The sequence below is a fragment of the Thalassobacillus sp. B23F22_16 genome (genome assembly GCF_043496955.1).
GTDB classification, from domain to species: domain Bacteria; phylum Bacillota; class Bacilli; order Bacillales; family Halobacillaceae; genus Thalassobacillus; species Thalassobacillus devorans_A.
Map to the genome: position 1 here is coordinate 1 of NZ_JBIEKD010000017.1, position 86,233 is coordinate 86,233.

Sequence of the window (86,233 nt, forward strand, 5' to 3'; positions counted from 1 at the left end):
TTAGGGAACAGCTTAGGTCTGTTACTTCTACATTAGGGCTTTTTTTGTTTTTCGTAAAGAAAAATAGGAGCCTCTGGAGAAAGCTCCTAAATCATACATAATTTAACAGTCGTGCAAGGCCAGTGGGTCAGGCACTTTCAAAAAGCAATTATATTTTCGCTTCCCAATTCTTCTTTTCTTCCTCTTTCATCATATCTTCTGCCTCCTGAGGATAGGCTGTTCGGTAAGCATGATGATCGGATTCGATCACCTCTACCATTTTATCGATCATATCCTGTGGATCGTATTGATCGTCTAAAATTTTCTCCGTTTCAGCAATCGATTCTCTTGGTGTGAAGTTTTTGTTTTCATCGTACCATTTATGCTTTTCTTCAAACATACGGTCATTAAAGCCGGTTTCAAATGGTCCAGGGTTAATCGTAGCTACCTGGACATTAAATTCTTCAAGTTCAGCTTTCATTGTCTTTGCTAGCGCTTCGACTGCATGCTTAGAAGCTACATAGGGACCGAGGTACGGCATACCGACAATCCCTACAATTGAGCTCAAAAACACAATTTTTCCCGCTTTCTTTTCTACGAATTTCTTAGCTGCAATTTGAGCGTTTTCCAGTGTGCTGAAAACATTTGTTTCAAATATATCCCGGACACGATCTACTGGAACCTCCGCAATGGGCCCGCCTTCACCAATAGCTGCATTGGCTACGAAAATATCATAATCGTACTCATTAATTAACTCCTGATCACGCTTATTTTTAATGTCTAATTTAATTACCTCTAATTCTACCCCAGCTTCTGAAGCTGCCTCTCTTAAACTAGTAATTTGGGAGATAATCTCAACCGCTGCAATCACGTGATGGCATTTTTTAGCTAATCCGATTGCTGTGCCTTTCCCTAAACCGCTTCCTGCACCAGTGATGAAAATTGTTTTACTCATATTTTATTTCCTCCCTTCCTATGTCAGAGAAGTTCCCTCTTGTCCCTTTGTTAAAACTTCCCATAAGGAGTAGTGACGTCATCTCTTTAAGCTTTCTACACCATCAGTAAATTAGTTTTCTGGTAATTGATTGTATTTTCTAAATTATTTAAATTTTTTCAATTTTTGTTGCGTATAGAGAAATCTCAATCTTATCTTATCAATTACATGCCCATATAATAGGTTTACTGAAAGGAAGGATTGAGGTGATACCTATTATTAAAGGAGGTTAATTATTGTTTTTCAAAATGATACTACTTGAAAAATTTCAAAAATCTTTTAATGGAAAGAGGAGATGTGTATGGCAAAAGTAAATCCAGATCAAATTATTGCTGACAGTAAATTTAACCGCTTACATTTAAGTTTGTTTTTATGGAGTTTCTTGATCATTTTATTCGATGGATATGATTTGGCTGTTTATGGGACAGCTTTACCACTCATAATGGAAGACTGGGGGTTAAATGCTGTTGAGGCAGGATCAATAGCAAGTTATGGTCTCTTCGGCATGGTATTTGGGGCCATTATCTTTGGTATACTGGCAGACCGTATTGGAAGAAAGAAAGTTATTATTATCAACGTACTTCTATTTAGCTTATTCACTCTACTTTGTGGTTTGGCAAACTCAGCAGTGACTTTATCTATTTTTCGTTTTATCGCAGGATTAGGTCTTGGAGGCATTATGCCGAATGTTGCCGCTTTAGTTTCGGATTATGCTCCTAAAAAAATGAAAATTAAGTTAGTGTCTTATACATTAGTCAGCTTTGCCATCGGTGGAGCACTTGCACCGACTGTTGGAGTTCTTTTAATTGAGGGATTTGGATGGCGGTCTGTATTTATTGTAGCGGGTCTGCCACTTTTAGCTATTCCTTTTATGATGAAGCAACTTCCGGAATCTTCTAAATATCTCATCCGTACTGGTAAAAAAGAAGAACTGTTTTCCACGCTTGCCAAAGTAAGCCCTGGTTCAACATTCAAGATGACGGATGAAATTGAGGAAGTAAAAGTAACACAAACAAAAGTACCTGTTGCGGGACTGTTTAAGGAGCATCGTGCACTCAGTACTATCGGATTCTGGATAGCATTCTTCTGTGCTCTCTTAATGGTATATGGATTAAATACCTGGTTACCGAAGTTAATGATCGAAACTGGTTATGGACTAAATTCCAGTTTAGGTTTCCTGATCGCGCTTCAAGGAGGAGCTATTATCGGAATCCTTGCTCTTAGTAGTCTTTGTGAAGAATATGGTTCTAAAAAGGTTATTATGGCTTCTTATATTTCCGGAGCCATTGCGTTAGCTTTACTAGGGTTTGGCGGGAGTACATTTTATATCTTTATATTAGTAGCCATTGCGGGTGCTGCTACAACAGGTGCTCAAGTTTTAATTCAAGCTTATGTTACATCGTTCTACCCTTCAGAAATGAAATCAACAGGTTTAGGGGTGGCTTCAGGAATTGGTCGATTTGGCGGTATGACTGGACCGATTTTAGGAGGGTTCTTGTTGACATTAGCTCTACCTGAATTCATGAATTTCCTCGTATTTTCCATTGTTAGTATTGTGGCTGCAATCGGGTTATCATTGATTGCTGATAAATATTCAGCTTCTAATATAAAGGAGCAAGCGACTAGTCAGAATATTGGTCTATCCAGTAAAGATGAAATACGTGAAAAAGGGATCGGCTAATTTCCGCTCAGATGGGTTACGTGCCTTCTTGAACATCTTCTTCAAGGCTGACACTTATTAGGCATTATTAGAAAGGAGATTATATGGAAGAGAATCGTTTTCCGACAAATCTAAAAGAGCTACCTCAGAATTTGAACATTAATGCCATTAGTTCGGGTTTAGTCGCAGCTATTTTTGGATGCACTGGGCCTGCATTAATTATCATCGGAGCGGCAACGAATGGTGGATTAACGTATACACAAGCGATCAGCTGGATTTTTGCTGTTTATTTTTTTAGTGGATTACTCGGCATATTTATCGCATTAAAGTATCGCCAGCCTATTTCCGTAGCCCATACAATCGCTGGCGCTGTACTAATGGCGGGGTCCTTAAATCACTTTTCTATCCATGAAGCGGTGGGAGCATATATCATAGCAAATATTCTTGTTATCCTCCTTGGTTCTACGGGATTAATTGAAAAGGTACTGAAATGGATCCCTCTTCCGATTGTTATGGGAATGATTGTTGGTGTGATGATCCAATTTGCGATAGACATGATTACATCGATAACTCTCGCACCGTTACTCGCAGGCTCAGCGATCCTCGCGTTTTTACTTTCATCACGATACCTTAGAAAGGTTCCACCTGTATTGTCTGCGTTAATCGTTTCGGTAGTTGTGGCGATCTTTACAAATGCTTTTGAATATCCAGCTGCTCAGCGTATGTTTGTGCTTCCAGAACTTGTGATGCCCGCATTTAGTTGGGAGGCGATTGTGTCGATTAGTATTCCACTGACACTGTTGATTATCTGTGCGGAAAATGCTCAAGTGACAGGGATACTAATGGCTCAAGGTTATAAACCGCCAACGACGGGCATGGCGGTATATGGTTCTTCGGTTGGACTATTCGCTTCACTGTTTGGCGGGCATGCAATCAGCATCGCAGGACCAATGACGGCCATCTGTTCCGCGGACGAAGTCGGTAAAAAAGATAGCCGCTATGCAGCATCGGTCATGAACGGCGTGTTTTTCGCAAGCTTTGGCTTATTTGCAGCGGTCGTTGTTCCATTTGTCACTGCCATGCCGAGCGTCATCGTTACGGTCATTGCCGGCCTGGCTATGCTAAGGGTTCTCATCAACTCACTGAAAACAGCGTTCTCCGATACTAAGTTTCAAATGGGTGCATTCTTTGCATTAATCATCGGAATGTCAGGCGTGAACTTCTTCAATATCGGTGCACCATTATGGGCCATTATCGGAAGTCTGTTTGTCTCCTTACTCGTTGAAAAAGACCACTTTGCATTCAACAAAAAGAAAGAGGTCAAAGTGAGGAAAGAAAGAATAGAAACTAGTGCTTAACGATACACAATAGTACCAGGTTTATTCCAGCTGATTTTTAGTACACGGGAAACTCTAGTAAAGACTATTTCCTTTTTGTAGGGAAGTAGTCTTTTTTTAGTACTGCTTTTGCATGGTGGGTGATGATCGTAAGACATCAGAATAAATTCGTGTTATACAAATTTAAAAAGAAAGGTTGGCAAGAAATAGTGAGTTGTGTAAAATAAAACACGTACATTATAAGTTTTGTTTTTATTAATGTTCGTATTTAAGAGTGGGAGGAATAATAACATGAATTTAAAACAACGTATAAGTAGTTTATTTGGGATCGTGATCTTAGCTTTCATGCTTGCGGGGTGTGGGGACCAGCCCGAGGCTACAGGAGCGGCTGACAAAGAGGAAGAAAAAGTAGTGGGAATCATAGGTCCAATGGAAGTAGAAATTGACATTCTTCATTCTCATATGGATGTGGAAGAGACAACGGAAAAAGGGACCTTAACCTTTTATGAAGGAAATTTAGAAGGCCAGCCTATTGTACTGGTGAAATCGGGAATCGGGAAAGTGAATGCAGCATCTGCAGCTCAAATGCTCATCAGTGATTTTGATGCAGATATATTGATTAACTCTGGCGTTGCAGGCGGGGTTCATCCTGATCTAGGTCTTGGAGATATCGTTATTTCCACAAAGACCGTGCATCACGATATGGATGAGACGGCTAAAGATTTTAAGCCAGGACAAATTCCATATATGGATACAAGGTATTTTGAAGCGGATCAAGAACTGATTCAGCTTGCTAAGAAAGGTACGAAAGGTCTTCCTGATTATGTTGATGTATTCAAGGGACCGATTGCGACAGGAGACCAATTCATTGCAAGCAAAGAAAAAACGGACTGGATTTATGAAACGTTTGATGCGTATGTTGTTGAAATGGAAGGAGCGGCTGTTGGACAAGTTGCCTACTTAAATGAAATCCCGTACGTAGTCATTCGCTCAGCTTCCGATGATGCAGGAGAAGAAGCAGCAGGAATACAAGAAAACTTCGTAGAAGAAGCAGCGAAGAACTCCAGTCATGTGATTGAAGAAATGTTGAAAAATATGTAAGAATCCAAAGGGTTACCCTTGTAACTGGGAGATTAATAAGTGCCTGCCCCACTGTACTAAAGTGATAACACAGTGGGAGCAGGCACTTTTATTTACTCGTTACCTTTTAGGAATACATAAGGTCAAAAAAATAGAGAAAAGCTCGATTGGCTTTTCTCTCCTGGAATTAAACTTATTACGAAATAGAAAAACTTTTCTCTTCTGTCACGCCACCATGTTCCTCCGTAAACTCATCAAGCAGAGCACGTACCTCATCGGTGGATTTTGTGTTCATCAGCTGATTCCTTAACTCACTTGCTCTCCGGAATCCGCGGACATATATCTTGAAAAAGCGGAGGAGCGGTTTGAAGAGACGCGGCTCGAGTTCTTCGGAATATTTATCATGAAGATCGAGCTGCAGGCGAAGGAGGTCGAGCAGTTCTTCGCTTGTGTGCTCTTTTTTCTCTTTTTCAAAAGCAAACGGGTTATGGAAGATCCCGCGGCCGATCATTACGCCGTCCACGCCGTATTTTTCCACGAGCTCCAGCCCTTTCTGACGGTCTGGAATATCCCCGTTAATCGTCAGAAGCGTATCAGGTGCCACTTCATCACGGAGCTTCTTGATCTCGGGGATCAGCTCCCAGTGCGCCGGGACTTTACTCATTTCTTTTTTCGTACGGAGGTGAATGGAAAGGTTGACGATATCTTGTTCCAACAGGTGCTTCAGCCAGTCATGCCATTCATCCACTTCGGTGTAACCGAGACGGGTCTTCACGCTGACGGGCAGTCCTCCCGCTTTGGCAGCCTGAATGAGTTCCGCTGCAACATCGGGACGGCGGATCAGTCCACAGCCTTTCCCTTTCGTTGCGACATTGGGCGCAGGACAGCCCATGTTGATATCAATGCCTCGATAGCCCATCTCTGCCATACCGATACTCATTTCACGGAAGTACTCGGGCTTATCTCCCCAGATATGGGCGACAATCGGCTGCTCATCTTCCGTGAACGTCAGACGTCCCCGCAGGCTGTCTTTCCCTCTCGGGTGGCAGTAGCTCTCTGTATTCGTAAACTCTGTAAAAAACACGTCAGGTCTTGCTGCTTCACTCACGACATGACGAAAAACGACATCCGTCACTGCTTCCATTGGCGCAAGAACAAAAAACGGTCGCGGCAACTCATGCCAAAAGTTATCTTTCATACTATATCTGAACCTTTCCTTAAGGAACGCGGTCGTTCCAAAATTTAAAAGTAAAATATTTCTGCTTCTTATCTATATCCACTTAGGCTGGATTTCAACCAATATATACTTTAATGGTATCAAACGAAAAGTGCAAGAGAAAGTCGCGCTAGAGAGCGCTGGAAAAGAGTGGTGCTCGTGCTTCCCCAACTAAAGAATGAACGTGTAAATTTATGTCTATTCGGGAACAAGAAGAAAAAGATAGAAGGTTTACTGCTTTGATTCTTTGGAATAGGAGAGCAGTAGCTTACAACGATAAGGAGGGAAACATAAATGGCAAACCAAACTTCAGAAAACCAGGAAACCATCAAGAAAATTAAAGACTTGATTAAAGATGAGAAGGTAGCGATGCTGACCACGTTAACTCCAGAAGGCAAGCTGATGTCCCGGCCGATGCGTACCCAGGAAGTAGAAATGGATATGGATAAGGAAGAAATCTGGTTCCTTACCGAAAAAGATACCGAAAAGTATAGGGATATCGAACGTAATTCTGCCGTTAACCTGGCATACGCAGGGAGTTCCTATGTATCGATCAGCGGCTCTGCTGAATTTGTTCAGGATGAAGATAAGAAGAAAGACTATTGGAATAAAATACTAGGACGATTACTGAACACTTCACCCGATGATCCGAATGTTGTACTAGTCAAAGTGACACCAGAAATCGCTGAATACTGGGAGTCCGGCGTGAACGTCAAGACCGTTAAGGAGTTTGTGAAAAAGATGACCAGCAGTAAGTCGTTAGATGATAGCAATGATTTAAAAGATACGGTCCACTTTAATGAAAACACAAAATAACTTATAATCTGAATGCAAATAAAGCAGGAACCGATCACAGGTGCCTGCTTTTTTATATATTAAAAAAGAGAAATGAGTATTTTCCCTCCCTTTCATGATTCACTTATAGTATAATAGATGGGAATATATGTTCTTAGAAATGATGTTTTATCTCCTCAATTTAATCTCCGGACACCTCTATTAAATATCTTCATTACAATCCCCTTCCACTTATTAATTTTTCATCGAACCTCAACAGTCATTCATCGAAAGGAGTACGAGGACGTGGCAAGAGTAGTCATCTTAGCGGAAAAACCCTCCCAGGCAAAAGCATATGCCGAAGCGTTTACGATACAGGAGAAGACAAAAACATACATCCAGCTTAAGGCGGACGATACATTCCCAAATGGGGCGACGATCACGTGGGGAGTAGGGCATCTCGTGGAATTGAAGGAACCCCACGATTATAAACCCGAGTGGAAGAAGTGGAAGATGGACCAATTGCCGATTGTTCCGGAACGGTTTCTGGAAAAAGTAGCGAAAGGGAAATGGGAACAATTCCAGGCGGTCAAGAAGTTGTTCCAACAGGCGGATATCATCGTCAATGCGGCGGATGTCGATCGGGAAGGCTCGAATATTTTTTATAGTATCCTTAAGCTGACTGGAGTTAAAGGAAAACCGATTCAACGCTTATGGATCAACTCGCTTGAAAAGGATGAAGTGCGAAAAGGATTCAGGCAGCTGCAAACTAACGAGAAAGATTTACGTTTATTTGATGAAGCGAAAGCCCGTCAAATCAGTGACTGGATGGTAGGAATCAATGCTAGTCGGCTATTCACCCTGCTGCTGCAGAAGAAAGGGTATGGAAGCTACCTTACCATCGGACGAGTACAGTCGCCGACGGTTTATTTGATTTATCAACGCCATAAAGAGATAGAGAATTTCAAGCCGGAACCATTTTATCAGATTGAGGGACTTTTCAACTCCCAGGCAGGTACATATAAAGGACTGGCTGAGATAAAGGAAAAGGATAAAGCGAAGGTCCAGGCTGTGCTGGACAAGCATCAATTGCAGGAGAAGGAAGCTTATAAAGGCATTGTCGAGCGGCTGGATAAAAAAACGAAGCGGATAAAGTCGCCAAAGCTCCACTCCCTTTCCACCTTGCAAAGTGTCGCGAACCGGCGTTGGAAGTATTCTCCGTCGCAAGTACTCAAAACAATGCAGAAACTCTATGAAAAACGGCTTGTCAGTTATCCAAGAACGGACTGCAATTTTATTACCGACAGCGAGTTTTCCTATTTGGTTAAAAATTTAAAAGGGTATCAGCAGGCGTTGAACGTTTCTTTTACAGCATCGTCTTTGAGACCTAGCAAGCGGTATGTGGACAGCAGCAAGGTGCAGGAACACTATGCGATCATACCGACAAAATCCGTTCCTACCGAAAAGAAGCTGAGTGGGTTAAGCCGTGAAGAACGTAATATTTACAATGAAATTTTGGCGACGACCCTTGCGATGTTTCACAAGGACTATGTTTATGAGGAGACGACGATTTTCACCCATGTGCATGAGTTACCGTTCAAGTCTACCGGAAAAAGAGATGTCGACAGAGGGTGGAAGGAACTGTTTCCAAAGCCCTTGAAGTCGAAGCAGGAGAAAGAGACTGATCTCCCTGGGGTACAAAAAGGGGAGCAGGTAGATGCCAAACTTCATATAAAGGAAAGTATGACACAGCCACCGAAGCCCTACACCGAAGGTCAGCTGATTAATATGATGAAGACGTGCGGCAAATTGGTGGATAATGAAGCGGATGTCGAGATTTTGAAGGTAGTCGAAGGTCTCGGGACAGAAGCCACCCGCTCGAGTATTATTGAAACAATCAAAGCTCAGAAATATATAGAAGTGAAGCGGAACAACGTGTCGATCACCGAGAAAGGGATCATGCTCTGTGAGGCGATTGAAGGAACACTCCTATCCAGTCCCTCGATGACAGCCAAATGGGAGTCCTATTTAAAGAAAATCGGAAGCGGCGATGGCTCGAAGCAAGTCTTTATCAAACAGACCCGCCAATTCATAGATAAATTAATTCAGGAAACACCGGATATCATCCAGCAGGTTAACGTCAGGAGTACCGGTGAACCTGAGAAACGCAAGTGGAACGAACCGATTGCCAAATGTCCTGCCTGTGAGAATGGATCGATTGTCGATCGCTACAAATTCTACGCGTGTTCGGACTACAAAAAAGGATGTACAGTGACTTTCCCGAAGAAACTGGCAGGGAAGATACTGACTCAGAATATGATAAAGACATTGTGTCAGAAGAAGCGTACCAATGTTTTGAAAGGATTTAAAGGAAAGAAACGATTCAGCACGGCACTAGTATTGGATGAAAACTATAAAATCGTATTTGATTTCGGGAAGAAAACCTAACTTTGACATTGACTCTTTATTATAAATATTTCATAATATTCTATTAATATAGAAGACTAATATGGTTTTATAACCTGTATGCTATGGAACATAGATATTTGAAAGTAACATTAGTTCAGGAAGTACTAATAAGAAAATGCTCTTCTATCCCATGTGAAAGGGGAGAAGGGCGTTTTTTACACTTTAAATGTTTACTATTTGGGTGGTGGATGGAGAATGAAGAAGCAAAGGATCGTTGTCAAAATAGGCAGCAGCTCTTTAACAAATGCAAATGGTGGACTAAGTAATGATAAGCTGCGTGAGCACGTTGATGCGCTGGCACGTCTCAAGAAGCTTGGACACGAAGTGATTTTGATATCATCCGGTGCCGTTGCGGCGGGCTTTAAAGATCTTGGTTATTCCTCACGTCCGGTAACGATTTCCGGTAAACAAGCAGCCGCAGCGGTAGGGCAAGGACAACTTTTGCAAGGGTATACCGAAGAGTTTAGAAGACATGGGGTTGTTGCTGCACAATTACTGTTAACGAGGCAAAACTTCCTGCACAAAGAACAATATCAAAATGCCCATGCCACCTTATCGGAACTGTTAAAACGTAATGTCACACCCATTATTAATGAAAATGATTCCGTGGCCGTTGAAGAATTAACCTTTGGCGATAACGATATGTTATCCGCGCTCGTTAGTGGGCTTGTGCACGCCGATTTCTTAATGATACTGACAGATATTAATGGTATATATGATCAAAATCCAAACACGCACCCAAATGCAAAGAAATATAACTTCATTCAAGAGGTCGATGATGATTTAGTAAAAGGTGCTTCTGGAGCCGGTTCAAAAGTGGGCACTGGCGGGATGAAATCGAAAATAGAGGCAGCCCGCACAGCATTAGCGTTAGGGGTAAAAGTATTTATTGGGTCTGGAACAGGACATGAAAAGTTGGTTGATATCCTGGTTGGAAAAGGCGATGGAACATATATAGGAAGCAGCTCCCAGAGCAGTATGAAGAATACTAAACAGTGGCTGGCACTCCACTCCATTCCCAATGGAAAAATAGAAGTAGACCATGGGGCTGAAGCGGCTATCGTAAGGCATGGTAAAAGTCTCCTGCCTGCGGGTATAACCAGCATCATTGGTAACTTTAGAGCCAATGATGTAGTAGAGGTAATTAACCTAAAGGGGCAACTTATTGGAAGAGGCAGTGTGAACTTTTCTTCTAATCAATTATCAGAAATTAAGGGATTGTCCAGCACAGAAGCAATGATTAAAGCCAATAGTAATCAGAAGGTTGTTATTCATAGGGATTATTGGGTAAGTCATCATAAAAAAAATGATTGAAAAGTGAGGAGTTGTCATTTTGAAGAAATCAAACAACAATCACTTATCGCAAGAAGAAAAAAGAGCGATATTACGAGCAGCCGATGAAATTATAGCAACAGGAGGACGAACGCTTCTTGCTAAGATTTTGAAAGGATCGCGTGAGAAAAAGGTATTACAATTGAAATTGGATAAGTGTCCAGTCTATGGCTATTTTAAGTCAGAAAAACTGGAAGAGGTCCAGAATAAAATAGAGTGGATGATTGATTACGATTTCTTGGATATTCAGTACAGCGGAAAATTACCGATGATTATTTTTACGGAAAGAGGCTGGCATATTGAGCGTGATCAGATGGCCGATGAAATTTTGCGTGAATGGCAGCAGTGGGCAGAGCAAGGAATTAGTCATCCAGACATGACTTATTTAAAAGATCGTAATCGAGAAATGATTCTTTTATTTCTTGAAAAAGTGAAAGAGACACAAGACAAAAGGTACATACCATACTTGAAAACATGGGCTGAAATTGATTACAAAAAGGTGAAAGCTAAAATTCAGGAGACTATTAAAGCACTGGAATTAAACGAACCAATTGATCATCAAGTAAAATTAAAAAGGGAAGAATCAACAAAGGAAATGTTGGAGGGAGAGGCTCCCCAGGATCTCCTATTGAAATGTTATGAATGTGGGGAGCGCTTCCTCTTTACAGTAGGTGAACAGAAATTTTATAAACAAAAAGGTTTTGTATACCCAAAGAGATGTAACGAGTGTCGAAATCAAAGAGATGAAGAATTTTTATGGTAATTTTGAGAAAAATTCGGTGCCTTCCCCAGTGTGGTAAAGGGGGAAGGCGCCTTTTTTGTGTTTTCACTTAAAACCCTTTGATAATCTCATGTGACTAAAAGCGCTTAAAATAACGTTCGTCATACCCCAAGCGTTCTGAGGCCTCTTTTCCAGCTTCCATCACTTTTTTGGCGATATCAGGTATTTTTTTGTCTTTCATCCGCTGGATCGGTCCAACAACGGTAATCGCGCTGACCACTTTTCCCTGGTAATCCCGGATCGGGGCAGCAACTGACTTCGTTCCTTCTGTTAATTCCTCGGTACTTACCGCGTACCCTTTTTCACGTATCGATGTCAGTTCTTCTTGAAGCAGGTCAGGATCGGTGATGCTGTTCTCTGTATAGGGAACTAACCCCTGGTTGATGACAGCTTCTACCACATGATCGTCGCTAAAAGCGAGTAGTACTTTTCCTGAACTTGTACAGTAGGAAGGGTTTCGCCTTCCGAGATGCGTCAGAATCCTAACAGGATGATTGCATTCCTCTTTATGGATATAAATCGTATCGAGACCATCCATGATCGCTAAGTGTGCTGTTTCCCCGGTATCATTGACTAGTTTATATAGAACAGGAGCGGATTCTTTATGGATCTCCAGGTTATTGGTAACAATGCCGCCAAGTGTGAGGACTGACATGCCTAGTCTATAGGCGTTTGTTTTTTGATCTTTAATGACAAACCCTTCACTGGCAAGTGTGGATAGTAACCGGCTGACTGTGCTTTTAGCCAGTCCTAAGGATTCTGCCAGTTCACTCACTTTTTTGGTCGGTTCATAGGTGGAAAAGCTTTTTAGTATAAGTAATGCATTTTTTACAGAAGACAGTGTTTGCGGCTGCTTCTTTTTTGGCATGTTTTTCACCTCTTGTAAATGTAGTTCTTTATACAGGAACGGTTTATGGAACGGTTGATAGATGGAATATACGCTAATTATATAGAATTATGGGCACTTTCTAAATAGTAATCGTAGAAAATTTTGATTATTTTTATTTTTGTTGCGTATAGAGGAACGGGAATCTTTTTTAAATTCTTAATAGTTTCTATAATGAACCTGTACTCAACAAAAAGGATTTTTGAGAGATTTTTGTTATCCATTTATCGGAACCTGTATTTAGGTTTCCGAAAAAAATAAGGAGGCTTTCTATATGCAAACGACAAAAACAAAAGCGATTGATTGTACCCATTACATTAATGGTGCCTATGTGCAGTCAAACAACGGGAAAGCGTTTGAAAATGTTAATCCGGCAACAGAAGAAGTATTGGGAACTGTTGCGGAAGGTGGGAAAGAAGAAGTCGATCAGGCAGTAAGTGCTGCCAGAAAAGCGCTTAAGGGTGAATGGGGTAACATGCCTTTAAAGAAACGATCGAATATCATCCGCAAGATCGGTGATTTGATTTTGGAGAGAAAAGAAGAACTCGCCGAGCTCGAATCCCTGGATACAGGTAAACCACTATGGCTTTCGAATAAAGTTGATATTGATCGAGCAGCCAATAATTTCTATTTCTTTGCTGATTATATGACATCCGTTGGCACCGAGGCTTATCAACAGGATGATATCGCAATTCATTATGCCGTGCGCCGTCCAGTTGGTGTTGTGGGACTCATTAATCCGTGGAACTTGCCACTCTTCCTGATGACCTGGAAGCTGGCCCCGGCTCTAGCGGCAGGGAATACAGCTGTCATGAAGCCATCGGAAGTAACTCCAATGACCGCAACAGTGCTGGCTGAGATTTGTAAGGAGGCTGGTGTCCCGAATGGCGTGATCAATATGGTTCATGGCTTTGGAGAAACAGGTGCTGCCCTTTCTTCACATGATGATGTGGATGCCATTGCCTTTACTGGTGAGACAGTTACTGGTACTGCCATTATGAAGTCTGCCGCGCCAACATTAAAGAAACTATCCTTTGAACTAGGCGGTAAGAATCCGAACATTATATTTGCCGATGCTGATCTGGATGATGTCATTGAAACTACAATAAAATCCAGCTTTATTAACCAAGGGGAAGTTTGCTTGTGCGGTTCAAGAATTTATGTAGAACGTTCTGCTTACGATGAATTCCTGGAACGATTTGCAGCAAAAACGAAAGAACTTAAAGTTGGGGATCCTTTTGATCCGGATACAAACGTCGGAGCATTGGTCAGTGAAGAACACTATAACAAAGTAGTCAGCTATCTGGATATTGCCAAAGAAGAAGGCGGTACATTCCTGACCGGCGGTAAGCCTGCAGAAGGATTTGATAAAGGGTTCTTCGTGGAACCGACGATTATTACAGGGCTTGGAAGTGAGGCCAGGTGTGTACGCGAAGAAATCTTCGGACCGGTGGTAACCGTTGTGCCGTTTGATACCGAAGAAGAGGTGCTCGAACAAGTGAATGATACGCATTATGGCTTAAGTGCAAGCCTTTGGACGAGTGATATCAAACGTGCTACCCGCTTCAGCGCACAAATCGAAGCTGGTATGGTGTGGGTGAACACATGGTTCCTGCGCGACTTACGTACACCTTTCGGAGGAATGAAGCGCAGTGGTGTTGGCCGTGAAGGTGGCGCTCACAGTTTTGATTTCTACTCTGAATTAACTAATATAACGTTAAAAATGTAGGAGGATGACAGTGAAAACAGATAACGTAACGAAAAAGGAAACTTATGCGAAACACTTGTCAGAGGCGTGGAGTAACGGGGGAGGGGTTCAGCCAATCACGGAGCTGGATCCTGGGCTCTCCCTTGATGAAGCCTACCAGGTTCAATTGCACACGGTAGATCAAAAAGTAAAACAAGGGCAACGGATAACCGGGAAGAAAATCGGCCTGACATCCAAAGCCATGCAAGAATCGTTAGGTGTCAACGAACCGGACTATGGCCATTTATTAGACGAAATGGAATGTCCGAACCGAGGTGAGATTTCCTCCAGGCAAGTGTTACAGCCAAGAGTAGAAGGGGAAATCGCCTTTATCTTAAAAGAAGATTTAGTCGGACCTAACGTAACGTCCTTAGATGTATTAAAAGCAACGGATGTTATTGTTCCGGCCCTTGAAATCGTAGACAGTCGCATTAAAGATTGGAAGATCACGTTAGCTGATACCGTGGCCGATAATGCCTCGTCAGGAATGTATATCCTCGGGGGAAGACCGAAAAAAGTGGAAGACGTAAACCTGAAGCAAATGGGGATGGCCCTCTATAAAAATGATGAATTATTAAACACAGGTGTTGGTGCCGCGGCTTTAGGAGACCCGGTAAAATGTGTGGCCTGGCTCGCCAACAAACTGGCTGATTATGACATTACATTAAAAGCAGGGGAAATCATTCTATCAGGAGCATTATCTGCAGCCATGCCTGCTGAACCTGGTGATCATTTTTACGCAAAGTTTGCTGAGCTGGGAGAAGTGCATGTTTCATTCACGGAGTAAAGGAGGGTAATATTATGGATAATCATCTAATTAAAGAGCTTGCTGATTACGTACATGGTGCAGAAAAAGAAAAACGAGAAATAACAAAAATTACGGCCAATTTATATCCGGAACTTTCGATTGATGAAGGGTACATCATTCAAGAAGAACTGGTTCGCCAAAAAATTGAAGATGGCTATCAAATCATTGGCCCGAAAATGGGGATAACCAGTGAGGCTAAAATGAAGCAGATGGATGTAGATGATCCCATCTATGGATATGTATTCGATAATATGGTAGTCGAGGATGGAGATTCCATTTCCATCTCTGATTATATTCATCCCAAAGTGGAACCAGAAATCGGCTTTATTTTAGCAAGGGACCTGGAAGGACCAAACGTGACCGCATTGGATGTGCTGCGAGCGACAGAATATGTATTCCCGGCGATAGAGATAATCGACAGCCGATATGAGAACTTCAATTTTACACTGCCGGATGTCATTGCAGATAATACCTCTGCGGCTGGTGCTGTATTTGGAACCTATTTTAGAAAACCTGATGAACTGGACCTTGATGTGGTCGGTGTGACGTTATCGATCAATGGAGAAATCCAATCATTGGGAGCAGGAGCCGCTGTGCTTGGAAACCCAGCCAATTCAGTAGCCAGACTCGCCAATATGTTAAGTAAAAAGGGAGAAAAAGTAAAAGCGGGACAGCCGATTTTAACCGGCGGTGTCACTGCAGCCGTACGACTATCTCCAGGTGACTTTGTCCAAGCCGAATACGGCGGATTAGGTAACGTCTCATTTTTCGTGAAAGAATAATTGGAACTCTTTAGAGGTGGTGATGGATGTGCCGATTATCAATGTACAAATGATGGAGGGAAGAGATCCCGAACAAATTGAAACACTGATGAAGAACCTGACTGACACTGTCAGTGAGTCACTGGGTGCTCCTAAAGAAAATGTACGCGTTCTTGTCAACGAAGTGCCAAAAACGCATTGGTCCATCGGTGGTACAAGTGCCAAAGCATTAGGAAAATAAGAAAAACACAGAGGCGATTCTCTGACTTCCAATTTTGGAAGCTGCAGAATCGTCTCTGTGCTTTATTGGGCCTCTGTATATTTATGATTGATGATCGAGTAAATAATTTTTTTAGCCAGACTCTCGATGCGGGAATTATTGCGAAATTGGACGTACACATGATTGGGTATATTATAAATTTCATCGATTTCCCGGACTTCCACTTCACTCTCGTACCTCCTATCAACCCCAAGTTTAGGGATTATACCTATCCCGATTTCATTGGCCACCGCATTTAGAAGCATTTCGTTATTATCGACATCCATGCGGGTAATATTCTGGGCGCCATTAAGTTGTTTATCAATTAAATTCCATAAAGTGGAATTTCTTCGATAACTGATGATTGTTTCTCCACTTAAGTCTTTTACATCCAGAGATTGTTTTTGACATAAGGCATGCTCTTTAGGCAGGACCACCACCAAATTATTTTCAAATAAGTATTCGGAAGTAATGTCTTGATTATTTGATAGTGCATTTCTAGTAAAGATTAAATCAACCTCTCCTGATAAAGCTCGCTCATTTAAACTGACAGAATCATACCCTTCGATCACTTGAACATCAATATCCCCGATTGATTTGATCGTTTTTAAAAGTTCTACAATAAAAGAGTGCGAGTATCCGGGAGAGAAGCCGACCTTGATGATTGGATCTTTAACCATGTTGGGAATTTCTTTGGAGTGATTAATATATAACAGGATATTTTTTGCGTATTCGATAAACAGATTTCCTTCTTCTGTCAGATATATTTCGTGTCCGATTCTTTTAAAAAGCTGGCATTGCAAGATTTCTTCTAAAGCTTTTATTCGAGAGGTAACAGTCGGTTGGGTGACATCAAGAACTTCAGCAGCTTTTGAATAGCTTTTATATTTCACAATGGTAAGAAACGTATTCAATTGGCATTCATTCATCTGGTTTCCTCCTAAATCTTACTTATTAAAAGGCTCTGAACGTTAACGGAAACAACTTATCTGAGTCTTCATATAAAAGAAGCTTAACTGTTTTAACTGAAGCTAAAAAAGGTTGATAAAACAGAAAGCGCTTTCAAAGATGGCTGAGCCATTGAATTTGAAAGTAATCACCTTGGATACAAGGTAGAAAATGGAGGGTCCATTACTCCTAAATCTACTAATTAATGGGGGAGTTCCCTTCAGAATTAAGCATACGATGATTATATTTTTAAAGAAGATAACTTGTCAACTGTGATTACAGATAATTCAGTATTTTAGAAACTATTGTATAAATTATTTTTTTATATTAGTGGCAAACCAAAGAAATATTCGATTGGTATCTAAAAATTCTGACTTTTATAATGAGAAGTAAGCAATTTAAACAACATGAATTTAGTGATAACCAGCTAAGGAGGAAATGGAAAATTGTGTAATTGTTTACAAGGTGTAAGTGAAAAACAAGGAAGCCTTAAGTTTGGAGGACAAGCTTTAAAAATCTTTCGAATAAATGCAAGCGCTAACAAAAAAGGAAATTAAATACTACACCTGGGATCTACACAATGCTTTAAAAATCTAAAAATGAGGTGAATAAAATGGAAGAATTAATCCGGGATAATCGGGAGAAAAATGAATTTCTTGTTCATCGAAGTGTTTTTACGGATAAAGAAATGCTGGCAAGAGAACGTGCAGAAATTTTTAATAAATGCTGGTTATTTATTGGCCACGAAACGGAAGTTCCTGAAAAAGGGGATTACAAAAGGAAAAAAGTAGGTGGACGCAACTTACTGCTTGTCCATAGTCAGGACGGTGAAATTAGAGCCCTGTATAATACATGCCCACATCGGGGTGCACTTGTCGCCAGAGAAAATGAAGGTAATTCAAGGGTGTTTCGTTGTTTCTATCATGCCTGGAGCTTTAAAAATGATGGCCAATTGAATGGTATGCCGGGTAAAGATGGGTTCCCTGATGATTTTAACTGCGATGGCGAGAAAGACATGAAAGCGGTTAATCGATTAGAAAGCTATCGTGGGTTTATATTTGTGAACTTTGACGATCAGGCTATTTCCCTGGATGACTACTTAGGGGATGCCAAGGAATATATTGACCTGGCAGCAGATCAATCCGAAGCAGGATTGGAAGTTCTCGGAGGAGTGCAGGAATACAGTGTCCGGGCAAATTGGAAGCTGCTAGCTGAAAATAGCGTCGACCTCTATCACGGGATGCCTACCCATAAAACCTATTTCGATATTAAACAAGCCCAGGACCCTGGTTTAAAACGCGTGAAGCTGGAAGGAAGAGGCAAAGACCTGGGTAACGGTCACGCTGTTATGGAATATGTGGCACCTTGGGGAAGACCGGTTGCTCAGTGGACACCTATTTGGAGCGAAGATTTAAAACAAGATATGGAGAAAATGAAAGAAAAATTAGTGGAAAGGTTCGGAGAAGAACGTGCCGATCGAATTGCGAACTACAACCGGAACATTATCATATTCCCTAATTTGGTTATTAACGACATTATGGCGATTACAGCAAGAACGTTCTACCCGTCGAGTCCAGGATATATGGAAGTCTCCGGCTATTCCTTAGCGCCTGTAGGAGAAGATGAAGAGCATCGAATGGCCAGGAATAATAACTTCCTTGAATTTTTGGGACCAGGCGGATTTGCGACTCCGGATGATAACGAAGCATTGGAACTATGTCAGGAAGCCTATAACAATAACGAGGAAGTGCAATGGAATGATATTTCTAAGGGCATGGTTAGAGGAGAAGAAAATGCCATGGCAACCGATGAACTCCAAATGAGGAGCTTCTGGAGGCAGTATAAGGTCAGAATCGAGGAATCCATGAAGAAGGAGGTTGCTCAGCCATGACAGTAGTAGCGCTAACACGCCAAAATGTGGTTGATTTCCTTTATAAAGAAGCCAAATTACTCGATGAATGGAAGCTGAAAGAATGGGCGGCATTGTTTACGGATGACGGCACCTATAAAGTTCCGCCGATCGGCAAGCCCGAAGCCAGCCCGACGGAATCTCTATTTTATGTACATGATAATCGTTCACGGCTGCAAGAGCGGGCGGAGCGCCTGTTGAAGAAAGAAGCCCATGTGGAATATCCGCACTCCACCACACTTCGAAATTACCATAACATTCTGGTTAGTGGTGTCGAGTCTGATGTGATTACAGTGGAGTGCAATTTTACAACACATCGAACCAAAAGAGAAGTGTTAGATACGTTTGTTGGTAAACACAAATACGAAATTGTTCAGCAAAATGGAGAACTTGCAATCAAAAGTAAAAAAGTGATCTTAAATCTCGATAGTTTAAGGCCGCACGGAAAAATTAGTTTAATTCTCTAATAGTTTCCTAAGGAGAGGTGGTGAATGGTATGAGTAATCAGCACGAAGTATACGACATTACCATTGTAGGCGGTGGTCCAGTGGGTATGTTTACTGCTTTCTACGCAGGGATGCGTCAGGCAAGCGTGAAAGTTATCGAAAGTTTACCTCAACTAGGCGGCCAGCTGGCTGCGTTATACCCGGATAAATACGTCTATGATGTCGCTGGATTTCCTAAGGTGAAAGCGAAGGATCTAGTCGAACAGTTAAAAGTCCAAATGGACCAATTTGAGAATGAGGTTTGCCTGGGTGAAGAAGTCAAAGAAGTCACAAAAGAAAATGATATTTTCACAATCAAAACAAATACCCAGACTCATTATTCAAGGACGATCATTGTCACGGCCGGGAATGGCGCCTTTAAGCCGCGCAACATGAATTTAGAAAGAGAAGAACACTATACAGGGAAGAACCTTCATTACAGTATCGAGGATATTAATGATTTTAAAGATAAAGATGTGGTCGTTTGTGGCGGCGGAGATTCTGCGGTAGATTGGGCGCTCATGTTAGAGAATGTTGCTTCATCGGTAAACATCGTTCATCGAAGAGACCGGTTCAGGGCTCATGAACATAGTGTCAATTTATTGAAGGATTCATCTGTTAATATTCTAACTCCGTATAGTCCCTGTGAATTATTGGGAGAGGAAAAAATAGATTGTGTAAAACTGAAAAAAGCCAAAACGGAAGAATTTATGGAATTAAAGGCAGATGAATACCTGGTCAATTATGGTTTTATATCCAATCTGGGGCCTATTAATGACTGGGGCCTTGAGATAGAAAAGAACTCAATTTTAGTGAACTCAAGAGCTGAAACGAATATTCCTGGAATCTATGCGGCAGGAGATATATCAACTTATCCGGGCAAAGTTAAATTGATGGCAACCGGTTTTGGAGAGGCTCCGATTGCCGTGAGTAACGCAAAAGTTTATATCAATCCAGATGAATCCTTACACGCAGCTCATAGTACATCCATCATGAGCAGGAAGGATAAAAAGAAAAAAGAAAAAGTCGTCACTTAATAAAATAAGGACGGATTTATCAAAGAGGAGGAACTATATATGTCAAAAGTAAAAGAAGAAATCATCAGTAAGGAATCAGCGCGGGAAAGGCTGGAAACTTATTTACGTACGGTTGCCCATATCGGCCATGTGGAGATCAGTGTCACTAATTTTGAGAAATCTCTATGGTTTTTCACTGAAGTGATGGGTCTTGTATTAACCGAGACGGACGGAGATCGTGCCTATTTGCGGGCATGGCAGGACTTTGACCACCACACGCTTGTGCTGAAGGCCTCTAATACTTCAGAAGTCAACCGCATGGGCTGGCGTGTTAGCACAAAAGAGTCCCTGGAGCTATTCGAAAAGCAATTACAAGTAATGAATATTGACTATCACTGGGTAGATGGCGGACAAAAGAAAGCATTAGGAGATACGCTTCAGTTTAAATCCCCTGCTGGAATACCAGTTGAATTATATTGGGAAAAAGAATTGTTTGTAACGGATGATCCTGCTTTGAAATCCAACTTGCCAAGTCATCCAAGTAAGTATATGGCTAAAGGTGTTTCACCACGCCGCTTTGATCACGTCAATCTGATGGTCAATGATGTTGCGAAAGAACAACAATGGTGGACGGACTTGCTCGGTATTCACCATCGTTATTATATTCAAAACCAGGAAGATGTCCGATTAGGGTCATGGTTGAGCCGAACAAATATTGCACATGAAATTGCATTGATGAGAAACTCCAATCAAGATGGGGCAGCTTTTCACCATTTAGCCTATTACCTGGATTCCCCGGATGAACTTTTGCGTGCATCCAATATTATGGCTGAGAATGGTATTAAGATTGAATGGGGCCCTGGTAAGCATGGAACTAGTGGTGCGCAATTCATCTATGTGTTTGAACCTTCTGGCCACCGCGTAGAAATCTGGACTGGCGGCATCCTTATGTTCTCCCCGGATTGGGAGCCGATCAAATGGTCTTCGGATGTTGGTCAGCTAGGCCTGGAGATGTGGGGAAGCACACCGCCGGAATCTTACCTGACTTATGGAACGAAAATAGGAGAGTAATAGAAATGAGAGACTAGCTTGCTAGTCTCTCTATTCCGAAACTATGAAGGTGGGGAGAGTTCAGTTGTGAAACCAGACCTAAACATTGATTTTCATACACATATCATTTCCGAGGATTTTCTGAATTTGGCCGAAAAATATGGCGATGACCGCTGGCCTGTGTTAGAGAAAACATGTGACTGCGGGGCCAATATCATGATTAAGGGTAATAAATTCAGGGAGATAACGGACCAGACCTGGAATGCAGAAAAGCGGCTGAGTGACATGGACAAAGAAGGTATTGATATTCAGGTTTTGTCCCCGATTCCAGTTACCTTCAGTTATTGGGCAGATCCTGAGCAAGGCTTGGAAATGGCAAGGTTCCAGAATGATTTCATTGCATCCGTCACACGTGAACATCCAAATAGGTTCATAGGGTTAGCTACCGTCCCGTTACAAGATGTTGATTCAGCTATAAAAGAAATGGATCGAGCGGTCAATGAACTGGGGCTGAAAGGTATCGAAATAGGAAGTAACGTGAACGGTAAGAACTTGGATGATGACTCATTAGAGCGATTCTTCAAAGCGGCAAACGATCAGGAAGTACCGTTGTTTATTCATCCTTGGGCAACGTTAGGGAAAGAACGGATGCCACGCCATAACTTTATGTATATGGTGGGGATGCCTTCCGAAACAGCCTTGGCAGCCGGGAGTATCATTATGAGCGGCATGCTGGATAGGTATCCAAACTTAAAATTATGTTTTGCCCATGGTGGTGGTTCTTTACCTTATTTATTACCAAGAATGGATAAAGGATGGAATGTATGGCCGCAAATCAGAAAGACGGAAAAACCGCCAAGTCACTATGCGAAATTACTATATTATGATTCCCTGGTTTACGATGAAGATAATTTGCAATTTATGATTGAGAAATTCGGAGTCGACCAAATCATAGCAGGTTCTGATTACCCTTTCTTATTACGTGAAGCACCATCGGGAGAAGTTGTTGACCGATTGTCGACATTAAGTGACGCAGAAAAAGGGAAAATTCTCGGGCTTAATGCTTTAGATTTTTTAAATCTGAATAAAGAAGAATATACGAAGGTAGTCAAAGAGGAATTTAGTACGAAGTGAAAATAGATGATTAAGACAGATTTGAAATGCTGCATCAAAACAGAGAGAAAAGGAGAGGATCATCTTGGCTTTTGTAATAACGTCTCCGTGCCGTCATGAAAAGGCAGCAGAGTGTGTGGACGTGTGCCCGGTCGATTGTATTGAAAAAGGAGAGGATCAATATTTTATTGACCCGAATACTTGTATAGATTGTGGCGCTTGTGTTGCAGCTTGCCCGGTCGATGCAATCGTTGATGAGCATGAGTTATCACCCGATCAGGAAGAAATGCTGGAAAAGGCGGAAAGCTTTTTTGCGTAGGGAAAGTGTGGCTGGCCCTTTTGCTTTCTAGTTTTTTTGCACTAGTTGCGTTTCCTTTTAATTAAAGCGTATAAAAAGGCTGTCATCCTAAGTGGATGACAGCTTTTTATAGTTACTGTTCCAAACCTTCTTTAATAGTTTTAATGTTCGATTCCATCATAGAAATATACGTATCGCCATTTTCACCGGGTTTGGCCAGAGAATCTGTAAACACTGTACCCCTGATCGGTACATTGGTTTCAGCAGCGACTGCCTCCATGCTACGCGGATCAATGCTGGTTTCTAAGAATAGACCGGTGATTTCTTTGTCGTTGATGATATCTACAATTCTTGTAATTTGATCGGGAGTTCCTTGGTTTTCCTGGTTGATTTCCCATATATATTCAGCCTGAAATCCATACGCGTCACTGAAATATTTGAATGCTCCCTCGCTTGTCACAAGTACAGGTTCTTCTTCAGGAATTTGGTTGAATTCTTCTACAGCACTGTCATGGAGTTCTTTGAGTTTCGTAATATACTGTTCGGCATTTTCTTTATAGACTTCTTCGTTTTCAGGATCTACTTTAATAAGGCCATCTCTTGCATTTTCCGCATATTTAATCCCGTTACGAATGTCCAGCCACGCATGAGGATCTTCCTCACCCTGATTGCCTTTCGATGTTAAGTACATCGGATCGACCCCTTTACTCATAAGGAAAACAGGAGCATTTTCGCCATTTTTTCCGGTTGTTTCCATCAGGTTGTCAAACCATGAGTTTCCTGCTTCGAGGTTTAAGCCGTTATAGAAAACAGCATCTGCATCCGTTGTTTTCTTAACATCCTCCGGAAGTGGGTCATATTCATGAGGGTTAGACCCAACCGGTGCCAGGCTGTGAATCTCCACTAAGTCCCCGCCTACATTTTTAACAATGTCGTACACGATCGAGTAGGTGGTAACGACTTGAATCTTTCCATTAGTACTCTCAGAACTTCCGGTGGCTTCCTCGCCACCGCAGGCAACCAACATCATAAGCGTTAAAATTGAGGCTGCTAAAAGCAAAATCCTTTTCTTAATCATTTATTTTCCTCCTGTTTTCTTTTATTTCACACTAAATAAGTGAGGCTCTCTTCTTTTTGACTCTTAACATCTTCCATAACAATCCATGTTTTGGAGAGAATAGAAAAACGAGAACGAAGATGGCGGTTGCTGAAATAACAATCGTTGCTCCTGAAGCCAGGTTGTAGGTGAAACTGAAGTACAGACCGGCAATAGAGGAGATGACGCCGATTCCAGACGCTAGAAAAATCATCATCCATAAACGATCCGTTAATAGATAGGCAGCAGCTGCTGGCGTAATTAACATCGCTACCACCAGAACTATACCTACAGTTTGGAGAGAAGCAACTGTCACCATCGTCAGCAATGTCATAAGAAAGTAATGAATCAGCCGGACTGGCAGGCCATAGGCCGCTCCCATTGTTTCATCGAACGATGTAATCAGCAGTTCTTTATAAAAGAGGTATACAGCTGCTAGCACGACGATCCCGATAGCAAGGGTGATCCACATATCTGATGAGCGGACAGCAAGCACGTTTCCGAACAGAATATGGTATAAATCCGTACTGCTCTTTAGCAAGGTTATGATGATTATCCCAGCCGCAAAGGCAGCAGTGAACATAATGCCTATGGAAGTATCATGCTTAATCCGACTGTTCTGACTGACAAATCCGATTGCGATGGCTGTAAACACACCACTGAAAACAGCCCCGAAGAAGAAGTTGATGCCAAGCATATACGAAATCGCAACGCCTGGTAACACTGCATGAGAGATGGCATCTCCCATAAGTGCCATACCTCTGAGGATAATAAAGCAGCCAATCACACCACAGATAATTCCTACCATAATCGAAGTTAATAACGCTTTTTGTAAAAATCCGTACTGCATAATTGCTTCAATAAAAGCCATCCCTTACACTCCCATCTCTTTCATAAAAGCAAACTTGCCTTTGTAGGCTCTTTCAATGATATTGGATTGAATTACTTCATTAACGCCACCGAAGCTGATCAACTCTTTGTTTAACAGGATGAGTTGACTGAAGTAATCATTTGCCTTACTAAGGTCATGGTGCACGACAATGACCGTCTTTCCTTGCATGCAAAGCTCTTTCAATATGGTTACAATCGTTTCTTCACTGGAAGCATCAACTCCGACAAAAGGTTCATCAAGGCAGAATAACTCTGCTTTTTGGGCTAATGCGCGGGCAAGAAAGACACGCTGCTGTTGGCCGCCGGACAGCTCACCGATTTGTCTCTTTTTGAATTCTTCCATGCCGACCCGTTGAAGACACTCCAATGTCCATTCTTTTTCTTTTTTCTTAGGGCGCCTAAATAGTTGAAGGTTCGGGTAAGTGCCCAAAAGTACCGCATCAAGTACGGTAATCGGGAAATCCCAATCAATATCATTGCGTTGTGGTACATAGGCGATCTTTTTCCTTACTTCTTTTACGGGCTTCCCTAATACTTTTATATCCCCTTTATCCTTTGGGAGCAGGTTCAACATCGCTTTTAAAAGCGTTGACTTCCCAGCACCGTTAGGGCCGATAATTCCAACCAGATTTCCTGGTTGTACGGATAAACTAATTTCTCTTAATGCTTCATTTCCATAATAGGAAACGTGCAGATCGTTGATAGAAATAGCCGCTTTCTCCATGGATTCTCCTCCTTCTATGCTTCCTATACATAAATAACCTTTAGGATTTTAGCGTTTAACCATAAAAGTTTAAATAAGGAATATAATTTTCCTTAGTGCAACTTTTTGGGTAAAAAAATATTTCTTTTAGTATATAGGCGTGGTAAATAAAGGTGACTGATTTTTCCTTATGCTTAAAAAGTTTCCTTAATGCAAAATATATACCTTTGATCACAACATGTCAACAATTAGATGGATATTAAAGAAAGGAGGTAAGGCCCAATATGAAAAGCAGGCCCATTATAGGCCTGCTTTCTGCTTATTTTTTATATTTCTTTGTTTATTTTACCCATTCATCAATCAAATCCCGGTTCTCGTCCACCCATTTCTCTGCTCCATCAATAGGCTCTTCGGCATTTTCTACATATTCAATCAGTTCGCCGATTTGCTGATCATCCATCTTCCAATTTTTAAACCATTCACTTACTTCAGGGTAATCTTCTTCAAATCCTTGTCTGGTAGCATGGTGGATTTTTTCTGTATCACCGAATGTGTTTTGTGGGTCTTCCAGGAATTTCAGGTCATACTTGGAGAATACCCAGTGCGGGCTCCAAAGTGGTGCCACGATAGGCTCCTCATTTTTTACTGCTTCTCCAATTTCAGCTATCATGGCAGATTCCGAACTTGGCAGCAGTTGAAGTTCGAGGGCATAGTCCTCGATTGCTTGTTCAACAATTTCCATTGTACCAGCGCCAGGATCAAAACCAACAATTTCACTATTGAACAATTCTTTATGGTCATTTAAGTCTTCTATGCTATTCACATCTTCTAAATATTCTGGGACAACAAGTCCTACTTTTGCATTGTCATACCAGGTAGTATCTGAGAAATTAACCGTGTCCTGATATTTCTCTAAGTAATTAGCATCCTGAACCGGCAGCCATATTTCTAAGCTGGCATCTAGATCGCCACTATCTAACGCACTCATCGTAGCTCCCATGTTCAAATTGTTTAATTTTACGTCATACCCTTTTTCTTCTAAAATCACTTTCCACATATTTGTTACAGCAATATTTTCAGCCCAGCTAATTTGACCAATGATTAGTTCTTGATCATTTTCTTCTGATTCTGTCCCTGATTGGTCACTGTCTGATTCTCCACTAGTGTTTCCGCATGCTGTCAGTACAGCCACCATTAGAATAGCGAAAATAAAACTAAGACTTTTTTTCCAGTTGCTCATGTTGAAAAACTCCCTTTTGTTTTATATTAATCCTTAATACATTCAAAAAGTTAAATGTATTAAGAATTTATTTAACATAAATGCGCAAAGCAGCCAACTCTTTCAATAAAAAGAGTGGTTCAACCAGGTAGTCCAGGCTGGACTACCTGGTAATGCTTATTTACTTAATCTTGTTGATCTTTCGGTAAGAACTCGAATATCTCACCGCTTCTTATACTTTCCACTAAGTCTTCCAGCCAGTGATAATAGGTTTTAGATTCTTCTAGTTGATCATAGTATCCCTTTGCTTGGGCAACAATTTCTGGTGTGCTGCTGGAATCTTTTATAACATCGATGAAATCTTCCTGCGCTTCTTCAATTGCATCCAAATTCATTTTCGCTTCCCGTTCCCACATCTGGCAATAAAACGCCATAAACGAACGGAAGAAATTTTTCTCCGCTGCATACGTATGTTTTCTGGAACCCCGTGTAAATGTTTTTTTCACCATTTTGATTTCCTGGAGCCTGCGGACACTGGTACTCATGCTTGGTTTACTCATTCCCAGTTCCTCACGCATTTCATCAAGTGTCATCTGATCTTCAAAGTACATCGTCGCATATAAATTGGCAGCGGCTGGTGTTACCCCGTATAAATCCATTGTCTCCGCAATGGCGCCAATAACTTTATCTTTGGCTTCTTCTATTTTGATTCTCGATTTTTCCATGGATTCACTCATAAGGTCGCTCCTTCAGTTTAAAGTAAACCAAATTAAAAAATAATTAAATATTTTGCACAAACTTTATGTTAACGTCTTCAGAAGAAATGTCAAATAGGAATTTTAATTTATTTTCGAGCAAATACCCGCTACATCACTCATCATAACCATTCCGGTCCCTGTTAATTCTTTTCAGGGTTTTTGTTTGAAAGTATTTTTGACAACCGTAAAAAGGCATGTTAGTGTTTTAAACATTAAATAAATTTTTAATAAACTTAATTACTTCGAAAATGGAGTTGATAGATTTGGATATAAAACTAAAACAATACATTAATGGTAAATGGGTTAATGCGAACTCGGAGAATACGCGTCATATTATCAATCCATTTAACCAGGAAATCATTGCTGTTGTTCCGGAAGGCGATGAATCCGATACGAAAGCAGCCATCGCTGCAGCAAGAGAAGCATTTGATAACGGAGAATGGGCTTCTACCCCAGCGACTGAGCGGGGAACTGTAGTAATGAAAATTGCGGAATTGATTGAAAGAGATAAAGAGGAACTGGCTCATTTAGAATCCTTGGATACTGGAAAAACAATGGAAGAAAGTCGCGGAGATATGGACGATATCGCTGGAGTGTTCCGTTATTATGGAGAACTTGCAGATAAAAATGGCGGGGAACTGATCGATTCTCCAGTGCCCGACTCTATCAGTAAAGTGGTTCATGAACCGGTTGGTGTTTGCGGGCAAATTACACCTTGGAATTATCCATTACTTCAAGCGTCCTGGAAACTGGCTCCAGCGCTTGCGACAGGAAATACGTTAATCATGAAGCCAAGTGAAATCACACCACTTACTACGATAAAAGTATTTGAACTAATGGAAGAGGCGGGAGTGCCTGCGGGTGTTGCGAACCTTGTTCTTGGTGCAGGTGATACCGTCGGTGCAGAGCTATCCAGTAACACGGATGTAGACCTTATTTCTTTTACAGGCGGGATTGTTACCGGGAAAAAGATCATGCAAGCGGCAAGCGTGAATGTGAAGAAGCTCGCACTTGAGCTTGGCGGGAAAAACCCGAATATCATCTTTGCTGATGCTGATTTTGAGACAGCAGTCGACCAGGCATTAAATGGCGTATTCTTTCACGCCGGACAAATCTGCTCTGCTGGTACAAGATTGATTGTAGAAGAAAGTATGCACGATGATTTCGTTAATGCGCTTGTGGAACGGGTGAAAAATTTCAAGCTGGGAAGTGGATTTGACGAAGATACACAGATGGGACCGCTTATTTCAGCGGAACACCTTGCGAAGGTAGAAAAGTATGTGGAATCAGGTGTTAAAGAAGGGGCTACATTAGCAGTTGGCGGTAAGCGCCCGGAAGATCCGGAATTACAAAAAGGATTTTTCTACTTGCCTACGATTTTCACCGACTGCACGACAGACATGAGCATTGTCCAAGAGGAAGCTTTTGGTCCAGTTATTACGGTTGAGAAATTCAAAAAAGAAGAAGAAGCCGTAAAGCTTGCCAATGACTCGATCTACGGACTTGCAGGAGGCGTTTGGACAAACGATATTGCAAAAGCGGAACGATGTGCCGCGAAGATGCGTATGGGTACGGTCTGGATCAATGAATTCAATCTTTATTTCCCACACGCACCATGGGGCGGATATAAGCAGTCTGGTATTGGTCGCGAACTAGGCAGACTGGGCATAGAGGAATATACAGAAACCAAGCATATCTTCCAAAACCTGAAACCTGAAGCTATGAACTGGTTCTAAGCTGACAATCTATTATGAAAATCAAGTAATAAATTAAATAAATGAAAAAGGGTTTCTAATGAAGCCCTTGTTTCAAGTTCGACATCAAGGAGGAACAGAAAATGACTGAATCATATGATATTGTAATCGTTGGTGGCGGGAGTGCGGGTTCTGTACTCGGCAACCGTTTAAGCGAAGATGGGAAAAAGAGTGTACTTGTTTTAGAGGCGGGACGCAGTGATTATTCCTGGGATTTATTGATCCAAATGCCGGCAGCTTTGCCGTTTCCATCCGGCAAAAGCCTCTACGACTGGAAATACGAATCAGACCCGGAGCCATATATGAATGGCCGGCGTATTAAGCATGCCAGAGGGAAGGTGCTTGGCGGCTCCAGTTCCATCAATGGCATGATTTATCAGCGCGGAAATCCTAAAGACTATGAACGCTGGGGAGCCGATCCCGGGATGGAATCGTGGAATTTTGCGCACTGCCTACCATATTTCAAGCGTTTGGAAAATGCTTTAGAATCACCGGATGATGATCTTCGCGGTCATGATGGTCCTATCAAATTGGAGCGCGGACCTGCTAAAAATCCTTTATTCCAGGCTTTCTTTAACTCAGCTGTAGAAGCTGGTTATTCCAGAACTCCTGATGTGAACGGATTTCGCCAGGAGGGATTCGGACCGTTTGACAAGCATGTATACAAAGGCCAGCGGTTGTCTGCTTCCCGTGCTTATCTCCATCCGGTCATGGACAGGGAGAACCTGACAGTGAAGACCCGTGCCTTCGTTACGAGTATCGACTTTGATGGTACGAAAGCCAAAGGATTGACGTACAAGCGAAATGGGAAGATTCATCAAGTGGAAGCCGGTGAAGTCATCCTCTCAGGCGGTGCCATCAACACGCCGCAACTCCTTCAGTTATCAGGAGTGGGAGACGCCGAACACCTTCGCTCACTTGGTATTAAACCGGTCGTCGATCTTCCGGGTGTAGGGGAAAATCTTCAGGATCACCTGGAAGTTTATGTCCAGCATGCTTGTCCACTTCCTGTTTCCGAGCAGCCGAACTTAAATAAAGCACGTATGCCTTGGATCGGTTTGCAGTGGATGCTTGGACGTACGGGACCGGCAGCGACCAACCATTTCGAAGGCGGAGGTTTCGTCCGCTCGAACGATGAGGTTGACTATCCGAACTTGATGTTCCACTTCCTGCCGGTGGCGGTGCGGTACGATGGGCAGAAAGCGCCAACGGATCATGGATTCCAAGTGCACATCGGACCAATGTACTCCGATGCTCGCGGTTCATTAAAAATACGTTCAAAAGATCCGAAAGAGCATCCAAGCATGGTCTACAACTATCTTTCTACAGAACAGGACAAACGCGAATGGGTGGAAGCGATCAAAATCACTCGTGAAATCATGTCTCAACCAGCCATGAAACCTTATAATGCCGGAGAAATCTCTCCGGGTCCTACTGTTCAGACGGAAGAGGAAATTCTGGATTGGGTGAGAGAAGATGCGGAGACAGCTCTTCATCCATCTTGTACAGCAAAAATGGGACCGGAATCAGATCTGATGGCTGTCGTAGACCCGAATACCATGAAGGTTCACGGTCTCGACAATGTACGAGTGGTCGACGCATCCGCTATGCCTTACGTTACGAACGGTAATATTCATGCGCCTGTACTGATGCTGGCGGAAAAGGCTGCGGACCTTATCCTTGGACGCAAGCCGCTGGATCCAATCGATGCTGACTACTATCGTCATGGCGAACATCCAGCTGATGCAGGTACTGTATCCGAATAACGCCCTCTGATTATAAGATTTTCGCACATGTAATAGAAATGTAAATAAGATAGGCCTGTCCCTGTTAAACTACCGTAGGGACAGGCCATTTTTATGTAGGTGTAATCTTATAGAGAAAGGAACTTCACCAAAATCTTGAGGTTCCTTTTTTTAACTGTTGTTTTACTGCTAACTGCGGCTAGTATATAATGGAGTGTCAAGGATGAAGAAAGATGGGAAGTGCCTATGAATAAACGAAAAAATAAAGGATATAGAGATTCAGGAAAAAAACGCCTGGATAAAAAAAATAAGAAACAGAACTTCTCTCGGGGAAGTCAAAAGGGTGGCAAACCTAAAGGAAAGCGGAAAACGGTAACTGCGAAGGTGACCTGTTCCGGTCTTACCAATGATGCCAAAGGCATTGTCCAGTGGGAAGGTAAACAGTTGGAGGTAGCGAACCTGCTGCCAGGGGAAACAGCTGAGGTTACCGTGTCTCAAAGAGGAGGCTTTGTAAACGCCGAACTGAAGCAGGTGATTATCCCTTCTAAAGATCGGGTAACTCCGCCGTGCGAGTATTATTATCAGTGCGGGGGATGTCAGATTCAGCATATGAATGAAGAGAAGCAAATGCGTTTCAAGCAGGAAACGGTAGATGAACTCATGAAGCCGTTCGGTAAGACGGAAGCGATTATGACCATGGACCACCCGTATGATTACCGGAACAAGAGCCATACGACATTCGGCCTGAATCAGCATCGTCAGGTAATTGGCGGGTTGTACGCTCAGCACACGCATCAGATCATACCGATGGAACGGTGCCTCATTCATGACCCGAAAGCGGACGAAATTGTGCAGACGATCAGAGACATCCTTCAAAATTCAAAAATGCAGCCGTACAACGAAGATACTGGGCAAGGGTTCCTGCGACACGTGTTGGTTAAAGTCGGCAAAGTCAGCGGTGAAATCATGGTGGTGCTGGTAGTCGCGTCGCCGGTGTTTAAGGGTAAGAACAATTTTGTAAAAGCCCTGCGAAAGGCTCATCCGGAAATTACAACCCTTCTTATGAATGTAAATAACCGGAACACCAGTATGGTTCTGGGCGATCAGGAAAAAGTATTGTTCGGCAAGGGGACGATTATGGACACCCTCTGTGGACTGGAGTTTGAAATCTCAGCGAAATCCTTCTATCAGATCAACCCTGTTCAGACAGAAAAGTTATATGGGAAGGCGATTGAGATGGCAGAGCTGTCAGGCAAGGAAACCGTAGTGGATGCATATTGCGGGATTGGTACCATCAGTCTAATTGCCAGCCAAAAAGCAGGGAAGGTAATTGGTGTTGAGCTGAATAAAGATGCCGTCCGTGATGCGATCCGCAATTCCAAACGCAATGGCATAAAAAATGCCAGGTTCTATCAGGGAGATGCCGGGGAGTTCATGGTACAGATGGCAGCACGTGGGGAGAAAGCTGATGTGGTAATCATGGATCCGCCTCGAAGCGGAAGTGATGAAGCGTTCTTGTCCAGTGTAGTGAAGCTGAAGCCAAAGCGGGTAATCTACGTATCGTGTAACCCTGAGACACAGGCACGGGATATGAAGTACCTGACGAAGAATGGATATAAGGTAGAAGGTATTCAGCCGGTGGACATGTTCCCTCAAACCCACCACGTAGAAGCTGTCGCAAAATTAGTATTAAAAGAAGAAGCAGGTAACCGATAAAGGGTTCCTGCTTTTATTTTTACTTCAAAAATTTTTGCGATAAGCCAAGTTTTTCTACTATTACTTTTTCCCTTCAAGCTCTTCGCGATCAGCGATTCTTGCTCGTTCCTGGGCTCTTGCAGCATCTACATCTGTAAATGTTTCCTTGCTTTCTCTTTCAGGCAGGCTTTCTGTAGGTGTTTGATTGTTTGTTAATGCACCATCTCTTAATGATTTTCGTTTCATTTGATACCCTCCTTCTTTCCGTTATCTTTTGTTATAAATTGAAATAAAATCCTTAGTAAAAATATCCTTCATTGGTGCCTGAGATCTTTTGAAGTATAATGGGAATCGACTATATGAATGAGGAATGGGAACAAATAAAACGCGGAGCCGCGAGCGGAAAAATTATTTAAAATCGGAAGGTCTCTTGGCAGCTCTTATGATGAAGGTATGCTGTTAATTATGTAATTTTATTGGAGGTTTCTAAATGGATAACAATGATATATTAATCCGATTAAGGTATGTGTTAGATATAAAAGATCAGGATATGGTAGAGATATTTAAACTTGGGGGAGAGGACTTTACAAAAGAAGAAGTGGCAAAGATACTCACTAAGTCAGACGACAGTTACGAGGAGGACGATGAGAACGCCTCGGAGAATGATGATCATATAAAATGCACAAATAGCATGTTGGAATCATTTTTAAATGGCTTGATTACGTTCAAAAGAGGTCCACAAGAAACAAAACCTGGACAGCCTAATAAACCAGATAGGTCGATTAAAAATCATTCCAGTGTGAATAACGTGATGCTGAAAAAAGTGAAAATAGCGTTGAAATTAACAAGTGAGGATATCATAGAGATTTTAGATGAAGCTGGTGTGACGATAACAAAAGGGGAATTAAGTGCGTTATTAAGAAAAGAAGGGCACAAAAATTATAAAGAGTGCGGAGATAAGTACGCACGGAATTTCTTAAAAGGGTTAACGATTAAATATAGAGGATAGGAGTCTTGGTGAACTCACTTTCACCCTGATATAACTATTTTTTGGATTCGAAATCTTAGGTGGCCCCCTTAAGCGTCGAAAGCCAGTTGTGTCTAATGAGCGAAAATATTTTCTAAAAAACAGCAGTAACTGTCTAGTTAATTTCTTATGTTGTCTAGTAAAATTCTTATTTTAACATTGTCTAGTAAACCTCTTCTACTGTCTAGTAAATAGGTGAATTACCAGTAGAGGTTTCACTTTTATCAGGAAGTGGCTTGTTAATATATTCAAATAGGAGTGAGAATATTGGCGTTTATTCTGCAGGTTGATTTCAAAATGGATGGTCCTTTCGGTGAGGAGATGGCTGAAAGTTTTCAGATTTAGCTAAAAGTATCAATGAAGAGGAAGGGTTCATCTGGAAAATTTGGACGGAAAATCCCGAAGCTGAGGAAGCGGGCGGAATTTATTTATTTGAAACGAAGGAAGCCGCTCAAAAATACTTAACGATGCATACGGAGCGATTAAAAGGGTTCGGAATTGAACCGGTTAATGGCAAAATTTTTGAAGTGAATAAAGAGCTGACCGATATTAATAATGGTCCCGTCCGTTAACAAACGCATCATCGGCAAAATCCCTCTTTTTTAATCAAAGAGGGATTTTTCGTTAGGGCAAAGCGGAAAACCATGGATATCCTGAATCGTATAAAGATCATATTGCATTAAAGCGAATTGGGTATGGTAAAGGTATTGCATAACGAGAAGCTTTCCTTCAGAAATTCCGCATAAAACACCTGAGGCTCCTGTTCCATCCACGAACGACACTCCAATCGGCTGACCATAGAAATATGGCACTTTCTGCTGCCATGGCATAGCTGACACTCCTCCCAATCTAGTGTATAACCAAAAGCGTTTTTCAGTGCCTGTATGATTATCTTGAACGTGTTTCCTGGATACAGCATAGGTTATTGCATCAATAAAATTTATGCTGGGGAGTCTGTTATGTACAGATATTATTACAATCCAAACATGAGAGTTACTGGTGTGGTCGCTTCTGCAACTGGGGACGTAAATGGGGACGGTGTTCCCGATATCGTTTACGTGACTGGTTATAGAGAATCGGACGTTTCAATTATTCAAAATATGGCACTTGGATTCCGGGATGGAGCGACAGGGGTTTCTGTCAGTATTCCATTGAAAGAAAATATCGGATATGACCCGATGTTGTTTTTAGGTGATTTTACCGGAGACGGAATTAATGATATTTTAATCAATATTCCTACAGGGGGCAGTGGTGGGACGACAAACAACTATATCTATTCTTTTGTTAATAACGAGGCCCGCTTGCTGTTCGACTCTGATGCGTTCAACCAGACCTATACCTATGATGTTACTTACAAAGATGACTACAAGGTGGAAGTGTGGAGTAGAAGGAATAATAAAAGATATATCATCGATTTATCACAGAGGGATCCAGAGTATTTAAATGGATTATATGATGCCGGCGGAAAACTGAAGGAGCCAGTCAGTGGGTGGGTAGATCCTATCAGCGGCCTATACCCAATTGATTTTGAATTCGATAATATGTATGATCTGATTGCATATCAACAGATTGCAGGAACGTTTCATGCTGATGGATTAGGGACTATTCAAAATAGATTAAAATGGAATGGCTATATGTTTGTGTTGGACTATCAGGACCTTGCTATATATGGAGTAGAGGGAACGGGTCGAAGTTGAACCATTTTCAAGAAGTAAAAGCCCCTTCTTAGTCACAGGACTAAAGGGGGGCTTTAGTTATTTACCGTTATACTCCTTGCATGACCATAGCGTCTGCTACGTTGATAAAACCGGCAATGTTAGTGCCGATAACGAGATTACCTGGGTGACCGTACTCTTTAGCTGCATTTACGCTTTTTTCATGTATATCAATCATAATTTCGTGCAGCTGTGCATCGACTTCTTCAAAAGTCCAGGAAATTCGACTGCTATTTTGAGCCATTTCAAGAGCTGAGACAGCTACCCCGCCAGCATTTGCAGCTTTCGCAGGAGCGAATAGGACCTCATGGTTATGAAAAATATCAATCGCCTCAATGGTGGAAGGCATATTTGCCCCTTCACCGATAGCGGCTACGCCATTGGCGACCAGTTTGCGGGCAGAATCGCCATCAAGCTCATTTTGGGTAGCGCATGGCAGCGCTATATCGCAAGGGATGGACCAGATATTTTTACACTCTTCGAAATAATAAGCATCTGGGTGTTTATCTATATAAATATTAATGCGTTCCTTGTTTTCCATTTTTATTTGTTTAAGTGTTCCTAAATCAATGCCATTCTCATCGTAAATATAACCGCTGGAATCGCTGCAAGCCACTACTTTCGCGCCGAGTTCCTGTGCTTTTTCCATAGCAAATATCGATACATTTCCGGAGCCGGAAACGACGACGGTTTTACCCTCGAAGCTTAAGCCTTTTGCCTTAAGCATTTCTTCTACAAAATAGACCGTTCCATAGCCGGTAGCCTCTGTACGTGCTAAACTTCCTCCGTAATTAGGGCCTTTCCCTGTCAGTACGCCTGCTTCATAGGCGCCGCGCAGTTTTTTATACTGACCAAACATATAACCGATTTCACGAGCGCTTACACCTATATCTCCTGCGGGAACATCCACATCGGGACCAATATGCTTGGAAAGCTCCGTCATAAAGCTTTGGGTGAAACGCATAATCTCCTGATCTGATTTACCTTTTGGGTCAAAATCAGAGCCGCCTTTTCCGCCGCCAATTGGCTGTCCGGTCAGGGAGTTTTTGAAAATTTGCTCGAAACCAAGGAATTTTACAATACTTGCATTAACGGAAGGGTGAAAACGAATACCGCCTTTATAAGGCCCGATTGCACTATTGAATTGGACACGGAATCCACGATTTACTTGTACCCTCCCCTGATCATCTGTCCATGGGACTTGAAAGCTGATTACTCTTTCCGGTTCTACTAACCTTTCAAGGATTCCATGGTCGATATATTCCGGTTTCTTCGTTAGGGCAGGAACTAATGATAGGAGGGTCTCTTTTACTGCCTGGTGAAATTCAGGTTCATGGGGATTTCGCTCCCGGACGCTTTCTAATACTTTTTGTACATATTTTTCCGCTGCTTGCGTTTGAGGATGGATTGTTTTTTCTTTAATAGCCATAGGTTGACTCCTTTCGAAATTGGTTTATATAGATAGTAAGTTAATGTTGAAAATTCATGCAATTAATAAACTATTTTATTACGCAAAACCAATCTAATCAATATAATGTTAAGATAGAATTAATGCTAAAAATAGATTGATCAGCGGAAGTGGGATGAAAGTGGAATTAAAACAGATCAAATATTTTATGGAAGTTGCGGAACGGGAACATGTCACAGAAGCTGCGTTGCAATTGGGGATCGCGCAATCTGCAGTCAGTAGACAAATTTTTAATTTAGAAGCAGAGCTGGAGGTAGACCTTTTTATCAGGGAAGGTAGGAATGTGCGTTTAACTCCAATAGGTAAAATTTTTTATGAGCACATGAAAAAGGCTTCCATGGTAATTGAAAACGCGCGCAGGGAAGTCATGGAGTATCGTGACCCTGAAAAAGGTACCGTCCACATAGGCTTTCCGAGCAGCATGGCTGCTTATACGATACCGATGGCTATATCCGCTTTTCGTAGAGTCTACCCAAATGTGAAATTCAATTTGACTCAAGGTTTCTATTATCAATTAATAGAAAGGGTCATAAAAGGGGATATAAGTATGGCTTTACTGGCTCCCCTTCCAGGTAATAGAGAAAAAATTCGGGGTGATATATTATTTTCAGAAAATATTGTTGCTTTGTTACCGATGGATCACCCGCTTGCGGATAGATCGGAAATTGAAATTAATGATTTGAAACAGGATGCGTTTGTATTGTTTCCGGAAGGATTTATCTTACGTTCCATTATCACAGACGCATGTTTAAAACTTGGCTTTGAACCTAATATCCCTTTTGAAGTGGAAGACATCGATTCTATCAAAGGGCTAGTTTCGGCGGGGCTAGGCGTAACCCTTATCCCTGAGATTACACTTGTCGATCATTTACCTAGAAATACAGTGAAAATACCATTGCGTGACTCGTATATGAGACGTACCGTAGGAGTGATCAGCTCGAGCGAACGCCAGTTGCTTCCTGCCGAACAGCGCTTCTATGAATTTTTGAAGCAATTCTTTAACAGGATAGAAAGATATAAAGATTAAAAAAGATTAACGCTATCAATTGGTTTCTTCAGGAAGCAATTTTTGATGACTTAAGTAACAGCAACTTTTTAATCATTTTTTGATAAGGCGGGCAATAATTTAATAACCCGCCTTTTTCGTATGCTATTATAACTATAATCATTCCTATCAAAGGAGGGTACTCTGCCATGTCTATGCTGAGTAAAGCGATCTACATGCGCCTGGAGGATATTCAGGAGGAGAAGAAGCAGCTCCGGGAAATGTTGAACCAGCTTACCAAAGAGCAGCAGGAACTTATCGCTCGACTTGAACGGTTAGAGGAGAAAAGGGAAAATGGCGATCCTTCTGCTGTTATTGCGGAGTTAGAGGAGAATGGTAGCGGATGGAAGGATAGCAGCCTGGATTTGCCCGAAGTCAATGGGGGAGAAAAAGCGGCTACGCCCCAAAGGAAAGATCCGTTACCAAACGCAGCGACGAAAAACGAATATATCCTTCCGACGGAACCGGAAGCCCTTTCCGAGGATGGAACGAAACGAATGAGTTATAAGGAACTGACACAAATCTTGATTGATTTTGCGAAAGAACATAATAATCAGGTTGACCACCAAGTATTTGAGCAATACCTGATCGACGTCTATGATTTCACTCCTAAGAACTTTTCCCAAATCATTTGGCGAGCGAGAAAAGAGGATTCGCGATTACGCAGCTTAATTAGTGGAAGCCGGAAAATTACTGTGTTGGACACGAGCATGGCCAAGTAAAAAGCTCTGTGATCACTAAGACCAAGAGCCGCTTCGCTAATACGTGAACTTATATTTATTTTATATTTTTTGCGAGGCTGCAAAGGAGGAGGGCTGCTCTTCACTGGCAGTCCTTTTTCTTTAGTCGAACGTCACTACTAGCAAGGCGCTTGCGCTTTTGTTCTTACTTCTTCACTAACGTAATATCCCCAACCCCCATATCAATATCAACCTCCATGATGACGTCCGCGCCATGTTCGTAAGCTTCATTGACAAACGTATCGTCACCTTTGGTAATGAAGTCCTTGATAGTCAAATCTCCAACACCATTATCAATCTTTATTTTTACTCCGATTCCCTCAGGCAGGTATACCTTGGTATCACCGACCCCAGAATCAATCGTGACATCAAAGCTTTCTTTTCTCTCTCCGGAGAGGTCTAAGGTTACATCCCCTACGCCCGTGTCGATATCCAAATTCGTTAAGTTCATCCTGCGTAAATCCAGGTTAGAATCAGAGACACCAGTCTCGATTTCAAGTTCGGTTGGGACATCCTCATTCAACTGTATGTTCCATTCACTTTTTTTGTTGAATCCGAAGATGCTTACCTGAAACCACCTTCGTTTCTCGCTGATTTCTAAATGCCCTTCTGTGCCACTTCGTTTATACGTGACCACCGGTTCTTTCCGGGAATGATCATATTCGAATTGAGCTTCCACCCATTCTTTGGAACCGGGTGAGACATGGAGACTTCCGACACCCATTTCCAAATCTACTGATAAAAACTCCGCATCATCCCGTTTGACCACTTCCACACTTTTCCCCTGTTTAGCACCTACCATCTGGTATCCCGTAAACAACAAAACCAATGCAGCCGCCACCACAACAGAGAACAAAACCGCCTTTTTCATAACCATCGCCCCCTTCACCATCTACCTACATTATAGCGCTTAGATGGAAAATAAATAACGGCTTTTGGTGTAAATTCTCCTAAGCCTCCAGACGTATTTTGTGGATAGCCGAACTGTTTCCCTTTGGCCGTTTCTTTTAAGGGGGAAGATAGAATTTTCAGAAACCTGTTAGATAATCTGACAAAGCAATTGTGACACCCTTTCATCCGTAGTAACTTAATAACTAACATTTAATGTTACAAAAACTAACATGAAAGGGAGAGGATTAAATGGAAACAGTTTTGATGGATAATTTATGGGTGATTATCGGTACATTTTTAGTATTTCTTATGCTGGGAGGATTCATTTTGCTGGAGGCCGGATCTACCCGGATGAAAAACGCCGGCCACATTGCTGGTAAAACCATTTTCACCGCTGGAATCGGATCATTAATGTTTTGGGCAATCGGATGGGGGTTCATTTACGGAGAAGGAAATGGCTTTATAGGGCTATCCGATTTCTTCTATGGTGATGCTTCCTTCAGTGGCGAAGGGCTATCTCCAGCAGTAGATTTTATGTTCCAGATGATGTTTGCACTAGTGGCGATGACGATTGCGTTCGGTGGATTTGCAGAACGCGCGAAATTATCAGCTTATGTGATTTTTGCCGTACTATTTGCGGCGGTCATCTATCCGGTTGTAGCTCATTGGATCTGGGGCGGCGGCTGGTTAGCTGACCACGGGAAGCAGGACTTTGCTGGTTCAACAGTAGTTCACCTGACGGGGGCAATGGCAGCTCTTGCCGCAACCATTGTTTTGAAACCGCGTATTGGTAAGTATAACAAAGATGGGTCTTCCAATGATCTTGCCGGTCACAACCAGGTATATACAGCGCTTGGCGTATTACTATTATGGGGAGGCTGGTTCGGTTTTAATGGGGCGAGTACATTTGAAGTAGCAGATGCATTCTTTGGGTTTGTCATGCTTAATACACAATTAGCAGCTGCGGCTGGTGCCGTTTCGGCGATGCTGGTTGCCTATGTATGGACTGGTAAAGCGGACGTTCCGACGACATTAAATGGCGCGTTAGCAGGACTTGTTGCCATAACGGCTCCTGCCGGTTTTGTTGCACCATGGGCAGCGGTGATCATCGGTCTTATAGGCGGGGTGATTGTCGTCTATAGTATGAATTTGTTTGATCGAGCGAAAATTGATGATCCGATTTTTGCTTTATCCGTCCACGGGACCGTTGGTGTCTGGGGAACGCTTGCTAATGGATTATTCGCCGTCCCTGCCTTCTCGACAGAAATCGGCTGGGGGCAAGCCGGATTATTCTATGGCGGTGGTTTTACTCAATTAGGCGTGCAGACGGTGGGTGTTGTGGCAAGTGGTCTATACGCTTTCGTTGTAGCATTTATTATCTTGAAGGTAATGGATAAAGTGATAGGCGGGATTCGTGTATCGGAAGAAGAAGAGATTGTTGGTCTGGACTTGAGTGAACATGGAGGCTACGGCTATCCGGAAAACATTCCTCATCCGGAAGAACAAAGGGGCGCATAACCAATGAAACGATTAGTTGAAACAGGGGGGTCTACCTTGAATAGCTACGGAGAAATCAGAGATTGGCGGAAAACCTATATAAAAGATGTTTCAACTGATCATGACAAGCTGAATAGTTTTCACGATGAAGTTATCACAGCAACAGTGGAATGTGCTATGGCCAACGTGCAAAGTGAGCGGGGGGATCCTCCTGCTCCCTTTGCCTTCTTTTTGATGGGAAGTGCCGGACGGTTTGAACAGTCGGTGTATAGTGATCAGGACCATGGGATTATTTTTGATGGAAGGCAGGAGTTCGAAGACTATTTTTTAGCTTTAGGAAAGGAAATTGCAGATGGCTTGGAAGTGGTCGGGTACCAGCTTTGTGACGGCAAGGTAATGGCGTCTAATCCGTTATGGTGCCAATCCCTTCACAGCTGGAATCAGCAGGTGAACGTTTGGCTGACAGAAGCAGACTGGACATCGCTGCGTCACTTTTCTACTTTTTTTGATTCCAGGGTATTGATTGGTGAAGATCGTTTTCTTGAAGAAATCAAACAGGAAGCTTTGACAATTATTCATTCCCGCCCGGAATTATTTGTTCGATTAGTAGAAAATGTAGATTTCATTAAAAAAGGCGTCGGTGTTTTTGGCCAATTGCTTCCAGGGGCGCATAGGGAGCAATCGGGTAAAATTCATGTGAAGCAGACCGCTTTCTTTCCTTATGTCAATGCCATGAGGCTGCTCGCCTTCAAAGAAGGCATATTGGCTCCTTCTACGTTAACGCGATTCAAAAAAATAAAACCTGAGTATCCATCGATGCATCGCTTTGAGGGCTATTTTATTGAGCTATTGGATTTTCGACTTCGTTTTCAGCAAGACGTAGCAAGCTATGAAGAAGCACACCTGATTGCTATGGAACAGTTGACGAAAGAGGATAAGAAGGAGCTTAAATTATTTATGAAGAAAGGCTATGAGCTTTTTTCTGATACAAAGAAAATGATAGATAATGAGTGTTCCGCATGGTCATGAATCACATGCTGCAATTCATCAGACAAGTGTCAGGCCGTCTTTATCCGGAAGCTTCTGCCTCCGTAGCCGACCCTGGACAGCTAGCCTATATCAGGAACCTTCATCGAGAGATAAAAAAGCAGGATGTACTGAATACCCCATTTGATGATTTAAGTGTCGTTGTTTTTGATATTGAAACGACCGGGTTTTACCCTTATAAGGGAGATCGTATCTTGTCAATTGGGGCAGTGAAGGTACAAGGTGAGCGAATGTTAGAAGAGACGTTTTATTCCGCCATTCATAATGACTCCGAGCCTTCCGAAGAAATTCAAGAACTGACAGGCATGACGATAGAAGAGTTGAAAGGAGCGCCTTTGCTGCCGGACGTGTTGAAAAAATTCTATCAATTTGTGGAAAGTGATACGCTCGTCGCTCATCATTCCAGCCATGAGAAGCAGTTCATGAAGCATGCGAACTGGACCGCTTTGAGATCCGATTTTCAGCATCGCATCATTGATACATCCTTTCTAACAAAGATTGTGCACCCTGATTCTGATTTATTTTCCCTTGATGATTATTGTGAACACTATGGTATTTGCAATCATCAAAGACACCATGCCTTGTATGATGCACTTGCAACCGCGCATTTATGGACGGAAAGCATTCGCCATATCAAAAGGTTAGGCTACGACCACTTGAACGATGTGTATGCCCATATTGCCAAATTAAAATGAGGGAGGGGAGGGGATGTGAGTGATGAAATTCCTCATCATGTCCAGACGTTTCCAATCAGTGTGGTGAAGAATGCTACGCAATTAACGGCAAGGCAAATGCGTTATTACGAAGAGCATGGATTAATCAACCCGAATCGAAATGATGGCAATCAGCGTGTATACTCGCTGAACGACATTCATCAGTTGAAAGAAGTGAAACTGCTTATCGAACAGGGAGTCAATATTGCCGGTATTAAAAAGTTAATGAAGAAAGAATTTTGATATAAAAGGCCTCTCAAATCCGATCGGGTGCTGAGAGGCTTTTTTAATGGTCTAGGAAATTATAAAATTTTCTTGTTGTGGATAACTTTACGTGGTGGATCCCATCCAGCTCCAGCGCCTACCCCCTCGAGGTCTTAAGCTTGTCGGGGGTGAGCAAGGCGCTTGCGCTTTTGTTCTGGTTTATAAACCTTTGATCAGCCTTGCATCTAGTTCTCTGACTTTATCATAGGAATCAAGCAATTCTTCAGGTGCCAATGTTCTGCCATATTCCCACGCGTTTGTTTCAATTTCATTCTTCAATGCTTCGACTTCCTCATCTTCCCCATACATCAGTGTCCGTATGTCATGCTTATGTTTTTTAAACGTCAGATAATAGCCGAGTTCGTGATAGAGCATAATTTTCACTAAATTTTCATCGGATTCTTTAATCTTCATTTTACTGATATACCCATTCACTTCCAGATAATTGAATGTAAGCGTATTGGTCGATACGTTGAAACTCATGGGTGCTGAGAGCCGGTTGTTCGCTTCCGAGTGGATGTCTAATTGGTTTTCATTTTTGGTCTGCTCGATGATGGTTTCAATATCCCAAATATATAACATCAGCCAGATCACAATCCTTTGTCCAGGTATTTTTTTCCGTCTTGTTGGATCGTTAGTTTTATTTAATCAAAATTAGCTAGGTTTGCAAAGCTATTAGACTGTTTTTCTTCTAATTTTTGGAGTGGAAATATGGAATTAAATAGAAAAGCCACTTATTTCGAATTTCGTTATAATTTATAGTTTTGGGGTAATAGGAAAGGGGAACCATTACGAGGCGAGAGAAAAATAGAGGAGGATTCGATGAATAAAAAGAAGCTGATTGACTACTCGATATTTGTACCATCCTTATTAATTATCATAGCGATCAGTATTCCATTTGCCTTATATGAAAAAGAGTCCTTGGAACTACTAAATGCTATCTTTGATTATATTGTAGAAGTGTTCAGCTGGGGGTATCTCTGGTATGGCATCATTCTGGTTGTCGCAGGACTTTATCTATCTTTTTCAAAATATGGACAAGTGGTACTGGGAGATCCGAACGAAAAACCACGGTTCAGCCTGTTTGAATATGCGTCTATTTTGATAGCGATGGGTGTAGGTTCCACTATTATGCGGACGGGGATGCTGCAATGGACGTCTGTAGCAAACGACCCGCCTGCTGGTGTGGACCCTGGCTCAGCAGAAGCGCTGCTATGGGGTAACTCCTACAGTATGTTTTTGTGGGGCTTCCAGGTGTTTGCAATATTCGTTATGGCCGCTCCGGCGATGGCTTATATCCTGCACGTAAAGAAGCGTCCACTGATGCGGATTTCTGAGGCTTGCCGGGATATTTTCGGTGATAAGTTTACGGACGGTATCGGCGGTAAATTTCTTGATATCTTATTTCTGATCAGTATTTTGGCTGGTGCTGCCGTAACATTAGGGCTGGGCGCACCAATCATTACCCATAATTTATCCAGCCTGCTTAATATGGATGTTACGTTTACGATGACGATCATAGTCACTATCATTTGGGTATTCCTGTTCTCACTAAGTGCCTACTTAGGAATTGAGAAGGGGATTAAACGATTGAGTACCTGGAATATGTGGTTAGCCGGTCTGTTTGCTATTTTTATTTTGATAGCTGGTCCGGGCGTATTTATCCTGAATTACTTCTCGGATAGTCTTAATTTTCTATTATCCAACTATCTGAACTTTTCTTTGAACACAGAATCCGTGTATGAAGGTTCTGCTTCTCACGTTCAGAGTAACACCGTCTTCTGGTTTGCTTACAGTGCGACATGGGCGATGCTCCATAGTGTCTTCGCTGCTAAGATTTCCAGGGGCCGTACCATTAAAGAAATGATTTTGACATACTTGTTGGCACCTACCTTGATCTCCTGGATTGCTACCGGTGTACTGGGTGGTCTCGGGGTCAACAGATATTTAGAAGGCGACCTGGGTATTCTGGAGTTTGTCGAGAATGAAGAAAGGATGGCGGCAATCCCGGAAATACTGAGCACACTGCCATTAGGTAGTATGGCGATTGTCATCTTTATTGTCGTGGCACTTATCTTCCTGACGACCACGCTGGACTCCACCACCTATACGGTCGCGGCTTATACCAGTACCAGGGATATGAGTAAGTTCGAACCTCCGAAAACACTGCGTATCATCATAGCAGCAGTTATTACCGGGCTTGCGCTTGTCCTGATGCGTATTGGCGGACTTGCTCCACTTGAGGTCATTTCCGGTCTGATGGGGCTCCCAATCATTGCCCTGCAATTCCTTCTCATCTATGCAGCGATACGGATGATCAATAAAGACCAGGCCTGGAAGCATAATATACGAAAAACATAAAACTTATATAAAAATCTCTCATCCATTCGCAGGTGAGAGATTTTTATATAAATTAGAGTGGTGTCCGTTTGGGGTTGAAGTTTATTCTGCTGCAATAACCCCCGACATATCAAAAAGATGGAAATTTTCTATAAATTTGTTATAATGTCAGAAAACATCATACTCATTATTGATGGAAAGGATGTTAGCTATGGAAACCCCAGAAGGCCACGAAGCAAATATTGGAGATATAATTTCATTTAAATTGAATGGTGTTGACGCAAAAGGGAAGGTAGTTACATCTTCCTGCCAGCGTTGTGTTATGGTGGACCTTAGTGTGATGGAGAACCTGGAAGATACAGGGTTCGAGCATACCCATACCGTAGTAGGTCCGGGAAAATACAAAGTAATTGAATCTTCGAAATAATAACACCTATAATCTATAGTAAGAAGTCTGACTCAGTCCTGTGCTGGGTTCAGGCTTTTTCTTATGAAAGGTTGCCTGAGTGCTATAAAATTATGACATAAACATAAAGTAGGATAGGTGAAATAAATGAGTTTTGTTGGTGAAATCCCCGGAAATCTATCATTGTTGGATACTTTAAACAGTATTGGAGAAAATGTTTTAATTGCAGATACAAATTACGATGTGAAGTGGATGAATGACAATGCGGTAAAGCTGTTCACTGCAATCGCGCCGTTGTTTAACTTGGATGGTGCTGAAGATTTTATCGGAATGAATATGGATCATTTTCACAGAAACCCGGCGTATCAGCAGGAGAAAATGGCGAACTTGACTGAGACGCATCGCGCCCGTATCAATATCCGTAATCAATTTGTCGCAGATATTGTCATTACGCCTGTTCAGGATGAAGCAGGTAACGTGGACGGTTATGTGGTCATGTTGATGGATGTGACGACAAAAGCGGAAGAGGAAAAAAGGAAAGATAAGCTGATTGAGGAGCTATCGACGCCACTGATCAAGATTTGGGATAAAACCATAGCAGTGCCATTAATCGGTACTTTTGATAGAGAACGTTCGGAACGCTTGACTTCATTTGTTTTGAAAGAATGTGCATCTGGGGATATCGAACATGCTTTAATCGATTTAAGCGGTATTCACACGTTTGATGAAGGCATCAGCCACCAGGTACAGCAGTTGACGGAAACCTTGACGCTGGTAGGAACGGAGTGTATTCTTGTTGGAATTACGCCTCAGCTGGCCATGAGTTTTGAGTATCTGGATAGTGAACTTGCCACCTTCCGCAATGCCCATGCCGGGCTGGAACATATTATTGAAAAATCAAAGCGGACCTGAGTTCGCGGTTGCATTATAAAAAGCATTGACGTAGTCCCACTTGGATAGGCGACCCGTCAATGCTTTTTCTATGAGTTGCAAATTTTACCGGACATTCCTGAGGCATGCTGGAAAGCTTAACTATTTACTGGACATTTCTATTAGCTTAGTAGACACTTTTAAGATTATAGTAGACAATCTCGGAAGTTCTCTAGACGTTTTTCTGGATTATTTAGACATGATTCGTGGTTATTGGACACGTGCCTCATTTATTAGAAAACCAGTTCAATAAATGCGGGATTATACTGGGTGGTCCTTAGCTGCATATTTGGGCTGACGCTTGGCCTGGTACGTATAGAAAAGGCCGATTAACACGAGTACGACGACAGCGCTGATAAGATATAATTGCTGGAATCCTGCTTTTGCTACCACTAATCCCCAAATGAAGGAGCCGGCAGCGATTCCGGTATCATAGAACATGAAGAAGGTAGCGGTCGAGTGTCCGCTTCGGGCAATTGGTGCTGATTGGACAGCCATAGTCTGGAAGCCTGGCAGAAGTGTCCCATAGCCGAGCCCGATAATAGCTGCGGAAACGAGCAGCATCCAGGCCGTACTAGTAAAACTGATAAACACCAGTCCGAAAGCGAAGATGAATAGACACGGGATAATGACAAACTTCGGTCCCTTGATGTCATAGGCCCTTCCTAAATATGGACGCGAGAGCAGCATGGCCATCGCGAAAACGAGGAAGAAATAACTGGCAGCCGATGATAGCCCAATTGTATTAGCATAAACGGACAGGAAGGAAAGGATGCTCGAATAAGATAATGCAGCCAGGCTGCTGATCAAGGCGATCGGCACTGCCTTTGTCTCGATCAAATCATGCAGAGATAATTTAAACGTGCCCGTTTTCCGGACCGCTTCGGTTGCTTGTGGTACCTTAACCAGAAAAGCAGATAGAGCTCCGCTGATCATAAATACACTTAACAGTATAAAAAGAACCTGGAATGGGGCGAACTGTAGTACCGAAAGGCCGATGAATGGGCCGACTACGACCGCTAGGTTCATAGCCATAGCGAAATATCCGATACCTTCACCACGGCGTGACTCGGGGACGACGTCAGCGGCAATTGCTCCGCTCACCGTCGTGAACAGGCCGAATGACAGGCCGTGAAACAGTCGCAGCCATAATAAAGGTATAAAATCCTTAATTCCTATATAAAGGAAGGTGGTCATTGTAAACACCATGATGCTGACGAATAATGTCTTCCTTTTGCCGATTACATCTATTAGTTTCCCTGAAAAAGGCCGGATGAGAATAGCTGCTGCTAACATGGCAGTGACCGTCAAGCCGCCCTGGGCTTCTGTTCCATTCAAATCCTGAATGACATAAATGGGTAGGGTGGTCAAAAGGGCGTAAAAAGCCAGAAAGACCGTGAATTGTGTCAACGAGATACTGATGAAACTCTTCGTCCAAATCGGTTCTCGCTTGCTTTGTTCCATGATGCATTACTCTCCTTCAGTGGCACCTAATTTCCTTAGTAGATGTTGTAAATGTTGGATTTCCTCGCTGGAAAGCGGGTGTGCCATTTCCTTTTCAACTTGATCGACCGCTTCATTGACAGCTGTAAACTTTTGTTTAGCGGCGTCCGTCATTTCGATGACGCGTTCCCGTTTATCCTCGCCTTGTTTCCTTTTAATCCAGCCGTTCTTTTCCATTCGCGATAACGTGCGAGTGACCGTAGGGGCTTCTACGTTCAAATACTTCCATATTGCTGTTTGCGTCATCGGGCCGAATTGATCCAGACAAAAAATAATGGACCATTGGGAGTGGTATAACCCATGGTCGCTCAATACGTTGTTCACTTCTTTTGTAATTAGTCTCACCCGTTGGTTCAATAAATGAAATAATTCGCGGGTTTCGGAATTAGTCAATGGATTCACCTCAATTATTTACCTAGCTAAGTAATTCATTGATTTAGTTTAACGCTTTTCATAAAAAATGTAAACAAAAAGAGAAGCTTCTCTTGTGAAAAAGAAGCTTCTCTGGCGTCACTTAAATAACTTGCGCATAATTTTTCCGGTCGCTTTTCCTGCTGTCCTTCTTCCGACTCTGCGGCCGATTTTTCCTTTCCGGACCGCATCGACATCGTTCCAAATCCGCAGTACTTTATAAATCGTGGATTTTACACTCACCAAGTTCTCTCCTTTCTGAATAGCGGAATTACGTATACTCTGATTACCCTAATAATATAACGGATGGCTTTGTTTTGAAAAGGTTATAAAAAATGGCAGCGCGTTAAGTTAGAAGAGTGCTGTGTCAGGACAGAATCTCACATTCTAATAAATAAAATAATAACAATATTATCCTGTTCTCTCCTTTTGAAGCAAATCAATAGAAGAATCCTTCTGTTATAAGGTATTTTGATAGATCGACATTCGAGTGGTGCTTTTTGTCCCATGAGTCAGGATATAGTATAGTTGAAATATACGGAAAATTTAAATTTCCAGGAGTTATAGAAGGTGAGAGGAGTCGACAAATGACCCAGCAACTGTCCTTATACGAACCAAAAATATCAGAAGTGATGAAAAATGTGAATAAAGTAATGGTAGGAAAAGAGGAGGTCACTCTCCTTAGTATGGTAGCGCTGTTGGCGAAGGGCCATGTCCTGTTGGAAGACGTGCCGGGGGTCGGTAAGACGATGCTGGTACGGGCGATTGCAAAATCACTGGATTGTGAATTTAAGCGGATTCAGTTTACACCTGATTTACTGCCATCTGATGTGACGGGTGTTTCTATTTATAACCCGAAAGAAATGGCGTTTGAATTCCGGCCGGGACCGATTTTAGGAAATGTCGTTCTGGCTGATGAGATCAATCGGACTTCACCGAAGACTCAGTCTGCCCTGCTGGAAGGTATGGAAGAGTCCAGCATAACGGTCGAAGGTTCGCCGGTACCATTGAAAGAACCATTCTTTGTCATGGCTACGCAGAATCCGATTGAATATGAAGGTACTTATCCATTGCCGGAAGCGCAGTTGGACCGGTTCCTGCTGAAATTGAATATGGGCTATCCGACTGCTCAGGAGGAACGTGAAATGCTGAGCCGTACGTCCGGGGACCATCCGTTAACAAAAATCCGGGCTGTGATGACAAAAGACGAACTTCTCGATATTCAAAACAGTGTGAAAGAGGTTTACGTCGATGATACGATCCGTCATTATATCGTGGATGTTGTGACAGCGACGCGGGACCATGATGGTGTCTACCTTGGAGTCAGCCCTCGTGGATCAATTGCCTTGATGAGAGCTGCGAAAGCTTTTGCGTTCATTCAGGATAGGGATTATGTCATTCCCGATGATATTAAATACTTAGCACCATTCGTCATGCCGCACCGGATCATTTTGACCTCTGAAGCGAAATTTGAAGGATATACAGCAGAGAGGATTACTGAAGAGATTCTGGAGCAGATTGCGATCCCGGTGCAAAGGAACAGGCATGAATGAAACGCCGGGTAAGCTTTGCGCTTAAATTATCGTTGATTGTGCTGCTGTTCGCAGTGATTTTTTCTTATGCCATGTTTCAGGGAGGCTTTGTCAGCTGGTTTTTGTTTGCTGCGCTTCTCCCCATTCTGATCTATATGCTGCTGCTTCTGCTCTATCCGCTTGATAATTGGAAAGCTTCCCGGCAGTTATCCAAACGGATTGTGCAAGCGGGAGAATCTGTGGATGTCGAAGTCACGTTGAAACGGCGGATGCCTTTCCCGCTTTTTTATTGTGTACTTGAAGAATATTTTCCTGTGTCATTAGCCAAAAGAGATACACACCTGGAGAAGTTCAAGTGGATGAACAACCCCGAGAACATGCAGATGGAAAGAGTGATGAAACGAGTCGCTTTTCCTTGGTTTCAACGCTCCATCCATTACCGCTATGAACTCGATCATATCCCGCGAGGGGAACATCATTTACGGGCGTTACGAATCAGAACAGGAGATTTTTTTGGATTTATTAAAAAAGAGCATGTGTTCGAATTGGATAACCTATTGGTAGCCTATCCTTATCGCCGCCAGCTGCAATTCAAAGAGCAGGCGTACAGCTATCAGCAGGGAGCCAGTCCCTCGTTATCTCTCAGCGATAATAATACAAGCATTGTCGCTGGTATTCGGGAATATATGCCTGGCGACCGTCTGCAGTGGATTGATTGGAAGGCGACAGCTCGTAAAGATGCGATTATGACGAAAGAGTTCGAGCAGGAGAAAAGCATCGATATGCTGGTGGTACTTGATGCCGGCAGCCATGCCTCGCGGAATATGATCGCTTTTGAAGGTGCTGTCGAATTGGCGGATTCGCTGCTGGCCAAGCTGCAAAAGAAATCATCGCAATTAATGCTGAAAACGTTGGCGGATCGTACGGCTTCATTTTCATTCCAGCTGAACAAAGCGCAGATGGATAATATCCGGCGGCACCTTTCCACCATCATGCCAGCGGAAAATCAAACATTTTCCAAACAATTAGCCCAGGAACAGCACAAGCTTCCGGCAGGGCTGATTACGATGGTAGTGACAACGAGCATGGATGAAGGTGTACTGGAAGCGCTCGTTCAAATGCAGCATAAAGCGAAGCGGGTGATTTTATTTTTCATTGCTCCTTCCACCCAGTTGACACCCGAAGTCAGGAAGTTGTTAAATCAGTTGGATTACCGGGGGGTCATGGTGAACGTATTGACAGAAGCCGAGCTGAGTAAGAAAGAATTCGAGGTGAAGGCATGAGAGGAGAAAACCAACAACAATTTTATTATCAGCTGATTCTCTACATTTGTGGGTTTCTGTTGTTTTGGGAATGGATGAGGCCGTTAGAGAAAGTTACGGATACGCAGAACATTACGGTTTTCATTATTTTTGCAGCCTTCAGCTTCTTCATATCTTTTTTACAGGTCAGCTGGTGGCTGTCGATGCCTTTAAAGCTGCTGGGACTTGTTTTTATTTTGGATGGACTGTTCCTTTATGAGCGATTATTTAGTAAAGAATGGTTCCTGATTATTTATCAGCAGTTCGCTTATAATATCGATCTCATTTTGAACCAGCAATGGGGAGACATGACGGCGTTCTTCCGGAGCTTCTTATTCCTTGTTCTGCTTTGGCTGATGAGCTACCTGCTGTATTTCTGGTTTGTCATTGCCAAACGTATTTTTCTGTTTGTACTCATGACATTCTTTGTCATCACGATCATGGATACCTTTACGGAATACAACGGGCAGTGGGCAATCGTCCGAACTTTCATTATTGCTATGATCGCTCTTGGGGTATCCAGTTTTTCGAGAGAAATGGAAAAAGAGGGGATTTCTTTCGGAGGTATGAAACGTCTTCACCGTTGGATTCTTCCGATGGCGGCAATCGTCTTGTTTTCGACCGCAGTCGGATATGCTTCTCCGAAGCCCGGGCCGCAATGGGCGGATCCTGTCCCATATATTGAAAGTGCAGTAGGTAACTCTGGCGGTAACGGACCAGGCGGTGGAAGCATTCAGAAGATCGGCTATGGTGAAAATGACTCCGAGCTTGGCGGTGCGTTCATGCGGGACGACACACCGGTTTTTCGGGTGGCAGCCAAGAAAGAAAGGTATTGGAGAGTAGAATCGAAGAATCATTATACCGGAAAGGGATGGGAGGATACCCTGGAAGAGGATATCAGGGTCGCTAATGGGGGCGATCTGGGAATCAGGACCTTTACCGATGAAGTAGAGACGGAAGAGCAATACTCGCTTGTCAATTTCAATGATGACGTGCGACTGAATAAACTGGTTTATCCGTATGGTGCAGCAGAGGTTGTATCTTATCCTGAGCAGTTTCAATTTCTTGTTCATCAGCCGACGGGCGAAGTAGAAACGCAAGTTAACCAGAAAGCCCGTCAAATCCCCGGCTACCGGATGCAAATCGACGTCCCTTCCTATGAATATGATCAACTACGAGAAGCGGGCGAGGACGACCCCCGGGAAATCCGTGATGAATACTTGCAGCTTCCTGATGATTTGCCAGGAAGAGTGGGAAATTTGACCGAGCAGATTATTAAAGATGAAGACAATCGTTATGATCGGGTAAAAGAAGTGGAGAATTACTTTTCAACGAGCGGTTTTGAATACAATACCGAAGACGTAGCTGTTCCAGGAGAGAGCGATGACTATGTCGATCAGTTCTTGTTCGAAACGCAGCAAGGATACTGTGATAACTTCTCGACCTCGATGGTAGTCATGCTTCGTTCTGTCGGCATTCCGGCTCGTTGGGTAAAAGGATTTACCGGAGGCGAATTGGAAGATACGGATATCGAACTGGAGGACGGGGACACCTATAACTTATACCAGGTGACAAATAACAATGCCCATTCCTGGGTGGAAGTACATTTTCCTGGAATCGGCTGGGTACCATTTGAGCCCACCAAAGGTTTCTCCAACCCGACAGACTTTTATGTAGATACGGACGATCTGGACAGCAGTTCTGATGAAGATAATTCCGAAGAAACAGACACGCCAGACACGGAATCTCCTAATCAGCAGCAGGAAATAGAGGAAGATTTTGATTCTGATGAAAGTGGCGCTGCTGCTTCGGAAGAGGGAGGTAACTTCTGGAATTATATTGGCTTAACTGCAGCCTTGGCAGGAATAGCTATTGTTTTGTACGTGACCCGATTCCGTTGGATGTCCGCCTTTTTGAAAAGGCGATACAAGCAAAGTGAAGATCCGGCTACTTATCAGAACGCCTACCATTATCTGTTGAAAGTTCTTGATAATAAAGGGCTGAAGCGGAAGCCGAACCAGACACTGCGGGAATATGCCAATGATGTGGACAGGCATTTCCAGACCAATGATATGAAAGTATTGACCCATCATTATGAACGGATGTTATACAGAAATGACCAGAAATCCGATCAATGGAGAAAGGTCACAGAATTATGGGAAAATTTAATCAACAAGGCATTGTCTTGATTCTTGCCATGTGGGTTGATAGAATTAATGAAAATTACACATGCTGCACCTTCATATATCCTCGATAATAGGGTTCGAGAGTCTCTACCGGGATGCCGTAAATATCCTGACTATGAAGGCAGATTTCCTTTTTTTTCAGTGGACTTCTGCCTTCCTGTGTTCAGGGGCAGAAGTCTATTTTATTACGGTGAGAAATTATAATTTCTGTATAAGCATGAAAGTGTAACAGAGACGAGGACTTTCGCCATAAGTGATGGCGGTGATCCGGGTGTTTCTAACATTACAAGGTTAAGCTTTGTGAAAAGGGAGCTGAAGATATGAAACAGTTCGATGATTTTATTCTAGTATTGGATTTCGGAAGTCAATACAACCAGCTGATTACAAGGCGGATCAGGGAGTTCGGTGTTTACAGTGAATTGCATTCCCATAAATTGACCGCTGATGAAGTGAAAGCGATGAATCCAACGGGAATCATCCTTTCAGGCGGACCGAACAGTGTCTATGGGGAAAATAGTTTTCGCTGCGACGAAGAGATTTTTGAACTGGGCATTCCTGTTCTTGGGATTTGTTATGGCATGCAGCTGATGACGCACCATTTTGGTGGTACGGTAGAACGTGCCAATGAACGAGAATATGGAAAAGCTGCGATTACGTTGAAAGAGCATGAACCTGTGCTGTTCAAAGATACCCCTCTTGTCCAAACAGTATGGATGAGTCACAGCGATAAGGTGATCGAATCTCCGCCAGGGTTCTCCACTGATGCTACCAGTCCTTCCTGTCCGGTAGCTGCAATCAGTGACGATGAACGGAAAATGTATGGCGTGCAGTTTCACCCGGAAGTACGCCATTCCGAATATGGCGATAACCTTTTGAAACAATTCGTGTTCGATGTTTGTAATTCTAAAGGCGACTGGACGATGGAAAACTTCATCGATATGGAAGTAGAAAAGATTCGTGAGCAAGTTGGTGACCAGAAGGTACTATGTGCACTAAGCGGTGGGGTCGATTCCTCTGTAGTGGCTGCCTTGATCAATAAGGCTATTGGTGACCAGCTGACGTGTATCTTTGTCGATCATGGACTCTTGCGGGAAGGGGAAGCCGACAGTGTCATGACCACCTTCCGTGATGGCTTCAACATGAACGTCATTAAAGTGGATGCCAAAGAGCGGTTCATGAGTAAACTGGCTGGCGTTTCTGATCCGGAGCAAAAGCGGAAAATCATCGGTAATGAATTCATTTATGTGTTTGATGATGAAGCAGCTAAGCTGAAGGATACTCACTTCCTTGCGCAAGGTACGCTTTATACGGATATTATCGAGAGTGGCACCGATACCGCACAGACGATTAAATCCCATCATAATGTTGGCGGGCTCCCTGAGGATATGCAGTTCGAATTGATCGAGCCATTGAATACGTTGTTCAAAGACGAAGTGCGTGTTCTAGGTTCAGAGCTGGGGGTTTCTGATGAAATCGTTTGGAGACAGCCGTTCCCCGGGCCAGGTCTGGCTATCCGTGTCCTGGGGGAAGTGACTGAGGAAAAGTTAAAGATTGTCCGTGAATCTGATGCTATCCTCCGTGAAGAAATCAGCAACGCGGGTCTTGATCGTGACATTTGGCAATACTTCACGGTACTGCCTAATTTCCGGTCTGTTGGTGTCATGGGAGATACACGTACCTATGATCATACCATCGGCATCCGGGCTGTCACTTCTGTTGATGGGATGACATCTGACTGGGCGCGCATTCCCTGGGATGTTCTGGAGAAGATTTCCACCCGTTGTGTCAATGAGGTCGAACATATCAACCGCGTCGTTTATGACATTACGAGCAAGCCGCCTGCTACGATTGAATGGGAATAAACGAACATTACCAAAATTTTAATATTAAATGTTCGTCTTTTTGATTGACAATTGTGAGGAAGGCTCGTACGATATAAGAGAAATAAATATAGTGATACCGTCGTATAAATTCGGGGATATGGCCCGAACGTTTCTACCAGGCTGCCGTAAATGGCCTGACTACGTTGGTGGATTGGACAGGCAGGGGAGATGTATATCTTTCTGCATGTTCGAATTCCCCGCGTCAGTTCAGCACTCCTGGAGAAATCCATGGAGTGCTTTTTTAATTACGACTGTTAAATATAGAGGGGGAGAATCACCATGAAGAAGTTTTTTAGATTTGAAGAATTGGGTACGAACTACCGTACCGAATTCATGGCGGGGATGACAACATTCCTGGCTATGGCTTATATTTTATTCGTTAACCCGGCTACTTTGGCCCTTGTAGGGGTTGAAGAGCTCCCAGAAGGCGTGACCCGTATTGACCAGGGAGCCGTATTTACTGCAACTGCGATAGCGGCTGCTATCGGTACATTAATTATGGGTGTGTTCGCACGTTACCCGATCGCTTTGGCTCCGGGTATGGGGCTGAATGCTTTCTTCGCTTACACGGTTGTTCTGGGGTATGGAATCCCATGGGAAACCGCGCTTGCCGGGGTGTTGGCATCTGGACTTATTTTTATCGTTTTAACGCTGACAGGACTTCGTGAACGAATCATTAATGCTATTCCAGCCAATTTGAAAATGGCTGTCGGAGCTGGTATCGGGTTGTTCATCGCCTTCATCGGTTTTCAGAGTTCCGGAATCATTCAGGCTAATGAAGCCACACTGGTCGAGCTGGGCGACTTGACCTCGCCGACTGTTCTGCTTGCTATCTTTGGGATTGTCGCATCGGTTATTCTGTTGTCACTGGGTATCAAAGGCGGAATATTTTACGGTATGATTCTGACGGCAATTGCTGGCATGGTCGTTGGGTTGATTGATCCTCCAAAAGGAGCCGGCGATGTTGTAGGCAGTGTACCAAGTGTCGCGCCTACTTTCGGACAGGCATTCATTCATTTTGGAGATATTTTCACCATAGAGATGCTCGTTGTTATTTTGACATTCTTGTTTGTCGACTTCTTTGATACTGCTGGTACATTGGTTGCTGTATCCACTCAGGCAGGTTTCATGAAAGATAATAAACTGCCACGAGCAGGTCGTGCGTTGTTATCTGACTCTGCTGCTACTGTGGTTGGGGCCGCGGTAGGAACATCGACTACTACTTCTTATATTGAATCGACAGCGGGTGTAGGCGCCGGCGGACGAACTGGTTTCACTTCCGTTGTAACGGCCGGCTTCTTCTTATTAGCGTTATGGTTCTCACCGCTGCTTGGAGTTGTGACGGCTGAAGTCACCGCTCCAGCATTGATTATTGTTGGTGTGTTGATGGCATCTTCTTTGAAAAATGTCGACTGGGATCAATTCGAAATTGCAGTTCCCGCCTTTTTCACTATTATCGCCATGCCACTGACGTATAGCATTGCAACAGGAATTGCTCTAGGTTTCATTTTCTATCCGATTACCATGATCATGAAAGGGCGAATCAAAGAAATCCACCCGATTATGTATCTGCTATTTGTGATTTTCATTCTTTACTTTATTTTCTTGTCATAAAGGTGATACCAAAATAACCAATGCTGCAACTTGGTCAGCATTGGTTATTTTATCAAATGGAGATCATTCTTCTTCCAGATTCGTAATTTGAATGCGGTTCTTTTGGTTGGCATCTGAAATTAGGCGGTAAAGCTGTACGACGAGCAGGCCCTGTTTATAGGATGCCTGGATTTTATCGCTGCGGACCGGATAGGGCAGGTCGACTTGGCGGTCGAATGTGCCTTCCATGATTTCGCCTTTTACCTGCTGGCCGCCTTTTTGGTTGATCTCGACGATGCCTCTGATTTCCAGGGTGGCGTGGTTCACGTAGACATCCACCTTATTCAAATCTTTTAAACCTGGAATGCTAAAGATACAAAGCAATTCATTATCGTATTGATATAAATTCATTTGGGGCAGCGGGGGCTTGACCAGTCCTTCAAAATCTCCCCAGAAATCATGGCCGAAAAAACGATCTAAATTCTTTTTCCAATCATCGAATTGATTCATAGCAATTCCACCCTCTACCTTAAAATGTAAAAAAGTTATTGTGCAGACGATTCTTCCTGTTATATAGTGTATGCATATCTTTCACCCGTGTGAATGCCTATAGCTGCAGGGGAGATGATAAGCTATAAAGGTTTGGAGGGGCTGCCATGCTGGATAATGCTTTGGTTATGATCGCTATCATCCTGATCATCAACATTGTATATGTCTCCTTTTTTACGATCCGGATGATTCTGACGCTGAAAGGACAACGTTACTTAGCAGCTTTTATCAGTATGTTTGAGATTGTTGTGTATATCTTAGGTTTAGGGTTAGTGTTGGAAAACCTCGATCAGATTCAGAACGTCATCGCCTATGCGGTCGGGTATGCACTTGGTGTCATTGTCGGGATGAAAATTGAAGAAAAGCTCGCACTTGGCTACATTACGGTGAATGTCATTTCCTCAAGCCCGGACATCGAGTTTACGCGTAAGCTTAGAGATAAGGGCTACGGGGTAACGAGCTGGTTTGCTTATGGAATGGAAGGAGACCGGCTTGCTATGCAGATCCTGACACCGCGCAAGTATGAATTGAAATTATACGACACAATTCGTACGCTTGACCCGAAAGCATTCATCATCGCTTATGAACCCAAACAGATCCACGGTGGGTTCTGGGTCAAGCAGGTGAAGAAGGGAAGGTTGAGCAATGGCGAAAAGCAAAAAAATGCGCTTTGAAGTCCACGAAGGCGAAACAATCGATCATTGCCTGGATCGTATGAAAAAAGAAGGCTACACCCCGGTTCGACGAGCAGAAGAACCGATCTTCCAGGAAGTGAATCGAGACGGTGAGAAAACCTATGAGCCGGTTGGAAGAAAGATTGTCTTTCAAGCGGTTAAAAGCGAACAATAATTTCTATAGAGTTTTACAATGTTCGTTTTTGGCGTTGACAGTCCTTTGGGGAAATTGTTATGATGAACATAGTTAATTGAATAAAGCACCCTCATATAAGACGGGAATATGGCCCGTTCGTCTCTACCCGGTAACCGTAAATTGCTGGACTATGAGGAAGATGAACCATTGCTGTACAGCGATGGTTGTGTTCGGTATCCGCAAAAAGCGTCTGCCCATCTTCTCTCATAGTGGAGAAGGTGGTGCAGGCGCTTTTTAAGTTATTAGTGCGGGCGCGAGAATCCGAATAAAGGCGCTAAAAAATTGAAAAGAGCGCGGAAAACAAAATTGTTGCGCGAAAACAGCTGTTAACTGCGCGAAAATACTAAATTAGGCGCGAAACCGTAATTTTAATGAAAAGAGGGGTTCGATGGCTCAGGTAGGAGTAATTATGGGAAGCATCTCCGATTGGTCGACGATGCAGCATACATGTGAAGTGCTGGATGAACTTGAAATAGCCTATGAAAAAGAAATCATTTCCGCTCACCGGACGCCGGAAGATATGTTCCGCTATGCTGATGAAGCGAGAGGGAAGGGCTTGAAAGTGATTATTGCCGGTGCTGGCGGTGCCGCCCACCTTCCGGGCATGGTTGCTGCAAAGACGACGCTTCCGGTCATTGGGGTCCCGGTGGAATCCAAGTCCCTCAAAGGGATGGACTCCTTATTATCAATTGTTCAAATGCCTGGCGGTGTCCCGGTCGCGACCGTAGCTATCGGAACATCAGGGGCTAAGAATGCCGGACTTTTGGCAGCAGAAATACTGGGAAGCTTTGACGTATCGATTGCTGACAAACTAGCAGACTATCGATCCCGTATGAAAGAAAAAGTCGAAGAAATGAGGAGTGAGCTCCATGACAGTTAGACTCATCCCGGGTCAGACAATTGGAATATTAGGTGGTGGACAGCTCGGACGGATGATGGCTGTAGCGGCAAAACATATGGGTTATCGAGTCGCCGTCCTCGACCCGAAACCGGATTGTCCGTGTGCCCAGGTTGCAGATTACCATATCGAAGCAGCCTATGATGATTTTGAGGCAGCCCGGAACCTTGAAAACATCAGCGATGTAATCACCTATGAGTTTGAAAATGTCGATCTAAATGTGGCCGATATGCTCGAAAAAACCGGAAAGTTGCCGCAAGGAGCCCTGCCTTTAGAAATCACGCAAAATCGACAAAAAGAGAAACAAATCGCTGTCGAAACAGGGTTGAATGTGCCGAATTACGAGATTGTTCAAACGTTTGATCAAGTAAAAACAGCCGTTCAGTCGATCGGATACCCGGCGATCATCAAGACGATTACCGGGGGATATGACGGAAAAGGTCAGGTTAAGCTGAATAAGGAAGAGGACCTGGCGGAAGTGGAAAACTTCATCGCACCAGATTCTACTTATATTATCGAAGCCTTCATCGATTTTCAAAAAGAAATATCCGTGGTGTTCACGCGTAGCCAAACCGGAGAAATAACGTATTTTCCTGTGGCTGAGAACACTCACAATAACCAGATCCTCCACCGGACCCAGATCCCGGCAGCAATCAACGATAACGTGGCAGCGAAGGCTAAGGCGGCTGCAAAGCTATTAGCAGAGCATTTGCAAGTGGTCGGCACCTTCACTGTCGAACTTTTTGTGAAAGATGACCAGGTGTTTGTCAATGAAATGGCGCCACGACCACATAACTCCGGTCATTACACGATTGAAGCGTGCAATGTCTCGCAGTTCGAACAGCATGTACGGGCGATTTGCGGACTGCCACTTTTAAAAGTCCAATCGTTTCCGGCAGCTGTCATGCTCAACATTCTTGGGAAGCATCGGGAGGAACTCTTTGAAAACCTTGCCCGTATTCAGGACTTTCACCTTCATGATTACGGGAAAGAAGAAGCGAGGCCGGAGAGAAAGATGGGTCATATCACGATAGTTGGCACAAGCTTAGATGAAATTTTTCAACGGATGGAAGAAAATCAGCTTCCCACATGGTAAAGTGTTGGGTGGGACAGTTTTAGGAGGAGTAACATGATTGATCGTTACACACGTCCAGAAATGGGAGCCATCTGGACAGAAGAAAACAAGTACAAAGCCTGGCTTGAAGTCGAATTGCTTGCCTGTGAAGCTTGGAGTGAGCTTGGCATCATTCCAAAAGAAGATGTCGAGAAGCTGCGCCAGCATGCATCGTTCGATATCGAGCGCATCTATGAAATTGAAAAAGAAACACGACATGATGTCGTTGCCTTTACTCGCGCGGTTTCCGAAACCGTAGGTGAAGAGCGGAAGTGGGTGCATTACGGTCTCACTTCCACAGATGTCGTGGACACCGCCCTTTCTTACTTATTGAAGCAGGCGAACGAAATCATCCGCAAAGATCTGGTCAGCTTTATCGATATCCTGGCAGATAAAGCCCTGGAGCATAAGCACACTGTCATGATGGGACGCACCCACGGCGTCCATGCGGAACCGACCACATTCGGTCTGAAGCTTGCGCTTTGGTATGAAGAGATGAAGCGGAACCTGGAACGTTTGGATCTTGCCATCGATCATATCGAAGTCGGAAAGCTATCCGGAGCAGTCGGTACCTATGCGAACATTGATCCTTTTGTAGAAGAATATGTTTGCCGTAACCTCGGTTTGAAGGCGGCACCCGTGTCAACGCAGACGTTGCAGCGTGACCGCCATGCTCACTATGTTTCTACATTAAGCTTGATCGCCACTTCCATTGAAAAAATGGCAGTCGAAATCCGCGGCCTGCAAAAAACGGAAACACGTGAAGTGGAAGAGTTTTTTGCTAAAGGTCAGAAAGGCTCGTCAGCAATGCCGCACAAGCGGAACCCGATCGGTTCGGAAAATATGACAGGCATGGCCCGTGTCATTCGCGGTGAAATGATGACGGCGTTTGAGAATGTCGCCCTTTGGCATGAGCGGGACATTTCCCATTCATCAGCGGAACGTGTCATTTTGCCGGATGCAACGATTGCCATCAATTATATGTTGAACCGGTTTGGCAGTATCGTCAAAAACTTGACGGTATTCCCGGAGCAGATGAAAGCCAATATGAAGAAAACGTACGGGCTTATCTTCTCTCAACGGGTACTGCTGACCCTGATTGATGAAGGCATGGTTCGTGAAGAGGCTTATGACCTGGTCCAGCCAAAAGCAATGGAAGCCTGGGAGAAAGGGATTCCATTCCGTGAATTGATTGAAGCAGACGAAAAAATTACATCAACACTGTCCCCTGAACAAATCGAACAATGTTTTGATTACACCCATCACTTGAAAAACGTGGATCGTATTTTCGAACGGATTGGATTGTAGTCAGCAGGAGGGGAGGGGCATCGTATGTTCCTCCTCTTACTTTTACTAAAACGAGGTGTTCTAAAAATGAAAGGCTCCCTATTATATGAAGGCAAAGCAAAGAAAGTCTATCATGTGGAAGGCAAACCGGAACAACTAGTCCTCTCCTATAAAAACGATGCTACTGCTTTTAATGGAAAGAAGAAGGATCAATTTGAAGGTAAAGGCCGCTTGAATAACTTGATTACCAGCCGAATTTTCGAACATTTACATCAGCAGCATATTCCCTCGCATTTTTTGAAAGCACTGAATGATAATGAACAACTTGTACAAAAAACAACAATCATTCCACTTGAAGTGGTTGTTCGTAACATTGCCGCAGGAAGCCTGACAAGGCGCCTGGCGATACCGGAAAAAACAGTGCTACAACCTCCTATTATCGAACTTTTTTATAAAAACGATGACCTCGATGATCCGCTCATCAATGATGATCATGCGAAACGGTTAGCGAATGTGACCGAGCATGATCTGGACAAAATCAAAATTCTCGCACTTAAGATCAATGAAATATTGAAACGGTTATTTAAACAGACAGATTTGGAGTTAGTGGATTTCAAATTGGAATTCGGACGCTTGAATGACGGCACCATCGTCCTGGCTGATGAAATATCGCCAGATACCTGCCGTCTTTGGGATGCAGCAACTGGAGAAAAGATGGATAAGGATGTCTTCCGGGAAGATATCGGCGATTTAATCGCAACCTATGAAACTATTTTACAACGACTGGAGGAGAGCATATGCGCAAAGTAAAAGTTTATATCACATTGAAAGAAGGGGTTCTGGATCCTCAAGGGAAGGCTGTCAAAAACTCTCTCAACACCTTAGATTTCGGCAGCGTAAATGAGGTAAGGGTCGGAAAGTATATGGAAGTCATGATGGAAGAATCCGAGAACCTGGAAGCTCAGGTGGAAGAAATGTGCGATAAGCTGCTTGCCAACCCAGTCATTGAAGATTATTCCTACGAGATTGAGGAGGTTATCGCGTGAAGTTCGCCGTTGTTGTATTTCCAGGCTCCAATTGTGACCGGGACATGTATCATGCCGTTAAAGAAGGATTGAACGAAGAGGCGGACTTAGTCTGGTATCTGGACGCTGATTTATCCTCTTATGATGCGATTTTGCTTCCAGGGGGCTTTTCCTACGGTGACTATCTCCGTTCTGGATCAATCGCTTCCACATCTCCTATTGTTCAGCAAATCAAAAAAGCGGCCGCTGACAAAAAGCCGGTCTTAGGGGTTTGCAATGGGTTTCAGATTTTACTGGAGTCCGGTCTTTTGCCAGGTGCCATGCTTGCAAATCGTGATTTGAAATTCATGTGTCACCAGGAAGAATTACGTGTGGAAAATAATAAGACGATGTTCACTTCTGAATACCAAAAAGACGGACTGATCCATCTGCCGATTGCCCACGGGGAAGGAAATTATTACTGTGACGATGCTACTTATCAACAACTGAAGGATAATGAACAGATTGTTTTTACGTACACGAATAATCCTAATGGCTCGACAGGGGATATCGCAGGTATCGTTAATGAAACAGGAAATGTACTGGGGATGATGCCTCACCCGGAACGCGCGATCGAAAGTCTGCTCGGAAATGCGGACGGACTTCGTTTGTTTCAATCCATTTTGACGTATTGGAGGAATAATCATGCCATCCATGCTTGAAATCAGTCCAGAAGAAATTGAACATAATCGAATATACGCAGAAATGGGGCTCAGCGACCAGGAATATAAACAGGTTGTAAGCCTGCTGGGCAGACGTCCGAATCATACGGAAATCGGGTTATTTTCGGTGATGTGGTCCGAGCATTGCAGCTACAAAAACTCTAAGCCTTTGCTAAAAAAGTTTCCTACAGAAGGCCCGCAAGTATTGCAGGGGCCTGGGGAAGGTGCCGGCATTATTGATATCGGCGATGAGCAGGCTGTCGTTTTCAAAATTGAAAGCCATAATCACCCCTCAGCCGTTGAACCATACCAAGGGGCGGCGACAGGTGTCGGAGGTATTATTCGCGACGTGTTTTCCATGGGAGCCCGTCCGATTGCTCTGTTGAATTCACTAAGGTTCGGCTCGTTGAAACATCCGAGAATCAAATATCTGTTTGAGGAAGTCGTACGGGGGATTGCCGGCTATGGCAACTGTGTCGGCGTTCCAACAGTCGGAGGAGAAGTCCAGTTTGACGATGCTTATGAAGGAAATCCCCTTGTCAATGCCATGTGTGTCGGACTGATTGATCACAAAGACATTCAAAAAGGGATTGCAGCCGGAGTCGGAAACACGGTCATGTATGTTGGAGCTAAAACAGGGCGTGACGGCATACATGGTGCTACCTTTGCTTCCGAAGAATTATCCGAAGAAGCAGAAAGTAAGCGCCCATCAGTCCAGGTCGGTGACCCATTCATGGAAAAACTGTTGATTGAAGCGTGTCTGGAAGTCATCCATCATGACGCCCTTATCGGGATGCAGGATATGGGAGCGGCGGGGCTGACATCGTCCGCCAGCGAGATGGCAAGTAAAGCCGGTACAGGAATGGAAATGAATTTGGATCATATTCCGCAGCGGGAGCTGAATATGTCGCCATACGAGATGATGTTGTCGGAATCTCAGGAGCGGATGCTGCTGGTCATTGAAAAAGGACGCGAGCAGGAGATCCGTAAGATTTTCGAAAAGTACGACCTGGAAGCAGTAGCAGTCGGGGAAGTCATTGAGGAGCGTCGCTTCCGTTTATTCCATAAAGGAGAGGTGGCTGCGGATGTCCCTGTAGACGCTTTGGCAGAAGATGCCCCTGTCTATCGTCAGCCATCCTGTGTACCGGAATATTTTAAAGAATTTCAGGCGATGGAAGATTATCAGCCTACCATTGAAGACTATGAAAAAACCTTGATTGACCTCTTAAAGCAGCCGACAATTGCCAGTAAGGAATGGGTCTATGACCAGTATGATTCCATGGTGCAGACGAATACGGTAGTCACCCCGGGTTCTGATGCAGCTGTGCTTCGTGTTCGTGGTACAAAGAAAGCACTCGCGATGACGACGGATTGTAATTCTCGCTACATCTACCTTGACCCGGAAATGGGCGGTAAGATTGCTGTAGCAGAAGCCGCTCGGAATATCGTCTGTTCAGGTGCCCGTCCGCTAGGTCTGACCGACGGTTTGAATTTCGGCTCTCCGGAAAACCCGGAAATTTTCTGGCAGATGGAAAAAAGTGTCGATGGTATGAGTGAAGCTTGTGAGCAGCTTGAAGCACCGGTCATCAGTGGGAATGTATCGCTTTACAACGAATCGTATGGGAAAGCGATATACCCAACGCCGATTGTAGGGATGGTCGGTCTCATCGAAGATACGGCCCACATCACACGTTCCGATTTCCAGCGGTCCGGGGACTTGATTTATGTGATTGGAAAAGCACAGGCGGAATTCGGCGGGAGCGAGCTGCAAGGCATATTGGAAGGTCGTCATTTTGGCAAACCTCCTCATATCGATTTAGAGGTGGAAAAAAAGCGCCAGAGCCATTTGCTGACTGCCATCCAGGCAGGGGTTGTCCAATCGGCGCATGATATTTCTGAAGGTGGGTTGGCAGTGGCACTGGCAGAGAGCCTGTTTGCACAGGAGTTTGGTTGTAAAGTGGAGTTAGAAGGAGATACAGCGGCAGAGCTTTTCGCTGAAACACAATCCCGATTCATTATCTCAGTGAGTCCTGAAAAACAGAAAGAATGGGAGCAGTTAATGACCGAGGCAGTTCTTATCGGGCGCGTAATAGATGATGGGGAATACCGTTTAAACGTCAACGGTCAGCCGATCATTCATACGGTGACGAATAAATTGAAGGACGCCTGGAAAGGAGCCATTCCATGCTTGGTGAAATCAAAGGCCTGAATGAAGAATGTGGCATCTTTGGTGTATGGGGACATGAAGAGTCAGCGCAGATTACGTATTACGGGCTCCATGCCCTACAGCATCGCGGCCAGGAAGGAGCCGGCATTGTCGTCAGTGACGGAGAAGAGTTGAAACTGGCCAAAGGGCTTGGGTTAGTAAACGATGTATTCAAACAGGATATGCTGGATAATTTAGAAGGCCATGCCGCACTTGGCCATGTCCGTTATGCAACACAAGGTGGCGGAGGTTATGAAAATGTCCAGCCGCTATTATTTCGCTCGCAAAAAAGCAGCATGGCGCTTGCTCATAACGGAAACCTCGTCAATGCTCAGGCGCTGAAAATGCAGCTGGAAGCGCAGGGAAGCATTTTGCAGACGACCTCCGATACCGAGGTGATCGCTCACTTGATTAAACGGAGCGGCCACTTAAATATGGAAGAGGCATTAATACAAGCCCTTACAATGATTAAAGGGGCTTACGCATTTGCTGTCATGACGGAAAAGCAATTATTTGTCGCTCAGGATCCGCGCGGCTTGCGGCCGTTATCGATCGGCCGGATCGGCAGTGCTTATGTCGTCGCTTCAGAAACTTGTGCGTTTGATGTCGTCGGAGCGGAACATGAACGGGACGTTGAGCCGGGAGAGTTATTGGTCATCGATGAAAACGGCATCGAATCGAAGCGGTTTTCTGCACCGATTCAACGGACACTATGTTCCATGGAGCACGTCTATTTTTCCCGTCCAGACAGCAATCTCGATGGCATCAACGTCCACGCATCAAGAAAGCGGATGGGGAAAGTCCTTGCTGATGAAGCACCGGTAGAAGCGGATGTCGTCACCGGTGTGCCTGATTCCAGCATATCCGCGGCAATCGGTTATGCAGAAGCTTCGCGAACCCCATATGAACTCGGTTTGATAAAGAACCGTTATGTCGGCAGGACATTTATTCAGCCATCCCAGGAGCTGCGGGAGCAGGGTGTGAAAATGAAACTGTCCGCCGTTCGCGGTATTGTCGAAGGGAAGCGTGTCGTCATGGTCGATGACTCTATCGTCCGGGGAACAACCAGCCGCAGAATCGTAAGGCTTTTAAAAGAAGCGGGAGCTACGGAAGTCCATGTCCGGATTGCATCACCACCGATAAAGAATCCTTGTTATTACGGCATTGATACTTCTACAGAGGGTGAACTGATTGCGGCTAATCACAGTCTGGAAGAAATGCAGGAGATCATCGGAGCTGACAGCCTTGCATTTTTATCTGTGCAAGGGTTGGAGGATGCCATCTACCAGGATGGCCAATCCCTCAACCACGGTCCCTGTGCCGCCTGTTTCACAGGCAACTATCCGACAGAAATCTATCCAAATACAGTGCCGCCCTACGTCAAAGCTTAGTAGTCAAAATACAAAAAAGTGAGGGTTCATAATGAGCGAGCAATATAAACAAGCAGGTGTCGACGTTGAAGCAGGTTATCAGGCAGTTGAACAAATGAAAAAGCATGTGACACGCACATTACGTCCGGAAGTAGTCGGCGGTCTTGGTGCTTTTGCAGGTATATTCGATATCAGTCAATTCAATTACAATCATCCCGTACTAGTCACTGGCACGGATGGCGTCGGTACAAAGTTAAAGCTGGCATTCGAGATGGAAAAACATGATACCATCGGTCAGGATGCTGTGGCGATGTGTGTCAATGATATTGTAGCTCAAGGGGCAGACCCATTATTTTTCCTTGATTATATCGCTTGCGGAAAAAACAACCCGGATCAAGTGGAACAGATTGTCAAAGGAATCGCTGATGGTTGTGAAGCTTCCGGTTGTGCTTTGATTGGCGGCGAAACAGCGGAGATGCCTGGGATGTATGAGCCAACAGAATATGACCTTGCAGGATTTGCTGTTGGAATTGCTGAAAAGGAAGAGCTGATTACCGGAGAAGATATCCGTCCTGGCGATGCGGTTATAGGCCTTGCTTCTTCTGGAGTCCATTCCAACGGTTTCTCATTAGTGCGGAAGATCATAGCAGAACAAAATTTAAACCTGAATGACTCCTATCCGGGACTACGGGAACCTCTGGGGGAAGTCCTTCTAACACCGACCAGGTTGTATGCCAATCAAGTGCAAATCATGAAAAAACAATCGACCCTAAAGGGCGTTGCACATATTACCGGCGGTGGATTCTATGAAAACATCCCGCGCGCATTGCCGGATGGGTTTGGCGTTGAAATTGACCGCAACACCTGGAAACAGCCGGATATATTCCCTTTCCTGCAGCAGCAGGGCAGCTTATCTGATGAGGAAATGTATGGTGTATTCAATATGGGTATCGGCATGGTCGTCATCATATCGGAAGCGGTCAGGGAAGAAGTCATGAACCACCTGGAACAGGCTGGTGAAACTGCTTATCACATTGGTATGGTTACGGCGCAGGAAGGGATTCAATGGCTATGATAAAGGCTGCCGTTTTTGCTTCAGGTACAGGTAGTAATTTTGATGCGATTGTAAAGGCTTCAGAGGCAGGCGACATTCCTTGTGATATCCAGCTGCTTGTCTGCGACCGAAGGGATGCTGGAGTTATTAAAAAAGCCGAACAGAAAAATATCGACACATTCGTGTTCTCCCCAAAAGAATTTGACGGAAAGGATGCGTATGAACGTCAGATTCTATTAGAATGTAGAGAGCGGGGGATAGAATGGATATTTCTTGCCGGGTACATGCGTTTAATCGGTCCAGTCCTGCTCGAACCATTTAAGAACCGGATCATCAATATCCATCCCTCACTTTTGCCTGCTTTCCCCGGCAAAGATGCGATCGGCCAGGCTTTTGAAAAGCAAGTGAAGGTGACAGGGGTGACCATCCATTATATTGACGACGGGATGGATACCGGTCCGATCATTGAACAGGAAGCTATCCGTATATCGGCGAAAGATACGAGAGAAACGCTGCAGCAAAAAATCCAGGCAGTTGAACATTCCCTATATCCTAAAGTGATCCAATCATTATTAGTCGAGGAGGAAGTATATTGAGTGAGAAGAAACGAGCATTATTAAGTGTTTCCGATAAATCAGGTCTGGCCGATTTTGCAAAGAAGCTAGTAGAGAGTGGATATGAACTGGTATCTACCGGAGGGACGAAAAAAGCCATCGAGGAAACTGGTATCCCGGTGCTTTCTGTTAGTGATGTAACGAACTTTCCGGAGATTATGGACGGTCGTGTCAAAACGCTGCATCCTGCTGTCCATAGTGCGCTGTTAGCGAAACGGGACAACGAAGTACACATGGATCAGCTTCGCAAGTTAGAGCTCGATACGATCGATATGGTAGTCGTCAACCTGTATCCATTCCAGAAAACGATCGCGAAGCCTGATGTTACAGAAGAGGATGCGATTGAGAATATAGATATCGGAGGACCTACCATGCTGCGCGCGGCAGCTAAGAACTTCCAGGACGTCATTGTTGTCGTTGATCCGTCAGATTATGACATGGTTGCTGAAGGATTGCAAAATGACGGACTTAGTGTCGATGTACGCAAACGTCTTGCCGGTAAAGTTTATCGTCATACTGCCAATTATGATGCGGCGATCGCAGCGTACTTTACAGAGATGACCGAAGATGATTATCCAGAAACCTACACCGCTACTTTTGAAAAAGTCCAGTCGCTTCGTTATGGCGAGAATCCTCATCAGACAGCGGCCTTTTATAAGCAGGCGAATGCGGAAGGTGCGTCGCTTGCCAATGCAAAGCAGCTGAACGGGAAAGAGCTTTCCTACAATAATATTCAGGATGCCAATGCTGCTCTTGAAATCGTGCAGGAATTCAAGAAGCCAGCAGCTGTCGCAGTCAAACATATGAATCCTTGTGGGGTTGGAACAGGAAGCGGCCTGGCAGAAGCATACCAGAAAGCTTACGAGGGAGATCCGGTTTCTATCTTCGGAGGAATTGTTGCCGTTAATCAGGAAGTGGATATCGTTACTGCTGAAAAGATGAAAGAGATTTTTCTGGAAATCATCATTGCTCCGAAATTCAGTAAGGAAGCATTAGAAGTGCTCACCACGAAGAAAAACCTGCGCCTGCTGGAAGTGGATATCGCGAAGCCGGACAAGGCAGCTCAAAAACTTACTTCTGTCAGCGGCGGGCTGCTGGTCCAGGATGCCGATACGGGAAGTATCGATGGCGTAGAGTTAAAGGCAGCGACCGATCGTGAACCGACAGCCCAGGAATTAGAAGATTTGAAATTAAGCTGGCAGGTTGTCAAACACGTGAAGTCTAATGCGATCGTTGTCGCTAAAGCAGATCAGACGCTTGGGATTGGTGCTGGCCAGATGAATCGTGTCGGTGCAGCCAAAATCGCATTTGAGCAGGCAGGAGAAAAAGCGAAAGGTGCTGTGATGGCTTCGGATGCTTTCTTCCCTATGCCGGACACCGTAGAAGCAGCTGCCGAATCTGGTATCACCGCTATCATCCAGCCTGGCGGTTCGAAACGTGACCAGGACTCCATTGACGCCTGTAATAAGCATGGAATCGCGATGGTGTTTACTGGTATGCGTCATTTCAAACATTAATTCAGACGGGAGTGGAAAGCGATGGATGTATTAGTAATCGGTCGAGGCGGTCGGGAGCATAGCCTTATCCAGAAAATCCATGAAAGCCCTCAGGTGGAGAAAGTCTTTGCAGCTCCTGGGAATGGCGGCATGGAAACTTTAGCGGAACGGGTTGCCTTGAATGAGACAGATAGCGAGGCATTGGTGCAGTTCGCTAAAGAAAATGATATCGCCCTTACCATTGTCGGACCAGAAAATCCGTTGACGGCTGGCATCGTAGATGTCTTCCAGCATGCCGGACTAGCTGTTTTTGGTCCTAATCAAGCGGCTGCCCAAATAGAGGGAAGCAAGCACTTTGCCAAGGCGCTGATGGAGAAATACGAAATTCCGACAGCTGCCTATCGTGTGTTTACAAATCCTGACACGGCAAAAGCGTATGTAAAAGGTCAAGGGGCGCCCATTGTCATCAAAGCGGATGGATTAGCTGCCGGTAAAGGGGTAGTGGTCGCAGAAACTGTAGAAGAAGCCGAGCAAGCGGTGGAAACGATGTTAATCGATCATAAGTATGGCGAAGCCAGCAAGGAAATCGTCATCGAAGAATTTCTGCAAGGGGAAGAGTTTTCACTCATGGCTTTTGTCAATGGAGAAGAGGTTCATCCATTGCTTCCATCGCAGGATCATAAACGAGCATTTGATGGCGATCACGGTCCCAACACAGGCGGCATGGGGGCTTACGCTCCAGTACCATTTTTATCAGAACAGGACATCGATACAGCTGTGGCTGCTATATTGAAACCCGCCGCCAAAGCGATGGCAGCAGAGGGTACACCATTCACAGGAATCCTTTACGCCGGGCTGATTCAAACACAGGATGGACCAAAAGTTATCGAATTCAATGCCAGATTCGGAGACCCGGAAGTCCAGGTCGTCCTGCCGCTTCTTCGCAATGACCTGATACAGGTGATAAACGATGTTCTTGAGGGAAAGGACCCTCAGCTGCAATGGAAACAAGGCTATTGTGGTGGTGTCGTTGTAGCTTCTGAAGGATATCCTGGCAGTTATGAAAAAGGGAAGCTGCTGCCGGCATTGAACATGGAAGAGAATGTAACCATCGTGCATGCCGGCACGCAAAAGCAGGGGGACAGCTTTGTCTCAGATGGCGGGCGTGTCCTGCTTGTACACGCTGTTGCGGATACATTAGATGAAGCGATGAACACGGTTTACCAGAACCTTGAAGTGTTCCAGGGTTCTTCGGATTTTTTCTATCGTACGGACATAGCTGGTCGGGTCTTACGTTCTGCGCTTGTTCATAAAAACAAATAATAGCGCGATAATACTCCCGATAATGACCGCCAGGACAAATGTCGTATCCGTTAAATATTCCATTATGTTCATGTGACGCTCCACTCCTTTCTAAAATAAATTCTATTTTTAATTCGACAGCTTTTGCTGAAGATTGGTTTCGTTACTTTTAAGGGGAGAAAATGGGGACTGGGAAATAGCTCGCTTTCCGCGGGGAAGACGGCAAGCCTCCTCGAGCTAAAGCTCTGCGGGGTCTCGCCAGTCTATCCTTTCCCGCAGGAGTCTCGCCATTTCCCAGTCCCCATTACTATAAATAAAGTAACGAAACCATCTTTTTAAAATTATATTTAGGGGATTATGCAACAGGTCACTACTATGAGTTATTGTACCAACCTGTTCGGAAAAGAATTGAATCATTTACGAAGGCACTTTATGGTAAAGGGGCGGAGGGAAACGGTGAGACTCCTGTGGGATATGCGGGATCGCTGAGGCCCCGCAAGGCGGAGCCTGAGGAGACTCAGCACACGCCCACGGAAAGCGAACCGTTTTCCGGAGCCCCTAAACCCGTACATATTTTCTAAATAAAGTGTTCGAATTTACAGTCCTTTATTTGCAATCACCAAATTTGTTTAAGAACAAACGGCTGGCCCGGAAGTCTGTATCGGACTTACTAAGGGGCAGCTTTTTGTTATGGTTTCATAATACCTAAAAAGCAGGGCTGGTATTATGAAGGGTTGATGGCTTGGTCTCTTTCTTGCTGGTCATCTTCTTGCATCGTTTGCTGTACGAGTGCAGTGACTGGACAAAAGCGGACAATTCCTTCCGCAACCTTCATCGCTCCGATGATGATCCATAGCACATTTGTCTCCGAGTACGGGCGTTTCAAGGCGCGGATGGTGCAAAAACTTAACATTGTAAATCCGGCGGTAATCCTTACTAAAGCATTTAAAATGCCGATATTAGGTTTGATACGTCTGAACATAATGAACAAGCTCCTTTACTGTCATATTTTTGTCAAATAATACTTCAAAACGTTACTGCGTGAAAACGCTTCCTGTGTTAAGATAGAAAGAAACTCCAAATTGGGGGAAGGACAATGAATGAAAATCGTTTTCGCTGGCGCAATCGGCAGCTTAGGGAACACGCTGCTATCATCGATGGAAAACTAGCGCCTACTAAAGTAATCACAAACGCAACTTATTTGAATGTATATATGAAACAATGGATGGAAGGAAATATATGGATTGACGATGACCGGATCGTTTATGTTGGCGAAGCTATGCCGGACAATACAGACGGGACGGAAATGATTGACGCTTCGGAAAGTTACATCGTCCCAGGGTATATTGAGCCCCATTCGCACCCATTCCAACTATATAATCCCCAAAGCCTGGGGCTTTATGCAGCTCAGACAGGGACCACAACCCTGATTAATGACAACTTGATGTGGCTTTTTTTATTGGACGAAAAGAAAGCGTTTTCTTTACTGGAAGAATTCGTAGAATTGCCTTGTTCCATGTTCTGGTGGGGGCGTTACGATTCACAATCCGTACTGCAGGAAACCGATCAGGAGGAATTCCAGGAAAAAGTGGTACCTTGGCTGAATCACGATGCCGTTATTCAGGGAGGGGAATTGACTTCCTGGCCGGAAGTGCTGAAGGGTGATGACCAGACCTTATACTGGATGCAGGAAACAACACGGCTTCGTAAACCGGTGGAAGGCCATCTGCCAGGGGCGTCCGAGCGCACGTTGACGAAAATGAAGTTGCTCGGCGTCGATTCCGATCATGAATCGATAACAGCGGATGAGGTATTGAGACGTTTGGCGCTTGGATATAATGTCGGTCTCCGCAATTCATCCATTCGCCCTGATCTATACGGCATGTTGAAAGAACTGGTAGACCGCGGCCATAATCAATTCGATCATTTCATGATGACGACCGACGGATCTACTCCTGGTTTTTATGAACAAGGAATCATGGATCACTGTGTGAAACTAGCACTGGAAGCAGGAGTACCGACGATCGATGCCTACTTGATGGCTTCGTATCAGGCCGCCAGACACTTTAGCATCGAACACCGTGTCGGAAGTATCGCGCCAGGACGCACCGCCCACTTGAATTTCCTCCATTCACCGGAAGAGCCAAGGCCTCACTCGGTCCTCGCAAAAGGAGAATGGATGAAACGGGACCATGAAACATACAATGTCGAGAAGCAGATTGATTTTCCAAGTTTCGGGGTGACACCGCTACAAATAGATTGGGATTTGAATGAGGAAGACCTCCAATTCTCTATGCCGCTCGGAATGAATATGAAGAGCTCTGTCATCATGCAGCCCTATGCACTCAGCAGCGATGCATCGCGGGAAGAGCTGCCAGAGGGAAATGAAGAATCCTTTTTAATGCTGCTCGACCGTGAGGGGGAGTGGCGAGTCAATACGGTTTTGAAAGGTTTCACGAATAAGTTGGGTGCCCTCATCAGTTCCTACTCGAATACGGGAGATATCGTACTGTTAGGGAAAAACAAGCAGGATATGAAGATAGCCTTCAACCGGATGAAAGAAATAGGGGGAGGCATTGTACTTGTACATGATGGTGACATTATCTATGAAATGCCATTGAAACTCGGCGGGGTCATGTCTGATGAAAAAATGGAAACAGTCATACAGAAGGAAAAGGAACTGCGCGAGCATTTGAGGAGCTTCGGATATCGTCATGAAGACCCTGTCTATACATTATTGTTCTTATCCTCTGTTCACCTGCCATACATTCGTATTACCCCGGTAGGAATTTTGGATGTGAAAAAGAAAGAGGTACTCTTTCCTGCAATAATGCGTTAAAATGTTAATATAGAGAAATTAAGATAAGGGTGGGACTGCGTGAAAAAAATTATATTGGGGATTCTGCTGCTCATGACCTTGTTACTGGCTGCTTGTACGAGTGAATCGGGGAAAGGGAAACAACCGGGAGATGCTCCTGAATCCAACGATGCAGGTGAGGCGGATAGCAGCAGTGAGGAAGAAACGGAGGAAGGTACATATGTCAATGTATTTCCTTTTACTGGAGAGCCGACTAATGATCAGGTTGACCATCGGGCTCTCGCTGTGATGGTCAACAACCATTCAAAAGCAAGGCCGCAAACAGGACTCAGCCAGGCGGACATCGTCTATGAATTATTGGCTGAAGGTGAAATCACTCGATTTTTAGCAGTTTTTCATAGTACAATTCCGGATGAAATAGGGCCGATAAGAAGTGCGAGGCCTTATTATTTCAATCTAGCCAAAGCCCATGAGGCTATATATACCTATCATGGCGCGGCTGATTTTATTAATGAACAGATTAGAAATGATGGCCATGACTACCTCAACGGAGCAACATACGATAATGATGGGCGCCTGTTTAAACGGGATAACACCAGGAAAGCTCCTCATAATTCCTACTTGCTGACGGAGGGGGTTACTCCAGTCGCTGACAGAAAAGGCTATGAAAGCAGCAGAAACATCGAACCTTTTACCTTCATCAATGAGAATGCAGTTCTGAATAGTGGCGGGAAAGAAGTTTCTGATCTTAAAATTGTCTATTCGGAACGTTTTGATACCACTGTTTCTTATGCCTACGAGCCAAAAGCCGGGGAGTACGTACGTTACAGTGATGGCAAGCAAACCGTAGAGCGCGATAATAACGCGCCAATCAAGCTTGCTAATGTATTGATTATAGAAACAAATCACCAGGTGATTGATTCTGCTGGCCGGAGGGACATTGATTTAACTTCCGGTGGCGAAGGCTACTTGCTGCAGGCAGGGAAGCTTCGGGAAATCACCTGGAAAAATGAGTCCGGCCGCATCATTCCTTATGAAGGGGATGAAAAAGCGGGAATGCTTCCAGGACGGACGTGGGTGAACGTGATTCCATCCAGCCCTGGACTTGAACAATCCGTATCTTACCGGCTAACAGGAGAATAGGAGGATGAATGTTAATGCAAATTGATAAATTGCGGGGGAAGACGCTGGATCAACTTTTTGAGGCGATACTCGCATTAGAAAATGTAGAAGAATGCTATCGCTTTTTTGATGACCTGGCTACGATGAATGAAGTACAATCGCTGGCCCAGCGTCTGGAAGTAGCCCGGATGCTTCGTGAGGGTTACACTTACCATAAAATCGAAACCGAAACAGGGGCTTCCACAGCTACTATTTCCCGTGTGAAGCGTAGTTTGAACTATGGTAATGACGCCTATCAGATGGCACTTGACCGTCTGGCTGCACAAAAAAATAAATAAGTGATACGAAATCGCGCCCGTGTTGATGCTGGGCGCGATTATTTTTGTCTAAGGAAAGGCTGTTCGCTCTTAAATATACTTTTTCGCGCTACATATCGGAAGCGGCTGTGCTGGTTCCTTTCTGGTACTAGTTTTTGCTATAATGAAATAATGGATTACAGGAGAAATTGGAGGACAGAATCGTGTACAATGTGAACGAGTGGCAGCATGTATTCAAGCTCGATCCGAATAAAGAAATTACAGATGAAGATTTAGAAAAAGTGTGTGAATCAGGGACAGATGCTGTCATCGTCGGTGGAACGGATCATGTGACCCTCGATGATGTATTGAATCTGCTGGCGAGGGTGCGTCGTTATTCTGTACCATGTGTGCTGGAGATGTCGAATCTTGACGCAATCACACCTGGTTTCGATTTTTATTTTATTCCGATGGTGATGAACAGCCGGGATAAAAAATGGATGATGGATATCCAGCACCAGGCGGTCAAGGAGTACGGAGACATCATGAACTGGAAAGAGCTCCTGGTCGAAGGATACTGTATCCTTAATGAGGAAGCCAAAGCTTTCCGCTATACCGGGAGCATCCTTCCATCGAGAGAGGATGTCATCGCTTATGCACGGATGGCGGAGCACATGTACAACCTGCCGATTTTTTATATGGAATATAGCGGTCTCTATGGAGATGCCGATCTCGTCGAAGAAGTAAAAGACACGCTTGAGCATACGTGCCTTTTTTATGGCGGCGGTATTACTACCGCAGAACAAGCAAAGGAAATGAAACAGCACGCCGATGTTATCGTCGTCGGTAATGTCATATATGAAGATTTGAAAGCTGCCTTGAAGACGGTAAAGGCAGTGAAAGGATAAATTAACAAAGGATGGTGTCAACATGGCCCAGGCAATTAACGGGTTATTGAAAGGCCTCAACGAACCTCAACGTAATGCAGTGACACATACAGAAGGACCACTTTTAATCATGGCAGGTGCCGGAAGTGGAAAAACACGTGTACTTACCCATCGAATTGCATATTTACTGCAGGAAAAAGAAGCGTCCCCACGCAGCATACTGGCAATTACATTTACGAATAAAGCGGCCCGGGAGATGAAGGAAAGGGTGGAAGCGCTCGTCGGCCAGGAAGGCGAATCCATCTGGATGTCGACCTTTCACTCGATGTGTGTAAGAATCCTTCGTCGTGATATTGACCGTATCGGTATCGATCGCAACTTTTCTATTCTGGATTCCAGCGATCAGCTATCGGTCATCAAACAAGTGTTGAAACAACTGAATCTTGATCCGAAAAAATGGGATCCGCGTGCGATGCTCGGGGCGATCAGCGGAGCGAAGAATGAACTGATGTCGCCGGATGACTATGCCCAGCAGGCGGGAAGCTTTTATGAAGAGCAAGTGGCAGAGGTATATAAACGCTATACAAAAACGCTGCGCAAGAATCAGTCACTCGACTTTGATGACTTGATCATGCAGACGTTGAACCTGTTCGACCGGGTACCGGAAGTGTTGGAATACTACCAGCGCCGGTTCCAATATATCCATGTTGATGAGTATCAGGATACCAACCATGCCCAGTACCAGCTGGTCAACCAGCTCGCGAGCCGTTACCAGAATCTTTGCGTCGTGGGGGATTCTGACCAGTCCATCTATCGCTGGCGTGGGGCCGACATTCAGAACATCCTGTCGTTCGAAAAGGATTACCCGAATGCAAAGGTCATCATGCTGGAGCAGAACTACCGCTCTACTAAATTGATACTCGATGCAGCCAATAAGGTGATCGAAAACAACCCTGGACGTAAACCGAAGCGCCTTTGGACAGACAATGATGGCGGCGAAAAAATCTACTATCACGCAGCGGCTACAGAACGGGAAGAGGGATTATTCGTCACCAATAAAATAGAAGAAATGGTACATGACCATAAATGTCAGTATAAAGACATCGCGATTCTTTATCGTACCAATGCCCAATCCCGTGCCATCGAGGAAACGTTCGTAAAAGCAGGCGTTCCTTATCAGATGATCGGCGGAACCAAGTTCTATGATAGAAAAGAAATCAAAGATATGCTTGCTTATTTGCGATTGATTGCCAATCCGAATGATGATTTGAGTTTTACCCGTGTGGTCAACGAACCGAAGCGCGGTGTCGGCAAAACGAGCATTGAAAAAATGCAGGCCTATGCGGCTGATCATGATATTTCTCTTTTTGAAGCAGCTGCAGAAGTTGATTTTGTCGGGGTGAGTGCCCGGGCAGCAAAGGCAATTATGGCGTTCCGTACCATGATTGATAATTGGACAAAACAGCAGGAGTTCTTATCCGCGACTGATATGGTTCAGGAAGTTATCGATAAGACAGGCTATGAGGAAATGCTGAAGAATGAAAAAAGCATTGAAGCACAAAGCCGTCTGGAAAACATTGAAGAATTCAAATCCGTTACTAAAAATTTCGAAGAGAACAGTGACGATAAAACATTGATCGCTTTCTTGACCGACCTTGCGTTGATAGCTGATATCGACCAGATGGATGAGGATCCGATGGGAGATAATAAAGTAGTATTGATGACGCTTCATTCAGCGAAAGGACTGGAGTTTCCGATTGTCTTTCTGATTGGAATGGAAGAAAATGTATTCCCGCACAGCCGATCCATTATGGATGAAGAAGAAATGGAAGAAGAACGGCGGCTTGCTTATGTGGGGATTACACGTGCGGAAAAACAGCTGTACATGACTCATGCAAAAATGCGCACGTTATATGGAAGAACGAACATGAACCCGGTCAGCCGATTTATTAACGAAATCCCGGAAGATATGATCGAAGGCAAAGCGGAAAAAGAGAACATCCCGTTTTTCAATAATCAAAAGCAGCGGACCACAGGCTTTGAGGCTCCTGCCCAGCCGAAACGTGCTCCTCAGAAACTGAAGCAAAAGACAACATCCGGGGGAGAAAAGATTACCTGGCAGGCTGGCGATAAAGCCGAGCATAAAAAGTGGGGCGTGGGCACTGTCGTCAAGGTGCAAGGAGAAGGAGAAGCGATGGAGCTTGATATCGCCTTCCCGGCACCGGTCGGTGTCAAACGCCTGCTGGCCAAATTCGCACCAATCACAAAAGTATAAGGTGAGGTGTTCCCATGAACGAAGCAGAAGCTAAACAAAAACTTGAATCATTACGCGAGCAACTAGACCGTTATAATCATGAATACCATGTCGAAGACAACCCGAGTGTTTCCGATTATGAATACGATATGAAAATGCGGGAGCTGATCGAACTGGAAGAAAAGTTCCCGGAATTGATCACTCCAGACTCTCCGTCCCAGCGTGTCGGCGGGCCTCCACTGGATGCATTTGTCAAAGTCCAGCACAATGTACCGATGTTGAGCTTAGGTAATGCCTTCAATGAAGAAGAGCTTCGCGACTTTGACCGCCGCGCTCGTGGCGGAGTAGAGGAAGACCTCCAATACGTCTGCGAACTGAAAATCGATGGCCTTGCTGTGTCATTGACTTATGAAGATGGCTTGTTTGTGCGGGGAGCTACCCGTGGTGATGGTACGACAGGAGAAGATATTACGAAGAACCTGCGCACCATCCGTAATATCCCGCTCCGGCTTAAGGAAAATCATTCGCTTGAAGTCCGCGGTGAAGCCTATATGCCGAAAAAATCATTCCTGGCGCTGAACGAGGAAAAAGAAGCTAATGGAGATGAGCCATTCGCCAATCCGCGTAATGCCGCCGCAGGATCCTTACGTCAGCTGGATCCTAAAATAGCTGCCAAGCGTAATCTTGACATCTTTTTATATGGAGTCGGTGAATGGGAAGACAGCCCCCTTGAATCGCATAGTGAACGACTGGAGAAATTAGAAGAACTCGGCTTAAAGACGAATCCGGAATGGAAGAAATGCAAGGATATCGACGAAGTGATTGACTACGTTAATGGCTGGGTCGAGCATCGGATGGACCTCGATTATGAAATTGACGGCATCGTCATCAAGGTCGATCGCCTTGATCAGCAGGAGACATTAGGATTCACGGCGAAAAGCCCTAGATGGGCGATCGCCTATAAGTTTCCTGCAGAAGAAGCAATCACCTATTTGAAGGACATTGAACTCAGTGTCGGCAGAACGGGTGCCGTCACACCGACGGCAATTCTTGAACTAGTGAAAGTGGCCGGTACCACGGTACAGCGCGCCTCGCTTCATAATGAAGACTTAATCAAAGAAAAAGATATTCGTATCGGTGACACCGTAGTTATCAAGAAAGCCGGGGATATCATTCCGGAGGTGGTCCGTGTCCTTACCGAAGAACGAAACGGTGATGAGGAACCTTACGCCATGCCGGAAGAGTGCCCAGAGTGTGGCAGCGAGCTTGTCCGTTTAGAAGAGGAAGTAGCGCTTCGCTGTATCAATCCGAACTGCCCGGCTCAGCTGCGGGAAGGCCTGATTCACTTTGTATCAAGAAACGCCATGAATATTGACGGTCTTGGCGAAAAAGTCATCGCCCAGCTGTTCAAAGAGAATTTGATCGCAACGATTGCCGATCTTTATAAACTGGACCGGGAAGAATTGCTCAGGCTGGAGCGGATGGGAGAGAAATCCGTAGATAACCTGCTGCGTGCCATTGATGCTTCTAAAGATAATTCCTTAGAGCGGTTGCTATTTGGGCTTGGCATCCGATATGTCGGTTCCAAAGCGGCAAAGACATTGGCTGAAGCTTTTGAAACAATGGATAACCTGCAGGAAGCCAGCTATGAAGACTTGACGGCTATCAATGAAATCGGAGAGAAAATGGCTGATTCTATTTACCGTTACTTTGACGAACCAAAGGTTCAGAGTTTGCTTACTGAACTAAAAGAACTTGGTTTGAACATGGAATATAAAGGCAGGAAGAAAAGCGATCAGCCAAGCGATTCGCCATTTATGGATAAAACGATTGTCCTTACTGGTAAAATGGAAAACTATACGCGATCACAAGCAAAGAAGTTAGTTGAGGAACTTGGCGGGAAAATTACAGGAAGCGTCAGCAAGAAGACGGATTTATTGATCGCTGGGGAAGACGCCGGTTCGAAATATGATAAGGCAAAAGAACTTGGAGTAGAGATTTGGGATGAAGAAACGTTCAAACAAGCATTGAATGCTTAGGGAGTGGAAATATGAGAAAGCTGCACGCATTATGGATGAGTACTCTCCTGGTGCTGACCGCCTGTATACCGGTTTATGATAACGACGAAGAAATAGTACAGGAAAATACGGATGATAGTAAGAATGAAACAGCGATTGTCCCTCGTCATAATATCTCCGAAGAACATTATAAAACAATTTTGACGGAGGACGGTCCAAAACAGGCGAAAGCTCGTGGGACGATAACAAGACAGCTGAACAATCGACTGGACATTGATGAGATGGAAACAGGCCTGCAACGGCATTCCAAAGAATATTTTGATCCTGAATCTCACTTTTTCCAAGCCGGGCAATATTTAGAGCGTGACACCGTTCTTGCGTTGATTGATGGATTGAACCCAGACCGTGACAAGTTAGAGTCAGAAGACGACCATCGGAAAAATCCCAGGGTTCTTTCCCATATCCTCGAACAGAATTACTTGAAAGAAGAAGGGGAAGGTGTCGTCAAGCTGGCTGGTATTTCGATCGGATTGGCTCTGAAGTCGACCTATTCATTCCAAACGGAAATCGGAGGACCTACTTACGATGAAGATATTTCTGAGCAGGAAATACTTAAAATGGGACAGCGGACTGCTGACCAGGTGATAGAGGAGATACGTAAAAAAGAAGGTCTTGAGAACGTACCGATTATGATTGCTCTTTATCGTGAGGAAGATTCCGGTTCCGCTGTTCCTGGGAATTTTATTAAAAAAGCGTATGTGAAAAGCGGAAGTACCAATTCTCCTGATTGGAAAGATGTTAACGAGGACTTTATTTTGTTCCCTTCTGGTGAAGCGGAAGAAAAACATTATCAGGATTCTCAGCTGCTAGGAGAATTCCGTAATGAAGTGTCGAAGTATTTCCCTAACTTTGTCGGGTTTGTAGGGGAAGGATTCTATGTTAACGATAACTTAGAAGAGGTATCGATAGAAATCCCGATCCAGTTTCAGTCGAAGAGTGAAGTGGTCGGGTTCACCCAGTACGTATATGGTTTAGTAATGGAAATGTTTAAAGAAGATTATGAGATAGAAGTGAAAATCAGCAGTAACAGTCAACCGGAAAGTGTAATCGTAAAAGAGCGAGGCAAAGAAGACCCCTACGTCCATATCTATTAATCTCACACCCCACCCTGAGACATATCAGGGTGGGATTTTTTTGACTGGAAAAATAATTCAGATGTTAAATTTGAACAGTTGGTAGAGATAAGATAGAATATGTTATGGAAGCGCTTTAATAAGGTTACATAAGTGAGATGAAAGCGGGCTTCTATTTCTATTTCCCAAGGAGGCGTTTTAGAATGGTAGTACCTTACAAGCATGAACCCTTTACAGATTTCAGTGTAGAAGAAAATCGCAAGGCAATGGAAGAGGCGATTGCGAAAGTGGAATCTGATTTAGGTAAAGAATATCCACTGATCATTGGTGGCGAGCGTATCATGACAGACGATAAAATCGAGGTCGTTAATCCGGCCAATCGAAAAGAAGTCATCGGTTACGTGTCGAAAACAAATAGAGACCTTGCTGAAAAAGCGCATAAGATTGCGGACGAAACCTTCGAATGGTGGCGCAAAACAGACGCGAGCTTCCGTGCGGACATTTTGTTCCGTGCTGCTGCGATTGTCCGTCGCCTCAAACATGAGTTTACGGCTCATCTTATTAAAGAAGGAGGAAAACCATGGAAAGAAGCGGATGCTGATACGGCAGAAGCAATCGACTTCATGGAATTCTATGCCCGCCAGATGCTGCGGATTGATGATGGGGTAGAGATCAATTCCCGCCCAATTGAAAATAATCGCTTCAATTATATTCCGCTAGGTGTCGGGGTTGTCATTTCTCCATGGAACTTCCTGTTTGCCATTATGTGTGGTACGACAGTAGCTTCAATGGTTTCCGGAAATACGGTTCTATTAAAACCAGCAAGTGCGACACCAATCATCGCTTATAAGATGATGGAAGTACTGGAAGAAGCGGGGATGCCTGCAGGTGTTATCAACTATGTACCTGGAAGCGGAAAAGAAGTGGGTGACTATCTGGTTGACCACCCACGCACACGTTTCATTAGTTTCACTGGCTCTCGTGAAGTCGGAACGCGTATCTTTGAACGTGCAGCCAAAGTGCAGGATGAACAAAAATGGCTGAAGCGTACCATCATTGAAATGGGTGGTAAAGATACCATTGTTGTCGACAATGAGTCTGATCTTGAGCTTGCGGCGGATGCCATTACCTATTCTGCGTTCGGATTCTCCGGGCAGAAGTGTTCTGCATGTTCCCGTGTTGTCGCTCATGAAGATGTTTACGATGAGCTGCTTGAACGAGTGGTTGAAAAAACGAAGAACGAAGTGAAATATGGTGATCCGACGGACCATGGTTCTTACATGGGACCGGTCATAGACCAGGGCGCTTATGATAAAATCCTAGGGTACATTTCCAAAGGTAAAGAAGAAGGTCGCCTTGTCCATGGCGGTAAGGGGGACAACAGCAAAGGATGGTTCATCGAGCCGACTATTTTTGCAGATGTTGACCCGGAAGCTGTCATTATGCAGGAAGAGATTTTCGGACCAGTGGTGGCATTTACAAAGGCTAAGTCATTTGATGAAGCCATTGAAATTGCCAATAATACCGAATACGGTCTGACTGGTGCCGTAATCACAAATAACAGACAGCACCTGGAACAGGCCAGAGAAGATTTCCATGTTGGAAACCTTTACTTCAATCGTGGCTGTACAGCGGCGATTGTCGGCTACCATCCATTTGGCGGCTTCAATATGTCCGGTACCGATTCGAAAGCTGGCGGACCAGATTATCTGCTGCACCATATGCAGCCGAAAACAACTTCCGAAATGCTTTAATTGTTTCAAAAAAATCCTCCTTTATTGGAGGATTTTTTTTATGAAGCCGGATATAATAAAAGCGCATACAAGCAAAGGAATATTTGTAAATATTTGCATAGGTAGATAGTAGTACCCACATAAAACAGGGTTCTGTTTAAAATTATTAAATTTTTTTTTATTACCTTTTATGAATATATATCGCATATAAAAAATATATGACGGTAAATATAGTATTTAAATGTATAATCATACATCCATTTGTCGATGATATAATTTTTGCAATGTTCAAATCATTTGTATATGATATAGTTGTACCTGCGTTTGTGTTTTAACGCTCCTATGACTTTTGAATCATAATTTTAAATTTTTAAAAAATTGCATGGGAGTGTATAACGGAGCTAAGGAACAAAAAAATGTGGAGGTGGAAACATGGAAGAATTCGCACTATCCGGGGCAACTTGGTTCTGGCTGTTTGTCCCTATGCCAATATTAATCCTACTATCCGTCATTACTTTATTTACTGAAAGGAGCGAATAACAAACAATGGGTACAGCAACGTTAATAACGTTTATTATTTATTTATTAGGTATGCTGGGCATCGGTTTTGCCGCATACAAAATGACAAGCAATTTATCTGATTATGTATTAGGAGGCCGCCGTTTAGGGCCAGGTGTCGCTGCGTTAAGTGCCGGAGCATCTGATATGAGTGGTTGGCTATTACTAGGTCTGCCAGGTGCTATTTATGCAGCAGGTCTTGGAGAAGCATGGATCGGGGTCGGACTTGCTATCGGTGCTTACTTGAACTGGCAATTCGTCGCTCGTCGTCTGCGTGTTTATACGGAGGTTGCAAATGATTCAATCACGGTTCCGGATTACCTGGAGAACCGTTTCCACGATAATTCACACATCTTACGAGTAATATCAGCACTTGTAATCCTTCTATTCTTCACCTTCTATACTTCATCCGGTATGGTGGCAGGTGCCAAGCTTTTTGAAGCGTCATTCGGATTGTCGTACACACAAGCACTATGGATTGGTGCAATTGTAACCATTTCTTATACTTTCTTAGGTGGTTTCCTTGCTGTAAGCTGGACTGACTTTGTTCAGGGTATCTTAATGTTCGCAGCATTGATTGCAGTTCCGGTCGTGGCTATTACGGAAATCGGCGGCTGGGAAGCAACGATAAATGCTGTAGGAAGCATTGAACCAGGCAACTTGAACATGGTAAGTGGTGTTGGCCTGTTAGCAATTATCTCCTCCATGGCATGGGGTCTTGGTTATTTCGGACAACCGCATATCCTTGTCCGTTTCATGGCACTACGTTCACCTAAAGATGTGCCGAAAGCACGCTTTATCGGTGTAACTTGGATGGTACTTGGTCTTTATGGTGCAATTTTTACAGGTTTAGCAGGTCTTGCTTACATCAATTCACAGGATGTTGGCATGTTGAGTGAATTTGGTATTACATTGATCAATGAAAATGGCGTTCAAATGCTGGATGACCCAGAAAAAGTATTCATTGCATTTTCTCAAGTATTGTTCCATCCTGTCATTGCCGGTATTTTATTGGCAGCAATCCTGTCTGCTATCATGAGTACGATTGACTCTCAGCTGCTTGTATCTTCTTCAGCACTTGCGGAGGACTTCTACAAAGCGATTTTCCGTAAGCAGGCGACTGAGCGTGAATTGGTATGGGTTGGTCGTATTGCTGTTGCAGGTATCGCTTTGATTGCCGTAATGCTTGCACAAAATCCAGACAGCACAGTACTGGAATTAGTATCTTATGCTTGGGCAGGTTTTGGTGCGGCATTCGGCCCGATCATCATCTTATCTCTATTCTGGAAAGGCATCACTCGTAATGGTGCACTTGCCGGTATGATCGTCGGTGCGGTTACTGTAGTAGTATGGGCTGATTTCTTAAGCGGTGGCATTTTCGATCTTTATGAAATCGTTCCTGGTTTCATCTTGAACTTGATTGTTGCTATCGTTGTCAGTCTTGCCGGGCCTAAGCCTTCTAAAGAAATTATTGCTTCCTTCGAAGAAGCTTCCCGTCGTTAATGGTTTTAAAAAAACTCTTTCCTGTTGCGTTACAGGAAAGAGTTTTTTTGTGTGTGCCCGGCATGTGCGCACGCTTTAGGGTTCAAGTCCCGAGCGGTGAAGGTCATTGTAACCGTTAGCTGAAGGCAAGGGTGTCTGGGACGACCTGGAATCTGAAGGAAGCTGGAGGC

General features: G+C 43.9%; 79 protein-coding genes, 1 pseudogene and 3 riboswitches. Of the genes and pseudogenes, 60 read left to right on the forward strand and 20 right to left on the reverse strand.

The annotated features are described in order from the left end of the window. Positions 1-148 precede the first annotated feature (148 nt). The gene (locus tag ACGTNI_RS13590; RefSeq protein WP_394463277.1) at positions 149-934 is read right to left on the reverse strand and encodes an SDR family oxidoreductase; all 786 of its coding nucleotides are present in this window, start codon (positions 932-934) and stop codon (positions 149-151) included. A gap of 340 nt (positions 935-1,274) precedes the next feature. On the opposite strand from ACGTNI_RS13590, the gene ACGTNI_RS13595 reads away from it, so the two are divergent. The 3 genes from ACGTNI_RS13595 (at position 1,275) to ACGTNI_RS13605 (ending at position 5,071) form a co-directional block, all read left to right on the forward strand. Then, positions 1,275-2,654, forward strand: a complete 1,380-nt coding sequence (locus ACGTNI_RS13595; protein WP_394463279.1) for an MFS transporter — start codon at positions 1,275-1,277, stop codon at positions 2,652-2,654. An 83-nt stretch (positions 2,655-2,737) separates the two neighbouring features. Further along, positions 2,738-3,991, forward strand: coding sequence for a benzoate/H(+) symporter BenE family transporter (locus ACGTNI_RS13600; RefSeq protein WP_394463281.1), 1,254 nt, complete (start codon positions 2,738-2,740; stop codon positions 3,989-3,991). A 270-nt stretch (positions 3,992-4,261) separates the two neighbouring features. Continuing rightward, entirely contained in the window at positions 4,262-5,071 is an 810-nt protein-coding gene (locus tag ACGTNI_RS13605; RefSeq protein ID WP_394463283.1) for a 5'-methylthioadenosine/adenosylhomocysteine nucleosidase, read from the forward strand. A gap of 175 nt (positions 5,072-5,246) precedes the next feature. On the opposite strand, the gene ACGTNI_RS13610 is transcribed toward ACGTNI_RS13605, so the two are convergent. After that, positions 5,247-6,248, reverse strand: coding sequence for a tRNA dihydrouridine synthase (locus ACGTNI_RS13610; protein ID WP_394463285.1), 1,002 nt, complete (start codon positions 6,246-6,248; stop codon positions 5,247-5,249). A gap of 312 nt (positions 6,249-6,560) precedes the next feature. On the opposite strand from ACGTNI_RS13610, the gene ACGTNI_RS13615 reads away from it, so the two are divergent. The 4 genes from ACGTNI_RS13615 (at position 6,561) to ACGTNI_RS13630 (ending at position 11,604) form a co-directional block, all read left to right on the forward strand. Beyond that, complete coding sequence (locus ACGTNI_RS13615) at positions 6,561-7,082, forward strand: pyridoxamine 5'-phosphate oxidase family protein (protein ID WP_394463287.1); 522 nt, start codon at positions 6,561-6,563, stop codon at positions 7,080-7,082. A gap of 264 nt (positions 7,083-7,346) precedes the next feature. Next, positions 7,347-9,488, forward strand: coding sequence for a type IA DNA topoisomerase (locus tag ACGTNI_RS13620; RefSeq protein WP_394463289.1), 2,142 nt, complete (start codon positions 7,347-7,349; stop codon positions 9,486-9,488). Between the two features lie 216 nt (positions 9,489-9,704). Next, the gene (gene proB, locus ACGTNI_RS13625) at positions 9,705-10,823 is read left to right on the forward strand and encodes a glutamate 5-kinase (protein ID WP_394463292.1); all 1,119 of its coding nucleotides are present in this window, start codon (positions 9,705-9,707) and stop codon (positions 10,821-10,823) included. Positions 10,824-10,842: 19 nt separating this feature from the next. After that, positions 10,843-11,604 (forward strand): RQC-minor-1 family DNA-binding protein, encoded by a 762-nt coding sequence (locus ACGTNI_RS13630; protein ID WP_394463295.1) that lies wholly within the window; start codon positions 10,843-10,845, stop codon positions 11,602-11,604. A 94-nt stretch (positions 11,605-11,698) separates the two neighbouring features. Here the strand turns inward: ACGTNI_RS13630 and ACGTNI_RS13635 are convergent, their stop codons facing one another. Further along, positions 11,699-12,490, reverse strand: a complete 792-nt coding sequence (locus ACGTNI_RS13635; protein ID WP_394463297.1) for an IclR family transcriptional regulator — start codon at positions 12,488-12,490, stop codon at positions 11,699-11,701. A gap of 292 nt (positions 12,491-12,782) precedes the next feature. Between ACGTNI_RS13635 and ACGTNI_RS13640 the strand changes: the two genes are divergently transcribed. From ACGTNI_RS13640 to ACGTNI_RS13655, 4 genes are read left to right on the forward strand one after another with little or no spacing between them, the layout of a single operon-like run. Continuing rightward, positions 12,783-14,237 (forward strand): aldehyde dehydrogenase, encoded by a 1,455-nt coding sequence (locus ACGTNI_RS13640; RefSeq protein WP_394463299.1) that lies wholly within the window; start codon positions 12,783-12,785, stop codon positions 14,235-14,237. 10 nt (positions 14,238-14,247) lie between these two features. Then, a complete protein-coding gene (locus tag ACGTNI_RS13645) occupies positions 14,248-15,042 on the forward strand; it encodes a 2-keto-4-pentenoate hydratase (protein ID WP_394463301.1) in 795 nt (264 codons plus the stop codon). A 14-nt stretch (positions 15,043-15,056) separates the two neighbouring features. Next, on the forward strand, positions 15,057-15,845 hold the full coding sequence (locus ACGTNI_RS13650; RefSeq protein WP_394463303.1) for a 2-keto-4-pentenoate hydratase: 789 nt from the start codon (positions 15,057-15,059) through the stop codon (positions 15,843-15,845). 28 nt (positions 15,846-15,873) lie between these two features. After that, positions 15,874-16,065, forward strand: coding sequence for a 4-oxalocrotonate tautomerase (locus tag ACGTNI_RS13655; protein WP_062440323.1), 192 nt, complete (start codon positions 15,874-15,876; stop codon positions 16,063-16,065). A gap of 62 nt (positions 16,066-16,127) precedes the next feature. Here the strand turns inward: ACGTNI_RS13655 and ACGTNI_RS13660 are convergent, their stop codons facing one another. Next, positions 16,128-17,012, reverse strand: coding sequence for a LysR family transcriptional regulator (locus ACGTNI_RS13660; RefSeq protein ID WP_394463305.1), 885 nt, complete (start codon positions 17,010-17,012; stop codon positions 16,128-16,130). Between the two features lie 632 nt (positions 17,013-17,644). On the opposite strand from ACGTNI_RS13660, the gene ACGTNI_RS13665 reads away from it, so the two are divergent. The 6 genes from ACGTNI_RS13665 to ACGTNI_RS13690 all read left to right on the forward strand — a co-directional run bounded on the left by ACGTNI_RS13665 (position 17,645) and on the right by ACGTNI_RS13690 (position 22,923). Further along, positions 17,645-18,922, forward strand: coding sequence for an aromatic ring-hydroxylating oxygenase subunit alpha (locus ACGTNI_RS13665; RefSeq protein ID WP_394463307.1), 1,278 nt, complete (start codon positions 17,645-17,647; stop codon positions 18,920-18,922). Next, a complete protein-coding gene (locus ACGTNI_RS13670; protein ID WP_085505233.1) occupies positions 18,919-19,407 on the forward strand; it encodes an aromatic-ring-hydroxylating dioxygenase subunit beta in 489 nt (162 codons plus the stop codon). The genes ACGTNI_RS13665 and ACGTNI_RS13670 overlap by 4 nt, the downstream gene beginning before the upstream one ends. A gap of 29 nt (positions 19,408-19,436) precedes the next feature. Next, a complete protein-coding gene (locus ACGTNI_RS13675) occupies positions 19,437-20,462 on the forward strand; it encodes an NAD(P)/FAD-dependent oxidoreductase (RefSeq protein ID WP_394463310.1) in 1,026 nt (341 codons plus the stop codon). A gap of 39 nt (positions 20,463-20,501) precedes the next feature. After that, the gene (locus ACGTNI_RS13680) at positions 20,502-21,512 is read left to right on the forward strand and encodes a VOC family protein (RefSeq protein ID WP_394463312.1); all 1,011 of its coding nucleotides are present in this window, start codon (positions 20,502-20,504) and stop codon (positions 21,510-21,512) included. A 66-nt stretch (positions 21,513-21,578) separates the two neighbouring features. Next, positions 21,579-22,625 carry an amidohydrolase family protein gene (locus ACGTNI_RS13685; RefSeq protein ID WP_394463314.1) on the forward strand — a complete coding sequence of 349 codons (1,047 nt, stop codon included), beginning with the start codon at positions 21,579-21,581 and terminating at the stop codon, positions 22,623-22,625. A gap of 64 nt (positions 22,626-22,689) precedes the next feature. After that, the gene (locus ACGTNI_RS13690) at positions 22,690-22,923 is read left to right on the forward strand and encodes a ferredoxin family protein (protein ID WP_062440287.1); all 234 of its coding nucleotides are present in this window, start codon (positions 22,690-22,692) and stop codon (positions 22,921-22,923) included. A gap of 112 nt (positions 22,924-23,035) precedes the next feature. Here ACGTNI_RS13690 and ACGTNI_RS13695 read toward each other — a convergent pair whose 3' ends face one another. From ACGTNI_RS13695 to cudC, 5 genes are all read right to left on the reverse strand, one after another. After that, positions 23,036-23,980 carry a metal ABC transporter solute-binding protein, Zn/Mn family gene (locus ACGTNI_RS13695; RefSeq protein ID WP_394463317.1) on the reverse strand — a complete coding sequence of 315 codons (945 nt, stop codon included), beginning with the start codon at positions 23,978-23,980 and terminating at the stop codon, positions 23,036-23,038. A 31-nt stretch (positions 23,981-24,011) separates the two neighbouring features. After that, the gene (locus ACGTNI_RS13700) at positions 24,012-24,869 is read right to left on the reverse strand and encodes a metal ABC transporter permease (protein WP_394463319.1); all 858 of its coding nucleotides are present in this window, start codon (positions 24,867-24,869) and stop codon (positions 24,012-24,014) included. Between the two features lie 3 nt (positions 24,870-24,872). After that, positions 24,873-25,613: a metal ABC transporter ATP-binding protein gene (locus ACGTNI_RS13705; protein WP_394463321.1), complete on the reverse strand. Its 741-nt coding sequence runs from the start codon at positions 25,611-25,613 to the stop codon at positions 24,873-24,875. Between the two features lie 319 nt (positions 25,614-25,932). Beyond that, positions 25,933-26,832, reverse strand: a complete 900-nt coding sequence (locus ACGTNI_RS13710) for a glycine betaine ABC transporter substrate-binding protein (RefSeq protein ID WP_394463323.1) — start codon at positions 26,830-26,832, stop codon at positions 25,933-25,935. Between the two features lie 164 nt (positions 26,833-26,996). Continuing rightward, complete coding sequence (gene cudC / locus ACGTNI_RS13715; protein WP_085505241.1) at positions 26,997-27,548, reverse strand: choline uptake/conversion transcriptional regulator CudC; 552 nt, start codon at positions 27,546-27,548, stop codon at positions 26,997-26,999. A 269-nt stretch (positions 27,549-27,817) separates the two neighbouring features. Between cudC and betB the strand changes: the two genes are divergently transcribed. From betB to rlmD, 3 genes are all read left to right on the forward strand, one after another. Beyond that, the gene (gene betB / locus ACGTNI_RS13720; protein WP_394463326.1) at positions 27,818-29,305 is read left to right on the forward strand and encodes a betaine-aldehyde dehydrogenase; all 1,488 of its coding nucleotides are present in this window, start codon (positions 27,818-27,820) and stop codon (positions 29,303-29,305) included. A gap of 101 nt (positions 29,306-29,406) precedes the next feature. Further along, entirely contained in the window at positions 29,407-31,089 is a 1,683-nt protein-coding gene (gene betA, locus ACGTNI_RS13725; RefSeq protein ID WP_394463328.1) for a choline dehydrogenase, read from the forward strand. A gap of 225 nt (positions 31,090-31,314) precedes the next feature. Further along, on the forward strand, positions 31,315-32,784 hold the full coding sequence (gene rlmD, locus ACGTNI_RS13730; protein WP_394463330.1) for a 23S rRNA (uracil(1939)-C(5))-methyltransferase RlmD: 1,470 nt from the start codon (positions 31,315-31,317) through the stop codon (positions 32,782-32,784). Positions 32,785-32,844: 60 nt separating this feature from the next. On the opposite strand, the gene ykzP is transcribed toward rlmD, so the two are convergent. Then, entirely contained in the window at positions 32,845-33,009 is a 165-nt protein-coding gene (gene ykzP / locus ACGTNI_RS13735) for a protein YkzP (RefSeq protein WP_166761431.1), read from the reverse strand. Between the two features lie 244 nt (positions 33,010-33,253). Here ykzP and ACGTNI_RS13740 point away from each other — a divergent pair, with 244 nt between their 5' ends. Beyond that, a complete protein-coding gene (locus tag ACGTNI_RS13740; RefSeq protein ID WP_394463332.1) occupies positions 33,254-33,772 on the forward strand; it encodes a YehS family protein in 519 nt (172 codons plus the stop codon). Positions 33,773-34,057: 285 nt separating this feature from the next. After that, positions 34,058-34,362 (forward strand): annotated as a pseudogene (locus ACGTNI_RS13745) (monooxygenase). A 30-nt stretch (positions 34,363-34,392) separates the two neighbouring features. Here the strand turns inward: ACGTNI_RS13745 and ACGTNI_RS13750 are convergent. After that, entirely contained in the window at positions 34,393-34,620 is a 228-nt protein-coding gene (locus ACGTNI_RS13750) for a hypothetical protein (protein ID WP_394463334.1), read from the reverse strand. Positions 34,621-34,749: 129 nt separating this feature from the next. Here ACGTNI_RS13750 and ACGTNI_RS13755 point away from each other — a divergent pair, with 129 nt between their 5' ends. Continuing rightward, complete coding sequence (locus ACGTNI_RS13755) at positions 34,750-35,487, forward strand: YybI family spore inner coat protein (RefSeq protein ID WP_394463336.1); 738 nt, start codon at positions 34,750-34,752, stop codon at positions 35,485-35,487. A gap of 67 nt (positions 35,488-35,554) precedes the next feature. Here ACGTNI_RS13755 and gdhA read toward each other — a convergent pair whose 3' ends face one another. Beyond that, positions 35,555-36,934 carry an NADP-specific glutamate dehydrogenase gene (gene gdhA, locus ACGTNI_RS13760; RefSeq protein WP_394463338.1) on the reverse strand — a complete coding sequence of 460 codons (1,380 nt, stop codon included), beginning with the start codon at positions 36,932-36,934 and terminating at the stop codon, positions 35,555-35,557. Positions 36,935-37,094: 160 nt separating this feature from the next. Here gdhA and gltC point away from each other — a divergent pair, with 160 nt between their 5' ends. After that, on the forward strand, positions 37,095-38,000 hold the full coding sequence (gene gltC, locus ACGTNI_RS13765; RefSeq protein WP_394463340.1) for a glutamate biosynthesis transcriptional regulator GltC: 906 nt from the start codon (positions 37,095-37,097) through the stop codon (positions 37,998-38,000). Positions 38,001-38,167: 167 nt separating this feature from the next. After that, positions 38,168-38,740 (forward strand): hypothetical protein, encoded by a 573-nt coding sequence (locus ACGTNI_RS13770; RefSeq protein ID WP_394463342.1) that lies wholly within the window; start codon positions 38,168-38,170, stop codon positions 38,738-38,740. A 163-nt stretch (positions 38,741-38,903) separates the two neighbouring features. Here the strand turns inward: ACGTNI_RS13770 and ACGTNI_RS13775 are convergent, their stop codons facing one another. After that, complete coding sequence (locus ACGTNI_RS13775; protein WP_394463344.1) at positions 38,904-39,629, reverse strand: toast rack family protein; 726 nt, start codon at positions 39,627-39,629, stop codon at positions 38,904-38,906. Between the two features lie 269 nt (positions 39,630-39,898). Between ACGTNI_RS13775 and ACGTNI_RS13780 the strand changes: the two genes are divergently transcribed. The 4 genes from ACGTNI_RS13780 to ACGTNI_RS13795 are packed head-to-tail and all read left to right on the forward strand — an operon-like array spanning position 39,899 to position 43,149. Then, the gene (locus ACGTNI_RS13780) at positions 39,899-41,167 is read left to right on the forward strand and encodes an ammonium transporter (protein ID WP_394463346.1); all 1,269 of its coding nucleotides are present in this window, start codon (positions 39,899-39,901) and stop codon (positions 41,165-41,167) included. Between the two features lie 3 nt (positions 41,168-41,170). Beyond that, on the forward strand, positions 41,171-42,175 hold the full coding sequence (locus tag ACGTNI_RS13785; RefSeq protein WP_394463348.1) for a DUF294 nucleotidyltransferase-like domain-containing protein: 1,005 nt from the start codon (positions 41,171-41,173) through the stop codon (positions 42,173-42,175). Further along, positions 42,166-42,888, forward strand: coding sequence for an exonuclease domain-containing protein (locus ACGTNI_RS13790; protein ID WP_085505251.1), 723 nt, complete (start codon positions 42,166-42,168; stop codon positions 42,886-42,888). The genes ACGTNI_RS13785 and ACGTNI_RS13790 overlap by 10 nt, the downstream gene beginning before the upstream one ends. A gap of 15 nt (positions 42,889-42,903) precedes the next feature. After that, positions 42,904-43,149, forward strand: a complete 246-nt coding sequence (locus tag ACGTNI_RS13795) for a MerR family transcriptional regulator (RefSeq protein WP_394463350.1) — start codon at positions 42,904-42,906, stop codon at positions 43,147-43,149. Between the two features lie 180 nt (positions 43,150-43,329). On the opposite strand, the gene ACGTNI_RS13800 is transcribed toward ACGTNI_RS13795, so the two are convergent. Continuing rightward, a complete protein-coding gene (locus ACGTNI_RS13800) occupies positions 43,330-43,752 on the reverse strand; it encodes a hypothetical protein (protein ID WP_085505253.1) in 423 nt (140 codons plus the stop codon). A 240-nt stretch (positions 43,753-43,992) separates the two neighbouring features. On the opposite strand from ACGTNI_RS13800, the gene ACGTNI_RS13805 reads away from it, so the two are divergent. From ACGTNI_RS13805 to ACGTNI_RS13815, 3 genes are all read left to right on the forward strand, one after another. Continuing rightward, positions 43,993-45,531 carry a BCCT family transporter gene (locus ACGTNI_RS13805; RefSeq protein ID WP_394463353.1) on the forward strand — a complete coding sequence of 513 codons (1,539 nt, stop codon included), beginning with the start codon at positions 43,993-43,995 and terminating at the stop codon, positions 45,529-45,531. Between the two features lie 190 nt (positions 45,532-45,721). Then, the gene (locus ACGTNI_RS13810; protein ID WP_062440227.1) at positions 45,722-45,937 is read left to right on the forward strand and encodes a DUF2187 family protein; all 216 of its coding nucleotides are present in this window, start codon (positions 45,722-45,724) and stop codon (positions 45,935-45,937) included. A gap of 126 nt (positions 45,938-46,063) precedes the next feature. After that, the gene (locus ACGTNI_RS13815; protein WP_394463355.1) at positions 46,064-46,828 is read left to right on the forward strand and encodes an STAS domain-containing protein; all 765 of its coding nucleotides are present in this window, start codon (positions 46,064-46,066) and stop codon (positions 46,826-46,828) included. A 279-nt stretch (positions 46,829-47,107) separates the two neighbouring features. On the opposite strand, the gene ACGTNI_RS13820 is transcribed toward ACGTNI_RS13815, so the two are convergent. The 3 genes from ACGTNI_RS13820 to ACGTNI_RS13830 all read right to left on the reverse strand — a co-directional run bounded on the left by ACGTNI_RS13820 (position 47,108) and on the right by ACGTNI_RS13830 (position 49,003). Next, on the reverse strand, positions 47,108-48,310 hold the full coding sequence (locus ACGTNI_RS13820; protein WP_394463357.1) for an MFS transporter: 1,203 nt from the start codon (positions 48,308-48,310) through the stop codon (positions 47,108-47,110). A gap of 6 nt (positions 48,311-48,316) precedes the next feature. After that, complete coding sequence (locus ACGTNI_RS13825; protein WP_394463359.1) at positions 48,317-48,742, reverse strand: MarR family winged helix-turn-helix transcriptional regulator; 426 nt, start codon at positions 48,740-48,742, stop codon at positions 48,317-48,319. A gap of 117 nt (positions 48,743-48,859) precedes the next feature. Further along, positions 48,860-49,003 (reverse strand): hypothetical protein, encoded by a 144-nt coding sequence (locus ACGTNI_RS13830; protein WP_394463361.1) that lies wholly within the window; start codon positions 49,001-49,003, stop codon positions 48,860-48,862. Between the two features lie 344 nt (positions 49,004-49,347). Between ACGTNI_RS13830 and ACGTNI_RS13835 the strand changes: the two genes are divergently transcribed. From ACGTNI_RS13835 to ACGTNI_RS13855, 5 genes are all read left to right on the forward strand, one after another. Continuing rightward, positions 49,348-50,313 (forward strand): AAA family ATPase, encoded by a 966-nt coding sequence (locus ACGTNI_RS13835; RefSeq protein ID WP_085505258.1) that lies wholly within the window; start codon positions 49,348-49,350, stop codon positions 50,311-50,313. After that, the gene (locus tag ACGTNI_RS13840) at positions 50,310-51,575 is read left to right on the forward strand and encodes a DUF58 domain-containing protein (protein ID WP_394463364.1); all 1,266 of its coding nucleotides are present in this window, start codon (positions 50,310-50,312) and stop codon (positions 51,573-51,575) included. The genes ACGTNI_RS13835 and ACGTNI_RS13840 overlap by 4 nt, the downstream gene beginning before the upstream one ends. Continuing rightward, a complete protein-coding gene (locus ACGTNI_RS13845; RefSeq protein ID WP_394463366.1) occupies positions 51,572-53,782 on the forward strand; it encodes a DUF4129 domain-containing transglutaminase family protein in 2,211 nt (736 codons plus the stop codon). The genes ACGTNI_RS13840 and ACGTNI_RS13845 overlap by 4 nt, the downstream gene beginning before the upstream one ends. A 31-nt stretch (positions 53,783-53,813) precedes the next feature. Beyond that, positions 53,814-53,915: riboswitch (purine riboswitch) on the forward strand. 184 nt (positions 53,916-54,099) lie between these two features. Then, complete coding sequence (gene guaA / locus ACGTNI_RS13850) at positions 54,100-55,641, forward strand: glutamine-hydrolyzing GMP synthase (RefSeq protein ID WP_394463368.1); 1,542 nt, start codon at positions 54,100-54,102, stop codon at positions 55,639-55,641. 80 nt (positions 55,642-55,721) lie between these two features. Next, positions 55,722-55,823: riboswitch (purine riboswitch) on the forward strand. Positions 55,824-55,941: 118 nt separating this feature from the next. Continuing rightward, positions 55,942-57,276 carry an NCS2 family permease gene (locus ACGTNI_RS13855; protein ID WP_085505262.1) on the forward strand — a complete coding sequence of 445 codons (1,335 nt, stop codon included), beginning with the start codon at positions 55,942-55,944 and terminating at the stop codon, positions 57,274-57,276. Positions 57,277-57,339: 63 nt separating this feature from the next. On the opposite strand, the gene ACGTNI_RS13860 is transcribed toward ACGTNI_RS13855, so the two are convergent. Continuing rightward, a complete protein-coding gene (locus tag ACGTNI_RS13860; protein WP_394463371.1) occupies positions 57,340-57,765 on the reverse strand; it encodes an Hsp20/alpha crystallin family protein in 426 nt (141 codons plus the stop codon). 146 nt (positions 57,766-57,911) lie between these two features. Between ACGTNI_RS13860 and ACGTNI_RS13865 the strand changes: the two genes are divergently transcribed. The 14 genes from ACGTNI_RS13865 (at position 57,912) to purD (ending at position 71,762) form a co-directional block, all read left to right on the forward strand. Continuing rightward, on the forward strand, positions 57,912-58,478 hold the full coding sequence (locus ACGTNI_RS13865; RefSeq protein WP_394463373.1) for a DUF2179 domain-containing protein: 567 nt from the start codon (positions 57,912-57,914) through the stop codon (positions 58,476-58,478). Continuing rightward, positions 58,450-58,653 (forward strand): NETI motif-containing protein, encoded by a 204-nt coding sequence (locus tag ACGTNI_RS13870; RefSeq protein WP_394463376.1) that lies wholly within the window; start codon positions 58,450-58,452, stop codon positions 58,651-58,653. Before ACGTNI_RS13865 ends, ACGTNI_RS13870 begins: the two co-directional genes overlap by 29 nt. A 71-nt stretch (positions 58,654-58,724) precedes the next feature. After that, positions 58,725-58,825, forward strand: a riboswitch (purine riboswitch). Between the two features lie 237 nt (positions 58,826-59,062). Next, positions 59,063-59,554, forward strand: coding sequence for a 5-(carboxyamino)imidazole ribonucleotide mutase (gene purE, locus ACGTNI_RS13875; protein WP_394463378.1), 492 nt, complete (start codon positions 59,063-59,065; stop codon positions 59,552-59,554). Next, positions 59,544-60,668, forward strand: a complete 1,125-nt coding sequence (gene purK, locus ACGTNI_RS13880) for a 5-(carboxyamino)imidazole ribonucleotide synthase (protein WP_085505267.1) — start codon at positions 59,544-59,546, stop codon at positions 60,666-60,668. Before purE ends, purK begins: the two co-directional genes overlap by 11 nt. Before the next feature lie 33 nt (positions 60,669-60,701). After that, on the forward strand, positions 60,702-61,994 hold the full coding sequence (purB, locus tag ACGTNI_RS13885; RefSeq protein WP_394463380.1) for an adenylosuccinate lyase: 1,293 nt from the start codon (positions 60,702-60,704) through the stop codon (positions 61,992-61,994). Between the two features lie 66 nt (positions 61,995-62,060). After that, a complete protein-coding gene (gene purC / locus ACGTNI_RS13890) occupies positions 62,061-62,783 on the forward strand; it encodes a phosphoribosylaminoimidazolesuccinocarboxamide synthase (protein WP_394463382.1) in 723 nt (240 codons plus the stop codon). Continuing rightward, positions 62,771-63,019, forward strand: a complete 249-nt coding sequence (gene purS / locus ACGTNI_RS13895; protein ID WP_085505270.1) for a phosphoribosylformylglycinamidine synthase subunit PurS — start codon at positions 62,771-62,773, stop codon at positions 63,017-63,019. Before purC ends, purS begins: the two co-directional genes overlap by 13 nt. Continuing rightward, positions 63,016-63,699 carry a phosphoribosylformylglycinamidine synthase subunit PurQ gene (gene purQ, locus ACGTNI_RS13900; RefSeq protein ID WP_394463384.1) on the forward strand — a complete coding sequence of 228 codons (684 nt, stop codon included), beginning with the start codon at positions 63,016-63,018 and terminating at the stop codon, positions 63,697-63,699. The genes purS and purQ overlap by 4 nt, the downstream gene beginning before the upstream one ends. Beyond that, on the forward strand, positions 63,683-65,908 hold the full coding sequence (purL, locus tag ACGTNI_RS13905; protein ID WP_394463386.1) for a phosphoribosylformylglycinamidine synthase subunit PurL: 2,226 nt from the start codon (positions 63,683-63,685) through the stop codon (positions 65,906-65,908). The genes purQ and purL overlap by 17 nt, the downstream gene beginning before the upstream one ends. Next, on the forward strand, positions 65,884-67,296 hold the full coding sequence (gene purF / locus ACGTNI_RS13910) for an amidophosphoribosyltransferase (RefSeq protein WP_085505273.1): 1,413 nt from the start codon (positions 65,884-65,886) through the stop codon (positions 67,294-67,296). Before purL ends, purF begins: the two co-directional genes overlap by 25 nt. Positions 67,297-67,327: 31 nt before the next feature. Next, a complete protein-coding gene (gene purM / locus ACGTNI_RS13915; protein WP_394463389.1) occupies positions 67,328-68,350 on the forward strand; it encodes a phosphoribosylformylglycinamidine cyclo-ligase in 1,023 nt (340 codons plus the stop codon). Then, positions 68,347-68,925 carry a phosphoribosylglycinamide formyltransferase gene (gene purN, locus ACGTNI_RS13920; protein ID WP_394463411.1) on the forward strand — a complete coding sequence of 193 codons (579 nt, stop codon included), beginning with the start codon at positions 68,347-68,349 and terminating at the stop codon, positions 68,923-68,925. Before purM ends, purN begins: the two co-directional genes overlap by 4 nt. Then, positions 68,922-70,460: a bifunctional phosphoribosylaminoimidazolecarboxamide formyltransferase/IMP cyclohydrolase gene (purH, locus tag ACGTNI_RS13925; RefSeq protein ID WP_394463390.1), complete on the forward strand. Its 1,539-nt coding sequence runs from the start codon at positions 68,922-68,924 to the stop codon at positions 70,458-70,460. Before purN ends, purH begins: the two co-directional genes overlap by 4 nt. A gap of 21 nt (positions 70,461-70,481) precedes the next feature. Beyond that, positions 70,482-71,762 carry a phosphoribosylamine--glycine ligase gene (gene purD, locus ACGTNI_RS13930; protein ID WP_394463392.1) on the forward strand — a complete coding sequence of 427 codons (1,281 nt, stop codon included), beginning with the start codon at positions 70,482-70,484 and terminating at the stop codon, positions 71,760-71,762. On the opposite strand, the gene ACGTNI_RS13935 is transcribed toward purD, so the two are convergent. Together ACGTNI_RS13935 and ACGTNI_RS13940 are read right to left on the reverse strand one after the other, a co-directional pair. Beyond that, entirely contained in the window at positions 71,730-71,834 is a 105-nt protein-coding gene (locus ACGTNI_RS13935) for an EYxxD motif small membrane protein (protein ID WP_341829893.1), read from the reverse strand. The two genes, purD and ACGTNI_RS13935, sit on opposite strands and share 33 nt — an antisense overlap. Positions 71,835-72,465: 631 nt before the next feature. After that, entirely contained in the window at positions 72,466-72,723 is a 258-nt protein-coding gene (locus tag ACGTNI_RS13940) for a YgaP family membrane protein (protein WP_394463395.1), read from the reverse strand. Positions 72,724-72,837: 114 nt separating this feature from the next. Between ACGTNI_RS13940 and ACGTNI_RS13945 the strand changes: the two genes are divergently transcribed. The 9 genes from ACGTNI_RS13945 (at position 72,838) to putP (ending at position 86,063) form a co-directional block, all read left to right on the forward strand. Further along, entirely contained in the window at positions 72,838-74,580 is a 1,743-nt protein-coding gene (locus tag ACGTNI_RS13945; protein ID WP_394463397.1) for an adenine deaminase C-terminal domain-containing protein, read from the forward strand. A gap of 39 nt (positions 74,581-74,619) precedes the next feature. After that, complete coding sequence (locus tag ACGTNI_RS13950; RefSeq protein WP_394463399.1) at positions 74,620-75,702, forward strand: DUF3048 domain-containing protein; 1,083 nt, start codon at positions 74,620-74,622, stop codon at positions 75,700-75,702. A 14-nt stretch (positions 75,703-75,716) separates the two neighbouring features. Beyond that, positions 75,717-76,019, forward strand: a complete 303-nt coding sequence (locus ACGTNI_RS13955; RefSeq protein ID WP_085505279.1) for a YerC/YecD family TrpR-related protein — start codon at positions 75,717-75,719, stop codon at positions 76,017-76,019. Between the two features lie 182 nt (positions 76,020-76,201). Then, entirely contained in the window at positions 76,202-76,885 is a 684-nt protein-coding gene (gene pcrB / locus ACGTNI_RS13960; RefSeq protein ID WP_394463400.1) for a heptaprenylglyceryl phosphate synthase, read from the forward strand. Positions 76,886-76,907: 22 nt separating this feature from the next. Continuing rightward, entirely contained in the window at positions 76,908-79,139 is a 2,232-nt protein-coding gene (gene pcrA / locus ACGTNI_RS13965) for a DNA helicase PcrA (RefSeq protein WP_394463401.1), read from the forward strand. A gap of 14 nt (positions 79,140-79,153) precedes the next feature. Continuing rightward, positions 79,154-81,157 (forward strand): NAD-dependent DNA ligase LigA, encoded by a 2,004-nt coding sequence (gene ligA / locus ACGTNI_RS13970; protein ID WP_394463403.1) that lies wholly within the window; start codon positions 79,154-79,156, stop codon positions 81,155-81,157. A gap of 11 nt (positions 81,158-81,168) precedes the next feature. Beyond that, entirely contained in the window at positions 81,169-82,290 is a 1,122-nt protein-coding gene (locus ACGTNI_RS13975) for a CamS family sex pheromone protein (RefSeq protein ID WP_394463405.1), read from the forward strand. Positions 82,291-82,472: 182 nt separating this feature from the next. Further along, entirely contained in the window at positions 82,473-84,023 is a 1,551-nt protein-coding gene (gene pruA, locus ACGTNI_RS13980; RefSeq protein ID WP_394463407.1) for an L-glutamate gamma-semialdehyde dehydrogenase, read from the forward strand. 525 nt (positions 84,024-84,548) lie between these two features. Continuing rightward, on the forward strand, positions 84,549-86,063 hold the full coding sequence (gene putP, locus ACGTNI_RS13985) for a sodium/proline symporter PutP (protein ID WP_394463409.1): 1,515 nt from the start codon (positions 84,549-84,551) through the stop codon (positions 86,061-86,063). Positions 86,064-86,233: the final 170 nt, after the last annotated feature.

Excerpts from the sequence above, each read along its gene's own strand:
- purK (WP_085505267.1), top strand. The coding sequence starts at position 59,544 with ATGACAGTTAGACTCATCCCGGGTCAGACAATTGGAATATTAGGTGGT.
- ACGTNI_RS13940 (WP_394463395.1), bottom strand. The coding sequence starts at position 72,723 with ATGTTCAGACGTATCAAACCTAATATCGGCATTTTAAATGCTTTAGTA.
- cudC (WP_085505241.1), bottom strand. The coding sequence starts at position 27,548 with ATGAGTGAATCCATGGAAAAATCGAGAATCAAAATAGAAGAAGCCAAA.
- ACGTNI_RS13870 (WP_394463376.1), top strand. The coding sequence starts at position 58,450 with ATGGCGAAAAGCAAAAAAATGCGCTTTGAAGTCCACGAAGGCGAAACA.
- ACGTNI_RS13640 (WP_394463299.1), top strand. The coding sequence starts at position 12,783 with ATGCAAACGACAAAAACAAAAGCGATTGATTGTACCCATTACATTAAT.
- ACGTNI_RS13855 (WP_085505262.1), top strand. The coding sequence starts at position 55,942 with ATGAAGAAGTTTTTTAGATTTGAAGAATTGGGTACGAACTACCGTACC.
- ACGTNI_RS13935 (WP_341829893.1), bottom strand. The coding sequence starts at position 71,834 with ATGAACATAATGGAATATTTAACGGATACGACATTTGTCCTGGCGGTC.
- ykzP (WP_166761431.1), bottom strand. The coding sequence starts at position 33,009 with ATGAAACGAAAATCATTAAGAGATGGTGCATTAACAAACAATCAAACA.
- purF (WP_085505273.1), top strand. The coding sequence starts at position 65,884 with ATGCTTGGTGAAATCAAAGGCCTGAATGAAGAATGTGGCATCTTTGGT.
- ACGTNI_RS13700 (WP_394463319.1), bottom strand. The coding sequence starts at position 24,869 with ATGGCTTTTATTGAAGCAATTATGCAGTACGGATTTTTACAAAAAGCG.
- ACGTNI_RS13740 (WP_394463332.1), top strand. The coding sequence starts at position 33,254 with ATGGATAACAATGATATATTAATCCGATTAAGGTATGTGTTAGATATA.
- ACGTNI_RS13800 (WP_085505253.1), bottom strand. The coding sequence starts at position 43,752 with ATGTTATATATTTGGGATATTGAAACCATCATCGAGCAGACCAAAAAT.
- purD (WP_394463392.1), top strand. The coding sequence starts at position 70,482 with ATGGATGTATTAGTAATCGGTCGAGGCGGTCGGGAGCATAGCCTTATC.
- ACGTNI_RS13660 (WP_394463305.1), bottom strand. The coding sequence starts at position 17,012 with ATGAATGAATGCCAATTGAATACGTTTCTTACCATTGTGAAATATAAA.
- pcrA (WP_394463401.1), top strand. The coding sequence starts at position 76,908 with ATGGCCCAGGCAATTAACGGGTTATTGAAAGGCCTCAACGAACCTCAA.
- ACGTNI_RS13590 (WP_394463277.1), bottom strand. The coding sequence starts at position 934 with ATGAGTAAAACAATTTTCATCACTGGTGCAGGAAGCGGTTTAGGGAAA.
- betA (WP_394463328.1), top strand. The coding sequence starts at position 29,407 with ATGACTGAATCATATGATATTGTAATCGTTGGTGGCGGGAGTGCGGGT.
- rlmD (WP_394463330.1), top strand. The coding sequence starts at position 31,315 with ATGAATAAACGAAAAAATAAAGGATATAGAGATTCAGGAAAAAAACGC.
- ACGTNI_RS13860 (WP_394463371.1), bottom strand. The coding sequence starts at position 57,765 with ATGAATCAATTCGATGATTGGAAAAAGAATTTAGATCGTTTTTTCGGC.
- ACGTNI_RS13815 (WP_394463355.1), top strand. The coding sequence starts at position 46,064 with ATGAGTTTTGTTGGTGAAATCCCCGGAAATCTATCATTGTTGGATACT.
- guaA (WP_394463368.1), top strand. The coding sequence starts at position 54,100 with ATGAAACAGTTCGATGATTTTATTCTAGTATTGGATTTCGGAAGTCAA.
- ACGTNI_RS13615 (WP_394463287.1), top strand. The coding sequence starts at position 6,561 with ATGGCAAACCAAACTTCAGAAAACCAGGAAACCATCAAGAAAATTAAA.
- pruA (WP_394463407.1), top strand. The coding sequence starts at position 82,473 with ATGGTAGTACCTTACAAGCATGAACCCTTTACAGATTTCAGTGTAGAA.
- ACGTNI_RS13605 (WP_394463283.1), top strand. The coding sequence starts at position 4,262 with ATGAATTTAAAACAACGTATAAGTAGTTTATTTGGGATCGTGATCTTA.
- ACGTNI_RS13805 (WP_394463353.1), top strand. The coding sequence starts at position 43,993 with ATGAATAAAAAGAAGCTGATTGACTACTCGATATTTGTACCATCCTTA.
- purS (WP_085505270.1), top strand. The coding sequence starts at position 62,771 with ATGCGCAAAGTAAAAGTTTATATCACATTGAAAGAAGGGGTTCTGGAT.
- ligA (WP_394463403.1), top strand. The coding sequence starts at position 79,154 with ATGAACGAAGCAGAAGCTAAACAAAAACTTGAATCATTACGCGAGCAA.
- ACGTNI_RS13780 (WP_394463346.1), top strand. The coding sequence starts at position 39,899 with ATGGAAACAGTTTTGATGGATAATTTATGGGTGATTATCGGTACATTT.
- ACGTNI_RS13755 (WP_394463336.1), top strand. The coding sequence starts at position 34,750 with ATGTACAGATATTATTACAATCCAAACATGAGAGTTACTGGTGTGGTC.
- ACGTNI_RS13775 (WP_394463344.1), bottom strand. The coding sequence starts at position 39,629 with ATGAAAAAGGCGGTTTTGTTCTCTGTTGTGGTGGCGGCTGCATTGGTT.
- ACGTNI_RS13835 (WP_085505258.1), top strand. The coding sequence starts at position 49,348 with ATGACCCAGCAACTGTCCTTATACGAACCAAAAATATCAGAAGTGATG.
- ACGTNI_RS13820 (WP_394463357.1), bottom strand. The coding sequence starts at position 48,310 with ATGGAACAAAGCAAGCGAGAACCGATTTGGACGAAGAGTTTCATCAGT.
- ACGTNI_RS13785 (WP_394463348.1), top strand. The coding sequence starts at position 41,171 with ATGAAACGATTAGTTGAAACAGGGGGGTCTACCTTGAATAGCTACGGA.
- ACGTNI_RS13865 (WP_394463373.1), top strand. The coding sequence starts at position 57,912 with ATGCTGGATAATGCTTTGGTTATGATCGCTATCATCCTGATCATCAAC.
- ACGTNI_RS13975 (WP_394463405.1), top strand. The coding sequence starts at position 81,169 with ATGAGAAAGCTGCACGCATTATGGATGAGTACTCTCCTGGTGCTGACC.
- ACGTNI_RS13710 (WP_394463323.1), bottom strand. The coding sequence starts at position 26,832 with ATGAGCAACTGGAAAAAAAGTCTTAGTTTTATTTTCGCTATTCTAATG.
- purL (WP_394463386.1), top strand. The coding sequence starts at position 63,683 with ATGCCATCCATGCTTGAAATCAGTCCAGAAGAAATTGAACATAATCGA.
- ACGTNI_RS13705 (WP_394463321.1), bottom strand. The coding sequence starts at position 25,613 with ATGGAGAAAGCGGCTATTTCTATCAACGATCTGCACGTTTCCTATTAT.
- ACGTNI_RS13610 (WP_394463285.1), bottom strand. The coding sequence starts at position 6,248 with ATGAAAGATAACTTTTGGCATGAGTTGCCGCGACCGTTTTTTGTTCTT.
- purN (WP_394463411.1), top strand. The coding sequence starts at position 68,347 with ATGATAAAGGCTGCCGTTTTTGCTTCAGGTACAGGTAGTAATTTTGAT.
- purE (WP_394463378.1), top strand. The coding sequence starts at position 59,063 with ATGGCTCAGGTAGGAGTAATTATGGGAAGCATCTCCGATTGGTCGACG.
- ACGTNI_RS13670 (WP_085505233.1), top strand. The coding sequence starts at position 18,919 with ATGACAGTAGTAGCGCTAACACGCCAAAATGTGGTTGATTTCCTTTAT.
- ACGTNI_RS13595 (WP_394463279.1), top strand. The coding sequence starts at position 1,275 with ATGGCAAAAGTAAATCCAGATCAAATTATTGCTGACAGTAAATTTAAC.
- ACGTNI_RS13675 (WP_394463310.1), top strand. The coding sequence starts at position 19,437 with ATGAGTAATCAGCACGAAGTATACGACATTACCATTGTAGGCGGTGGT.
- purM (WP_394463389.1), top strand. The coding sequence starts at position 67,328 with ATGAGCGAGCAATATAAACAAGCAGGTGTCGACGTTGAAGCAGGTTAT.
- ACGTNI_RS13665 (WP_394463307.1), top strand. The coding sequence starts at position 17,645 with ATGGAAGAATTAATCCGGGATAATCGGGAGAAAAATGAATTTCTTGTT.
- purC (WP_394463382.1), top strand. The coding sequence starts at position 62,061 with ATGAAAGGCTCCCTATTATATGAAGGCAAAGCAAAGAAAGTCTATCAT.
- betB (WP_394463326.1), top strand. The coding sequence starts at position 27,818 with ATGGAGTTGATAGATTTGGATATAAAACTAAAACAATACATTAATGGT.
- ACGTNI_RS13680 (WP_394463312.1), top strand. The coding sequence starts at position 20,502 with ATGTCAAAAGTAAAAGAAGAAATCATCAGTAAGGAATCAGCGCGGGAA.
- putP (WP_394463409.1), top strand. The coding sequence starts at position 84,549 with ATGGGTACAGCAACGTTAATAACGTTTATTATTTATTTATTAGGTATG.
- proB (WP_394463292.1), top strand. The coding sequence starts at position 9,705 with ATGAAGAAGCAAAGGATCGTTGTCAAAATAGGCAGCAGCTCTTTAACA.
- ACGTNI_RS13790 (WP_085505251.1), top strand. The coding sequence starts at position 42,166 with ATGGTCATGAATCACATGCTGCAATTCATCAGACAAGTGTCAGGCCGT.
- ACGTNI_RS13945 (WP_394463397.1), top strand. The coding sequence starts at position 72,838 with ATGAATGAAAATCGTTTTCGCTGGCGCAATCGGCAGCTTAGGGAACAC.
- ACGTNI_RS13650 (WP_394463303.1), top strand. The coding sequence starts at position 15,057 with ATGGATAATCATCTAATTAAAGAGCTTGCTGATTACGTACATGGTGCA.
- purB (WP_394463380.1), top strand. The coding sequence starts at position 60,702 with ATGATTGATCGTTACACACGTCCAGAAATGGGAGCCATCTGGACAGAA.
- ACGTNI_RS13750 (WP_394463334.1), bottom strand. The coding sequence starts at position 34,620 with ATGCCATGGCAGCAGAAAGTGCCATATTTCTATGGTCAGCCGATTGGA.
- ACGTNI_RS13845 (WP_394463366.1), top strand. The coding sequence starts at position 51,572 with ATGAGAGGAGAAAACCAACAACAATTTTATTATCAGCTGATTCTCTAC.
- ACGTNI_RS13695 (WP_394463317.1), bottom strand. The coding sequence starts at position 23,980 with ATGATTAAGAAAAGGATTTTGCTTTTAGCAGCCTCAATTTTAACGCTT.
- ACGTNI_RS13810 (WP_062440227.1), top strand. The coding sequence starts at position 45,722 with ATGGAAACCCCAGAAGGCCACGAAGCAAATATTGGAGATATAATTTCA.
- ACGTNI_RS13840 (WP_394463364.1), top strand. The coding sequence starts at position 50,310 with ATGAAACGCCGGGTAAGCTTTGCGCTTAAATTATCGTTGATTGTGCTG.
- ACGTNI_RS13955 (WP_085505279.1), top strand. The coding sequence starts at position 75,717 with ATGCAAATTGATAAATTGCGGGGGAAGACGCTGGATCAACTTTTTGAG.
- ACGTNI_RS13600 (WP_394463281.1), top strand. The coding sequence starts at position 2,738 with ATGGAAGAGAATCGTTTTCCGACAAATCTAAAAGAGCTACCTCAGAAT.
- gdhA (WP_394463338.1), bottom strand. The coding sequence starts at position 36,934 with ATGGCTATTAAAGAAAAAACAATCCATCCTCAAACGCAAGCAGCGGAA.
- ACGTNI_RS13635 (WP_394463297.1), bottom strand. The coding sequence starts at position 12,490 with ATGCCAAAAAAGAAGCAGCCGCAAACACTGTCTTCTGTAAAAAATGCA.
- ACGTNI_RS13770 (WP_394463342.1), top strand. The coding sequence starts at position 38,168 with ATGTCTATGCTGAGTAAAGCGATCTACATGCGCCTGGAGGATATTCAG.